The 115,343-nt window shown below is 53.4% G+C and carries 110 protein-coding genes and 1 tRNA gene (2 of these 111 running past the window's edge); 63 read left to right on the forward strand and 48 right to left on the reverse strand.

Annotated elements, in window-relative coordinates; all coding sequences use genetic code 11:
- From ACOCF6_RS19320 to ACOCF6_RS19445, 26 genes are all read left to right on the forward strand, one after another.
- Positions 1-302, forward strand: the end of a protein-coding gene (locus ACOCF6_RS19320) for a pilus assembly protein (RefSeq protein ID WP_482461952.1). The gene continues 4,516 nt to the left of window position 1, outside the view; the window shows 302 of its 4,818 coding nt (coding positions 4,517-4,818); its start codon lies beyond the left edge, outside the window; it ends in the stop codon at positions 300-302.
- Positions 303-325: 23 nt separating this feature from the next.
- Entirely contained in the window at positions 326-847 is a 522-nt protein-coding gene (locus tag ACOCF6_RS19325) for a pilus assembly FimT family protein (protein WP_482461953.1), read from the forward strand.
- Positions 837-1,232 carry a type IV pilus modification PilV family protein gene (locus tag ACOCF6_RS19330; protein ID WP_482461954.1) on the forward strand — a complete coding sequence of 132 codons (396 nt, stop codon included), beginning with the start codon at positions 837-839 and terminating at the stop codon, positions 1,230-1,232. The genes ACOCF6_RS19325 and ACOCF6_RS19330 overlap by 11 nt, the downstream gene beginning before the upstream one ends.
- Before the next feature lie 8 nt (positions 1,233-1,240).
- Positions 1,241-2,563, forward strand: a complete 1,323-nt coding sequence (locus tag ACOCF6_RS19335) for a PulJ/GspJ family protein (protein ID WP_482461955.1) — start codon at positions 1,241-1,243, stop codon at positions 2,561-2,563.
- A 19-nt stretch (positions 2,564-2,582) separates the two neighbouring features.
- Entirely contained in the window at positions 2,583-3,290 is a 708-nt protein-coding gene (locus ACOCF6_RS19340) for a hypothetical protein (protein ID WP_482461956.1), read from the forward strand.
- Between the two features lie 349 nt (positions 3,291-3,639).
- On the forward strand, positions 3,640-3,840 hold the full coding sequence (locus ACOCF6_RS19345) for a helix-turn-helix transcriptional regulator (protein WP_482461957.1): 201 nt from the start codon (positions 3,640-3,642) through the stop codon (positions 3,838-3,840).
- 17 nt (positions 3,841-3,857) lie between these two features.
- Positions 3,858-4,913: a type IV pilus biogenesis protein PilM gene (pilM, locus tag ACOCF6_RS19350; RefSeq protein WP_482461958.1), complete on the forward strand. Its 1,056-nt coding sequence runs from the start codon at positions 3,858-3,860 to the stop codon at positions 4,911-4,913.
- On the forward strand, positions 4,910-5,479 hold the full coding sequence (locus ACOCF6_RS19355; RefSeq protein WP_482461959.1) for a PilN domain-containing protein: 570 nt from the start codon (positions 4,910-4,912) through the stop codon (positions 5,477-5,479). Before pilM ends, ACOCF6_RS19355 begins: the two co-directional genes overlap by 4 nt.
- A gap of 41 nt (positions 5,480-5,520) precedes the next feature.
- The gene (locus tag ACOCF6_RS19360) at positions 5,521-6,129 is read left to right on the forward strand and encodes a type IV pilus inner membrane component PilO (RefSeq protein ID WP_482461960.1); all 609 of its coding nucleotides are present in this window, start codon (positions 5,521-5,523) and stop codon (positions 6,127-6,129) included.
- The gene (locus tag ACOCF6_RS19365; RefSeq protein ID WP_482461961.1) at positions 6,101-6,667 is read left to right on the forward strand and encodes a pilus assembly protein PilP; all 567 of its coding nucleotides are present in this window, start codon (positions 6,101-6,103) and stop codon (positions 6,665-6,667) included. Before ACOCF6_RS19360 ends, ACOCF6_RS19365 begins: the two co-directional genes overlap by 29 nt.
- 10 nt (positions 6,668-6,677) lie before the next feature.
- Complete coding sequence (locus ACOCF6_RS19370) at positions 6,678-9,479, forward strand: type IV pilus secretin PilQ (protein WP_482461962.1); 2,802 nt, start codon at positions 6,678-6,680, stop codon at positions 9,477-9,479.
- A 25-nt stretch (positions 9,480-9,504) separates the two neighbouring features.
- Entirely contained in the window at positions 9,505-10,071 is a 567-nt protein-coding gene (locus ACOCF6_RS19375) for a hypothetical protein (protein ID WP_482461963.1), read from the forward strand.
- A 141-nt stretch (positions 10,072-10,212) separates the two neighbouring features.
- Entirely contained in the window at positions 10,213-12,921 is a 2,709-nt protein-coding gene (locus ACOCF6_RS19380; RefSeq protein ID WP_482461964.1) for a 2-oxoglutarate dehydrogenase E1 component, read from the forward strand.
- 101 nt (positions 12,922-13,022) lie between these two features.
- Entirely contained in the window at positions 13,023-14,600 is a 1,578-nt protein-coding gene (locus ACOCF6_RS19385; protein WP_482461965.1) for a hypothetical protein, read from the forward strand.
- A 64-nt stretch (positions 14,601-14,664) separates the two neighbouring features.
- Positions 14,665-16,215, forward strand: a complete 1,551-nt coding sequence (locus ACOCF6_RS19390) for a LysM peptidoglycan-binding domain-containing protein (RefSeq protein ID WP_482461966.1) — start codon at positions 14,665-14,667, stop codon at positions 16,213-16,215.
- A gap of 168 nt (positions 16,216-16,383) precedes the next feature.
- A complete protein-coding gene (locus tag ACOCF6_RS19395) occupies positions 16,384-18,321 on the forward strand; it encodes a GspE/PulE family protein (protein ID WP_482461967.1) in 1,938 nt (645 codons plus the stop codon).
- 116 nt (positions 18,322-18,437) lie between these two features.
- Positions 18,438-18,923 carry a ribosome maturation factor RimP gene (gene rimP, locus ACOCF6_RS19400; RefSeq protein ID WP_482461968.1) on the forward strand — a complete coding sequence of 162 codons (486 nt, stop codon included), beginning with the start codon at positions 18,438-18,440 and terminating at the stop codon, positions 18,921-18,923.
- A gap of 35 nt (positions 18,924-18,958) precedes the next feature.
- Positions 18,959-20,143: a transcription termination factor NusA gene (nusA, locus tag ACOCF6_RS19405; protein ID WP_482461969.1), complete on the forward strand. Its 1,185-nt coding sequence runs from the start codon at positions 18,959-18,961 to the stop codon at positions 20,141-20,143.
- 9 nt (positions 20,144-20,152) lie between these two features.
- Positions 20,153-20,755, forward strand: a complete 603-nt coding sequence (locus ACOCF6_RS19410; RefSeq protein ID WP_482461970.1) for a DUF448 domain-containing protein — start codon at positions 20,153-20,155, stop codon at positions 20,753-20,755.
- A 5-nt stretch (positions 20,756-20,760) separates the two neighbouring features.
- Positions 20,761-23,436: a translation initiation factor IF-2 gene (infB, locus tag ACOCF6_RS19415; protein WP_482461971.1), complete on the forward strand. Its 2,676-nt coding sequence runs from the start codon at positions 20,761-20,763 to the stop codon at positions 23,434-23,436.
- An 80-nt stretch (positions 23,437-23,516) separates the two neighbouring features.
- Entirely contained in the window at positions 23,517-23,888 is a 372-nt protein-coding gene (locus ACOCF6_RS19420; protein ID WP_482461972.1) for a ribosome-binding factor A, read from the forward strand.
- Positions 23,860-24,819 (forward strand): DHH family phosphoesterase, encoded by a 960-nt coding sequence (locus ACOCF6_RS19425; RefSeq protein WP_482461973.1) that lies wholly within the window; start codon positions 23,860-23,862, stop codon positions 24,817-24,819. The genes ACOCF6_RS19420 and ACOCF6_RS19425 overlap by 29 nt, the downstream gene beginning before the upstream one ends.
- A complete protein-coding gene (gene truB / locus ACOCF6_RS19430; RefSeq protein ID WP_482463407.1) occupies positions 24,819-25,727 on the forward strand; it encodes a tRNA pseudouridine(55) synthase TruB in 909 nt (302 codons plus the stop codon). The genes ACOCF6_RS19425 and truB overlap by 1 nt, the downstream gene beginning before the upstream one ends.
- A gap of 116 nt (positions 25,728-25,843) precedes the next feature.
- Positions 25,844-26,110, forward strand: coding sequence for a 30S ribosomal protein S15 (rpsO, locus tag ACOCF6_RS19435; protein ID WP_482461974.1), 267 nt, complete (start codon positions 25,844-25,846; stop codon positions 26,108-26,110).
- Between the two features lie 179 nt (positions 26,111-26,289).
- A complete protein-coding gene (pnp, locus tag ACOCF6_RS19440; RefSeq protein ID WP_482461975.1) occupies positions 26,290-28,395 on the forward strand; it encodes a polyribonucleotide nucleotidyltransferase in 2,106 nt (701 codons plus the stop codon).
- A 179-nt stretch (positions 28,396-28,574) separates the two neighbouring features.
- Positions 28,575-28,650: transfer RNA gene (locus ACOCF6_RS19445), tRNA-His, on the forward strand.
- 191 nt (positions 28,651-28,841) lie between these two features.
- Here ACOCF6_RS19445 and ACOCF6_RS19450 read toward each other — a convergent pair.
- The 4 genes from ACOCF6_RS19450 to pdhA all read right to left on the reverse strand — a co-directional run bounded on the left by ACOCF6_RS19450 (position 28,842) and on the right by pdhA (position 34,916).
- Positions 28,842-31,637 carry a phosphoenolpyruvate carboxylase gene (locus ACOCF6_RS19450; protein ID WP_482461976.1) on the reverse strand — a complete coding sequence of 932 codons (2,796 nt, stop codon included), beginning with the start codon at positions 31,635-31,637 and terminating at the stop codon, positions 28,842-28,844.
- A 69-nt stretch (positions 31,638-31,706) separates the two neighbouring features.
- Positions 31,707-32,894, reverse strand: a complete 1,188-nt coding sequence (locus tag ACOCF6_RS19455) for a dihydrolipoamide acetyltransferase family protein (RefSeq protein WP_482461977.1) — start codon at positions 32,892-32,894, stop codon at positions 31,707-31,709.
- Between the two features lie 2 nt (positions 32,895-32,896).
- Positions 32,897-33,859: an alpha-ketoacid dehydrogenase subunit beta gene (locus ACOCF6_RS19460; RefSeq protein WP_482461978.1), complete on the reverse strand. Its 963-nt coding sequence runs from the start codon at positions 33,857-33,859 to the stop codon at positions 32,897-32,899.
- 1 nt (position 33,860) lies between these two features.
- Positions 33,861-34,916: a pyruvate dehydrogenase (acetyl-transferring) E1 component subunit alpha gene (gene pdhA / locus ACOCF6_RS19465; RefSeq protein ID WP_482463409.1), complete on the reverse strand. Its 1,056-nt coding sequence runs from the start codon at positions 34,914-34,916 to the stop codon at positions 33,861-33,863.
- Positions 34,917-35,147: 231 nt separating this feature from the next.
- Here pdhA and ACOCF6_RS19470 point away from each other — a divergent pair, with 231 nt between their 5' ends.
- Together ACOCF6_RS19470 and ACOCF6_RS19475 are read left to right on the forward strand one after the other, a co-directional pair.
- Complete coding sequence (locus tag ACOCF6_RS19470) at positions 35,148-35,294, forward strand: hypothetical protein (protein WP_482461979.1); 147 nt, start codon at positions 35,148-35,150, stop codon at positions 35,292-35,294.
- A gap of 55 nt (positions 35,295-35,349) precedes the next feature.
- Positions 35,350-36,696, forward strand: a complete 1,347-nt coding sequence (locus tag ACOCF6_RS19475; protein WP_482461980.1) for a porin — start codon at positions 35,350-35,352, stop codon at positions 36,694-36,696.
- Positions 36,697-36,701: 5 nt separating this feature from the next.
- Here ACOCF6_RS19475 and ACOCF6_RS19480 read toward each other — a convergent pair whose 3' ends face one another.
- The 6 genes from ACOCF6_RS19480 to ACOCF6_RS19505 all read right to left on the reverse strand — a co-directional run bounded on the left by ACOCF6_RS19480 (position 36,702) and on the right by ACOCF6_RS19505 (position 39,215).
- Positions 36,702-37,004 (reverse strand): DUF167 domain-containing protein, encoded by a 303-nt coding sequence (locus ACOCF6_RS19480; RefSeq protein WP_482461981.1) that lies wholly within the window; start codon positions 37,002-37,004, stop codon positions 36,702-36,704.
- Positions 37,001-37,330 carry an RNA recognition motif domain-containing protein gene (locus ACOCF6_RS19485; RefSeq protein WP_482461982.1) on the reverse strand — a complete coding sequence of 110 codons (330 nt, stop codon included), beginning with the start codon at positions 37,328-37,330 and terminating at the stop codon, positions 37,001-37,003. The genes ACOCF6_RS19480 and ACOCF6_RS19485 overlap by 4 nt, the downstream gene beginning before the upstream one ends.
- Before the next feature lie 152 nt (positions 37,331-37,482).
- Entirely contained in the window at positions 37,483-37,887 is a 405-nt protein-coding gene (locus ACOCF6_RS19490) for an acyl-CoA thioesterase (RefSeq protein ID WP_482461983.1), read from the reverse strand.
- 83 nt (positions 37,888-37,970) lie between these two features.
- Positions 37,971-38,297: a c(7)-type cytochrome triheme domain-containing protein gene (locus ACOCF6_RS19495; protein ID WP_482461984.1), complete on the reverse strand. Its 327-nt coding sequence runs from the start codon at positions 38,295-38,297 to the stop codon at positions 37,971-37,973.
- Between the two features lie 95 nt (positions 38,298-38,392).
- Positions 38,393-38,731, reverse strand: coding sequence for a zinc ribbon domain-containing protein YjdM (locus ACOCF6_RS19500; protein WP_482461985.1), 339 nt, complete (start codon positions 38,729-38,731; stop codon positions 38,393-38,395).
- A 148-nt stretch (positions 38,732-38,879) separates the two neighbouring features.
- Positions 38,880-39,215, reverse strand: a complete 336-nt coding sequence (locus ACOCF6_RS19505) for a hypothetical protein (RefSeq protein WP_482461986.1) — start codon at positions 39,213-39,215, stop codon at positions 38,880-38,882.
- A 369-nt stretch (positions 39,216-39,584) separates the two neighbouring features.
- Here ACOCF6_RS19505 and ACOCF6_RS19510 point away from each other — a divergent pair, with 369 nt between their 5' ends.
- On the forward strand, positions 39,585-40,415 hold the full coding sequence (locus ACOCF6_RS19510) for a tail fiber domain-containing protein (protein ID WP_482461987.1): 831 nt from the start codon (positions 39,585-39,587) through the stop codon (positions 40,413-40,415).
- 126 nt (positions 40,416-40,541) lie between these two features.
- Here ACOCF6_RS19510 and ACOCF6_RS19515 read toward each other — a convergent pair whose 3' ends face one another.
- On the reverse strand, positions 40,542-41,162 hold the full coding sequence (locus ACOCF6_RS19515; protein WP_482461988.1) for a 3'-5' exonuclease: 621 nt from the start codon (positions 41,160-41,162) through the stop codon (positions 40,542-40,544).
- Between the two features lie 67 nt (positions 41,163-41,229).
- Positions 41,230-43,533: a PAS domain-containing hybrid sensor histidine kinase/response regulator gene (locus tag ACOCF6_RS19520; protein ID WP_482461989.1), complete on the reverse strand. Its 2,304-nt coding sequence runs from the start codon at positions 43,531-43,533 to the stop codon at positions 41,230-41,232.
- A 328-nt stretch (positions 43,534-43,861) separates the two neighbouring features.
- On the opposite strand from ACOCF6_RS19520, the gene ACOCF6_RS19525 reads away from it, so the two are divergent.
- Positions 43,862-43,990, forward strand: a complete 129-nt coding sequence (locus tag ACOCF6_RS19525; RefSeq protein ID WP_482461990.1) for a hypothetical protein — start codon at positions 43,862-43,864, stop codon at positions 43,988-43,990.
- Between the two features lie 71 nt (positions 43,991-44,061).
- Complete coding sequence (locus tag ACOCF6_RS19530; protein ID WP_482461991.1) at positions 44,062-44,325, forward strand: hypothetical protein; 264 nt, start codon at positions 44,062-44,064, stop codon at positions 44,323-44,325.
- A 65-nt stretch (positions 44,326-44,390) separates the two neighbouring features.
- Here the strand turns inward: ACOCF6_RS19530 and ACOCF6_RS19535 are convergent, their stop codons facing one another.
- The 3 genes from ACOCF6_RS19535 to pcnB all read right to left on the reverse strand — a co-directional run bounded on the left by ACOCF6_RS19535 (position 44,391) and on the right by pcnB (position 48,731).
- Entirely contained in the window at positions 44,391-45,449 is a 1,059-nt protein-coding gene (locus ACOCF6_RS19535; protein ID WP_482461992.1) for a DHH family phosphoesterase, read from the reverse strand.
- 88 nt (positions 45,450-45,537) lie between these two features.
- Positions 45,538-47,343, reverse strand: a complete 1,806-nt coding sequence (locus tag ACOCF6_RS19540) for a sensor domain-containing diguanylate cyclase (protein WP_482461993.1) — start codon at positions 47,341-47,343, stop codon at positions 45,538-45,540.
- 41 nt (positions 47,344-47,384) lie between these two features.
- Entirely contained in the window at positions 47,385-48,731 is a 1,347-nt protein-coding gene (pcnB, locus tag ACOCF6_RS19545) for a polynucleotide adenylyltransferase PcnB (RefSeq protein ID WP_482461994.1), read from the reverse strand.
- Between the two features lie 211 nt (positions 48,732-48,942).
- Here pcnB and ACOCF6_RS19550 point away from each other — a divergent pair, with 211 nt between their 5' ends.
- Entirely contained in the window at positions 48,943-49,776 is an 834-nt protein-coding gene (locus tag ACOCF6_RS19550; protein ID WP_482461995.1) for a hypothetical protein, read from the forward strand.
- 122 nt (positions 49,777-49,898) lie between these two features.
- Here ACOCF6_RS19550 and ACOCF6_RS19555 read toward each other — a convergent pair whose 3' ends face one another.
- The 13 genes from ACOCF6_RS19555 to ACOCF6_RS19615 form a co-directional block, all read right to left on the reverse strand.
- Positions 49,899-50,792 (reverse strand): HAMP domain-containing protein, encoded by an 894-nt coding sequence (locus ACOCF6_RS19555; RefSeq protein WP_482461996.1) that lies wholly within the window; start codon positions 50,790-50,792, stop codon positions 49,899-49,901.
- A 660-nt stretch (positions 50,793-51,452) separates the two neighbouring features.
- Positions 51,453-52,088, reverse strand: a complete 636-nt coding sequence (locus ACOCF6_RS19560) for a class I SAM-dependent DNA methyltransferase (protein WP_482461997.1) — start codon at positions 52,086-52,088, stop codon at positions 51,453-51,455.
- A gap of 7 nt (positions 52,089-52,095) precedes the next feature.
- A complete protein-coding gene (locus tag ACOCF6_RS19565) occupies positions 52,096-52,563 on the reverse strand; it encodes a DsrE family protein (RefSeq protein ID WP_482461998.1) in 468 nt (155 codons plus the stop codon).
- Between the two features lie 107 nt (positions 52,564-52,670).
- Positions 52,671-53,225 (reverse strand): hypothetical protein, encoded by a 555-nt coding sequence (locus ACOCF6_RS19570; protein ID WP_482461999.1) that lies wholly within the window; start codon positions 53,223-53,225, stop codon positions 52,671-52,673.
- A 150-nt stretch (positions 53,226-53,375) separates the two neighbouring features.
- Complete coding sequence (locus tag ACOCF6_RS19575; protein WP_482462000.1) at positions 53,376-54,488, reverse strand: 6-phosphofructokinase; 1,113 nt, start codon at positions 54,486-54,488, stop codon at positions 53,376-53,378.
- A 190-nt stretch (positions 54,489-54,678) separates the two neighbouring features.
- A complete protein-coding gene (locus tag ACOCF6_RS19580) occupies positions 54,679-54,981 on the reverse strand; it encodes a cytochrome c3 family protein (protein ID WP_482462001.1) in 303 nt (100 codons plus the stop codon).
- 233 nt (positions 54,982-55,214) lie between these two features.
- Positions 55,215-55,658 (reverse strand): hypothetical protein, encoded by a 444-nt coding sequence (locus tag ACOCF6_RS19585; RefSeq protein ID WP_482462002.1) that lies wholly within the window; start codon positions 55,656-55,658, stop codon positions 55,215-55,217.
- Positions 55,659-55,735: 77 nt separating this feature from the next.
- Complete coding sequence (locus ACOCF6_RS19590) at positions 55,736-56,029, reverse strand: hypothetical protein (RefSeq protein WP_482462003.1); 294 nt, start codon at positions 56,027-56,029, stop codon at positions 55,736-55,738.
- Positions 56,030-56,413: 384 nt separating this feature from the next.
- Positions 56,414-56,617, reverse strand: coding sequence for a hypothetical protein (locus tag ACOCF6_RS19595; protein ID WP_482462004.1), 204 nt, complete (start codon positions 56,615-56,617; stop codon positions 56,414-56,416).
- Between the two features lie 17 nt (positions 56,618-56,634).
- A complete protein-coding gene (locus ACOCF6_RS19600; protein ID WP_482462005.1) occupies positions 56,635-56,919 on the reverse strand; it encodes a nucleotidyltransferase family protein in 285 nt (94 codons plus the stop codon).
- Positions 56,920-57,160: 241 nt separating this feature from the next.
- The gene (locus ACOCF6_RS19605; protein ID WP_482462006.1) at positions 57,161-57,457 is read right to left on the reverse strand and encodes a hypothetical protein; all 297 of its coding nucleotides are present in this window, start codon (positions 57,455-57,457) and stop codon (positions 57,161-57,163) included.
- A 113-nt stretch (positions 57,458-57,570) separates the two neighbouring features.
- Positions 57,571-58,020 (reverse strand): hypothetical protein, encoded by a 450-nt coding sequence (locus tag ACOCF6_RS19610; protein ID WP_482462007.1) that lies wholly within the window; start codon positions 58,018-58,020, stop codon positions 57,571-57,573.
- A gap of 112 nt (positions 58,021-58,132) precedes the next feature.
- Positions 58,133-60,370 carry a vitamin B12-dependent ribonucleotide reductase gene (locus tag ACOCF6_RS19615; RefSeq protein ID WP_482462008.1) on the reverse strand — a complete coding sequence of 746 codons (2,238 nt, stop codon included), beginning with the start codon at positions 60,368-60,370 and terminating at the stop codon, positions 58,133-58,135.
- Positions 60,371-60,659: 289 nt separating this feature from the next.
- Here ACOCF6_RS19615 and ACOCF6_RS19620 point away from each other — a divergent pair, with 289 nt between their 5' ends.
- The 6 genes from ACOCF6_RS19620 (at position 60,660) to rsmA (ending at position 67,338) form a co-directional block, all read left to right on the forward strand.
- On the forward strand, positions 60,660-61,727 hold the full coding sequence (locus ACOCF6_RS19620) for a GGDEF domain-containing protein (RefSeq protein ID WP_482462009.1): 1,068 nt from the start codon (positions 60,660-60,662) through the stop codon (positions 61,725-61,727).
- Positions 61,724-62,875: a right-handed parallel beta-helix repeat-containing protein gene (locus ACOCF6_RS19625; RefSeq protein ID WP_482462010.1), complete on the forward strand. Its 1,152-nt coding sequence runs from the start codon at positions 61,724-61,726 to the stop codon at positions 62,873-62,875. The genes ACOCF6_RS19620 and ACOCF6_RS19625 overlap by 4 nt, the downstream gene beginning before the upstream one ends.
- Positions 62,876-62,889: 14 nt before the next feature.
- Positions 62,890-64,029 (forward strand): aminotransferase class V-fold PLP-dependent enzyme, encoded by a 1,140-nt coding sequence (locus tag ACOCF6_RS19630; RefSeq protein ID WP_482462011.1) that lies wholly within the window; start codon positions 62,890-62,892, stop codon positions 64,027-64,029.
- 62 nt (positions 64,030-64,091) lie between these two features.
- A complete protein-coding gene (locus tag ACOCF6_RS19635; RefSeq protein ID WP_482462012.1) occupies positions 64,092-65,411 on the forward strand; it encodes a PhoH family protein in 1,320 nt (439 codons plus the stop codon).
- 95 nt (positions 65,412-65,506) lie between these two features.
- Complete coding sequence (gene tsaD / locus ACOCF6_RS19640) at positions 65,507-66,529, forward strand: tRNA (adenosine(37)-N6)-threonylcarbamoyltransferase complex transferase subunit TsaD (RefSeq protein WP_482462013.1); 1,023 nt, start codon at positions 65,507-65,509, stop codon at positions 66,527-66,529.
- Positions 66,526-67,338, forward strand: a complete 813-nt coding sequence (rsmA, locus tag ACOCF6_RS19645) for a 16S rRNA (adenine(1518)-N(6)/adenine(1519)-N(6))-dimethyltransferase RsmA (protein ID WP_482462014.1) — start codon at positions 66,526-66,528, stop codon at positions 67,336-67,338. The genes tsaD and rsmA overlap by 4 nt, the downstream gene beginning before the upstream one ends.
- 33 nt (positions 67,339-67,371) lie before the next feature.
- Here the strand turns inward: rsmA and ACOCF6_RS19650 are convergent, their stop codons facing one another.
- The gene (locus ACOCF6_RS19650; protein ID WP_482462015.1) at positions 67,372-67,959 is read right to left on the reverse strand and encodes a MucR family transcriptional regulator; all 588 of its coding nucleotides are present in this window, start codon (positions 67,957-67,959) and stop codon (positions 67,372-67,374) included.
- 212 nt (positions 67,960-68,171) lie between these two features.
- Between ACOCF6_RS19650 and ACOCF6_RS19655 the strand changes: the two genes are divergently transcribed.
- Genes ACOCF6_RS19655 through ACOCF6_RS19665 form a run of 3 tightly spaced genes read left to right on the forward strand, consistent with a single transcriptional unit; the run spans position 68,172 to position 71,628 of the window.
- On the forward strand, positions 68,172-69,530 hold the full coding sequence (locus ACOCF6_RS19655) for a DNA recombination protein RmuC (RefSeq protein ID WP_482462016.1): 1,359 nt from the start codon (positions 68,172-68,174) through the stop codon (positions 69,528-69,530).
- Entirely contained in the window at positions 69,530-71,104 is a 1,575-nt protein-coding gene (murJ, locus tag ACOCF6_RS19660) for a murein biosynthesis integral membrane protein MurJ (protein WP_482462017.1), read from the forward strand. The genes ACOCF6_RS19655 and murJ overlap by 1 nt, the downstream gene beginning before the upstream one ends.
- Positions 71,104-71,628, forward strand: a complete 525-nt coding sequence (locus ACOCF6_RS19665) for a methylated-DNA--[protein]-cysteine S-methyltransferase (RefSeq protein WP_482462018.1) — start codon at positions 71,104-71,106, stop codon at positions 71,626-71,628. The genes murJ and ACOCF6_RS19665 overlap by 1 nt, the downstream gene beginning before the upstream one ends.
- A 262-nt stretch (positions 71,629-71,890) precedes the next feature.
- Here the strand turns inward: ACOCF6_RS19665 and mazG are convergent, their stop codons facing one another.
- A complete protein-coding gene (gene mazG, locus ACOCF6_RS19670; RefSeq protein ID WP_482462019.1) occupies positions 71,891-72,694 on the reverse strand; it encodes a nucleoside triphosphate pyrophosphohydrolase in 804 nt (267 codons plus the stop codon).
- Positions 72,695-72,802: 108 nt separating this feature from the next.
- On the opposite strand from mazG, the gene ACOCF6_RS19675 reads away from it, so the two are divergent.
- The 3 genes from ACOCF6_RS19675 (at position 72,803) to ACOCF6_RS19685 (ending at position 75,695) form a co-directional block, all read left to right on the forward strand.
- Positions 72,803-73,531 (forward strand): carbonic anhydrase, encoded by a 729-nt coding sequence (locus ACOCF6_RS19675; RefSeq protein ID WP_482462020.1) that lies wholly within the window; start codon positions 72,803-72,805, stop codon positions 73,529-73,531.
- A 306-nt stretch (positions 73,532-73,837) separates the two neighbouring features.
- Positions 73,838-75,157 (forward strand): GGDEF domain-containing protein, encoded by a 1,320-nt coding sequence (locus tag ACOCF6_RS19680; protein WP_482462021.1) that lies wholly within the window; start codon positions 73,838-73,840, stop codon positions 75,155-75,157.
- Positions 75,158-75,173: 16 nt separating this feature from the next.
- Entirely contained in the window at positions 75,174-75,695 is a 522-nt protein-coding gene (locus tag ACOCF6_RS19685; RefSeq protein ID WP_482462022.1) for a tetratricopeptide repeat protein, read from the forward strand.
- Between the two features lie 108 nt (positions 75,696-75,803).
- Here the strand turns inward: ACOCF6_RS19685 and tgt are convergent, their stop codons facing one another.
- A complete protein-coding gene (gene tgt, locus ACOCF6_RS19690; protein ID WP_482462023.1) occupies positions 75,804-76,928 on the reverse strand; it encodes a tRNA guanosine(34) transglycosylase Tgt in 1,125 nt (374 codons plus the stop codon).
- 385 nt (positions 76,929-77,313) lie between these two features.
- On the opposite strand from tgt, the gene ACOCF6_RS19695 reads away from it, so the two are divergent.
- The 5 genes from ACOCF6_RS19695 (at position 77,314) to ACOCF6_RS19715 (ending at position 82,887) form a co-directional block, all read left to right on the forward strand.
- Positions 77,314-77,988: a succinate dehydrogenase cytochrome b subunit gene (locus ACOCF6_RS19695; protein ID WP_482462024.1), complete on the forward strand. Its 675-nt coding sequence runs from the start codon at positions 77,314-77,316 to the stop codon at positions 77,986-77,988.
- A 10-nt stretch (positions 77,989-77,998) separates the two neighbouring features.
- Positions 77,999-79,912 carry a fumarate reductase/succinate dehydrogenase flavoprotein subunit gene (locus ACOCF6_RS19700; protein WP_482462025.1) on the forward strand — a complete coding sequence of 638 codons (1,914 nt, stop codon included), beginning with the start codon at positions 77,999-78,001 and terminating at the stop codon, positions 79,910-79,912.
- Complete coding sequence (locus ACOCF6_RS19705) at positions 79,912-80,670, forward strand: succinate dehydrogenase/fumarate reductase iron-sulfur subunit (RefSeq protein ID WP_482462026.1); 759 nt, start codon at positions 79,912-79,914, stop codon at positions 80,668-80,670. Before ACOCF6_RS19700 ends, ACOCF6_RS19705 begins: the two co-directional genes overlap by 1 nt.
- A gap of 96 nt (positions 80,671-80,766) precedes the next feature.
- On the forward strand, positions 80,767-81,720 hold the full coding sequence (gene cas6, locus ACOCF6_RS19710; protein ID WP_482462027.1) for a CRISPR system precrRNA processing endoribonuclease RAMP protein Cas6: 954 nt from the start codon (positions 80,767-80,769) through the stop codon (positions 81,718-81,720).
- Between the two features lie 201 nt (positions 81,721-81,921).
- A complete protein-coding gene (locus ACOCF6_RS19715; protein ID WP_482462028.1) occupies positions 81,922-82,887 on the forward strand; it encodes a response regulator in 966 nt (321 codons plus the stop codon).
- Between the two features lie 97 nt (positions 82,888-82,984).
- Here ACOCF6_RS19715 and trpB read toward each other — a convergent pair whose 3' ends face one another.
- The 17 genes from trpB to ACOCF6_RS19800 form a co-directional block, all read right to left on the reverse strand.
- Positions 82,985-84,175 carry a tryptophan synthase subunit beta gene (trpB, locus tag ACOCF6_RS19720; protein ID WP_482462029.1) on the reverse strand — a complete coding sequence of 397 codons (1,191 nt, stop codon included), beginning with the start codon at positions 84,173-84,175 and terminating at the stop codon, positions 82,985-82,987.
- 24 nt (positions 84,176-84,199) lie between these two features.
- The gene (locus tag ACOCF6_RS19725; RefSeq protein WP_482462030.1) at positions 84,200-84,817 is read right to left on the reverse strand and encodes a phosphoribosylanthranilate isomerase; all 618 of its coding nucleotides are present in this window, start codon (positions 84,815-84,817) and stop codon (positions 84,200-84,202) included.
- A 75-nt stretch (positions 84,818-84,892) separates the two neighbouring features.
- Complete coding sequence (locus ACOCF6_RS19730; protein WP_482462031.1) at positions 84,893-86,248, reverse strand: TrpB-like pyridoxal phosphate-dependent enzyme; 1,356 nt, start codon at positions 86,246-86,248, stop codon at positions 84,893-84,895.
- A 26-nt stretch (positions 86,249-86,274) separates the two neighbouring features.
- Positions 86,275-87,591, reverse strand: coding sequence for a homoserine dehydrogenase (locus ACOCF6_RS19735; RefSeq protein ID WP_482462032.1), 1,317 nt, complete (start codon positions 87,589-87,591; stop codon positions 86,275-86,277).
- A complete protein-coding gene (gene nusB, locus ACOCF6_RS19740; protein WP_482462033.1) occupies positions 87,588-88,022 on the reverse strand; it encodes a transcription antitermination factor NusB in 435 nt (144 codons plus the stop codon). Before nusB ends, ACOCF6_RS19735 begins: the two co-directional genes overlap by 4 nt.
- Positions 88,022-88,489: a 6,7-dimethyl-8-ribityllumazine synthase gene (gene ribH, locus ACOCF6_RS19745; protein WP_482462034.1), complete on the reverse strand. Its 468-nt coding sequence runs from the start codon at positions 88,487-88,489 to the stop codon at positions 88,022-88,024. Before ribH ends, nusB begins: the two co-directional genes overlap by 1 nt.
- Positions 88,490-88,651: 162 nt before the next feature.
- Complete coding sequence (gene cbiD, locus ACOCF6_RS19750) at positions 88,652-89,878, reverse strand: cobalt-precorrin-5B (C(1))-methyltransferase CbiD (protein WP_482462035.1); 1,227 nt, start codon at positions 89,876-89,878, stop codon at positions 88,652-88,654.
- Positions 89,875-90,498: a precorrin-8X methylmutase gene (locus tag ACOCF6_RS19755; protein WP_482462036.1), complete on the reverse strand. Its 624-nt coding sequence runs from the start codon at positions 90,496-90,498 to the stop codon at positions 89,875-89,877. The genes cbiD and ACOCF6_RS19755 overlap by 4 nt, the downstream gene beginning before the upstream one ends.
- A gap of 14 nt (positions 90,499-90,512) precedes the next feature.
- Complete coding sequence (locus ACOCF6_RS19760; RefSeq protein WP_482462037.1) at positions 90,513-90,896, reverse strand: sirohydrochlorin chelatase; 384 nt, start codon at positions 90,894-90,896, stop codon at positions 90,513-90,515.
- A 94-nt stretch (positions 90,897-90,990) separates the two neighbouring features.
- A complete protein-coding gene (gene nuoG / locus ACOCF6_RS19765) occupies positions 90,991-92,895 on the reverse strand; it encodes an NADH-quinone oxidoreductase subunit NuoG (protein WP_482462038.1) in 1,905 nt (634 codons plus the stop codon).
- Between the two features lie 3 nt (positions 92,896-92,898).
- Positions 92,899-94,167, reverse strand: a complete 1,269-nt coding sequence (gene nuoF, locus ACOCF6_RS19770; protein WP_482462039.1) for an NADH-quinone oxidoreductase subunit NuoF — start codon at positions 94,165-94,167, stop codon at positions 92,899-92,901.
- Positions 94,168-94,214: 47 nt separating this feature from the next.
- Entirely contained in the window at positions 94,215-94,514 is a 300-nt protein-coding gene (locus ACOCF6_RS19775; RefSeq protein ID WP_482462040.1) for a c-type cytochrome, read from the reverse strand.
- A gap of 138 nt (positions 94,515-94,652) precedes the next feature.
- Positions 94,653-96,371 (reverse strand): SulP family inorganic anion transporter, encoded by a 1,719-nt coding sequence (locus ACOCF6_RS19780; protein ID WP_482462041.1) that lies wholly within the window; start codon positions 96,369-96,371, stop codon positions 94,653-94,655.
- 103 nt (positions 96,372-96,474) lie between these two features.
- The gene (gene nuoE / locus ACOCF6_RS19785; RefSeq protein ID WP_482462042.1) at positions 96,475-96,951 is read right to left on the reverse strand and encodes an NADH-quinone oxidoreductase subunit NuoE; all 477 of its coding nucleotides are present in this window, start codon (positions 96,949-96,951) and stop codon (positions 96,475-96,477) included.
- A 166-nt stretch (positions 96,952-97,117) separates the two neighbouring features.
- Positions 97,118-99,718 (reverse strand): ATP-dependent chaperone ClpB, encoded by a 2,601-nt coding sequence (gene clpB, locus ACOCF6_RS19790; protein ID WP_482462043.1) that lies wholly within the window; start codon positions 99,716-99,718, stop codon positions 97,118-97,120.
- A gap of 114 nt (positions 99,719-99,832) precedes the next feature.
- Positions 99,833-100,993: an HD-GYP domain-containing protein gene (locus ACOCF6_RS19795; RefSeq protein WP_482462044.1), complete on the reverse strand. Its 1,161-nt coding sequence runs from the start codon at positions 100,991-100,993 to the stop codon at positions 99,833-99,835.
- Positions 100,983-103,169, reverse strand: coding sequence for a HEAT repeat domain-containing protein (locus ACOCF6_RS19800; protein WP_482462045.1), 2,187 nt, complete (start codon positions 103,167-103,169; stop codon positions 100,983-100,985). Before ACOCF6_RS19800 ends, ACOCF6_RS19795 begins: the two co-directional genes overlap by 11 nt.
- Positions 103,170-103,348: 179 nt before the next feature.
- Here ACOCF6_RS19800 and malQ point away from each other — a divergent pair, with 179 nt between their 5' ends.
- The 14 genes from malQ to ACOCF6_RS19870 form a co-directional block, all read left to right on the forward strand.
- On the forward strand, positions 103,349-104,845 hold the full coding sequence (gene malQ / locus ACOCF6_RS19805; protein WP_482462046.1) for a 4-alpha-glucanotransferase: 1,497 nt from the start codon (positions 103,349-103,351) through the stop codon (positions 104,843-104,845).
- Between the two features lie 84 nt (positions 104,846-104,929).
- On the forward strand, positions 104,930-105,472 hold the full coding sequence (locus ACOCF6_RS19810; protein ID WP_482462047.1) for a YceD family protein: 543 nt from the start codon (positions 104,930-104,932) through the stop codon (positions 105,470-105,472).
- Positions 105,473-105,518: 46 nt separating this feature from the next.
- On the forward strand, positions 105,519-105,704 hold the full coding sequence (gene rpmF / locus ACOCF6_RS19815) for a 50S ribosomal protein L32 (RefSeq protein ID WP_482462048.1): 186 nt from the start codon (positions 105,519-105,521) through the stop codon (positions 105,702-105,704).
- 32 nt (positions 105,705-105,736) lie between these two features.
- The gene (plsX, locus tag ACOCF6_RS19820) at positions 105,737-106,774 is read left to right on the forward strand and encodes a phosphate acyltransferase PlsX (RefSeq protein ID WP_482462049.1); all 1,038 of its coding nucleotides are present in this window, start codon (positions 105,737-105,739) and stop codon (positions 106,772-106,774) included.
- A 10-nt stretch (positions 106,775-106,784) separates the two neighbouring features.
- On the forward strand, positions 106,785-107,768 hold the full coding sequence (locus ACOCF6_RS19825) for a beta-ketoacyl-ACP synthase III (protein WP_482462050.1): 984 nt from the start codon (positions 106,785-106,787) through the stop codon (positions 107,766-107,768).
- Between the two features lie 47 nt (positions 107,769-107,815).
- Positions 107,816-108,742, forward strand: coding sequence for an ACP S-malonyltransferase (gene fabD / locus ACOCF6_RS19830; protein WP_482462051.1), 927 nt, complete (start codon positions 107,816-107,818; stop codon positions 108,740-108,742).
- A 24-nt stretch (positions 108,743-108,766) separates the two neighbouring features.
- Positions 108,767-109,204 (forward strand): 3-hydroxyacyl-ACP dehydratase FabZ, encoded by a 438-nt coding sequence (fabZ, locus tag ACOCF6_RS19835; RefSeq protein WP_482462052.1) that lies wholly within the window; start codon positions 108,767-108,769, stop codon positions 109,202-109,204.
- A gap of 44 nt (positions 109,205-109,248) precedes the next feature.
- Positions 109,249-109,986 (forward strand): 3-oxoacyl-[acyl-carrier-protein] reductase, encoded by a 738-nt coding sequence (fabG, locus tag ACOCF6_RS19840; protein WP_482462053.1) that lies wholly within the window; start codon positions 109,249-109,251, stop codon positions 109,984-109,986.
- A gap of 110 nt (positions 109,987-110,096) precedes the next feature.
- Positions 110,097-110,330, forward strand: coding sequence for an acyl carrier protein (gene acpP / locus ACOCF6_RS19845; RefSeq protein WP_482462054.1), 234 nt, complete (start codon positions 110,097-110,099; stop codon positions 110,328-110,330).
- An 85-nt stretch (positions 110,331-110,415) separates the two neighbouring features.
- Positions 110,416-111,648: a beta-ketoacyl-ACP synthase II gene (gene fabF, locus ACOCF6_RS19850; RefSeq protein WP_482462055.1), complete on the forward strand. Its 1,233-nt coding sequence runs from the start codon at positions 110,416-110,418 to the stop codon at positions 111,646-111,648.
- Position 111,649: 1 nt separating this feature from the next.
- Positions 111,650-112,096 carry a ribose 5-phosphate isomerase B gene (gene rpiB / locus ACOCF6_RS19855; RefSeq protein WP_482462056.1) on the forward strand — a complete coding sequence of 149 codons (447 nt, stop codon included), beginning with the start codon at positions 111,650-111,652 and terminating at the stop codon, positions 112,094-112,096.
- Between the two features lie 92 nt (positions 112,097-112,188).
- Positions 112,189-113,436, forward strand: coding sequence for a serine hydroxymethyltransferase (glyA, locus tag ACOCF6_RS19860; protein ID WP_482462057.1), 1,248 nt, complete (start codon positions 112,189-112,191; stop codon positions 113,434-113,436).
- A gap of 205 nt (positions 113,437-113,641) precedes the next feature.
- Positions 113,642-115,036 (forward strand): tetratricopeptide repeat protein, encoded by a 1,395-nt coding sequence (locus ACOCF6_RS19865; protein ID WP_482462058.1) that lies wholly within the window; start codon positions 113,642-113,644, stop codon positions 115,034-115,036.
- 130 nt (positions 115,037-115,166) lie between these two features.
- A protein-coding gene (locus ACOCF6_RS19870) for a formate/nitrite transporter family protein (RefSeq protein WP_482462059.1) crosses the window boundary here: on the forward strand, positions 115,167-115,343 show its start. The gene runs 639 nt beyond the window's last position; the window shows 177 of its 816 coding nt (coding positions 1-177); the start codon lies at positions 115,167-115,169; the stop codon falls past the right edge of the window.

A 115,343-nucleotide genomic window follows, 5' to 3' on the forward strand; every position in this document is an offset into this window, starting at 1 on the left:
ATACGCCCAGTACGGATGTCTGTGTGCCTGGCGGCACCACGGCATTGTGGGCTGTAAAATACGATACCGGGGGGACCCCACCCGAAGGCAGCCTGTCTGGCAAGGCCCCGGTTCAAACCTCCAGCGGCGGTATTACCATGGTTGACCTGGCGACGCAATTTACAGCCAAGAGCGGCCGAAAAACCAGTGCAAACATCTCGGTTGATGGTGTATCGCTCATGGGGATTGCATCCGGCAAAGGTATACGCCCGCTGTTGATGAATAAAGGATTGAAGAAGATCCTGCACATCCAGGAGCAGTGATGAAGCTACCGTGTGGGGGAAATATGCGCGCAGTAAGCTCAAACGACGGATTTTCTTTAATAGAAACCGTGGTGGTCATCGCAATTATTGGAATTTTATCAACGATAGGCGCTCTACAATTTAATCAGTGGCTGACAAAAAACAAAGTGGAGGCCCAGGTTCGACAGATGGTGACAGATATTGGTCAACTGCGTCTGCGGGCAATAACAATGAAAACGCGGCACAGCATTACACTCAATGCAAACAGCTATGTATTCAAATCTTACAGTAGTGAAACATATACTTCTCCCGCAGATCTTTTGGCGCATGGCACGATACTTCCTGATGGGACGCATAATGTTACGTACCCGTTGACAACAAATGCGGGAGTCAATTTTAGCGGTTCTAGTTATGAGATTGATGCAAGAGGGATGACGGTTTTCACCCCCCCAACGATTTTTCTTGGAGGGGCTGCCAGCTCAACCGGAGGTATAAATTGCCTGACAATCCATACAATACGTGTCAATGCAGGCAGACAGAATGCTGGAGTGTGTGATGATAAATAAGAATAACGGATTTTCATTGATTGAATTCATGGTTGCCATAGTAATTTTAATGATCGGACTACTTGGCATGTTGCAGGGGATCAATATAGCCATGTCGCAAAATTTGGAATCGGTCCTGAGAAATGAGGCAACCACTGTCGCAGACGAGCTGATGATGAAAAAAAAGGGAACTTCCTATGCTTCGCTTCCAACGACATCGCTTAACCCAGCCTGGACTACAAAATCAAGAACTATTCGCGGTATTGTCAAGGATTACTCTGTCCAGGAAATCGTATTTAAGGCGACCACCAGTTCAAAACAGATTGATATAAATGTGTCCTGGAATTATAAAAATAAAACAGGCCGGCATTCCGTTACTTCCTTTGTGTCAACCAGTCCTGATTGAGGTGTCTCGTGCTACGTATTCTTAAAAAAAATAGGCTACTACAGAAGGGCTTCACGCTTGTTGAGCTACTTATCAGCATGTCTCTCTTCATAATTATTATGATCATCGCGAGTGAGGCCTTCAATAAGATAATTACCCAATCGTCCAAGTTTTCCAAAATGGAGGAAAGCAACATCGAAGGGGTGATCGGGCTTGAAGTCATGCGGCATGATCTTGAACAGACCGGTTTCGGTCTTCCGTGGAGCTGGAGCTTTCGCAATAATTCCACTCTGACCAATTGCGGTCTCACGTATGCTGAGGCTACGGATGCTTCGGGTCTGAGACTGAATGATGCGCCAAATGGGGTGCCGCGAGCCTTTGTTGCCTATGCCAAATTAGGAACCTTCAGCTCTGCATATATTGCTATTAAAGGTACAACGGTTGGCCGTGCCAAAGCTTCCCAACTGTGGACCTACATCCCTTATCTGAATTACAGTGCTGTTCCACGTGAGTCGCGTCCCGTCGCATTTGCTTCACGAAATCTTAAGAATGGAAATATGGTTCTTATGGTGAACTCAAATCCCACGAATGAAACCCTTGACCATACTTTGATAGTTGAGCCCGGCAGTTCGGCTACGTCCGCTACAGGTTCAATTTTTTCAGTTGCCTTTAATAACAGCGGGTTTGTTGATGATTATTTGCCTACTGATCAAAACAACACATATATGGTCTATGGACTTTCTGACGATAACACTCCAGACCCGCGCATGCCCTTTAACCGTACGGACTTTTTTATAGGTAGTAATCTTGATGGGAATGTAGTGCCGTCATTTTGTGCACCGAGGACAGGGATCTTATATAAAGCCACGGTAAAACATGGTTCATCAACTGGTGGTGATTATAACTATATCCCTCTGCTTGATTGCGTTGCCGATATGCAGGTCGTGTTGGGGTGGGATCCTGAGGTTCGCCCACCTACGGAACGGAAAAATTCGAGTGTTGATGCGTATTCAACACTTTCAAATGTGTTTGGAGGACCTGTCAGCGCTTCCGTAACCTCAACAAATCCAGCGATCACAGCGTCAGGAACAGTGACAAATATCCAGACGTGGCTGACTGATCCTAAAGGGCTTCGTGAACAACTGAAAGTTGTAAAAGTATATATCCTTGCACAAGAAGGCAAAATTGATCGTAACTACAGGGCGCCATCAGCTAACATTGTAGTTGGTGATGCTGCTGCAGATGGCTTTACCGCAAAGACATACGTATTATCAGCAGAACAGCAGAAATATCGCTGGAAGCTTTATCGGATCATAGTTCGTCCCAAAAATTTGGTCAGCAATTCCTATTAATAGGGTAGAGAGGCCTGCCATGAGATATTTGAAAAATGAAAAAGGTATTGCCTTAGTGACGTCATTGATGTTTACGGTGATGTCGCTTGTAATCACCATGACGCTTCTTTATATGGTTATGGGAGGTATTCGTTCATCTGGTGCGATGAAACGCTATAAAACAACAACTGAAGCTGCGTACGGCGGTGTAGAAATAATGCTTAAGGATGTGCTCAGTAAAAGTTTAAGCGACGGGATGTTGGCTGATGCAACGTTCAAGTCGAACATGGAGAACCATCTGAGGTTACTGAGTTCGGTTGTTGTATCGGATTGTCTGCGTATAAAGACAATGAATCCTAACAGCAAGTGGCCTGCCAATTGTTCTGATAATTCGCTGGATGCATCTAAATCTGCAGATGTACGGTTTGTGCTTAATCCTGTCTCCGGCATGCCGTTTACCGTTTACTCCAAAATTGTAGATACAACGGAATACAAGTTACCAGTTTTTCAGAATAAAAGTACCGCTACCGGTAGGAACACCATGACGTTAGCGTTTACTTCGATTGCTGGGAATTCTGACAGAAGTAATTTAGAACTTGAAGGTGGGGCTGTTGTAGATGCTGGTGGTGCTATGTTTGGGGGAGATACAAATCCACACAGGCCCTATAGGTACCGGATTGAAGTTCAAGCAGAGCGAGCCCAGAATGCTACAGAAAAATCAAAAATATCAGTGGAGTATGTATATTGATCCTTCTTGAATCCGCAAAATCTTTCTTTAATATCTCGGCCCTATAATATAAGTTTATTTTAGGGCCGAGATGTTTTCCACAATTACCAGTCCTATTCGAAATGGATCATCACCGGTTTAGAGTTGATTGACGAAGTGATTTAATTTTTCTTGGATATTTTTGTTTCAAATTTAATCTGGTAAGATTGTTTACACGTTCCAAAACTCGTTCCAAAAAACAGAATATAACCTGCCTGGTTAATGAAGCAAATGTTTAGAATAATATTTATGTAATTACATATAAATTACTTGACAATGATAATATTTGCTTTATATCTAATCCTAGTTTCATTTAAAGTAGGGATAAAATATGAAGCCAAAGAACAAGGTCAAATCAATTCGAGAGTCACGACTCTTAAGTAAGGCTGAATTAGCCCGCAAGGCGGGTGTTTCGTCGCTTACCATAGATAGGGTAGAACGTGGTGAACCATGTCGCTTGGAAACCATGCGAAAGATTATTCTTGCCCTCGGATTTTCACTGGATGAAAAAGAAAAAGTATTTCAGGATTGATGGAAACGGGATGAGATATGTTTCTTTTTAACAAGAAAAAAGAAGTTATCGGCATAGACATCGGATCCAGTTCAGTTAAGCTTGTCCAGCTTAAGGATATGAAGGGCTCTTTTCAGCTACTCAACGTCGGTATTGCCCCACTTCCACCGGAAGCTATTGTTGATAACACACTCATGGATAGCGCAGCAATAGTAGTAGCTATTAAAAACATCGTCGCTAGTCTCGGTATTAAGGTGAAGGATGTAGCCTGCTCCATTTCAGGCAACTCAGTAATTATAAGAAAAATAGTTCTTCCAGCAATGCCTCCTGAAGAATTGGAAGATCAGATTACTTGGGAAGCAGAGCAATATATTCCTTTTGATATAAATGATGTCAATATGGATTTTCAAATTTTGTCCCCCGATAGTATCGACCCTTCCAAGATGAATGTCCTGCTTGTCGCTAGTAAAAAAGATATTATCAATGATTATGTTGGCGTATTCAATGAGTCTGGTTTGCATCTCTCTGTAGTTGATGTTGATTCATTTGCAGTACAAAATGCATTTGAGTTGAATCATGATGTTGGTACGGAGGATGTTATCGCACTGATTAACATTGGTGCAAGCGTAATGAACATAAACGTAGTTAAGGCTGGAGTTACATTATTTACCAGAGATGTACAGATGGGTGGTAATCTCTATACCGAAGAAATACAAAAACAGATGGGATTGAGCAGCTCAGTTGCGGAGTCAATTAAGACTCTGACGCAGGAAACTCAAAATGTCGCTTTACTTGATGTTCTTGGCAAAGTCAATGAGACGATTACTCAGGAAATACGCCGTTCACTTGATTTCTACAATTCAACGGCTAATGACGATCGTATAACCAAAATTTTTGTAAGTGGCGGAGGATCAAAAGGATATAATCTGGTGGAATCAATATCAGACAAAACCGGATTGCCTGTTGAAATGATTAATCCGTTTGCTAAGCTGAAATTTAATGAAAAGGATTTTGACCCTGAATACCTTCAGGAAATCGGCCCGCTTATGGCAGTGACGGTCGGGCTTGCTATCAGGAGGGTAGGGGACAAATGATAAAGATCAATCTTTTACCAGTCAGAGCTGCTAAGAAAAAAGAAACTGCTGTACAGCAGATAACAATTTTTTGTTTTTCTCTTGTTGTTGTTTTTGTAGTAGTGGGGGCTATGTATGCTGTTAAGCTTGGGCAAATATCTTCAACAAAGAACGACATCTCGGCTGCAAATAAAAAAATCACTGAATTGAAAGTTAGAATCGGGAAGTTGGAGGAGCTGAAAACGCTTAAAACGCAAGTTAAGAAAAAACTTGATGTATTAGAGCAGTTGCGAAAAAATAAAAAAGGTCCAGCTCAGCGGCTCGCGACATTGAGCGATATTACACCTGATCAACTCTGGTTAACGACATATGCAGAATCCGGTGAAAGTGTTAAAATTGCTGGAATTGCATTTACGGAAGAATTAATCGCACAGTTTATGCGTAGTATTCAGGCTTCAAATGATTTCACTGGGGTTGAACTTATTGTTTCAGAACAAAAAGATTTTTCTGGAAGCAAAGTAAAAAGTTTTGAATTGGCATGTAAGCTTAAAACTGGTTTAGCAATACAGGCTACGCCTGTAAAATAATCCCCAAAAATAGCTTCATTATTATTCAGGGTGGATTAAATATGAACCCTCAAGTAGAAAAAATACTCAAACTGCCGACGAAACAGAAGATTCTGATACTTGTGCTCGTTGTTATCCTTGAAACAGCGGCTCTGGTATGGTTTCTTTATCTGCCCAAGCATACGGAACTTGCTGGTCTGAAGGCTGAGTTAAGCAAGCTACAGACTGAGATAGATGATAAAACCAGAATTGCGACTAATCTACCCCGCTTGCAAAAAGAATATGACCAACTGAATGTTGAATTGGCGCAGGCTTTGACCGAACTTCCCAATTCAAAAGAGATTCCTTCTTTGCTTACCAGTATAACGGCACTTGGCAAAAATGCCGGACTTGACTTCTTGGTGTTTAGACCGAAGGGTGAAGTTGCTAAAGATTTTTATGCAGAGGTTCCAGTTGATATCGTTGTTTCCGGTTCGTATTTTAGTGTGGCAAACTTTTTTGCTGCTGTTTCCAATCTACCAAGAATTGTTAATATTACCAATGTGGCTTTTTCCGATATCAAAAATGTTAACAATAGGATGATGACGAAGGTTACCTGCCTCGCCACTACATTCCGTTTCCTTGATAAGAAAGAGATTAAGGATGACAAGAAACCAGTTCCACCTAAATAATCAAATGAAAAGGGTCCTTGCTCTTCTTTGTATTGCAGCAATTAATTCAGGCTGCGGTAAAAAAGATCAGTCTCCTTCACCAACTGTTGTTGCAGCTCCTGCTACACAACAATTGGTTAAGCCTGTACAGAAACCGGTAAGTTCAGCTGTGAAGTTGACGGTTCAACCACAGGGTAATCAATTTGATTTCAGTAGTAAGAAAGATCCGTTTAAGCCTCCAATACTTACTAAAGCTGCATCAGCACCTTCGCCTGCAGAACTCAAAAGAGCCCTTCTGAGTGGTCTTCCAATTCATAGTTTTGATGTCAGCCAGTTTAGATTGATTGGGGTTGTTACTGGTGGCAAGGAAAATCAAGCAATGGTTGTAGACCCTAATGGTAAGGGTTACGTACTAAAGGCTGGTATGTCAATTGGAAAAAATGATGGTCGAATAACTTCAATCAATGCCAGCGGAGTTGATGTACTTGAGCAATTTAAGGATGACAACGGTAGGGTGCGTAAGGAAAATATCAGGATCACCCTTCCCAGGAAACAATAAGGAGTTCCGCATGAAGTGGATGACAAAAGCATCTATGATTCTTGCGCTTGCCGTAGTTGTGTTGGCAGGCCTCGTGACAGCAATGCCAGGTACAGCGGAATCTGCGCAAGATGGCATCAAGTCTCCTCCTGGAAAACTTGCTGCAATCAAGTCAATCAATGTATCTGGTGAGGGGGATGCAACTGAACTTATAATTAAATTGTCATCTCCTGCAACTTACACTAGTTATAAAACAACAGCACCTTTGCGTTTGGTAATTGACCTCTCACAGGCAGCTCAAGGTGTAATTAATTCCCCGTTAGTATTTAATAAAGGAAATTTCAAGACTGTTACTGCTACCCGTTTTGATACTGATGCGGGCGTACTCACGCGAGTTGATATTGAACTGAATATGGATGCCGAAGCGGTAATTTCTGCCTCGGCTTTAAAGCCAGGTGAACTGAGAATATCTTTTCCTGCGCTCGCAGCAGTTACCCCGACTCCAGCCAAGCCAGTTGACGTTGATACAAAGCCTGTTGTGCCAATAGAAAAAACGGTTTCTACAAGTTCCGCTCCTTCAGCAATTGTAAATACAACATCGAATGCCAGTTCAATCAGAAAATTAACTTCTGTGGCTGTGGTGAATGGAACTATTGTTTTATCTGTTGACGGCGGAGTTGGCGAGTTTAAGACCTTCCGACTTAGCAAGCCTGAGCGATTCGTGGTCGATTTAATAGATACTCAATTATCTCTATCTTCACGAATTATTCCACTCAATTCTGCAGGTGTAGCCTCTGCCCGAATTGGTCTGTATCCCGACAAAGTTCGAGTTGTTCTTGATTCTGTTAATGGAAGTTTTCCGGAGGCATCAGCTGAAAAATCTTCAACAGGTTTAATTGTTTCCCTTAACATAAAACCAGATGAAAATTCACATTCTAAATTGGTGGTAGCCCAATCAGAAAAAAAAGCTGTGGTAACTGCACCGCTGTCTGCAGTTGTTCCTAAAAATAAAGATGATGTAACTGAAGTTACTAAGCCTGTAAATTCATCTAAGATTAACGGCGCAAAACAAAATCTACCGGTTGAAGTAGTTAAATCAGATGTAACCAAGGCGACGTCGTCTTCAACTACTGCTGGACCAGCAAGTGTAGAGATGATCGATTTTCAGGTAATCGAAGGGATTTCAAGGGTTGCTGTAAAGATTAAGGGTGACGTCAGCGTTGAAAAACCTATCAAAACTCCCGGATTTGTGACGTTGACAATAAAGAATGCCGGATTGTCCAAGCAACTACAGCGGTCGCTTGAAGCGCAGTCATTCGTCTCTCCTGTTTTGCGCATTACCCCTCTTGTAGTTAAGACGAAAAAGGGAGTCGATACAAAAATTCGTATAGCAATGCGAGTTGCTGCCTCCTTTGAATTCCGGCAAGAAGGCGACATGCTTTTTGTAGATTTTAAAAACCCTGAAGGTTTAACAGCTGAAAAAATATCTGCTGCAATCCAGGATGTAAAGGCTCGAGCACCTAAGTCTGATAAAGTTATAAATACTAAGGACTCAGAACTTGCGTCAGAATTATCTCCATCATCGGATTCATCTGTTAGATCACTCGATTCATCCCGTTCTTATAGAGGACGTAAAGTTACTCTTGAATTTGCAGATGCTGAAGTGCGAAAAATATTTCAATTATTGTCGGAAGTAAGCAACAAAAACTTTGTACTGGGTGATGATGTAACAGGAACTATAAGTATCAAACTTGTTAATGTCCCTTGGGACCAAGCTCTGGATATAATTCTTGATACTAAGGGTCTGGATAAACGAGAAGATGGAAACATTATCATTATCAAGGGTAAAGGTAAGTTCAAGTCTCAGGCAGAAGAAGAGCAGGAACTAAAAAAAGCGTTAACAAAAGCTATTGAACTTAAAGCTGAAATGTTCAATATCAACTATTCGGATATTGGAAGTATAGTTACGCAACTCAACAATCTTAAAACAGAGCGTGGCACCATTGCTCAAGATGCCCGTACCAACAAGATAATCGTCAAAGATATTCCTCAAGTTTTGGACGATATGAGGAAGCTTATTGTTCAGCTTGATGTACCTGAAAAGCAGGTTATGATTGAAGCCCGTATCGTCGAGGCAACTTCTACTTTTACTCGTAGCCTTGGTGTTAACTGGGGCCTCCACTATCGAGATGGTTCGGCATCATTTATGGGAATTAATCAGTTGGATACAAGTTTTGGTGGGCTTGCATCAACGCCTGCACCTACTTCTGGTCTAAGTGGAAACTCTGGTGGCGCAATGGGGATTTCATTTGGTACACTTGGCAGTAATATTTCACTAGATCTTCGCTTGAATGCAGCAGCAAGTGCTGGTTTAGTAAAAATTGTTTCAACACCAAAAGTTGCGACACTTAATAACAAAACTGCCAAGATTACACAAGGTCAGCAGGTTCCATATACATCTTCTACATCAGATAAAGTTGAAACCAAGTTTGTTGAGGCAGCACTTTCTCTTGAAGTTACCCCGCATATAAATGCAAATGGCACTATTGGAATGAAAATAGATGCAAAGAACGACTCTGTTGGTCAGGCAACTGGCGGAAGTACAGCCCCTGCGATAAATAAAAAGCAGGCGACTACTGAGATGTTGTTGCGCGATGGTGAGACAACAGTTATAGGCGGAATATACGTAGATAGCGACAATGAATCAGATGATGGTGTGCCTTATTTAATGGATATTCCTTTTCTGGGAAAACTATTTAAATCTAATAATAAAACCAAAGTTAAGACGGAACTGCTTATTTTTATAACGCCCAGAATACTTAACTCAATTTAAATTATAATGTTTTAGGAGTGTTAGTATGACTAAAAGATCATTTCTTCAGATTATAGTTACATCAGCTTTTATACTTAGTCTTTTTGGCTGTGGTGGAGGGGGAAGTGGATCGACTGGCCAGTCTCAAAGCACTACAGTTGCCCTTCAGGCTAAAGTTAAGGATGGTACATCGTTGGCAGTATTTACTTCATACTCAAGTTCAAGCTTAAATTTTGGTCCTACTATGGACTTTTCTTTGAAGTCAGTAATAAACGCAAATGCGGGAGCTATGGCTTCTGATGTGAACATTACTTCACAAGTAATTACATATGAATACGTAGATGCTCTTCCTGTTGGTGCAGGTTCCGCGTTGATGATTCCTCCTATGAATTATACTATTACTCAGCTGATTCCAGCTGGTGGGACTAATGATATACAGAATCTTCCCATTCTATCACCTACACAGAGATTATATTTAAAAAATAATAGACCACTGTCATCTGCATCAGACTACTTAAATTACAGACTTAGAATCACGTTCAACGGATATGAGGTTAAAAATGGTAGCAATGTTTCTGTGTCAGCTATAGGTAATGTGTTTATAACAAAATAAATTCGATATTAATAATATTTACTCAAACCTCTGTGATTCATTATCTCAGAGGTTTTTTTATTACAAGATATTTTGTTTATATTACTATAGTTTAAATTGTAAAATTTTAATTTAAATATAGAGATAATGTGAGAGAAGCTAATGAAACGTTTGTCTGATACTCAATTCCTGCAAAATATATCTGAAGAATGGATTGAATTTCACTATAAAAGTTGGAATGCAGATCCGACTTCTATTACCGAGGATTGGCAACATTTTTTTTCTGGTTTTCGTCTTGGAGTTGATCATCCTAGTAGTGCTGATTTTTTGCATGATTTTTATAGATCTTATTCATTAAATGTGTCTGGAATTCAGTCCCTGATTTATCGTTACCGTTCAATTGGTCATCTCCAAGCGTGTATTGACCCACTTTCCCCCTGTCTGCTGGAACATCCACTATTATCATTGTCCAACTTTGGTCTAGATCAAGACGACCTTGATGTGAACTTCTGTTCTCCTCGCTATATTAAGCCAATTGCCACATTGCGAGAAATAGTTGCTACAATGCAGGAAACTTACTGTCGGGAAATCGGTGTCGAGTTCATGCATATTCAGGACCCTGTTGAACGTCAATGGATGATCAACAGAATGGAACCTTGTCGTAATCGGCCCGAAGTGTTGCTTGAAGAGCGCTTATATCTTCTGGAAAAATTGCATGAAACAGCTTTGTTTGAATCTTTTTTGCAACGCCGTTTTCCCGGCCAGAAACGTTTTTCCCTGGAGGGTTGCGAGATTCTGATTCCAGTGCTTGACGCAATTATCTGCAAATGTCCGTCGGCTGGTATTATCGATATTGTATTCGGCATGGCTCATCGCGGTCGATTGAATGTTCTTGCACATATATTGGGGATGCCATACGAAAATATTTTTGCAGAATTTCGCGATGCAGGTGCGGTTGGATTCGTTGGTGATGGTGATGTCAAGTATCACAAGGGGTATTCCGCAGAAAGAAAGCTTACAGATGGGAACGTTCACTTGACGCTGGCCGCTAACCCGAGTCACCTTGAGGCGGTCAATCCGGTTGTTGAAGGCAAGTGCCGTGCCCGCCAGGATCAGTGTGGCAACGAAAACGCACGAAGGGTGTTGCCACTCTTGATACATGGTGACAGCGCATTCGCAGGTCAAGGCAGCATCATGGAAACTCTTAACATGTCGCAGTTGGAGGGTTATCGTACTGGTGGTACTCTCCATATTGTGATAAATAATCAGATCGGATTTACCACACTTCCCCGTGATGCCCGTTCAACGTTATATGCAACAGACGTAGCCAAGATGCTATCCTGTCCGGTTTTTCATGTTCAAGGCGAATCGCCTGAAGCAGCCTTGCACGCTGTTCGACTTGCTTTGGAATATCGTCAGGAGTTCGCAAGGGATGTTGTGGTAGAACTAATCTGCTATCGCCGCCATGGGCACAATGAGGGTGATGAGCCTGCATTTACACAACCGCTGATGTACCGTCAAATCACTTCACGCCCAGCAGTAAACAGAATCTATTCCGATGTACTCTTGGAAGATGGAATTGAAGCATTCATGCTTGAAAAGATTGAACGTGATGTCGTAAATCGGCTTGAGGAATGCTTTGAAAAGACTCCCCAGAAAAAGAGCGTTGGTTTTCATGATGCGTGGAGTTCTGTTTCTCGCGAGTTTAGCTATGACGTTGTGGATACCAGCATACCGGCAGAAAAACTACTTCTGTTATCGCGGAATCTGGCAAAGTTGCCCCCTGGTTTCAGTCCCCACGCAAAAGTACATGCATTGGTGCAGAAACGATTCGAGTCAGTACTGAAAAATACCGGAGTTGATTGGGGTAATGCCGAGACTATTGCCTATGCCACGCTACTTGATGAGGGTGTTTCTGTGCGTCTCTCAGGTCAGGACACACGGCGTGGTACTTTCAGTCACCGTCACTCAGTTCTGCATGATATGAATGATGGCAGTACCTACACCCCGCTGGCTTCTGTAGCCAGGGATGGCGCTGTTTTTCAGTCCTGGGACAGTTTGCTCTCTGAATTCGGGGTGTTGGGATTTGAGTATGGATATTCTATTGAGACACCGCATGGTTTGACTGTCTGGGAGGCCCAGTTCGGCGATTTTGCAAACGGGGCACAGGTTATTATCGACCAGTTTGTTGCAAGCGGCGAAACCAAGTGGAATCGAGCCAGCGGACTTGTGCTCCTGTTGCCGCACGGTTACGAAGGACAGGGCGCCGAACATTCAAGCGCCCGCATCGAACGTTTCTTGCAATTATGTGCAGGGAACAATATGATTGTTGCCAATCCTACAACGCCTGCCCAGATGTTTCATGTGTTGCGACGTCAGATGATACAATCGTTTCGCAAGCCATTGATACTATTTACCCCCAAAAGTCTGTTGCGGCATCCCCGTTGTGTCTCTTTTTCCGAAGATTTCTGTGATGGTTCGTTTCACGAAGTGATTGCCGATATTGCGGCTCAGTCATCTGTGCGACGTGTGCTGATATGTTCGGGTAAGATTTTTTATGACCTTATCGAAGAACGTGAAAAACGCGGTATTATTGATACTGCAATTATCCGTATAGAACAACTGTATCCGTTACGCTTTGACCTGATCGAAGATGTATTCGCGCGAGTTCCATCTGGAAGCAGCTTTGTCTGGGTTCAGGAGGAACCGGAAAATATGGGTGCTTGGCAGCATATCAGGCAGGGATTGTCCGAACGATGTGGGGCACTCCGTTTTGTTGGTCGTCCTGCCGACTCTTGTCCCGCAGTTGGTTCGCATCACCTGCATGTTGAACAGCAGGCTGCGATAATAAAATCGGCATTCGAAATTTAAATTGTTTTGTGTGGAAAAACGCTTATGTTACTTGAGCAAGACAGTTGACAAAAACATCAGCAGCAGTGTAAATACATGACAAAACGTATAAAAGGGTCTTCATGGTAAATCTGTTATTCATAACTAACAGTACCAAAATCGAAGCGATCAGGACCGCTCTCCAGCCTTTCTTGAAGGTCAAAATTGATATTGTCAGCGATTTTGACTACGGCTTGAAAGATGTATTTGAGAAGCGGCCTGCTACAGTTTTTATTCAGGATCAGATCGCCGGCGTTACTGGTGAGAGTGTTGCCCGACATATCCAGATGCTGCTTGGCGCCAGCGCCCCCTCATTCATCTTTATGCACGAGGGCAGTACAAAGGCCAATCCGATTAAAGGACTGTTTGACTACCTGATTGATTTATCTCAAGCCGATGCAACTATTGTGGCCGATATCCAGGCGACTCTCAAATCCCTACTTGGTGTTCCCCAGTGGGAAAAAATATATATTCCCCCCAAGTTAAATACTGCCGTGCTTGGGGATGCTGTTGTCGTGCCAGATGGTAATCGCGCCTTTGCTGATAAACTCGTAGATGATTTTCTCTCAAATCTGGATAACTCCGGACCGGAAACCGCTGAAATCAAATTCCAGACAGCAGATTTATCTGATCTGTCAAAATCTGCCGATGAGCAGTTCCATGTGGTTTCATCACCCCATGATCAATTGGCGGAAATGGTTTCCGAAACCAGCAAAGTCCTTCGTCCTGTTGAAGCTGCTGCAGCCGTCACAGCATCTGACGTCTCGAAAATGAAACCGTCAATACCTGTGCACATGCCAGAAATTTCCCCACTGAATCAGAAGTCTGTATCCAAGAAGCATAAGGATACTGCTGAATCTGTTGCTCCCTCTGCTGTCGTGCTCCCTGAATCTGCGAAAAAAGGGAGTGCACCTTCTAAATCCACTGAATTGCCATCATTCAATAGCACTGAAGGGATTTCTGCACCTCGGCCAGTGCCGCAAACACCGCCGATTCAACAGGCATCACCTGCGGATTTCTTCATAGGAGGTGAAAGACCCTCGGAAGATGTAGTATCTGACGATTTATTACGTGTCTTTGAGGCAAATTATTATTCTCAATCAGGTGGCTGGAAACGATATGTGCCAATAGCTGCTGTCTTGATAGTGTGTGTCGGAGGCTGTGTATGGTATCTCTTAAATCAGGACTCGCATCTATTGACATTCCAATCTAAACCTGCTCCTCAGTCGGTTGCCACTGCTCCTCTGACACGCCCGGCTGAACCTGCGGCTCTTGTTCAGAGGCCCGTTTCTCCGCCAATTCAGAAGGACGAAACGTCCGCATTACCAACATTCATACCACTCGCAGGTTTGGATAGTTCTTATGCAACATTGAAGCCCGGATGGGAGCGCTATGTTGATACAACTATGGAGTATCGAGTCTTCCGCTCTGCTGGCAAAATTAAGGCACTACAGGTGCTCGCTATAAAAGACCATAGCATCAGTGAACCCAGGCTGAAGTCCATTTTGATTGAGTTGCTGGGGGACAGTGAATACCGCGTGAATTCGCGAGAGAAGAAGCTTGGCTATGACATCTTACGGGCATCAGTAGGTCAGAAAGCAGAGCTGTTGATATATCGCAATAAATCAACTCTGCGGGCATTTGTTGTTTCGCTTGATTGAACGCCGTAGGTCGTTATTTTTTTGAAGTGTAGTGGTGTTGCGATCTTAGAATGAAAGGTTACGAATGTCTTCACGAGCAGAAGCAATGTTGTCTTTACGCTGTTTCAGTCGGACATTGGCGGTTGTATCCGGTTTGTCACTTCTGCTATCGGTACTGCCGGCAAAAGCTGCAATGGATCCGCGTTTTGAGCTTGATCCACAGGCATTGGGCGTGCAACCGGCAAAAACAACTAAAACCAAAACAAAGGTCAGCACGCCTTCCAAGCACATCCGTAAACACAAGAGTCCTGATTCAGCCTCTGCTCATGAGACACTGCATGTTGTCAAGGCTGGAGATAATCTGTTCAAGATTCTCATTCGCGACTTTGGGCTCAGTAATGATGAAGCTGAGATGTTCGTCGAAGAGATTCGTCGCGAAAACAATATCTATGATATCAAACGCCTCAAAATAGGACAGAAAATCATTATCCCTGCAGTGCGGCGCAGAGCTGATGGTTCGCTTAAGGGCATCCCTGTGCCACAGGTTGCCGTAGCAGCAGGAACGGTAGGTTTCAGGCTGGAATCACCCCAAAGCTCACTGTCTGAGCAGGAGTCCTGTGACAAGGTCAGGCAGGTATGGGACAGGATCGTGCCGCCTCTCAAGGGTGAGCAGAAACCGGTTATGCTGGAATCGCCTACATTTTCCCTGACCCTGGACCCCCAAAGATATCCAGTCTTTGCCACCATGGATAACGGCAGAATCTTGGTCGACCAGAGTGCTTCTATTCCGCAATTAGTTAAAACACTGATTACGGAAAAGGATCCATCGGTACGGATCGTATCTGAATCTGCTGTTAACGGTAAGCGCTTTCTTGCTGCTATGCTCGAGTCTGCCGGCTTTTATTCCCTTGAGGAAGACTTCAGGATGGATTTCGGAATTGATCCGAAGCTGACGGTCCGGTCCGATTTCAAGATTGAAAAAACCTCCGAAAGTCTCATGAAACAGGATATTGTCCTGATGAATTCGGGTCGGATGCCGCTTCCTTCAGTGATTGGAAATTTGCTCAAAAAAGAGGGATTCACGGTGTATGAGCCGTTTGCCTCTCTTCAGCCGTTTGTTCCTGCGGCCTCACAAGCGATGTACCATATAACTACAAAGAATCCGATTGATATCATTGATGCGCTGCTAACATCCGTTTCAGTAACTCCCGACAAAGATAAGCGTCTGGACGTTTTTGCTGCGGACAATAACGGTATTTCGCTTTCGGTCAAAGCTGAACGTTCTTTTGAGAGAGGTGGACAGCGATTTGTTGTCACCCGCTTCGATGGAGATCCGGTAACCTACACCCTTTTCCGTATCCTGGAGATGAAGGGTTATCAGGTCACCATTCTTGAAGCGCAGGATGATTTCCGAAAAATTACCGAAAAATTACTGTCTCGTATGCGAATTCAAGGTGCCTACTCGCAGCACACGCTGAGTCACGAACTGGGAGCTAATTTTTCTCTTCAGATGTCGGGATATAAGTTGGCAGGGCCTGGATTTCCCGTCAACGGCATTTTTCTGACCAATCTTGAATTGGATCGTGTAATCCGCGACATTCTCACTGAAAATGGGTACATCATTACTTCCAGGTGAAACGTTAACTTGTTTTACGTCTTCCTAACCCTGATAAACAGGATAAGTGCGTTAACGAAGTTGTTTTCTGCCTGAAAAGCGCAGAATATAACTTCTAACTTACTAAACGCTCGTGAACATTGCGGGCGTTTTTAGGTTCACGTATCAACAAGATGAGGATGCAACGGTATGAGTGTGAAAAAAGTTGGAGAACTGTTAGTTGAGCAGCAGCTGATCTCCCAGGAACAGCTGCTGGAGGCGCTTGAACTTCAAAAGGTTTTTCCCGACCAGCCAATCGGGCAACTCCTCTGTAAGCTTGGATTCGTCAAGGAGAGTGATCTCAGCTTTGTCCTTGATCAGAAAAATAAACGTCGAAAATTGACTGATATTCTTCTGAAAAGTGCCCTGATCGACCAACAGAAACTTTCCCATGCACGAGAAGTCAGTAAACAAAGCAATATCTCGATCGAAAAGTCCCTCCTCAAGCTGCGCTATGTTGATGAAGAGCAGATGGCTCAAGCAGTGGCCAGTCAGTATGATCTGCCCTATGTGCTGATCAACAGTTTTGATCTGGATCTTTCCCTGTCTCGCTATATCAGTGCTGTTTATGCCCAGAAACAGCGCATTGCGCCAATCTCAAAAATCGGCAATACACTTACCCTGGCGATGGCAGAACCCTTGAAGAATCATGACATCAGGGAGCTTGAAGACAGTATCCGTCTCAGAATCATCTCTGCAATTTCTACGGAAACCAGCATTTATAAGGCACTGAAGCATCTCTACAATATCGATGTTGCTGCTGCCACGACATCCGCAAGCGACGAAGTCAATCTGGACATCGTTCCGGACAGTATCGACAAGCTGCTCAGCAGGACGTCTGCCGGTGAAGAGCCTGAAGTTGAAGAAGAAACCAAAAAAGTAACTGAAAAAGATAGTGTCATAGTCAAGCTGGTTAACAAGATCGTTTATGATGCCTACATGAGCAAGGCTTCCGACATCCATATTGAACCATATCAGGGCAAGAAGGACGTTGTCGTTCGTACTCGCATTGATGGTCAATGCTCCATTTACCAGAAGATTCCGTACAAGTACAAGTTTGCTATCCCGTCTCGCATAAAGATCATGGCCGAACTCGACATCGCCGAGCGGCGCAAACCTCAGGACGGAAAGATCGACTTCAAAAAATTCGGACCTCTGGATATCGAATTGCGGGTGGCAACGATGCCGACCGTGGGAGGGCTCGAGGACGTTGTGATTCGCGTGCTTAACAGTGGTGAGCCGATTTCCTTCAATCAGCTGGGGTTGACCGAACGCAACCTGCGTGTTTTTAATGATGCACTTAAGAGCCCGCATGGCCTGGTCCTGGTTGTCGGCCCTACCGGCTCGGGGAAGACGACGACGCTCCATTCCGGTCTGGCACTCATCAATCAGAGCAACCGCAAGATATGGACGGCCGAAGATCCGGTCGAGATTACCCAGCCCGGCTTGCGCCAGGTGCAGATCAATCCCCGCATCGGTTTTACCTTTGCAGCTGCCTTGCGCTCGTTTTTGCGGCTCGACCCGGATATTATCATGGTGGGCGAAATGCGGGATGAAGAAACGGCCAGCACCGCCGTGGAAGCATCCTTAACGGGCCACCTGGTGTTTTCGACCTTGCATACCAATTCAGCACCTGAGACGGTTACCCGTCTTCTGGAGATGGGACTTGATCCATTTAGCTTTTCCGATTCTCTTGTCTGTATCCTGGCACAGCGACTGGCACGGCGTCTGTGTGTAGAATGCAAGCAGAGCATTCAACCGGAGGAGGCCGAGATTGAGGATTTGATCGACGAATATGGCCGTGATGATTTTGCATTTACCGGTATGGATAAGGTCGATATAACCATGTTCAGAGCTGTAGGCTGTGATCGATGTGGACACACCGGTTATCGCGGCAGACTTGGCATTCACGAGGTGCTGGAGTGTACCTCAAAACTCAAAGGCCTCATTAAGCGCCGATCAGATACGGACTCCGTCCGTGAACAGGCAGCACTGGATGGTATGACCACCTTGAAACAGGATGGCATACTCAAGGTTCTTCAAGGATTGACTGATATTCACGAAGTGCGGAGAGTGTGCATCAAGTAGCTCCGTACTTTAAAAAATGCTTGCATTCAACAGTTTGCCGTGGTAAATATCATAAAATTTTTGTTCACGTGAAAGGTGAGCTCCCAAGGCTCACTTTTTTTGTTTTGAGAGACGTTATGGCGAAAAGTAAAGACAATATTTGTGAACTGGTGGGCGGATTTGCCCAGCCGATTCTTGATTCGAAATGCATTGAATTGGTTGATATCGAATTCGTACGAATGGGTAAGGAAGCCGTACTGCGGCTGTTTATCGACAAAGAGGGCGGTATTGCACTGGATGATTGTGCTTATGTAAGCCATGAATTGTCAGCCATCCTTGATGTTGAAGAGATTATTACCGTCAACTATACGCTGGAGGTTTCCTCGCCGGGGCTTGATCGACCGCTGAAAAAACCGGAGGATTATCAGCGTTATGTTGGTCGCTTAATCAAGGTCCGCACATACGATCAGTTTCTCGATGATTCCGGCAACAAGCGTAAAACGTTTTTGGGTACCCTTGACGGTCTTGTGGATGGTTCCATTAGGATGACGCTCAAGGAAGGGCAGACTGCATCCATTCCGTTAGAACGGGTAGCCAAGGCAAATCTGGAATTCGAATTTTGATCTGATTTCATTTACGTTAGCAAGGAGAAGCAACCGTGGAAGCCACTATTAGTATCAAACATGCCATAGAGCAGATTGTGAAAGAAAAGGGTATCGACCGTAATGTAGTCATTGAGGCTATGGAACAGGCGGTATTGACGGCTGCCAACAAAAAATACCGCAATACCCGTGAGCTTGAAGCCCGCTACAATCCTGATTCCGGTGAGGTTGAACTGTTTGAATTTGTGGTTGTTGTGGATGAGGTTCTGGATTCCTATAAAGAAATCGATCTTGAAGAGGCGAAAGAAATCGATCCGGACGTTGAAATCGGCGATTCTCTTGGTGAGAAGCTTGATGCCAGCGGTTTTACCCGGATAGCAGCACAGACAGCCAAACAGGTCATCATTCAGAAGGTGCGCGAGGCCGAGCGTGAGACGATCTTCAATGAATACAGTGACCGTCAGTGGGAAATAATCACCGGTATGGTGCGTCGTTTTGAGAAAGGTGAACTGCTGGTTGATCTGGGAAGAGCCGAAGCGGTCCTGCCATCCAAAGAGCAGATGCCTCGTGAGGTCTATCGTCCGGGGGACAGGATTCGTGCGATTATTACCGAAATCCGTATGACCACCAAGGGTCCTCAGATTATACTCTCCCGCACCCACCCCAGTATGTTGGCCAAGCTGTTCGAGGCTGAAGTTCCCGAGATTGCCGAGGGCATTGTCGAGATCAATGCCGTTGTTCGTGATCCCGGAAGCCGTGCCAAGGTTGCCGTATCTTCAAATGATCGGGATGTTGATCCGGTCGGAGCCTGTGTCGGTATGCGGGGAGCCAGGGTCCAGAATGTAGTTTCCGAACTCCGAGGTGAAAAGATCGACATCATTCCCTGGTCAGAGGATATCGCCCGTTTTGCCTGCAACGCCCTGTCGCCAGCCCAGGTTTCCAAGGTGTTTGTAGATGAGGATAGCCGCGCCCTGGAGATAATCGTTGCCGATGATCAGCTTTCGCTTGCTATCGGCAAGCGTGGCCAGAACGTCAGTCTGGCGGCACGTTTGACCGGCTGCCGTATCGATATCAAAAGCGAATCAAAGGTTGCCGAAGCTGAAGAACAGCAGGATTTTGCCTCCTTTGACGGCACACAGCTTGAAGCTGAAGAGCCGGTGGAAGATACCGGAATTGCTGAGGCAGCATCGGAACCACTTGAGACTGTTGTTGACGCGCCTGCCGAAAAGCAGGCTGAGTAACCTGCGGGCATGCCCCGGCAGAAGCAGCAGGAAAAACCGCAACGCAGTTGTCTGGGGTGCCGTCAGGCCCGCGACAAGGATTCGTTGATCCGTTTTGTACTCTCACCTCAAGGCGAGGTTGTGCCGGATATCGAGTCGAAACTGCCGGGCAGAGGGGCATATACCTGCATCAGCGAGCAATGCGTGCGTGCCGCTCTTAAGCAGCGGCAGTTCAGCCGCGCTTTCAAACACGAAGTTGTAACCGTGCCGCCCGATGAAATGGTTGCACAGGTTGCCGGTATCATGCATGGGCGCATACTTGGATATATCGGGTTAGCCAACAGGGCCGGAAAAATCATCTCTGGTGGTTCCATGGTCACGGACGCTATCAGAGGTGCCCATAAGCCTGGGCTGGTTCTGGTGGCCAAGGATGTATCCGCAAGTATCGGGGATAAGATCATACTGCTTGCCGAAGTGCATGGCATCGCATCTCTACATATTATGACGAAAGATGATTTTGGCGCCATTCTTGGTAAGGCGCCCCGTAGCGCGATTGCCATAAAGGCCGGCGGATTTGTGGCACAGCTGTCGCAAGAAATTGAACGATTCAGAAACTTCCTGGGGGAGGTGTAGAACCTATGAGCAAAATACGTGTGAGTAACCTGGCCGAGAGGTTGGGATTAGAGACCCGGGAAGTGATTTCCCGGCTCAAAGATATCGGTGTCGAGGCAAAAACTGCTACATCACTGGTAGATGAAGATGTAGTCAGCAGGCTGGAAAGCCCTAAGTCGATCGGGAGTGGCGCTGATGAAGTCAGGGTGACGACTACCATAATCCGACGTCGTGCCAAGGTTGTACCGGTTGAGCCTGCTGAAGTCGCAGTTGCTGTGCCGGAAGCTCCGGTGGTTGAAAAACCGGCCATCGTTGAAACTCCTGTTGCCCCGGAAGTTGTCCCTGTCGCGGATACGCCTAAGGTGCCTAAGGTCGAAGTTGTGCCGGAGGCCGTCGTTGTTGAAAAGGTTGCAGCGCCTGTCGAAGCGAAGGCCGGTCCCAATCAGGCCCGTATCCTTGGTCGTATGGAAATCCCCGGTGTGACCAACCGGCCGACACGGGTAGTTTCAAAAGATGCGCCTGCCGCAACAACGCAGAGACCTGCAAGCACTCGTCCAGCACCAAGCCGTCCAGGAGAAACACGTCCTGGAGAGCGTCCATCAACACCGCGGCCCGGTGACACAGCCCAGAGGCGCCCAGCCCCGGCGGGCGGAACATCCGATGCAGATCGTTCGCGTATGAAGCAGGTGCAGGTTGCACCGGCCGCGCCTCCGACCGGCGATACCCGTCGCCCGGGTGTAAAGAAAGATGGGCCTTCATTCGGTCCTGATGCCGGAAAGGGTGGCAAGAAAAACGTTGCTCCTGCCAAAAAGAAGGAGCAACCCAGAAAACAGGAGATTCTCGAAAAACGCGAGCGGGTGTTTGATCCGGTCTACAGAGGTTCCAAAAAACGGGGCAAAGAACGCGTATCAACATCTACACGCAGTACCGAGATCACTGTTCCCAAGGCCATCAAGCGTATCATCAAGATTTCTGAAACCATCAGTGTTGGCGAATTGGCCAAGCGGATGGGAATAAAAGCAAACGACCTGATCAAGTCTCTTATGAAGATGGGCATGATGGTTACGATTAACCATCCGCTTGATTTTGACACCGCAGTGATTCTGGCTGCCGAGTACAGCTACGAAGTGGAAAATGTTGCCGTTGACCTGGACGAAATTCTTGAATCGACTCCGGATGCGCCTGAAACTCTGGAAAAACGTCCTCCTGTGGTTACAATCATGGGTCATGTCGACCATGGTAAAACCTCTCTGCTGGATGCCATCCGCGAGGCAAACGTTATTGCCGGTGAGGCCGGCGGCATCACCCAGCATATCGGCGCCTACGATGTTGAGCTGAATGGTAGAAAGATTACCTTCCTCGATACCCCGGGTCATGAAGCCTTTACCGCCATGCGAGCCCGCGGCGCCAAGGTGACTGATATTGTTATTCTGGTCGTAGCTGCCGATGACGGCGTCATGCCCCAGACGCGTGAGGCCATCAATCACTCCAAGGCGGCCGAAGTACCAATTATCGTGGCAGTCAACAAGATCGATAAGCCGGATGCCCGTCCGGAAAATGTCAAACGTGAACTGATGGAGTTCGGGCTTGTTTCTTCTGAATGGGGCGGAGATGCAACCATGGTGGAGGTATCCGCCAAAAAGCGCACCAACCTTGAGGAATTGCTGGAGATGATTCTGTTGCAGGCCGACGTGATGGAACTGAAGGCGAACCCCAATAAACTGGCCAAGGGAACCGTTGTTGAGGCCAAGCTGGATAAGGGGCGCGGCCCGGTTGCCACGGTTCTGGTTCAGGAAGGTACGCTGAAAAACGGTGACTACTGTGTCGTTGGTGTGCATTCAGGGCGTGTTCGAGCCATGCAGAACGACCGTGGTGAAAAGGTTCACGAGGCTGGACCGTCGATGCCGGTTGAGCTCGTCGGACTCTCCGGAGTGCCGGATGCCGGTGATGTCTTCGTCGCCATGAAAGACGAGAAACAGGCCAAAGAGATCGCAACCTTGCGGCAGATCAAGCATCGCGAGGTCGAACTGGCCAAGCATACCAAGCTGTCGCTTGAGGATCTCTACAAAAAGATTCAGAGCGGTGAGGTCAAGGATCTCAACGTTATCATCAAGGGTGACGTGCACGGTTCGATCGAGGCCGTTGGTGAGTCGCTTCGCAAACTTTCTACCGATGCAGTCAGACTCAATGTGCTGCATAACGCGGTTGGTGCGATCACAGAGACAGATGTTAACCTGGCGGCAGCATCCAATGCCATCATTATCGGCTTCAACGTGCGACCGGAAGTCAAGGCCCAAAGTCTGGCAGAGAAGGAAGGGGTTGATATACGTCTCTACAGCATCATCTACGATGCGGTTGAAGATGTGAAAAAGGCCATGGAAGGGTTGCTGGCACCGACGCTCAAGGAGAAATTCCTGGGCAGGGCCGAAATACGCGAGGTGTTTTCGGTACCCAAAATCGGCAATGTTGCCGGTTCCTATATCCTGGACGGCAAAATGCTGCGTAACGCGCAGATTCGATTGCTGCGCGACAATGTCGTGGTACACGAAGGCAAGCTTTCGTCATTACGCCGTATCAAGGACGATGTGAAAGAAGTAGCCAGCGGCTATGAATGCGGCATCGGCATTGAGAATTACAATGATATCAAAGTGGGCGATATCATCGAAGCGTTTGAGATAGAGAAGATCGCAACAAAACTTTAATACTATCGGCATTGGACAGGTGGCGAGGTTAGAGGGGAAACCCTTTTATCTCGCTATTTGTTCATGACCCTGGAAGATGTATGAAGCATAAACGATGTGATAAAGTAGCCGAAACCATCCATGAAACCATATCTTCCATTCTGTCCAGGGGATTGAATGACCCCAGAATCGGTTTTGTCACGATCATTGCTGTGGATGTGACCGTTGACCTGCGCCTGGCGAAGGTCTTCTTTACGGTGATTGGTGATGACCTTGCCAAGAAGAATAGCGAGGCCGGCCTCAACAGCGCAAAAGGCTACATCCGCCGTGAGCTGGGCAAGGTGCTTTCCCTGCGTCTGCTGCCGGAAATTACCTTTACGTACGATCATTCACAGGAATACGGTAATCATATCGATACTATCCTCAGGGAGATAGACAAAGAGCATGATGGGGACAATACAGAAGATCGCTGAAGAGATACGCACCAATCACTCCTTCCTGCTGACATCCCACGAGGGTCCCGATGGTGATGCCGTCGGTTCTACACTCGCCCTGGCCTCGCTATTACGGAAAATCGGTAAAGATGTGCATGTGCACCTCCAGGATTCCGTTCCTGAGCTGTATAGTTTCCTGCCAGGTGTAAACACTGTTAGCACAACAATTCCCGATCGTGCTTTTGATGTCGCTTTTGTATTGGATATCGGCGAGCTGCGACGCGCTGGAGACCTGTTCTGCTCCTTCAAGCGCAACGGGAAAATCATCAACCTCGATCATCACTTGTCCTGTGATAATTTTGGAATTCACAACCTGATTGATCCATCTGCGGCCGCTACCGGCGTGCTGGTCTATCGCATCGCTACTGCGCTCGGTTACAGCTTTGATGCTGAAACCGCTCTCTGTCTATATGTCTCCATAATCACCGATACAGGCTCATTCCGCTATTCAAATGCCAATCGCGAGGCCTTTACAGTTGCCGGTGAGATGATCGAGGCGGGTGTTAATGCCTGGGACGTTGCCGAACAGCTCTATGAAAATCAGCCCCGCAAGCGACTGGAGTTACTGGCCCGCTGTCTCCCGACCCTGGAAGTGATCAAGGGGGGGCTGGCCGCTTCGGTAACGGTTACGTTGGACATGTATGCCAATACCGGTGCAGATGCCGAATTGACGGATGGTTTCGTAAATTATCCCCGCTCCATCAAAGGGGTGGAGGTGGCAATTTTCTTTCGTCAGATAGAAGAGCGGCTGATCAAGGTCGGCTTCAGATCCAAGGGTAAGGTCAATGTCGCGGTCTTTTCTGTTGCACTGGGCGGCGGCGGTCATCACAACGCTGCCGGCTGTACGGTGGATGGAACTATTGATGAAGTCAAAGCCAGGGTATATGCCCTGATGGACGATGTTCTTTGATCAATGGATTCGTTGTCATCGACAAGCCGGCCGGTATCACCTCGCATGATGTTGTCAGCCGTGTCCGCCGGATACTCGGCACCCGCAAGGTCGGCCATACCGGCACGCTCGATCCTTTTGCCACGGGGGTCCTGCCGATAGCGGTCAATGACGGCACCAAGGCGATACCTTTTCTGGACGAAGGGCTTAAATGCTACGAGGCGGTCATGCAGCTGGGGGTGGCAACCGATACCCTGGATATGACCGGTACGGTTTTACGGGAAGCCGCATGGCAGGAGGTTACCCAGGAGCGTGTTGAGTCCGTACTGAAAAAGTTTAGCGGACAGCTGAGCCAGATACCCCCCATGTATTCAGCGATCAAATGCGATGGTCAGCCGTTGTATAAACTGGCTCGCAAAGGTCAGGTTGTTGAGCGCAAAGCACGCGAGATAACGGTCTATTCCCTTGAATTGATCTCCTTTGTCCTGCCGTTCGTCGGATTCAGGGTCGTCTGCTCACGGGGTACCTATGTACGGACGCTGGCGGATGATATCGGCGCACTGCTTGGATGTGGAGCGGCATTGAAGGAGCTGCGCAGGCTGGCAAGCGGCCCCTTTAACATTTCTGCATCAGCGACACTTGAAAAACTTGAAGAAGCCGCCCGTCTCGGCGAGCTTGATGCCCTGACGGTGAGCCCTTATGCCGCGCTTTCGCATCAGCCGGAACTGGTATTGAGTGACGCCGGTGTAGTACATGTCAGACACGGCAGGTCGCCTGGCTGGGCGGATGTAACGGAAGCATCTCCAACATCACATGATGAAACTGTTATGGTTCGCCTTACCTGGAATGGGGAACTGGTTGCGGTTGCTGAATGCATGTTAGGTGTAGATGCTGTGCCGCGTATTCTCCTGAAGCGTGTTTTCATCTAAGTTAATGCTTTACATGCGGAAGCGTGTATGGTATCAATTTTAGCTTGCGGTTATGTTCTAACAGATTTAATCAACCACTAGAGATGTAGAGTGTACATACAAAGGAGGTGTTAGCAGTGCTGGCAACCGAAAAGAAACAGGAAATCATCAATTCATTCAAAAAACATGAAAGCGACACAGGTTCTCCAGAGGTGCAGATTGCCATTCTCACCGAGCGGATAACCTATCTCACCGAGCACTTCAAGATCCACAAGAAGGACCACCACAGCCGTAGAGGGCTGCTGAAGCTTGTCGGCCAGAGGCGCAGGCTTCTGGATTACCTCAAAGGCAAAGAGGTAGACAGGTATAAAACGGTGATCGAGCGACTCGGCATACGTAGGTAATGGATCGGCACTCTACCGGCTTACAGTCGCTAGGGTGCCTTTTTATTGACAGTATGCCATATGTGAAAAGAGGGCTTTCCGGCCCTTTTTATTTTTGTTGGGGACGTGGGTAGAGTCCCATGCCGTAGTGGTATGGGGTTGTAGCGACGGCCCCAACGCAACAAAGAATGGAGAAGAGTATGGAACACGTTGTAAATGTTGAGTTTGGTGGCAGGACCGTCACCATCTCCACCGGCAAGATGGCCAAACAGGCCAATGGCGCCGTGATGGTGAGAAGCGGGGATACGATGGTGCTGGTAACTGCCGTAGCCCAAAAAGAAGCCAAAGAAGGACAGGATTTTTTCCCCCTGACCGTTAACTATACGGAAAAGGCCTATGCCGGCGGCAAGATTCCGGGCAGTTTCTTCAAGCGCGAGGCGCGTCCTTCCGACCCGGAAACGCTGATCTGTCGCCTGATAGACCGTCCTATTCGTCCGCTGTTCCCGGAAACATTCCTCAATGACACCCAGATCATGGCAACCGTCGTGTCGGCTGACAAGGACAATGATCCCGGGATTCTTTCCATGCTGGGTGCTTCCGCTGCCCTGATGATCTCCGATATCCCTTTTCAGGGTCCTATCGCCGGCGTCAAGGTCGGCCGGGTAGACGGCAAACTGATCTGTAACCCAACAGCTGAAGAACTTCTGGTCAGTGACCTGGAAATAGTAGTTGCAGCAAGCCGCGATGCGGTCATTATGGTCGAAGGAGAGGCGAAATTCGTATCCGAGGCTGACCTGCTCGATGCGGTCTTCTTTGCCAAGGAAGCGATGCTTCCGTTGATCCAGGCCCAGGAAGAGCTGCAGAAAAAGGCCGGCGTCGCCAAGCGCGCCGTTGTACCGGTAACCGTGAATGAGCCGTTATTGGCCAAGGTACGCGCATTGGCCTTTGATCGCATGGCTGCTGCGGTCAAGATCAAGTCCAAACAGGAACGCCACAACCAGATCGACCTGGTCAAGACGGAAACGATCGAGGCTCTCAAGGAAGAATTTGAGGGCAGTGCCAAGCAGATCAAGGGCTTCCTGGGCGATTTTGAATATGAACATGTGCGCGCCGATGTCCTCGATACCGGCATTCGTATCGATGGCCGCGACACAGTCACCATCCGCCCCATCTCCACCGAAGCCGGACTGCTGCCGCGTACCCATGGTTCAGCCCTGTTTACCCGCGGTGAAACCCAGGCCCTGGTTACCGCCACCCTCGGTACCTCCAGCGACGAACAGCGTATGGACTCCCTGTACGGCGAGTATCGCAAGCGCTTCCTGCTGCATTACAACTTTCCTCCGTTTTCCGTTGGCGAAACCAGTTTCCGCCTGGGACCCGGTCGTCGCGAGATCGGTCACGGCATGCTGGCAGAGCGGGCACTTTCAGCTGTTCTCCCCAATCATGATGATTTCCCCTACACCATCCGCATCGTGTCCGAGACCCTGGAGAGCAACGGTTCCTCCTCCATGGCTGCCGTCTGCGGCGGCTGTATGTCGCTGATGGATGCCGGTGTACCTATCTCTGCACCGGTAGCCGGTATCGCCATGGGTCTGATCAAGGAAGGCGACAAGGTTGCCATTCTTTCCGATATCCTGGGTGATGAGGACCATCTGGGCGATATGGACTTCAAGGTGGCTGGAACAGCCGATGGCGTTACCGCCCTGCAGATGGATATCAAGATCGGCGGCGTGACCAGGGATATCATGCAGAAGGCCCTCAGCCAGGCTCGCGACGCTCGTCTGCATATCCTGGGCAAGATGGCAGAAACGCTGGCTGCACCGCGTCCCGAAATGTCGCCCTTTGCACCGCGCATCACCACCATCTGGGTCAAGACCGACAAGATCCGCGACGTCATCGGAACCGGCGGCAAGAACATTCGCAACATCACCGAGACCACCGGCGTCACCGTGGATATCGATGATACCGGTCGCATCAACATCGCCAGTACCAGCAAGGAAGCCTGTGATCTGGCCATTCAGATGATCCGCGGCCTGACAGAAGACGCCGAAGAGGGACGTCTCTACATGGGTACAGTCAAGAAGATCATGGATTTCGGCGCATTCGTGGAGATCATGCCGGGTACCGACGGTCTTGTTCATATCTCCGAGCTTGATACCGCCAGGGTCAAGGTTGTTACCGATGTTCTCAACGAAGGTGACCAGGTTCTGGTCAAGTGCATTGGCGTGGACAAGAACGGCAAGATCAAACTCTCTCGCAAAGAGGCTATGGGTCTGAATCTTGACGGAACAAAAAAGGCGGAGTAACTTCCGGCAGCACAATTGATTTCCCGGATAGGGCGAAGCGTCGAGCTTCGCCCTATCTTTTTGTCTCTGCTTCAGGTCTGTCGTTACTGTTGAAGAAAAAAGTGGCCTATCCGGGTATGCAGAAAAAATCAGCTTGACTTGGATGCTGCTATTGAGCTATTAAGAATGTTCATTTTATGGTGGCTGTGGTGAAGCGGTTAACACGTGCGACTGTGACTCGCATATGCGAGGGTTCGATACCCTCCAGCCACCCCAAAAAAATCTAACCTGCTGATACAGGCAGGTTATTGCAATAAAAAGCTCTCCCGCGAATACTTCGCAGGAGAGCTTTTTCGTATTCGAGCTGGTTTGTCTTGAATTCGGTCTTCAGGTATCAAACCTGGTTGAAAAAACAGTTGTGATGTATCCCGCAGATTTCCCGTACACCCTCTATTACGAAACAACTGTTACCCCGTATTGCGCAAACCGGAGGCAATCCCGTTGATCGTGGCAGCCAGGACAAAGTCCAGTTCCCCACTGCCCTGGCCGGCCCGCCTGCGCCTGAGCAGCTCGATCTGGATCATGCTCAGGGGATCGACATAGGGGTTGCGCAGCCTGATCGAGCGTGCCAGGGAGGGATTGCCCTCCAGCAGTTCTTGCTGTCCGGTGATCGCCAGGATGGTTCGCCGTGTGCGCCCGAACTCCTCCACAACCATGCCGAAGACCCGTTCCCGCAGCTGCACATCCGGGACGAGGTCAGCATACAGTTTGGCCAGGGGCAGATCGACCTTGGTCAGTGCCAGTTCCACGTTGCGGATCAGGTCGTTAAAGAGGGGGAAGCCCGCCATCATGCCCTGCAGAACCGCCATGCCGGATTCCGACTGTTCGGCAAAACGATCCAGGGCGAATCCGACGCCAAACCAGGCTGGAATTACGTGCCGGCTCTGCATCCAGCCGAAGCCCCAGGGGATGGCGCGCAGTTCGCCCAGATCCCGGCTGGCGCTGCGCTTGACCGGGCGCGAGCCGATCTTGGCCAGTTCAAACTCCAGCACCGGCGTGGCCTGTTCGAAATAGGGCATGATATCCGGGTTGTCGGCGATCCGCTCCCGGTAGAAGCTGTAGGCGCTGGCTGACAGCGCCTCCATGGTCTGCTCCCACCCCTCGGGTGTGTCCCGCTCTCCCTGGGGAATCAGGCTCAGGGCATCCAGGCTGGCGGCCACCATCAGCTCAAGATTGCGCTCAGCCAGGATGGCATCGGAGTATTTCCAGTTGATAACCTCACCCTGTTCGGTGATGCGGATCGTACCGTTGAAGGCCCCCGGCGGCTGAGACGTGATTGCCCGGTAGGTGGGACCACCGCCCCGGCCGACTGTGCCGCCCCGGCCGTGGAACAGTCGCAGCTGCACACCGCATTCGGCTGCTACCCGGTGCAGAGCGCGATGCGCCTTGAAGATCTCCCATGTGCTGGTGAGCATGCCGCCGTCCTTGTTGGAGTCTGAATAGCCCAGCATGACCTCCTGTCTGCGCTGCCACGAATTCAGGTAGGGTGCGAAGTCCGGCATGCTCCAGAGGGTGCGGCAGATCTGGGGGGCATTGCGCAGGTCATCGATGGATTCGAAGAGCGGTACCGGCATCAGTCCCGGGTCACGACCGTCGGCAGTGGCAGCTACCTGCACCCCGCACAGCTCCAGCAACCAGACTAGCGAGAGGACATCGGTCACAGATTCGGCGCCGCTGATCACGTAGTTGTGCAGTGCCTCGGGCGGATAGCTGCGCTTCAACTCGGCCAGGGTCCGCAGGGTATCCAGCAGACCGGTTGTTTCTGGCGATGGAGTCGTGGGCGCGTGATCGTGGGGCGGCACAACCGTGCTGCCGGTTGCAAGTTCGGCCACGGCCCGGGCGTGAACGCGGGCATGCTGGCGGATATCGAGGGTATGAAGGTGAAAGCCGAAGGTATCCACCCGGCGCAGTATCGGGTCCACGTAGGTGCGGGCCAGCCGTTCAGCGCCACGGTGGGCCAGGCTGGTGCGGATCAGGGCCAGGTCAGCCGCGAATGAAGCCGAATCCGGATAGGCTTCCGGGTCGCCCGGCTCGTTACGGGTGCAGCGCAGACGGTGCAGGACAAAGGCCAGGAATCTGCGGTACAGCTCGCACTCCGGGTAGGCACTGATTTTGGGAAGCAGGGCGGGAATCGACCCGCAGTAGCGATCAAGTGCTGCGGTCAGCTCCGGAGAATGGCCCGTCCGGTAGCTGGAAGGGGTCAGCAATTCGCGCAACTCGTCGATGTCGCTCAGATAATGGGCCAGAATCGTTTCACGGGCCATCTGCAGGGCGATGCGGGTGGTATCGGTGGTTACGAACGGGTTGCCGTCCCGGTCGCCGCCGGTCCAGGAACCGAATCTGACTACCGTCGGCAGTTCACGGCCGGAGAGCTGCATGCCGTACACGTCCTGGAAGGCTGCGGCCAGGTCCTGATAGAAACGGGGCAGGGGGGTGATCAGCGAGCCGGGATAGTGGTTGACCCCCATGCGGATCTCGTCAACGACCGTCGGCTGCTTGCGGCGGACCTCATCGGTCTGCCAAAGGGCGGTAATCTCCGCAAGAATGGCGTCCTGTCCCTGGCCGGCTGCTGCATCGGTCAGCGGCAGCCGGTCGAGTTTTTCCAGGGCACGGGCGATGCGGCGCCGCTTGAACAGGACCACCCGGCGCGCCACCTCGGTCGGGTGGGCGGTGAAGACCGGCGTTACCTCAACTTGCCCGAGGTATTTCAGGGCATCTGCTCCGCTGATGCCGGCAGCGCGCATGCGGCGCAACGTGCCACGCATGGAGCCGGGCTTGTCCCTGTCCCCGGGTGCGAAGCGCATTGCCCGCAGCCGGCGTTTGCGATGATTCGTTTCCGCCAGGTTGGTCAATTCGAAGTAGGTGCCGAAGGCCTTGACGATCTGATAGGCATCATTCTCGGACATGTCATGGACGATCGAGACCATGCGCTCCTTGAGTTCCCGTTCTTCAGGGGTGTCAAGATCCGCCCCTCCCTGGCCGCTGTTGAGCTGGCGGTGGCGTATCGCCAGGTGGCGCAGGTGTTCCTCGGCTTCATACACCGCCTGGCCGGCCTGTTCACGGATCACTGTGCCGAGCAGCATCCCCAGGGAACGGACATCGCGCCTGAGCGACGTTTCCTTCTCCGCAGGATCACAACTCGTCAATTCGTCCAGGCGTGCGCGCTGGTCATCCGCCATCCAGTAGAGTTCCGGGTCAGTCATGTCTGTTCTCCCTGGTCAGTGAGTGTTGTTTCCGTTCTTGTGACGCCCTGTCTGACCACAACGTATTCTTCAGATACTCTCAATGAACAACAGTGCCGGGTCTTCCAGAAAGCCGACCACCCGGGACAGAAACCGGGCGGCGGTCACACCGTCGGTGATGCGGTGGTCGAAGGTCAGGGAGATGGGCAGTATCGAACGGATGACGATACTGCTGTCATGCACCCAGGGGCGTTCGACGATGCGGCCGAAGCCCATGATGGCGACGTCGGGCCAGTTGATGATCGGGGTGGCGAACAGTCCGCCGAAATGGCCGTAGTTGGTGATGGTGAAGCTGCTCCCCTTCATTTCGTCCAGGGTGATGGTCCGATCGCGTGCCTTTTCTCCCAGCACCTGGATCTCGGCCGCCAGGTCAAGGATGCTTTTGCGGTCCACATTGCGGATCACCGGCACCATCAGGCCGTCGGGTGTTTCGACGGCGATGCCGAAATGGTAATGCTTCTTCAGGATAATCGTCTCACCGGCATCATCGATGGCGGCGTTGAAGGCCGGATAGTCGCGCAGGGCGTGCTGCACCGCCTTGATGAAGAAGGGGAGGAAGGTCAGGTGCGTGCCGTGGGTCCCGGCTGCCGACTGCTCGCGAACCCTCAGCAGGGTCAACTCGCTGACGTCAGCCTCCTCCATGACCGTGACAAAGGCGGTGTGTTGCTGGGCGGCCAGGACGTTGCGGGCCGCAGTGCGACGAACCCCCCTGAGCGGCAGGCGTTCGACCGGCCCGAATGGGTCAGCGACTTCCGGCACGTCTGCTGCGCCCCGCTCAAGGTCTTCGGGTGTGATACTGCCATGGGGGCCGCTGCCGCTGATTGTCTGCAGGTTTATGCCCCGCTCGCGGGCCAGTTGCCGCACCAGCGGAGTCGCTTTGATACCGGCATTGGTTGCCGCAGGCGCGACAACAGGTACGTCCTCTGCCTCGGGCAGCTCGCCGACAATGCCGACTGATCGTGCCCGCACCTGTGGCACTGTTTCATCGTCGATGGCCAGGAGGGTATCGCCGACACGGATGATATCGCCCTCCCGGCCATGCAGCCGGCTGATGGTACCGCCATGTGGCGAGGGCACCTCAACCACGGCCTTGTCGGTCTCCACTTCGGCCACGGTCTGGTGCTGTTCGACCCGCTGGCCTTCCGTCACCAGCCATTTGCGCAGTTCGACCTCGGCAATCCCTTCACCCAGGTCGGGGAGTTTGAATTCATAGTGCATGCTCAGTACCTCATGACGTCGTCGATGGCAGTGCGGATCTGTTCCGTGGTCGGCAGATAATGGTCGATCAATCTGGGGAGCGGCAGCACCACATCCGGCGCCGTCACCCGTAGCACCGGCGCCCGCAGCTGCAGGATCGCCTCTTCGGCCACGGTGGCGGCGATCTCGGCGCCCAGTCCGCCGCTCTTGACCGCTTCATGGACGATCACCAGCCGGCCGGTCTTTCCGACCGAGGCCAGTAGTGTTTCCCAGTCAAAGGGTGTCAGGGTCTGGGGATCGATTACCTCAACCGAGTGAGCCGTCTGTGTCTTGAGCACCCGCTCCAGCATGCTGCCCCAGGCCACCACCGTCACGTCCTGTCCCTGTCGGGCGATCCGGGCCGTCCCGAGCGGAATCGTGTAGTCTGCCTCGGGGACATCCTCGCGGATCATCCGGTACAGGCGGGTCGGCTCCAGGAAGATCACCGGGTCCGGATCGCGGATGGCCGCCAGCAGCAGTCCCTTGGCGCTGTAGGGACCGGAGGGGACGACCACCTTGATCCCCGGCAGATGACAGAGCAGCGCCTCGCTGCTCTCCTCGTGCAGCTCCGGGGCCTTGATGCCGCCGCCATATGGGGTCCGTATCACTAAAGGGCAGGTAAAGCGGCCGTGGGAGCGGGTCCTCAGGCGGGCCGCATGGGTATAGATCTGGTCCAGGGCGGCGTAGATGAAGCCCAGGAACTGGATCTCGGCCACCGGGCGCAGGCCGTAGGCGGCCATGCCGACCGCTGCGCCGACGATGCCCGATTCGGACAGGGGCGTGTCCATGACCCGCTCGGCGCGGAAGCGTTCCTGCAACCCTTCCGTAACGCGGAAGACACCGCCGTCGCGCCCCACATCCTCGCCCAGCAGCACGACCCGGTCATCGCGGGCCATTTCCTGACTCAGCGCCTGGTTGATAGCCTGTACCATAGTAAGCTGGGCCATGTCAGCTCCCTTTCCGCTGACCGGCTAGGCGCTGGCCGGGGATAGACAGGGTGTGTTGGAACATCGCATCCGGGTCGGGTGCTGCCTGAGGCTCCATGACAACGACCGCCCCATCGATGGTATCGGTTGCCCGCTGCCGTGTTTCCCGGGCGTATGCCGCGTTCCAGATGCCGCAGCGATCCATGTAGCGCTCCAGTCTGAGAATAGGGTCAAGGGCGCTCCAGGCAGCCACCTCATCGACCGAGCGGTAGCGCCCGGCATCGTCCGAGGTGGTATGGTCGGCCAAGCGGTAGGTCAGGCACTCGATAAAGGTCGGCCCGCCGCCGCCCCGCGCCTTCTGCAGGGCATCGCGGGTGGCCCGGCAGACGGCGAAGACGTCGTTGCCGTCCACCTGCACCCCTTCAAAGCCGTAGGCCTGGGCCTTCTGAGCCAGGGTAGGGGCGGCTGTCTGATGACTGAGCGGCACGGATATGGCCCACTGGTTGTTCTGGCAGATGAAGACCAGCGGCAGCCGGAAGACCCCTGCCATGTTGAAGCCCTCGTGGAAGTCCCCTTTGGAGGTGGCCCCGTCGCCGAACCAGGCGGCCACGGCGATCGGGTCGTGCCGGTAGCGGGCTGCCATGGCGGCCCCGACCGCATGGGGGATGTGGCTGCCGACCGAGACGCAGACCGGGAAGATGTTCAGCGACGCCGGCGCCTGCTGTCCGCGCTCGTCGCCTGCCCAGTACTGGAAGATCTGATGAATGGGATAGCCGAGGGTCAGTTGGACCCCCAGTTCACGGAAGGAGGGGAAGATCCAGTCACGTGACTGGAGTGCAAAGGCGCTGCCCACCTGGGCTGCCTCCTGTCCCAGGCTGGGAGGGTAGGTGCCGAGCCGTCCTTCGCGCTGCAGGGCTATGGCCCGCTGGTCAAAGGTCCTGGTCAGCAGCATCAGCTCGTACAGGCGCCGGATATCCCCTTCCAGCAAGGGGGGCATGAGCGCTTCATCGACAGTTCCGTCCGGCGCGAGGATGCTCAGGCGGTGAATCTCACATGTGGCACGGATCTCGTCAGGCATGGCGGCTGCTTCCTCCGGGTAGATGGCCTCTGATCTAAACATACACCTTTGCCCCGGCTGATACCACCGCTTTCAAAGGCCATATCAACGACCGTTGAGACCTTCTTGTGTGATGCTGGCAAACTCCCCGGATGCAATAACTACGATTGAATAACGGATTTATCTCAGCATTGGACCATGGTATAATGCACCCGAAGCAGTACGCCGGCATCATGGAAGGAGGACCAGCAGATGAAAAAAATACTCTTGTTCAGACTGGTAATGTTACTTCTGATAACCTCGACGCTCTCGGGCTGTATCTGGTTTGTAGAGGATGACGGATTCGGCCATAGAGGCGGCCGTGGGGGATATCACGGTGAGCATGAAGGTCATCGTTGATGGTGAATTGTTCTGCATGGGCAGGTGCACAAATGGATCTAAGGAGGAGCTGGTGATGGGAGGATGGATAACGGGCAAAAGGTGGATGCTTATCCTGTGCCTGGTGTTGGCCGGTGCGCTACTGTGTCCCGGCTGGACGCAGCAGGGCAGTGCCCGTGCCGACCAAACGGATCAGGCGTCTGCTCCCCGGGAAGAAGGGACAGCTCCCTTTGGCACATCTGCAGAATATCGCACGCCCCTGGCCGGTGAGCCGCTACACACGGTCTTCATGGGCGAAGCGGTGGATGTCCCCGCCAGGGACCGTGGTCAAGAGACCGCCCTGATGCTGGGGGGGGTACTATACACCCCCAAGCAGGGGGATACTTTTGGCACTCCGCTGGGAGCCTTCTATCTGAAGCGGATGTGGCAGGAGTCCCGAACACGCAACGTAGTAAGTATCTTCGTCAATGATCTGGAGTATGACAAAAGCTTCGGAAATGTAGAGCTTGTCACCCGTTTCGATAACAACACGCTCCCGGGCGGTCAGCGGGAAGTGGTCAACAACCGGGAGATCAAGTCCTCGGACGCGATCTGGGGGACGGTAGTCGCTTCACTGGGCCCCGGGCTCCGCTACCCGGTGGCTCCCTTCCAGGTGGATAACGACCTGCGGCTCCAGCTGCTCGGCAAGGTCGGATATTTTTATGCCCGACGGACAAGCGACACGGGACCGGACCTGGTGCTGCCGCCCGACACCATGCTGTACGGCGTGAAGCTGAGGGGGCGATACGACGGCATGCGCCGGAACCTGCTGGAGCTCCCCCATACGGGCATGGCCGCCGGATTTGACCTGGATTACATGTACCGGGACAGATGGTCGGATTTCGGCACGGTTTCCGATGCACACTTCACAAAGGCGAATACCCAGCAGTACCTCCAGTTTAACGGTTATCTCATGGGTGCCGGCCGTATCCCGGGGCTGTCGGAGAGGAACCGGGTGTTCTTCAGTCTGCACGGCGGCGTTACCCCCCGGAAAAGCGCCGACCGCTACAATGCCATCACGATCGGCGGCGGGCCGCTTCCGATCGAATCGGATGACCTCTGCCGTCCCAATTATCCCGGCACCATGTTCAACCAGGTGCTCGTATCCAATTATGCCCTGGCAGCCCTGGAATACCGGCGCGAACTCGCCTTCTTCATCTATCTGCACCTGCGTGAGACACTGATCTGGGCGGACCGGGCAGCTGTCACGGACAGCAACAAGTTTTTGTTCAAAAGCTCAACCGGGGCAGCTACGACAGTCGGCCTGGGAACCGGCTTTTTCTGGAATTCCGAGCTGTATCTCGGGTATTCATGGGATACCGGTTTTGTCCGCAACGGCACCCCGGGCAGCGGCCTGATCCTGGCCTGGTACAAATCGTTCTGACCATGCTAGCCGAATAACTCCTGCTGCCCGATGACAGCCGGCAGGCGCTTGGGCGCCTTGATCCGCAGTCGTTTGTTGACATTCATACGCCCGAACACAACCTGGATGTCGCTGATCGATACACCGAATTCATCCGCCAGAAACCGCAGCATGTGGTCGGTTGCCCGCCCGGCGCGAGGGACGGCCGTGACACTGACACAGAGCTGATGCCCCTTTACCTTGCCGACGGCATCCCTTTTTGAATTGGGCGTGCCGAGTATGTCAAGCACCAGGGTGTCACCATCCCAGGCATAAAACGGCTTCTTCATGATTCCTCTGGCGGTCGCTGGAATTTCCTAGTGGGCTTGCTGTTCCGGCCACCGCCGGTTGGAACGGCCTGTCTGGCGGTCTGTTTCGTCACGTCCTTTACGGTAATCAGGCTGTCGCCGAGCAGGGCGCCATTCAGCAGGCCGATCGCGTCACAGGCTTCATCTTCGGTCGACATCCTGACGTAGCCGCAGCCCCGCAATTCGCCGGTCCCCGAGTTTTTTACCAGGTGCACTGACTGAACCGTACCCGCCACCGAGAACAGCTTCCGCACTTCCTCCTCCGTGACCGTTCCGGAGAGATGTCCGACATAAATCTCTACACCCATGCTATGGTTTCCTTTTCAAGTTATATGTACGTATTGATGCAGTCTAAAACCGGATGATACATGTTGAGACAGTATGGGATGATGCTGCTGGGCGGGCCAGGCTGGTTGGTGTGTAACGTGTGAAATCCCTTGCTATTGTGTAAAGGCTGCCATCAGACTCGGTCCAGGATTGACTTCAACGCCTCCGGCAGTTGCGGACGTCCCTTGGCATTCAAGGCGGTTCCGGTCACCAGGGCCTTGACCACGGCTGTGCGGTCCGGCAGGCGGTAGATGTCCTGACGAAAGCCGATCCGCACCGGGGAGATCCGTTCCAGCCGCACTTCGACCGCGAACCGGTCGCCGCTGACCAGTGAGGTCTTGTAGTCGATCTCGACCCGTGTCACCACCAGGTTGATGCCCTGCAGCGTCAGTGCAGCGAAATCGATGCCGATTGACTTCAGGTACTCATGCCGGGCGTGCTCCAGATAGTTCTGGTACACCGCGTTGTTTACCACCCCCTGCAGGTCGCACTCATAATCGCGCACCGCCAGCTCCAGGGAAAAACATGCCTGTTCCATTTTCAAACCTCACATCGCTTGTTAAGTATGTCAGCCGTTCATCGAAAGGGGGGGGCGAGTCTCCCCGCACCTGCAGGAGCCTTCTAGGCCCCCGGCACGTAGTGACATTTGATACAGTTTCCCTTGATCATGAAGGAACTTTTTCCATCGTGGCATTTTCCGCAGTATTTTCCGGCATTGAGGTCATTCATGGTGATCTTGACCGTTCCCTTTTTCATCTTGGGAAAGAGATCCTTGTTGTGGCAGTCAGGGCAGGTCAGCCCGGCCGCTTTGTGCGTTGCGCCGTCGAAGATAACCGAGCCCTTAGGGCTGTCATTGAAATCCAGAAGTTTATCAGGGCCAACTGCAAGGGCAGAAGTGCTCGCCATTGTTGTCACGATGAAACCCATTGTAGCGATCTGTTTTCTCATGTTCCGGCATTCCCTTTCTTTGATTAATTAGTACAAGGTGCATACCTGTCAAGGCTGAGACAGGCTGTCATTATTGATAAAGCGGGTTTACAGCCTCAGGCCTTCTTGACGAACTCGGACTTCAACTGCATTGCGCCGACACCGTCGATCCTGCAGTCGATATCATGATCGCCATCGACGAGACGGATGATCTTGATCTTGACGCCGACCTTGACGACCGCAGACGAACCCTTGATCTTCAGGTCCTTGATAACGGTAATCGAATCGCCGGCCTTGAGTTCATTGCCGAAGGCGTCACGCACGACGCGTTCTTCAAGAACGCTCTCAACGGCTGTTTGCGGCCACTCATGGGCGCATTCTGGGCAGACGTAGTTCTCGCCGTCTTCGTAGGTGTATTCCGAGCTGCAGGTGGGGCATTTGGGTAAGGTTGTCATCTTGTATCCTTTTTTCTTGTGGTTGGTATTGTGTTCGGGGGCTGTTGCCGGAACGTCAGGTTATGCATCAATGCTTGTATTTCGCGGTCTCATTCCGGTGAGCACTGAGAATGACTGTTGCTGTGCAGATCTATTACGAGCTGAATTTCTACAAACCATTTCGGCCGTTGTCCATATCCTCAGCTGTTGAAACGGGACTGCCGTCATTATTGCTCCTTTGAGTCTCAGTCAGGTTGTTCCTTGTTACATCAGCGTTTTCAACATCATTCTGGCGCTGATTGTCTTCTTCTGTTGCAGATGTTTGTTTCTGTACGGACGTTCCCTGATCCCCAATGCAGACGGCTTCAATCTTGTCCTCATACTCTACTAACATGTATTCATTGCATTCTGCAAAGGCGACTGCTGAAACGCTTAGGCATGCAACGATCAGCAATAATATGGCTGATACAGAATAGCGCCGGTTCGCATTGAAGATGAATGACATGAGTTCCCCATATGTTATCTGTTTTCCTGATTAAGCGTCTGATCCACGAGGAAACGCATAACCTGCTGCCAAGACAAACCTGCCAGCTATTCTAAGGTGTCCGGATCGTTACATCAATACCGTAAATATTAAAAACAGTTATCGTGGATTGACAAATGGCTACTCCTTGATAACAATATCAAAGATGTGAATAAATGTTTCAACAATTTCGTTAACTTACTTATCCTGTTTATCAGGGTTAGGTAGTTAAAGAAGCTGTCGGGTGAATGTCTCCTGTTTTCCAAGGGGGGGACAGTCGCAACGTTCTCGATGTTAGTAACCGCTCGGATGTAGAAAACCACTCTTTGTTGAACACCACAGGAGGACACAATGAAAAGGGTTGCGATGCCAATGGCTGTCATGGTTGTCTGTCTGCTCGGCATGTTTTCCCGTGCCAATGCCAATCCGGTTATTCCCAAAAGCGATACCCCAAAGTTGAGATTAAGTCAGGATAGCAGCGCGGGATACTCTGCGCAAGTCTGGGACATTGCCGGGAATGAAGCCAATTTCTTCATCAGGGATATTAGCGGCGGCAGTAAGCTACCCTTTCGCATTCAGCCGGGAGCACCGACCAGCACCCTTACTCTCAGGTCCGATGGCAATGTGGGCATCGGAACCTGGGCGCCCACATCGGCACTTGCAATCTACCGGACCGGCGCCGATGCCGCCGTCACCCTGCAACGGACCGATGGGGTGGTCGCAACCCTCAATGCCTCTGGCAGCTCGTTTTTCGTGGGGGCGACAAGCAATCATTCCGTCGGTTTTCTGGCCAATAATGTCAATCTGCTGAGCCTAAATCCCGATGGCAGCCTGACGAGTTCGTCCGGGGCATCACTCACTTCCGGAGGGGTCTGGACCAATGCCTCGAGCCGCAGTCTGAAGGAAGACATTAAACCGCTCAGCACAGAGGAAGCGCTGCAAACACTGAACGGTCTGGAGCCGGTGCTTTTCCGCTACAAGGCGGAAAAGAACCGGCAGTATGCAGGTTTTATCGCCGAGGACGTCCCGGAAATGCTGGCAAGTGCCGATCGCCGCGGCTTGAGCCCGATGGATATTGCCGCTGTGCTGGTGACGGTGGTTCAGGAACAGCAGCAGACCATAAATGCGCTCAGAAGCGATTTGGAACAGTTGAAAAAAATGATAAAAGAACAAGCTATCTGATTACTGGCGGAGATGCGGGCGGGGGGCAAACCTGCACATGCTCTTCGACAGGAGTGCTGGTTTGACGGCTGGCTTCCCGAGCTACCAGCTAACTTCTCTGTTTGATTGCATTGGGTTACCTGACCCCTAAACCTGATTGGAGTGTTTCGTAAAAAACTCATGCAGTTTCTTTTTCGGCACTTTTGCCAGCTGCTGCATCAGCTTGAAGGAAACCTCACGGACCCCGAACGTGGATTTGATGTCCTTTATCATTTCCAGCCACAAATGCGCCGTCATCTCGGCATCTGCCAATGCCCTGTGGTGAACTCCATCTGTTGTGAGTTTCTTGTAGGTCACCAGGGTTTCAAGCCGATGATTGGGAGCATCCGGATACAATCGCCTGGATGCCAGCATGGAACAGGCAAACTGGTTTGTTCTCCTGTGATTGATACGTGCCAGTTCTGCATCCAGGAAGCGTGAATCGAAGCCTGCATTGTGGGCAACCAGATGGTGCTGTTCAATGAATGACGTCAGCTGAACCATGACCTCCTTGATGGCGGGAGCCCTGGAGAGCATGGTATTGGTGATCCCCGTGAAGCTCTCAATAAAACCTGAGACCCGCACCTCCGGATTCATCAGACTTTGAAATCTGTCGACGATCCGGTTGCCTGAAATCAGAACCGCACCGACCTCAATGGTTCTGTCCCCATATCCGGGTGAAAGCCCCGTTGTTTCAAAGTCTATGACAACCGCACTGAAATTTCCCACAAGCGTTACCAACCTTGTTATTGAAATGGAATGATTACCGACCCGTTGCGATCCCGCCGGAATATTCTTAACTGCACCGAATCCGGGGGTGCGCCATTAGAACCGCCTTGAGCACGCTCGTGATCCCTTCTTCGTCGTACGGTTTCTGAAGCACTGCGCAGAAGCCGTGCGTGGCATAATCCGCCATGACGGGATCGCTTGAGTAGCCGCTCGATACGATCAGGCGGGCGTTCGGATCAAGCGCCAGGATATGCTGCGCCGCTTCTCTGCCTCCCATCCCGCCGGGAATTGTCAGGTCCATGATTACTGCCGCATAGGGTTTGCCGGCTTCTACTGCGGCGCCATACAAAGCGATCGCCTCATCACCATTGCCGCAGGTCTGGACGTGGTAGCCCGATTCCTGCAACATCAAGCTGGTCAGATCCCTGATGATTTCCTCGTCATCCATTACCAGAACTGATCTGTTCATCTGGATGCCGCTGTCCTCCGGAGATGGTCCATTACCGGCGAGAAGAGTCTTTTCTTCGCAGGCCGGCAGCAGTATTTCGAAGGTTGTTCCATCACCAAACACGGAGCGGACGTCGATATGTCCCCCATGCTTCATGACTATCGAGCGGGTCGTGGCAAGGCCAAGACCAGAGCCGCCGGCTTTTGTCGTAAAATAGGGGTCAAAGATTTTTTGCTGATCCTCCTCGGATATCCCGCAGCCCCTGTCTGTGAACGTGAGCCTGACGTATCTGCCGGGGGCTAAGGACATACTGTTGTCAGCAGCGACAATGCTGTTCTCAGCGCGGATGGTAATCGTACCCCCGCCCGGCATGGCCTGGGTGGCGTTGATAATGATGTTGTGGAGTACCTGGCTGAGCTGTCCCTTGTCGACCTCGATGGGGAGGGTGTCTTCAGGCAGCTCGGAGCGGCATGAAACATTGGAGCCGCTCAGTACGAAGGCAACCGACTCATTCAGCAGCTGCTTCACGGAGACAACCTGTTTGACCGGTTGTCCCCCCTTGGCAAAGGTCAACAGCTGGTTGGAGAGCTCTGAGGCACGGTTTGCCGCATTTTCGGCGTTCTTCAAGATGGCAGCAGCCTTGTGGCCAATGTCGATGAACTTCCTGGCAAAGGAGATGTTACCGATGATGCCGGTGAGGATGTTGTTGAAATCATGGGCGATACCGCCGGCAAGCACCCCCAGGCTCTCCAGCTTCTGCGACTGCTGGAGCTGTTGTTCAAGTGCCAGTTTTTCTTCTTCAGCCTGTTTGCGGGCGGTGATGTCACGGGAAATCCCCACCAGGGCGATGGGGTGCCCGTCGGATCCATGAATCGGAGCCTTCACGGTGTCCAATAGAAGCCTGCCGTCAGTCGGAGAGTTCACCCACTCCTCGTAGTGTACCGATATGCCGCCATCCATTACCAGCTGGTCATGCTGTCGACTTTTCTCGGCTATCTCGCGATCGAGTAGATCGAAGTCGGATTTGCCGATCTGCTCACTCTCTGCAAGGCCGATAAACCGCTCGGAGGCCTTGTTGCAGCCGATATAGATTCCCTGGCTGTCTTTAAAGTAGATCAGGTCACTGGTCGAGTCGACGACAGAGCGCAGCAGGGCCTTCTCATTCCAGAGCATTTCTTCCGCATGTTTCTGGGCGGTGATATCCCGAAACACCCCCTGCATGATGTTCCTGCCGTCAATAGTGGTAACCGAGTGCTTGATATGGACCAGGATCTTTCTGCCACTTTTGGAAACGACGATCGCCTCGGCATTGTCAACCTGATCATGCTCAGTGGAGGTCCTCCGGAACTGCTCTGAAAAATGATCCACCATTTCCGGTGGATGCAGGAAGGTCTGGTGTCTGCCGATGATCTCCGTGCGCGGCAGTTCCATCATCTCTTCGGCCGCCCTGTTACAGTTGATCAGCATGCCGGTGTCGGCGTCAGCCCAGAAGATGGCGTCGGAGGCATCTTCGAAGGTCAACCGGAACTCCTCCTCGCTCTTCTTCAATCGAAGTTCGGCCTGTTTGCGGCTGGAAATATCCCTTGTAAATGCAATAAAAATTCCATCGTCCCGGTTGAAGACAGTACTGACCTCTACATCAAAAACGCTGCCGTTCCTGCGACGGTGCCGGGTTTCGAAACGATCATAGCCGTTTGATATGATCTGGTTCATGTGCAACTGCAAGACGGCCTCATCTTCGTCGACCTCGAAATCCCGCAAATGCATTCCTGTCAGTTCTTCCGGGCTATATCCATACATGCTGCCGATGATCTGATTGGCGAAGATGATCGTCCCGTTCTGGTCGAGAGCCCAGTAGCCATCCATCGAGGCTTGTGCGAGGACTTCCAGTTTGTCGTCCAGTTTCTGATTGATTGTTGGCATATCTGAATCTCACATTTCTGTAGAGTTGTACTCAATAGTAGTGATGATGACGGAAATCTGAAAGCTATTCTTTTTTGTTGGAAGAAAAACTTGGCAACCTGATCTGTTGATACCCGCAACCGGGATTGTTGCAAGAACTATTGGTGAACCATTATGGTGCATCCTGAGTCAACATGATTCAACTTGAGCTGCTTTGATACGCCGCATTTTCGGGCGCTGTGCACGTTATCGGGAGAGTGTCAATTATTTTGTCATCCGCGTATCTGCAGAAGGATTATACTGAATGTAGAGGAACCATCTCTAAAGAGCTGGAAGGGAGGCATGGATTATGGCAACGCTTATTCTGATGCTTTTTATCGGATTGCTCACATTTATCATCACGCCCTGGGTCGGTCATTTGAACCATGGCAGGTTGCGCACAACAGACCTGATGGCTGGGGATGAAGGAGAGGATTAATCTGAGCTGTACCCTTTTGATACTATAAAGGAAGGAAGAATCATAACAGAGGGCTTCGAAGGAGGTGCCCTGTGAAAAAACTTCTGCTTGTATTGATCGGGCTTATGCTGGCAGGGTGTGTGGCCGTTCCGGTCTACGATTACGGCTATTATTATCCGCACTACGGACCGTACCCCTACGCGTATGCGGGACCGGATGTAAATGTCTACTACTCGGGCTACCACGGCGGCCACCTGTTCCGGGGTGGACATGGGTATTATCGTGGCGATTTTGGTTTCCGTGGTGGTGATTTCGGCTTCCGTGGTGGCAGCTTCAGGGGAGGCGGCCGGCGATAGTGTGCCGGCCTTTGTTCCGGGATCGAGCAGCCGACACCAGAGCGTCTCCTGACGGCTATAGGCAGCTAGCGCGGCTCGATCAGCCGGCCCGGCAGCACATCCCTGATCGAGAGTTCGATCAACAATCTTTTTGTCAGGAACGCTTCGATCTCTTTCAGAACAACGAGGTCGCTCGGCACATTGTACAGTATGCCGCCCGCCATCATACCGTGACCTCCACCCGCTCCCTTGTCCGCCACCAGCCTTTTGATGATCTCTCCCGCATTGAGCAGGTGACTGGTGGTGCGCATGGAGAGTATCACTTCATCGTTGTAATGCCCCATGCCCAGCACGGTCTCAATATCCTCCAGCCTGATCAGGTAGTCGGCAATTTCCGACACCACTTCGGGAAAGCAGATCGCCTGCAGATTTACAATCAGCAGTTTTCCGTAGATCTTCGCATTTTCAACACCGCTGTGGATTGTCCGGAAGTGTTCCACCGGCAATTTGGGATGGGTTATTTTATACAGCAGCTGCTTGTTCGCTAGCGGGAAGAGGCGCAGATAGGCGTCCCGGTCAGGCTGGTTCGCCTCCCGGCCCAGATCCTGGGTTTCGGATTTGATGGCGTAGAACAGGGCGGTGGCCAGTTTTGTGCCGATATGGATATTTTGAGCCAGCAGGTATTCGTACAGAATCGTGGCGGTAACGCCATACTCCTCGCGAATATCCAGCCAGCGGCACGTTTTACTGGCTTCGCGCAGGGGGTGGTGATCGATGACAATATCCACCCGGCAATCGGGCGGCAGGGAGTTGTTGCCCGTACCTGGCTGGGTATCCAGCATGCAGACCGCGCTGAACTCATCCAGGTTGACCATTTCGAGGGGAATGAGCGTAATCTCCAGCTCCTTTGCCATGGCGATGTTTTCACTGCGCCCGATCATGCCGGAAAAGGCGATGACCGCATCCCGGCTCAGTTTCATGGCAAGCAGGTGGCGCAGCGCCATGGCCGATGCCAGGCAATCGGGGTCCGGATTGTCATGGATGATGATGATGGTCTTGCCTGTGCCCCGCAACCATTCCAGCATCTCATCGGAATGTTCTTGTGAGTGGCGGGGTATTTCCGGGACGCGGCTGTCAGTCGTCATATCGATTCCCATTTAAACGTAGAGTCACAGAATTTAAGCGGCAGTATCGTTCTGAAAAGGGGATGTTCCCTGCATCAGCACGTCCCCTTTACTCCCCCGGGGTGTTCTGCTTTCGACGGATTTTATAGTAGTACATGCGCGAATCTGCCAATTTGAAAGCACTGGAGAGCTGCTCACTGTTTTCGGCTGTAGCGGAACCCAATGAAATGCTCAAGGCAGCGTCGCTTCTATCCTGGTTAATGATGGCCTGAAATGCCCGGACCCGCTTGATCGACTCCTTGACAGTGGCCTCATCAGCCTTTTGAAGAATAACCGCAAATTCATCCCCCCCGATCCGGGCCACAACGTCTTCTCCGCGGAAAGACTGCAGGAGCGCCAGGGCGGCCTGCTGAATGAGCTGGTCCCCCTCGGCATGGCCGCAATTGTCATTGACGCTTTTGAGCCCGTCAATATCGGCAATCACGATGCTGAGCGGGTAATGGCGACTGCTGCCCATTCGCACCATTTCTGCATCAAAATAGGCGCGGTTAAAGAGTCCGGTCAATGTATCGTGCGTGCTCAGATAGTTCAGTTCTGCCTCCTGCCGCTTTTTATCCGTAATGTTGCTGGCAACGCCCGACACCCGCAGCGGCATGCCGTTTTCGTCACGGGAAACCACCTTTCCCCGAAAGTGGAACCAATGATACTCGCTGGAATTCGAAAGCATGCGGAGTTCGGTATCAAAGGCTGAGGTTGTCCGGCAGAGCTGATCATAGACGACACTGCGCATTCGCGGCTTGTCATCGGGATGGATCAGATCCATGAATTTCGAAATAGTGGTGGTTGTTTCGCCCGCTGCGAAATCGATCATCTCGGCAAAACGGGGGCTGAGATTGACAGCGCCTGTTTCAACATCCCAATCCCAATAGCCGTCATTGCTTCCTTCCAGCACCAGCTTCAGGCGCTCTTCACTCTCCTGCAAGGCCATTTCAGCCTGTCTGCGCTTCTCTTCGCGCGAAAAGTTCTTGATGGCAAAGCTGACGTTATCAACCATCTCCTGGAACAGATCGACAATCTCCTGGTCGAAGTATCCCTTTTGATCGGCATAGACCTTGAGAACGCCGACGCTCTCTCCCTGGAACAAAATGGGAAACGTCGCTGATGAGTTGATGCCGTATTCCAGGGCAGCGGCCCGCCACAGCCCGGTTGTCGGGTCTCCATGGAAATCGTTGCAGATATACGGCACACCCTTGCGAATGGCTATCCCGGTGGGGCCGCGCCCTTCTTCGCGATCGATTCTGGAGGAAATGGTCAGCGAGTCAAGATACTGCGCAGCCTTGCCGCAATGGGCAACAGGGGTGACACTGCCGGTTTCAGGATCGATCGTCCCGATCACGGCCAGGGTCAATTTGCCGTACTCCACTGCGATCTGGCAGATTTCCCGAAACAGGAGATCCCTGTGCTTACTGTGCAGAATCGCCTTGTTTGTGCGGCTTAAGGCATCGTAGAGGTTTTTCAGCTTGGTTATTTTCTCTTCTGCTTCCTTGCGTTCGGTCGCGTTACGAACCACCTCGACGGCGGCCACGATCTTGCCGTCTTTATCGCGGATTGGCGAAGCGCAGGTTTCAAAAACATAGGTCCTGTCAGCGATGTTCACAATCCGCTCCACGGTGTGAACTTCACCAGAGGAAAAGCACGTTGCAACCGGACACTCGGGGCAAACATCAGGTGACTGGTTATAGGCCTCATAGCAGATCCGCCCGATGCAGTCTCCGAAGATGTCCTTCATCACCCGGTTCTGGTAAATAATCCGGAAATCCTTGTCGTGAACCGTGATGCCATCGCCGACCGCGGCAATGATTTCATCACCTTTTGAAGCGGCCGGGGAGGTGGGGGGCAGATACTCATGTGGCATGGATGTTCCTTTGCAGATTGATTGTGGGCCAATAAGGCCCGTTACGATTTACGTCGCCGGCGGCGTTTCTTCGCCTTTTGTTGCGGCGCCCCGGTTTCTTCTGCGAGCCCGGACAACAGCGGTGCCGGCGCCTGCTGCTGTGCCTGAGCCGTCCACCAGTCAAGCTGTTTGGCGACGTCTTTTTTGTCGCCGCGGGTGATCCGGCAGTATGCGATGATGTCATTGAAATCCGGGCGGGTGGTGAAGGCTTCCGGCCGGCGGCCGGGAATCTTTTTCAGGCGCGACTGCTGGCTTATGATGTTGCGGAGCGCGATACCGACGCGGTTCATGATCATGACAATCGGGCAGGTTTCGCCCATGAACTCGGCAACCGCGGCGTCAACGCTCTGCTGCCAGGGTGTACCCTGGCGGCGCAAGCGCTCCGTCTTTTCATCGATGTACTCGCCGAAAAGCAGCGCCAGGAGGAGCGGCGGGGAGACCTTGTCCCCCTGCTGGATGCGGTCATCGACGTAGTCGAGCATCTGTCCGAAGCGGGTGTGGGGAAAGCCTTCACGTTCGGCGCCCAGCCAGCTGGAGAAGGCCGGGAACAGCGCTGCAAAGAGCCCGGTTCGTTGCAGCAGATCATAGCAGCGCGCCCCTTCGCCCGAGAGGAGCAGTTTGAGCATCTCTTCGTAAAGCCGCGGCGGCGCCGACCTGACGATGGTATCGGCGGCGCCGACCAGCGCCGTGCGGGTATGTTCCTCGATGGTGAAGCCGAGTTGGGCGGCAAATCGCACCGCCCGCAGCATCCGTACCGGGTCTTCCTGGAAGCGGACAGCGGGATCGCCGATGGTGCGGATGATGCCGGCTCCCAGGTCGGCCAGGCCGCCGGTGTAGTCAATGATCGAGAAATCGGCGATGTTGTAGGAAAGCGCGTTGACGGTGAAGTCGCGGCGCTGGGCATCTTCTGCGGGGGTGCCGTAGACATTGTCCCGCAGGATCATGCCGTCGTCGTCCTTGACCATCCGCGGGTGCCGCTGGTGGTGCTCCGCCTGGTTTGCCTCGTGCGGTTCGGGCTCCGCTTCGTCCGCAGCCAGGGAGCGAAAGGTTGCCACTTCGATGATCTCATCCTGGTAGTGCAGGTGCGCCAGACGAAAGCGCCGCCCGATCAGGCGACAGTTGCGGAACATCCGCTTGATCTCGTTTGGTGTGGCGTTGGTTACTACGTCGAAATCCTTCGGTTCCCGTCCGAGCAGGAGGTCGCGCACGCAACCTCCGACGAGATAGCCGACAAAGCCGTTGTCTCTCAGGCGGTAGAGTATGCGCAGGGCGTTCGGGTTCATCAGCTTGCGGGAGAGCCCGTGTTCCTGCCGGGCGACGATCACAAAGCTGTTTGTTTCCTTTTTCATTATGTTATTGCCACCATGGATGTTTATGTTGTTACGTCTTCAATTGTAAGTGAGCCTGTGCAACAAGCACGAAGCCACTAATTGGGCATCGATCGGATCACAGCCGCCGGGCTTGATATTAACGGGTTGTGCACATAACAGTAGTTGTATACCATGGGCGCGCATTCCATGGCAAATTTCACAAGCGTTGCCACATACAAGGAGGGAATTCATGAACAGTTATCGTCAGTCTATTATTACACTTGCCCTGGTAATGCTGGCCAGCCCAGCGGCGGCCGCCGAGTATGGCGGCATCCGTGAACTGTTCATCGGGCCGTCCATCGCCTATTTCCATTGGCAGGAATCGGTCGCCGGGCAGAACGTCCTGACCGAACAGGGCCCCATATACGGGGTTGACGGCACCATTGTCCTTGACCTGCTCAAGACTGAACGGGCCGGTACCCTGACCTTCAAGGGAAAAGTAGGGCTTTTTGGCGGCGTGGTCGATTACGACGGCCATACCCAGGCGCCCAGTAACCTGCCGGTCAAAACAGACGTCAGCTACGTGGGGGGGAAAGAAGAGATTGCGCTCGGCTGGGCTCTGCCGCTCGGCGACGTCCGCCTGGAACCGTTTGCCGGTCTCGGCTATCGTCTGTGGGTCAGGGACCTGCAGGATTCTACCGCCAAGGATGGTGCCTCAACCGTGCGGGTCAGCGGCAGCACCGAGGTCTGGGAAAGCGCCTACACCAAGGTCGGAGCTGCCCTGTCCATCCCGCTCACCAGCAATTGGCGCATCTTTGTGGAGGGGGGCGGCAAATATCCCTTCTACAACAGCAACTCCAGCGACATTGCCGGCGTTGGGAACAATTCCGTTTACCCCGAGCCGCGCTGGTCGGCCTTTGCCGAACTCGGCGCCCGATCCGGAACGCTGCGGCCGGCACTGTTTTATGAAGGATACCGGACCGGACCGTCCCCTGTGGTCAGGATCAGTTCCACCACCGGTGTTTACCAGCCAAAATCTGATGAGGATGTTGTCGGAGTGAGTTTTTCCTACTGTTTCCGTTAGGGGGCACACCAACCGGAGTTTGTGCGGGCAAAAAAACAGGCTGCTTTTTCAGAAAGATTTTGAAAAAGCAGCCTGTTTCCTATTTCACTTCCGGCAGGTGTGTTTCAGTGCTGCCAGCGGTTTTATTTCATCCTCGTCAATTGCTCCATTGCCGTCTTCATGCTGATGCGCATCTTCTCAAGCACCTGAGCCAGTTCTCCGATTTCATCCTTCGTGTGGGCCAGGATGGGGGCGGTAACCTCCCCATCCGCCATGCGGGAGGCCTTTTCAGTAAGATGAGTCAGCGGCTGCAGCGAGCTGTGAATGGTGAAGTGGATCAAAAGGGAAGTAACAATGATGATGACCGCCATGCTTATGAGCAGATGGAGCAGGACGGTGTTCTTTGCCTGGTTCAAGGCCTCGATGGAAAGTCCGATCCGGAAATTGCCCCACTGTTTACCCTTGACCATGATGGGAGAGGAAACGTCCCACATGGTTTCGCCGGTATCCCGCTTATAAACCTGGACAAAACCGGGCTGAGTGTTTTGGGCAGCTGCCAGGCCGGTCTCATCGTTGAATATCCTCTTTGTCCGGTTGCCGACCTTGTCTTTAGCCTTATCACCGGTAATTGGCTGTTGATATTTCGAGTTGTGGGTCGGGAGATAGCCCTTGGTATCCACGGTAACAGCGTACACGACGCTGGGATTCTTGAGCATCTCGTCCTGCAGCCCCAAAAGCGCCTTATCTGCGTAGCTATCATATTTGGTGTGATATTTGGCGGGATCGAACGAACCGTATGGCTGGTAATTCATATCAAAGGCATCCGCAGCAGTAAGGGCGCGATTGTCAATAGCCTCTTCAAGCAGCTTGCCGACAGCCTTGGCAGCCACGATGCTTTCGAACTTTGCCTGCGACTTGTACTGCGCATCCAGGCGCAGGAACTGCTCCTTGGCCAACATGACCGTTCCGAATCCCACGATGACCAGGAGTACCAGGTTCACCTTTAATGCGACTTTGATGCTGATCTTTCTGAACATTCTCCCCATCCTCCTTTATTCAGTTGTACCTGCTTACAGATATGTCGACACAGCGGGCAATGTATACCAGATATTCAAAATAAACAAACGATTTTTGTTAAATGAAGTATAAGCAACTGACTTGTTTTATTGATGTTTTAGGCTGCTAATAAATAAATTTTTATGAATACTGAGGTTGGAATACAAAATAATAAAACGACTTTAAATATGTTTTTCACGTGCCGGAATAATCGCTGAGGGTCAGATCTGCGCATGCGACAATTTCCGGTTTGTTTTTCAATTACGGAGGTCTGACTGATCATGTATTTTTTTGAGCTGGTTGCTGGAGGTCCACTATTACACGGGACATGCCAAGATGGATTGTCACCCGCAGTTTTACTGTAACATGCTGACTTTGCTGATGATTGTATTTCGAAGTGTGTGTTGGATTCCGGGAGCTGTGCTGCCGAGGGGGATTATGCGGATAATGTTGTTGTAAAGCTTCATTACACAACAGTGAATTCGGGAAATTTAGCACATAATTACAGCAAGATATGAAAGCGTAAAGATTTTTTGCAGATTTGAAGAAACGGCAGATATGGCTTGTGATTCCGGTATGTTAGGGGAATGTAAAGTTTCTTTGCATACCCGTGTATAATGCTGAATCAGCAGTGATGCAACCTAATCGGGTTTTCGAGCGGTCAGAAGAAAGACGGTGAACTCTCGTGATCCTTTGCCTGCAGTCGGTTTGGATATGCTGGTGGCTGTTATGCAGTTCACATCATCGAAACCTGCCTCCCTGACTATCTGATGAAGGCATGTTCTGTCGAACCCGTTATGGAAAACACCGCTGCTGTCTTCGTGAAACTGGCCGTCGTCGAGGTCGAGGTCTGCTATGGCTAAGTACCCGGAAGGAAGAATACAATTATAAAAATTATGCAGGAGCGGTTCAATGTTCCTGATGTGATGGAGTGTCATGCAACTGGTGATGAGGTGAAAGCTGCCTTCCAGAACATCTCCTTTGTCCATATCCTTGTAAACTGCAGCCACATTTGAGACCCCAAGATGTTCAGTCTTTTCCCTGAGTTTTTCGAGCATGCCCTGTGAACTGTCAACGCCGGTTATCGAGCGGACCTGCGGCTGCAAATTCAAGGTCAACAAACCGGTGCCACAGCCGAAATCAAGGACATCCATGCTGGACGTCAGGTGGATATTCTTGGCGATAGAATCCGCAACATCGCCCGCCAGTTTCAGCCGTCTCGGTTCTTCATCCCATGTTGCGGCAACCTTGTTAAAATCCCGCGTTACGATTTCCATGTTTTCCTCAATTGATAGTTATTATTGCAAAGCCCTTATTCTGATATCCGATAAATGAATTTAACACATTGGCAACCAACTTGACTTCCGGGATAAGTCCTGACGGGTCTGCTTTAAATACACGCATTGCCACGGCACACGCTTCAAAGCGCACTCCCTTCTTTTTTAAAGTTTGGAACAGAGCTATTGCCTCATCATCAAGTGCGGTGGCCGTCAGAAGCTTCACTCCGGGACCGCGAAAAGCAACAATCATGTTCGGTTTGACCCCCTGCGCGACCATCCCATCCAACGTTTCATCAAAGAGGCTCAGATTGAAGACCAGTTTCTCAAGATCTGCAACGCGCACATCAAAAATAACCTTGGCTGTCTTGAGTCCAGAAAACGCCTCGCGGTCATCCGGTTTCTGTGCAGCATGTATCACGGGGGAACATGTCATCATGAGCAATAGTACAATTAAAAATGGTTGAATACGCATATTGTCGCTTCCTCTCGTTTTGAATATTTTGAATTGCGTAAGACAAGCAATAAGGGAACAGGTGCGAATTTCTCTATACTGGTAGACTCTTTCAATCAGGTGTCCCCTTATTGCTTCTGTGGCGTTTGATTTTTCATTTCTGACTGCCAAAGGGGGGGTAGCTGATCCAGCATTGCGTGTTTGGTTATGTTTCCATTAAAGGCATCGAGGCAGACGATCCTGTTTCTGTCGTCAATCAGATACGCTGCGCTATGTTTTTCAACTGGAAATGGTGCCTCCCCTGACAGGGTGCAGGTGATAACAGGGATAGAAACCCTGTTATTCATTCCTCCATGACCGCTTCGTACCTCATAACACATATCAGAGACAATATTCCAAGGTAGAAAAACACCTTCTTTGGGAATAACTCCACGTGATGAATCACAAAATATCATTACTCCACGTCTGTCTGCCCTAAGCATAAGCAGCGGTTTTAATAGCCGCCTCACATAGGCAACAAAACCCCAGATCATCAGAGGTACCATTATCCAAAGCATGGACCGTACAAGCACAGGCGTCTCATCATTTATGCGATTAAGTCCCAGGATGCACATGAAAAACACACCAGCACAAGCAGCTGTTGCAAATACCGCCAGTTTTCGTGAAAAGTAAATCTGGAGCACGGGCGTAACCTTCCTCTCCTGAATTGCCACTTTGTTGGATGGGGGCAGAGCATTTCTACATTTTAATATCAAAAGGGCATGGTTTTGACCTGCCAGTTTTATAGGGCAGTTCGCAAGCCTCTACTCTCTCTTTGTTGTTCGCTTCTGCCGTCAATCTCCAAAGCAGGTATGTACGCTGCGGGCACTCTCAATCCAGTCATGATCCAACGGCACTGTCTTACGTTTGCCGACGACATCCTTGAGCGCTACCTGCTCGACGCCATCACCCCGTGCAGCTACCATAACGCCGAATTCGCCTTTATTGATCAGGTCGGCACAGGCCGTTCCCAGTCGCGTGGCCAACAGGCGATCTCCCGCCGAAGGTGTCCCCCCGCGCTGCAGGTATCCAAGAATGGTGAGGCGTGATTCCAGACCGGTGAGCCCTTCCAGCTGTTGGGCCAGATGCAGGCTATTGCCCGGTTTGCTCTCCGCCACCCTTTCCTGGGCCTGCAGTTTCGGCGCTTTCTTCTTTTTGTCCAGCTTGTCCTTGCCCTCTTCAGCCAGCTTGGCGGCGACCTGTCGGGAAATGGCCCCCTCAGCCATGGCAACGATACTGAAACCCTGTCCGTTGTGGCTGCGACGCATGATAGCCGCGGCCACTTTCTCCACATCGTAGGGTATTTCCGGAATCAGAATGACATCGGCGCCGCCGGCAATGCCGGAACCCAGAGCCAGCCAGCCGGCCTTGTTCCCCATCAGTTCCAGAACAAGAATGCGATGATGGCTATGGGCCGTACTGTGCAGCCGATCAATCGCCTCTGTGGCAATGCCGAGAGCGGTATCAAAGCCAAAGGAGACATCGGTCAAGGGCACATCATTGTCGATGGTCTTGGGGAGTGTGATCACGTTCAGTCCCTGTTTCATCAGGTGATAGGCGTTCTTTTGTGTCCCGCCACCCCCCAGGCAGACCAGTGCATCCAGATGGTGCTTGCGGTAATTGTCCACGATGACATCGGTCATATCCCGCAACTTACCGGCAACAGGCATGGCATAGGGTTTGTCGCGACTCGTGCCGAGAATAGTTCCTCCCAGGGTGAGAATGCCTGAGAGTGCCGCTGAATCAAGCCGTTGGGTCCGGTTTTCCATCATGCCGCGAAAACCGTCGCGGAACCCGATCACCTTCATGCCATATCGTCCCAGAAGTGCCTTACCTACACCCCGGATAGCCGCATTAAGTCCCGGGCTGTCACCACCGGATGTCAGGATGCCGATCATTTTGCTCATGGCTGGAAGTCCTTTCCGTTATGAATTCCTTAAACTTTATTCTGGGAGGGCAGGGTGAAACCGGAAGAGCAGGTAGTGTCAGGACTACATTTATGACAATGTAAAATGTGTAGACCTGACACTGCTGTCACGAGCCAGTTCGGCTCCATATGCTAGGGCAGCGCGAATGTCGTCATGTTTGTCCAAGAGGTCAGGATTGTTTTTTGAGTGAGGGATCAATCCTCTTGTGACAGTCTCTGCATGCTTGCGGGCCTTTCTTCATCTCATTATGGCACTCTCGGCAGTTTTTATGCGCCCACTCTTTACCGAGGTCAGCAACCTTGCCCCCCTTTGGCGAGTCATGACATGTGGTGCAATCTTCCAACTTCAACTGGTGTCTTTTGTGCGGGAAGGTCACACTGTTCTTAGTTGTGGGCAATTCCATGATATCAGCCGAAAGGGCAATTCCGCTAAAAGCAACAACGGCAAAAACTGTGAATAGAATTGTCTTCATCTTAGTGTCTCCTTGTTGTTTGAGATATGAAACGAATCGGCAATTTTATCCGTTGACCAAGAAAAAAGGGGACAGGCTGGTTTTTAATGTTATCCGTCAATAAAGCATCCTGTCCCCATTTTAATCCTGGATAAAAAATATTTTTTATCTTGTTTCTTGGCTAACGATGTGGGCGCTGACCTGTCGGGCGGTTTTATTGCCCGGTCACGGTCCGGCGCCCTGATTAGGCATACCTATTCGCCTTCTCTATGAAATGGTGCCCCTTTGGGGGTGTAACATTGGAAAAGTTCTTTCGGGGCAGATGGGACTTTATTTATGAAATATGCACGGATGGCTTTTTCAGGTTCCTTTTCCACGTATCCTCCGAATTCAGCAGCAACCCGAAAACCCTTCTTTGTTCGATTGAGCACGAATATCCCCGGCTCAAGGTTAGAAAAATCAACTTCTACAACAATCCACTTTCCTGTTTTCTCAATCGTTCTGAATTCAAGTTTTCCTTTTTCTTTTTGGTACTTGTTTATGATGTCTTCAAGATATCTCTGAATTTCTTTTGCTTCCGATGAATTGCTTTCAACATGAACAACCTTGGAACAGTCATATTCTGTGGCCAAAGATACTTTATGAACCAATAACATCGCCATCAAAACCGTCAATGCTTGAACCAACAGTCTGTTCATATATTGCCTCATATTTTTTTCGCCTAACGGTGTGGGCGCTGACCTGACAGGTTTCCGGTCAAGTCTAAGCGGCTATGTTATGCGTTCTCAATTATTTTAGGACCGGTTTCAAATCCTTTTTCCCAACTTGCTCCGACTGAAGATATTTTTAGAATTGGTGTTCTTGATAGTTCACGCCAAGGCTCAATTGAAGAGTCATATTCAACGATTGAATACTCACGCTCACAGGTCTTCCAACTGGTGCATGGGCATTTGTTGGGTTCCTGGTTCCATGCAATTTTACTTCTTTCCTGGAGTTCGGTTAGCGCCTCGGAAAAACCAGCAAATCTACCACACCATTCTGCATGTATTTCATCCTCAATTATGAACAATATATTTCCTTTAGGCTTGATCGCTTAACTCATATTTGACCGGATCTGGCCATCCTCCCTTTTTGGAATGATGGGCGCAATAGCATGTGTAATAGGCTGATAAATATAAATTGTTTTCGAGCAATTTACGGGTGTGTGAATTGCTCATCCACCCACATGGAAAAATTTCTACTTCATCGAATCTGGTCTTCAAACACAAACCGGCGCCCGGAATATTCCGCGGCGCCGGTTGTGCTTCAGCGTTCAACTATGGAGAGAATCTCTCGTTATGCACATTCCGAATATCCGCACACATGGCAGACCGAACAACCACCCTCGTGCTCGACGATGCCGCCGAACTCGGGACAGGTGCCGCGCTCCTGAGAGTGCTAAGGCCATTATTTATTAGACCCCAAGTTCCTTCGCAAGATCCATTTCCTTACGCAGAACCGTATTGATGAGGGTACCCATGTCAATCTTGCGCTTTCTGGCCCGTTCCGAATAGAAAGACTCCAATACGCTGTCGAGGTAGACCGGTATTTTCATGTTCTCTGGCTTGCAATAAAACTTGCCTTGCTCGGCCTTTGAAAAATCATATTCTTTTTTCATTTTATCGTCCCGAACCATTATGAAATCACTTTGAGTTCCTGCCTGATTCGGTCAATCAGATAGGGACTGACCGCCTGTTCGGTCAGCAAATCGATCTTGACCCCAAGCAGTTCAGACAGTTCGCGTTCGATGCGAATCATACCAAGCAGGCTCTTCTGCTCTTTGAACCAGACCATGAGATCCAGATTACTGTCTGCTCGCGCCTCGTTACGGGCGTACGAGCCGAATACACCGATTTTCTCAGCACCATGTTGTCGCATGAAGCTGATTATTTGATCGTCAAACCGGGTTATTTGCGCCATTGGGAACCCTTCTCAGAGATGCTTGCAAGTTGTCGGTATTCTACCCGAACAGCTTAAAGTTGCAAGAGCGATTAAGCGTAGAATGAAATGAGAAACCGGAGCCCGGATAATTCCGCGCCGCCGGTTTTGTTTTCAGCAAATCTCCCTCAATCCCCCTTTCTCAAAGGGGGGGGTGACTATGCACATTCCGAAAACCGGGCAGTGTCCCTAGTTTTTCCTAGTTTTTCCCAGCCATGACCCCTTATTCGCATGTGTTGAGAACGATGAGATTTTCCGAGGAGAGGTCTACCCCAACGGTGTCCATTGGCTTGAAATTGCTCTGGAACCAATCGCGAAGTGGCACACCACCCAGAATGCGTGCAGTGCCATTGTTGTTTGCGCGGCGATTTAGCTTCGCCTCAATCTCGGCGCCGTCGCGTCCCAAACGCAGGCGCACCGGACCCTCAGTCTTTCGAATGTAGCGGTCATAGTCGACTATTACATTAAAGAAGCCCTGATTGAAATAGGTCTGCTGTAGCTTCAAATTAAAGACAGGCATCTTCTCCTCCCTAAGGGGTATCAACAGGGGGCAAATCTCCAAATCTCAAATTTGAATTTTGGAGACTTGACCCCTCTGCTTTTTCTGCCCCCCTGTTTTTTCTCAAAAACTGATTATACGATTGCTATTCCGCCGCTACAATTTGAGAATACGTTACCGCTCATTTTAATACCTGGAAGATTTGTTTCTGTTGGTGTCGCGTCGAATAAAAAGCCGTCAGGAGTGTAAAGTTTGACCGATATTTCCATTTCTGCTTGGGTTGCTTGTGACCTCTTTTTAATGTCGCAAATTATTGTCCCGGTTTTATTTTCAGTTAAGGTGTAGCGATCCATTCCGGTTGTTATGGTGTATTCAGATTGGTTGCCTTGCACGATTACACCTTTTCTGACCGTAGCGACTCTTGCACCTTGCTTGTTGAAAATGTCAAAATCAATGCCAAGCAAGCCATCGTCGCTTCTCCTGATGGTGAACAACGAAACACCTTTGTAATCTATGATGTTTGGAGTGTTGATATAAGTGTTTCCGCCAATTATTACTTTAAATTCATTCTCAACTTGCCACATAAGATTCTCCTTTATTGGGTTAATTTCTCGGTTCTTCAAAACATGACCGGCGCCCGGAATATTCCGCGGCGCCGGTCATGTTTCAGCGTTCAACTATGGAGAGAAGCTCTCGTTATGCACATTCCGAATACCCGCACACATGGCAGACCGAACAGCCACCCTCGTGCTCGACGATGCCGCCGCACTCGGGGCAGGCGCCGCGCTCCTGGACGGCCTTCTCAGTGTTGATGTCGTAGCCGTTGTTGATCATGTGATCCTGAATGGCCTTGGCAACCGCATCGGCACAGGAGGTCACGCGGTTGTCGCCGAAACCGGACGGGCAGTGGCAGGAGATACCCAGCAACTGCTTGACGACCTGGCGGGCCTGTACGCCGGAGCGCCAGGCTAACGATACCATGCGGCCGATGGCCTCGGACTGGGAAGCGGCGCAGCCGCCGGCCTTGCCCATGGTGGTGAACAGCTCGAACAGGCCGTTGTCATCCTCGTTGATCGTGATGTAGAGCGGACCGCAGCCGGTCTGCATCTGGTGGGTCTGACCCTTGAGCGCCTTGGGACGCTCGCGCTTGACGGCCTTCTTGTCATCCTCCACCGGAGTGGCGGCTACGGCGGCATGCTCTTCCTTCTTGGAGGTGGAGAGCACCTGCTCGTCGCGGGAACCGTCGCGGTAGATGGTGACACCCTTGCAGCCGGTTTCGTAGGCCATCATGTAAACCTTCTCCACATCGTCGATGGTGGCGGAGCTGGGGAAGTTGACGGTCTTGCTGACGGCGTTGTCCGTGTGCTGCTGGAAGGCGGCCTGCATCTGGATGTGGTCATGGGGTGTGATGTCGTGGGCCGTGACAAAGGCATGGCGCACATCGGCCGGCACCTCGGGGATGTCGGCACAGGTGCCGTGCTCGGCAATCTTCTTCATCAGCTCTTCCGAGTAGAAGCCGCGCTCTTTGGCAATCTGCTCGAACATCGGGTTGACCTCTATCATGACGTTCTTGTCCATGACGGTGCGGATGTAGGAGATGGCGAAAAGCGGCTCCACGCCCGAGGAGGCATTGGCGATGATCGAGATCGTACCGGTGGGTGCGATGGTGGTGACGGTGGCGTTGCGCATGGGGGGCGCGCCCTTCTTGTCGAAGATCGAACCCTTGTAGTTGGGGAAGGAGCCGCGCTTCTTGGCCAGTTCCTGTGAGGCCAGGTGTCCTTCGTCGTTGATGAACTTCATGACCTTCTTGCCCAGCTTGACGGCCTCTTCGGAACTGTAGGGCACGCCCAGCATGATCAGCATGTCGGCCCAGCCCATCAGTCCCAGGCCGATCTTGCGGTTGGCGTGGGTCATGTCGTGAATCTGCTCCAGGGGATAATTGTTGGCCTCGATGACGTTATCCAGGAAGTGGACCGAGTTGACGATGACCTCTTTCAGCTTCTTCCAGTCGATGGCGCCGTCGGTGACGAATTTGCCCATGTTGATCGAACCCAGGTTGCAGGATTCATAGGGGAGCAGCGGCTGCTCGCCGCAGGGGTTGGTGGATTCGATCTCGCCGACCAGCGGGGTAGGGTTGTCGCGGTTGAGGCGGTCGAGGAAGATGATGCCCGGCTCGCCGTTTTCCCAGGCCTGCTTGACGATCAGCTGGAAGACCTTGCGGGCGTTCTTGGTGCCGACCACCTTCTTGTCGCGCGGGTTGATCAGGTCGAATTCCTCGTCACGCTCCACGGCCTTCATGAAGTTTTCGGTCAGGCCGACGGAGATGTTGAAGTTGTTGAGCTGCTTCTGATCGGCCTTGCACATGATGAAATCCACGATGTTGGGGTGATCGACCCGCAGGATGGCCATGTTGGCGCCGCGGCGTGTGCCCCCCTGCTTGATGGTTTCGGTGGCGATGTCGAAGACCCGCATGAAGGAGAGCGGACCGCTGGAGATGCCGGTGGTGGAGCTGACCACGTCGTTGGCCGGACGCAGGCGCGAAAAGGAGAAGCCGGTGCCGCCGCCGGATTTGTGGATCAGGGCCGTGAACTTGACGGCGTCGAAGATCTCTTCCATGGAGTCGCCCACCGGCAGGACGAAACAGGCCGAGAGCTGGCCCAGCGGACGGCCGGCGTTCATCAGGGTCGGCGAGTTGGGCAGGAATTCGAAGCGGGTCATCATGTTGTAGAAGGTATCGGACAGCCCCTTGAGGTCAGCCTTCTTGTCGAATTTCTTGTCCGGTGCAGCAATGGTATCCGCGACCCGCCGGAACATGTCGGCCGGCGTCTCCAGAACTTTGCCCTCGACATCACGGCGCAGGTAGCGTTTTTCCAGAACAGTGATGGCGTTTTTGGAAAGTGCGGGAATGCTGTTTTTCGCGGATTCTTTTTTCATGTGGTTGTGTCTCCCTGGTGTTGAAATAAATGTTGAGTGAAATCGCTGGATTTGGCGAGTGTGGTCTGGAATGCGTGAAACACTAGATTTAGTGTCGCGGCAAGAAATAAACCACAACATATATGGAGAGTCAACACAATATTTATTAAAAACATAACTTGTTGAAAGCACTTGAAAACAGCCTTTATGCGTACTGCCGGACAGATTTGTTAACAAAATCAACAATGAATTTACAGTACCTGCAAATTGTGCTAGAAAATGTAGCGATTATACTCAGGAAACAGGTTCTATGCCAATTGTCTCAGGTTGTGATATATGCAGTGCCGACGAGTTGCAGGAGCAGGTCAGGGCCCTTAACGACCTGATCGATGTTGCCCGGGCTTCGGTCTCTACCATCGAGCTTGACGCTCTGTTGAAGGCGATTCTGGACAGCGCCATGCGCTTTACCGGCATCCCCGCCGGCAGTGTGGCCCTGTACGACAACCGCACCGGAGACCTGACGCTGCGCGCCCATAGCGGCTTGAGCCCGGAGTTCGTGGCACGCAGCTCCTGGGCGGTGACGCCGGGCGGGCTGACCGACCAGCTGCTGCAGCATGACGAAATCCTGTTTGTCGAAGATACGGAACAGGTGGATTTCTTCAATAACCCGCTGGCGGTCAAGGAAGGCATCCGTTCACTGATCTGCATCCCGCTGGTCACCAAGGGGAGCATCCACGGTGTACTGTATCTGGATGATTTTGTGCCGCGCTCGTTCGACAAAGACCGCATGAAACTGATTTCCGTTCTGGCCTCGTTCGCGGCCATGGCTATTGAAAACGCCAAACTTCATCACGAAACCTTCCAGATGGCTATTACGGATGCCCTGACCGGTCTGTATAATCGCCGCTATTTCGATCAGGAACTGCCCCAGGAACTGGAGCGCGCCTCCCGCTATAACCAGTCATTCGGACTGCTGATGATTGATGTGGATAATTTCAAAAGTTTCAATGATACCTACGGACATCCCATGGGAGACCGCATCCTGGCGACCATTGCCGCATCCGTTGAAAAGGCCCTGCGCAGTGTTGATTTTGCGTTCCGCTACGGCGGCGAGGAGCTGACCATCATCCTGCCGGAGACCTCCCGCAAGAGCGCCTGCAAGGTGGCCGAGCGCATCAGGCAGCGGATTGTCGCTGATACCAGAAAGTTGATGCGCAGCATTTCCAAGGAGCCGATTACGGTCAGTGTGGGGGTGGCCTGCTATCCTGCTGACGGGGAGAATGCTGACGTGCTGGTTGCCCGGGCCGACGATCTGATGTACCAGGCCAAGTCTGCCGGCAAGAACTGTGTGCGCTGCTGTGCGGATGTCACGCAATGAGGCGGAAAACGGCGATCGCCCTCCGCTCCCTGCTCCCCGGTCTGTGCTGTGCGGTGTGGCTGATTGTTCTGTGTGTGGTGTTGCCGGCGTCTGCTGCGAGCGTGCCGCAGAGCCGGAAAGCGGCCAGTGAGCAGGCTACTGCAACGTATGTCAATGCAACGCTGACCGAAGATACCGCCTGGCGCGGGGTCATTGTCGTCAAGGGCTATCTGGTTGTCGCACCGCAGGCTACGCTGCGAATTGAACCGGGAACAGTCATACGCTTCCTGCCGGTCAAAGGTGTCCGTCCGTTGCCCCGTCTGGTTGTCATGGGCCGGATTCAGAGCGTCGGTACGCTTGATCGCCCGGTCCTGTTTGCACCGCAGTATGCAATTTCAAACAGGGGTGATTGGGGCGGTGTGCTGCTGCTGTCCAGTGAAAAACGCAATCAATTTGAACACTGCCGCATTGAAGGTGCTGAAACAGGTCTGGAAGGACGTTTTTCAACCGTCAGCGCCAAAGCGCTTTCGATCACCGGCTGCACGACCGGCTGTAGTTTGCGAGACAGTACCGCCACACTGACAGCAGCGAACATCAGCACCTGCGAAACCGGCGTTATGGTGCATGACAGTGAAGTCGAGCTGCGGGATGCTGCGCTGGCCGGCAATAAACGCGGCATGCTTCTGTACCGTTCTTCGGTGGTGATGTCGGCGGTGATGGTAACCGGCAGCAGCCAGCAGGCCATCCTGTCCGAGGAGTGCCGCCTCAAGTTCAGCTCCTGCGAAATTTCCGACAACGCGCTTGGTGCCCGGATCAGCGGGGGGGAAGGACAGGTATTCCTGTCCCGTTTTATACGGAATCGGGATGTTGCACTGCATCTTGCCGCTGCCCGCCTGAAGATCAGCCGCTGCCAGATATCACACAATATGCTTGACGGGCTGAAGCTGGAAGATGATCGTGCCACGCTCTGGGGTAATGCCATCACCAGCAATGGCGGCAACAACCTCGTGTACAGCGGGTCGGACACGGTGAATGTCATGCAGAACTGGTGGGGCAGCAGCGATGAAGCTTCCATCGTGGCCAAGCTCTCAGCTGCTGCCGCTGCCCTGCGCAGCGCTGCAGTGAATGTATATCCCTGGTTGTCCGAGAAGCCGGCAATATTTCCCTGATTCACCCCGAGACCATGTCAATCTACCTCGATAATGCAGCTACCTCATATCCCAAGCCGGAATCCGTCTATCAGGCGGTTATGCATGCCATGCGCGAGGTCGGCGCATCTCCCGGCAGAGGCGGCCATCGCCGCTCGCTGGAGGCCGGACGCATCATGTTCCAGGCCCGCGAGGCCGCCGCAGCCCTCTTTGGCGTTCCCGATTCCTCCCGGATCATCTTCACCCACAGCGCCACCGAGGCCCTCAACATGGCTTTGCGGGGCACACTGGTGCCGGGTGATCACGTCATAACCAGTTCCATGGAGCACAACTCCCTGGTCCGTCCCCTCCATCTGCTGCAGCAGCAGGGGGTAGTGCTGACGATCGTTAAGGCGGGTGCCGACGGATGTATCGATCCTGCGGACATTGCCCGGGCATTGACACCTCAGACCCGCATGGTTGCGGTTGGACATGTTTCCAATGTTTCCGGGACCATCCAGCCGATTGCCGCTATCGCAGCCGTTGCGCGGGAAGCCGGGGCCCTGTTTCTGCTGGATGCGGCCCAGTCGGCCGGCTGTCTGCCGATTGATGTGGTCTCCGGCAACATTGACCTGCTGGCCGTCCCCGGACACAAGGGGTTGTACGGCCCTCAGGGTACCGGCCTGCTGTATGCAGCGGCCCATGTGCCCTTGAAGCCGCTCCTGAGCGGCGGCACCGGCACCAATTCCACCTCGGAAGATCAGCCGGGGGCCCTGCCGGAAGGTTTTGAAGCCGGTACCCACAATCTGCCGGGGATCGCGGGGCTCAAGGCCGGTATCGAATTTGTTCTGGAGCAGGGTGTGGCAGTGATTGGCGACCATGAACGGAGCCTGGTGACCCATGCCATGGAGAGACTGCAGAAGGTGCCGGGCATTACGCTGTACGGTCCGGCGGATGCCGCACTGCGGGGGGCGGTCCTCTCCTTCACGATCGTTGGTCATGATGCTTCCGATCTCGCATTCCAGCTGGATCAGCGCTTTGATATTGCCGTGCGGGCCGGTCTGCACTGTGCTCCGCGCGCCCACTGCACGCTGGGCACCTTCCCCGGCGGCACCGTGCGGGTGAGTCCCGGCTGGTTTACTACTCGCGAAGACATTGCTATTTTTACTGATGCCGTTGTAACATGCATATCATAAGATACGGCGCAGTGAGCCTGTCTTCTGTTCTTTACATCCCCACTCAGACCTGAAAGGACATCATGAAAAACTTTATCCTTGATACCAATGTACTGCTCCATGATCCCCAAGCCCTGTTCAAGTTCGAAGACAACAATATTGTTATACCGATCACGGTAATCGAGGAAATCGATCGATTCAAGAAGGACATGAATGAAACCGGGCGCAATGCCCGCCAGATCTCACGCATTCTGGATACCATGCGTGAAAAAGGGTCGCTGGCGACCGGGATTTCCATGCCGGGCGGCGGCACCCTGCGGGTGGTGCTGTTCACGGAGAAAAACCTCAAACACCTGCCGGTCGATCTGCGGGAGGATAGCGGCGACAACCGCATCCTGTCCGTTGCCATGGACATACGCGACCAGTTTCCGGACATCCAGCTGATCTTTGTCACCAAGGACAGCAACCTGCGGATCAAGTCGGATGCCATCGGCCTGGTCGCCGAGGATTACGAGTCCGACAAGGTCGATATCCAGGAGCTGTATTCCGGCACCCGCACCATCGAAGTCCCGGCTGAGGCGGTTGACCGGTTTTATGGTCAGGGATGGCTGGAAACGCCGGGAGAACTTCTGCCGAACGAGTTCATTACCATCGTGGACAGTACCAATCCTGCTCACAGCGCCATCTGCCGTAATTCACCGGAGAACGGCCGTATCGTGCCGGTGCGCAAGGTACCCAAAGAGGGTATCTGGAGCCTGTTTCCCCGCAACCGTGAACAGTCGTTTGCCCTGGATGTACTTATGGATGACAGCATCAAGCTGGTGACACTGGTCGGCAAGGCCGGTACCGGCAAGACCCTGCTGGCAATCGCTGCCGGTTTGCACAAGACCGCTGAAGAAAACGTTTATAACCGTTTGCTGGTCTCCCGCCCGGTCTTTCCCATGGGCAAGGATCTGGGCTTTCTGCCCGGCGATATCGAGGAGAAACTGACGCCCTGGATGCAGCCGATCTTCGACAATGTGGAGTTGCTGCTCTCCGGTCATGAAACCGATAAACGTCACAGCAATAAAGGTTACAAGGAGCTGATGGCTATGGGGCTGCTGGATATCGAACCGCTGACCTATATCCGCGGCCGCTCGATTCCCAATCAGTACCTGATCGTGGACGAAGCCCAGAACCTGACGCCGCACGAGATAAAAACCATTGTAACCAGGGTGGGGGAGGGGACCAAGATCATCCTGACCGGCGACCCCTACCAGATCGACAACCCTTATGTAGATTCATCCAGTAACGGTCTGACCTTCCTGGTCGAGAAGTTCAAGGGTCAGCGCATCGCCGCCCATGTTACCCTCACGAAAGGTGAGCGTTCGGAACTGGCTGAGCTGGCCGCGAATCTATTATAATCAGAAATCCACCATGGAGGCACGGAGACACGGAGGTACCTTTACTCTGATGATCTCCGTGCCTCCGTGTCTCCGTGGTAAGGGTTTGAGAATACATGCTAGTTCTAGCAATTGAAACATCCTGTGATGAAACCGCCGCCGCTGTGGTGCGCGATGGCCGCGAAATCCTTTCGTCGGTAGTCTCCTCACAGATTGCCATACATGCCGATTACGGCGGCGTCGTGCCGGAGATCGCCTCCCGCAAACATCTGGAGATGATCTCCCCGGTGATCAGCCAGGCCCTGCAGGATGCCGGTGTCGGGTTGACCGACATAGAGGGCATCGCGGTGACTCGCGGTCCGGGGCTGTCTGGCGCGCTCCTGGTGGGACTGTCCACGGCCAAGGCGATTGCGTTTGCGTGCGGGATACCGTTTGTGGGCGTGCATCATATCGAAGGACATCTCTTCGCAGGTTTCCTTGAACAACCGGTCCCCTTTCCCTTTCTGGCCCTGGTCGTTTCAGGGGGGCACACCCACCTGTATCATGTTGAGGGTTTCGGCCGCTATACCACACTGGGCAGGACCGTTGATGACGCCGCCGGAGAGGCCTTTGACAAGTCGGCAAAAATCATGGGGCTGGAGTATCCCGGAGGCGCCAAGATCGATCTGATGTCCCGGGATGGTGACAGCACGGCCGTGCGTCTGCCCCGGCCGCTGATGCATGACGGTAGCCTCAATTTCAGTTTCAGCGGGCTCAAAACCGCCATGCTGCACCATATCACACAGCACCCGGTAACCATTCCGGGCCAGGCCGCCAACGACCTGTGTGCATCCTTCCAGCAGGCGGTCTGCGATGTACTGGTGGCCAAAACCGGATCAGCCATAGAAAAAACCGCTGCGCAGCGGCTGGTTGTGGCCGGCGGCGTCGCCTGCAACAGTGGACTGCGCTCGGCAATGGCGGCCCTGGCCAAAGAGCGGCGCGTGGAGCTGCATATTCCGCAGCCGGCCCTGTGCGGAGACAACGCCGCCATGCTGGCGGTGCCGGGCAATTTTTATCTGAGTGAAGGGCTTGTGTCCCCCTCCTCGCTGGATGTTACTGCAACCTGGGAAATGGATCGAATCAAGGAGATATTTCTGTGAGCTCTGGCCGCCGCCCTCTCAAGGCATTGGGACAAAACTTTCTCGTCGATGGGAACATCATCGAGAAGATCATCCGTAGCGCTGACATTCACCCGGAGGACAGTGTCCTGGAGATCGGACCCGGTCGGGGAGCATTGACCGAAATCCTGGCTGACCGGGCCGGTCGCCTGGTCCTGATAGAATTCGACCACGCCCTGGCTGCGGGCTTGAAAAGACGCTTTGCGCATGATCCGCGTGTGACGGTTATTGATGGTGATGTGCTGGCCGTTGACCTGGCGGAAATACTGTCTGCGGCTGATAGCTGGAAGGTGGTCGCAAATCTGCCCTACAATATCTCTACGGCGGTTCTGTTCCGTCTGCTGGAAGTGCGGGGCAAGCTGTCCAGGATGGTCCTGATGCTGCAAAAAGAGGTCGGTGATCGACTGGTGGCACTGCCGGACTGCAAGGATTATGGCGTAACGACGGTCCTGCTGGGGCTCTGGTTTGACATGCGCCGCGAATTTCTGGTGCACCCGGGCTGTTTTCACCCCAGTCCCAAGGTTGATTCTGCGGTGCTAAGTTTTGTGCCGTTGGCGGCGCCGCGCGTGGCAGTGGGGGATGAGGTCGTGTTCAAGCGGGTAGTGAAGGGGGCTTTTGCCATGCGCCGCAAAACATTGATCAACTGCCTGAAAGCCGCCGAACTGGTGCCGCTCGATGAGCTGCCCGGGATTCTGGCCGAATGCAGGATTGATGGCAAGCGGCGTGGGGAGACGCTTGCCCTGGATGAGTTTGCACACCTGTCGCGACGTTTTTCCGAAGTGACTGTATAAAAAAAACCGCCGTAACGGCGGTTTTTTTGTAGATCAGGGCTTTGCTTTAACCGCTTTGGTCTTGACCGGCTTTGTTTTGGCAGGCTTTAAGGGTTTTGCTGCAGCTGCCGGTTTCAGCGGAGCTGTTTTTACCGTTTTTTCGGCTTTTGCAACAACTGCCGTTGGCTTGGTCTTTGGAGCCGCAGCCTTGTTTTTGGCCGCCCGAACTGCGCGTGCCTTTTCCAGGTTGGCTGCCAGATTGTTCTCATTGGCTGACTTGCGGCGGGCTTCGGAGTAGTTTTTTGCTGTCAGGGACTGGCTGGAAGGGATGCTGAACTGCCTGCGGTACTGCCCCGGTTTCAGGTCGTGGGCCTGTTTCAGGTGCCGAGTCAGGGTTTTGAATCCGGTCTTGCCGCACACCAGGCAACCGACCTGGTCATTCTGGAATGCTTTTTTCAGTGTCATGGCGGGCGCGGCGGCCGTGTCGGCAGCAGGTTCTGCGACGCTACCATCTGTATCAAGCTTTTTGAGGGTTGCAAAAACCCTGTTTATCTCCTGAATCAATTCATCACTCGACATTTCTGTGCCGACTGCATGTGAAGAAACAATGCTGGCGGTAAGTTCAACAAGCGAAGATGTCATACGTAACCTCCTTTAGTTAGTTAAAATTTTCTGGATTAAACATGAAGTGTTGTCATAAATCAAGACTATTTATATACAAGTAGCTGTATACACTGTTTCAATAGCCAGGTTGTCAGTACCTGATTCATCAGCAACATTGAAAAGGCTTCAAAAAACAGGTTGCCTGATTCAGCAATGATGTGTAATGAAATGTCACGGGGTGTACAAAATACATGAATACTGGGAACCTTATGCCCGAACTGATGTTATATGCGATTCCGCTGTTGGCCGTTATATCCATTGTGCTGCTTGTGCTGGTGCTGGTGCGCATGTCACGGATCGGTGCCCCTGATGGTCTCGAACCCCGCTTGGATTCCCTGGAGCGCCAACTGGAACGACAGGAGCGCATGCTGCGGGAAGAGCTTGCCCGTCATCGCGAAGAGGCACTCCAGTCAGCCCGGCAGGGACGTGAAGAAAATGCAGTTGTCGTTTCCTCGCTCGGTGATTCCCTGCTGAAGCGGATGAGCGAGATAGCCGGTCTGCAGAAGGACCAGCTGGAGATCTTTGCCGGGCAATTGAAAAACCTGACCGCCAGCAATGAAGGTCGCATGGACAAGTTGCGTGAAAGCGTGGAGGAGCGCCTGCGGCTGATTCAGGAGGATAATGCCCGCAAGCTAGAACAGATGCGGCTCACGGTAGACGAGAAACTGCACGATACCCTTGAAAAACGGCTGGGAGAATCCTTCAAGCTGGTCAGCGAGCGTCTGGAGCTGGTCCAGCGCGGCCTGGGGGAGATGCAGACCCTGGCCAGCGGGGTCGGCGATCTGAAGAAGGTACTGACCAATGTCAAGACCCGCGGTACCTTTGGCGAGGTCCAGCTGGCCAGTCTGCTGGAGCAGGTGCTTGCCCCCGGCCAGTACGACGCCAATGTGGAAACCAGGGCTGGCAGCGGTCAGCGGGTCGAATTCGCCCTCAAACTGCCCGGCAGGGACGGTACCTCTGACGGCCGGGTCTGGCTGCCGCTGGACGCCAAATTTCCCCAGGAGGACTACCTGAGACTGGTAGAGGCCCAGGAGCTGGGGGATGTTCTATTGGCCGGCGAAGCGGGCAAGCAGCTTGACAAGGCGGTGCGGCTGATGGCTGCCGACATTCGCGACAAATACCTGGATCCGCCGCATACAACTGATTTCGGTGTCATGTTCCTGCCGACTGAAGGGCTCTATGCCGAGGTCCTGCGGCGGCCGGGGCTGTTTGAAGTACTGCAGCGTGATTTCAAGGTGATGATTGCCGGTCCGACGACCCTGGCGGCCCTGTTGAACAGCCTGCAGATGGGCTTTCGCACCCTGGCCATCGAGAAGCGCTCGGCCGAGGTATGGAACCTGCTGGGAGCGGTCCGTACGGAGTTTTCAAAATTCGGTCTGGTGCTGGAAAAGACCAGCAAGAAGCTGCAGGAGGCCGGCAACCATATCGACGCAGCGGCAGTCCGCTCACGTTCCATAGAGAAGAAACTCAAAGGGGTGCAGGAGATGCCGGGGGCCGAGGCAGCTACGCTGCTTGAATCGGAACCCTGGGATGACGGGGACGTGGCCTGATGTCTGAAAAGCGCAATATCGCCCGGGCAGCCGGGATTTTGGGCAGTGCCACCATGCTGTCGCGTGTCATGGGCATGCTGCGGGACATGGTCGTGGCGCGCCTGTTCGGAGCCGGATTTGCCAGCGACGCCTTTGTTGCCGCCTTTCAGATCCCCAACATGCTGCGGCGCTTCTTTGCCGAGGGCGCCCTGACCTCGGCCTTCGTACCGACCTTTTCCGCCACCTTCAATCAGCGGGGCGAAGAAGAGGCCCGAGAGCTGGCCAATACCTGTTTCACCCTGCTGACCATCATCATGGCCGCGGTCACCCTGGTCGGCATCCTGTTCTCGCCCTGGATCGTCGGACTGATGTTTCCCGGGTTTCGTGCCGTACCGGGCAAGTTTGAGCTGACGGTGCTGCTCAACCGCATCATGTTCCCCTACATCTTTTTTATCAGCCTGGTGGCGCTCTGCATGGGGATCCTCAATACCCTGCGGCACTTCTTTACTCCGGCCATCTCCACCGTATTCCTGAATATTTCCATGATCCTGTCAGCGCTCCTGCTGCGCGGTTTTTTCCAGGTTCCGATCACCGCGCTGGCGGTCGGGGTGCTGCTGGGAGGTTGTGCCCAATTGCTGCTGCAGCTGCCGGTGTTGTGGAAAAAGGGATTTCCCTTTCGCCTGCGCTTTGATTTCGGCAATCCGGAAGTCCGGCGCATTGCCCTGCTGATGCTGCCCGCCACCTTCGGCGTCGGCGTGTACTACCTGAATATCACCGTCAGCGCCATCCTGGCCTCGCTGCTGCCGCAGGGGAGCGTATCCTACCTGTACTATGCCCAGCGCCTGTTCGAGTTTCCCCAGGGCATATTTGTCGTATCCATAGCTCAGGCCGTGCTCCCCTCCATGAGCAAGCAGGCTGCCGAGGGTAATCTGGCCGGCATGAAAGAGTCGCTTTCTTTCGGGCTGCGCTTGACCCTGTTCATTACCGTACCTGCCATGGCCGGACTGATGATCTGCTCGACCCCCATCTTCAGCCTGATCTTCATGGGGGGGGAGTTCGATTACGCCAAGACGGCCAATGCTGCCCAGGCCCTGTTTTATTATTCTCTCGGGCTCTCCTTTGTGGCATTTACGCGTGTGCTTGCTCCGGCCTTCTATGCCTTGAAGGACACCAAAACCCCGGTCTGGACCGCTTTTACCGCTTTTTTGCTCAATGTTTTGTTCAGCCTGCTTCTCATGAAACCACTGCTGCATGGCGGCCTGGCCCTGGCAACCACGCTGTCGGCACTGTTCAATATGCTGTTGCTGCTTTGGTATTTGCGCCGCAAGATCGGTCCGTTCGGCGGTCGGGAAATTGTTGCATCCGGGGCCAAAGCCCTGGTCGCGTCGTTGCCGATGGGATGTGTGGTATACTATATATGTTCCCTGATTGATTGGTCGTTGAACGGGCAAAAGCTGATAAAATTATGTGTGCTGGGTGGTGCGATAGCAATCGGGTTGCTGATATATGCCGTTGCAGCCAGGTTGCTGCGTTCTGATGAAGCGGTCGCGCTGTCTGACATTATCAGGAAAAAAATCGGAAGGAGAGTTGCGTGATGGAATATGTCTCGTTATTTGAAACCGAGCTTGGCGTGGGTGCCGTTGTGGCGAGCGGACAGGGAATCCGGAGGGTGTACCTCCCGCAGGAAAACGCCCCAGGGGTTTTTATCTATGCCGGCCAGGACAAGATGACGTCATCGGCACTTACCGAGCGGGTATCCGGTATGTTGATAAACTATTTCAAGGGTGAGCAACAGGTATTCGATGAGCTTCCTGTTGATATGACCCTGACTGGCACATTCAGACGCCAGGTCCTCGAATTGATTCGCAGTATACCGTTCGGTGAGGTCAGGAGCTACGGTGAGGTTGCACAATTAGCCGGATCACCCGGGGCAGCCAGGGCTGTTGGCGGGGCCATGGCGTCAAATCCCGTCCCGATAATCATCCCCTGTCACCGGGTCATTGCAGCGAGCGGTCGACTCACCGGTTATAGCGCTCCCGGTGGTTTGAAATTAAAAAAAATTCTTTTGCAGATGGAAGGTGTTGAATTTAAAGGGGAGCTTATCTGTCAAGAAAAATGATGGTTATTAACAGGTAAACTTTGGCACGAAAACATATTTGATCGGGTTACATTCACATTAATGCCCTAAGTACCCAAAAATGCAGGTGCAATACCTAAGTAGCTGTAATTAAAAGGATTGCGTGGTGTATAAAAAAGCGGCAATGTGCAAAAATCTCTTGTAAAAATATCACTTTTGAATTCCATCAACACTGTTGTCCACAGGTTATCCACAATTTTTGTGGATAAGCCGTAGCGTAACTGTAAAACATGTAACATTCCTGTCACTTGTCTCCTTGATGGCGCTGTTCACGCTTTTTCGCCTCTTCCCACAGCAGGTCCATTTCATTCAGCGGAGTATCGTTCATGTGTCTGCCCTGGGCATGCAGGCTGTCTTCGACAAATTGAAAACGCTGTTGAAAGCGGGTTATTGTTTTGCGAAGTGCTTCTTCCGGATTGATTGACAGGAAGCGCCCCAGATTGACTATGGCAAACAGCAGGTCACCCAGCTCCGCTTCCATATGCTCGTTGTCCCGGGCGAGCATGGCTTCTTCAAACTCATGCAGTTCTTCCATGACCTTGGCCATCACCTGGTCGATATGTTCCCAGTCGAACCCGACCCGGGCAGCTTTTTCGGTGATCTTTTGTGCCTTGAGCAGAGCCGGCAGCTGCGGAGGTACGCCGGACAGGGCAGAGACGCGTTCAACACCTTTTTCCAGCTTTTTGATCTGTTCCCAGTTTTCTATCTGGGCCGCGCTGTCGGCGATCTGCATATCGCCGAAGACATGAGGGTGGCGGCGAATCAGCTTGTCGCTCAAGGTCCTGATGACATCCTGCATGGTGAAGGCGCCGGATTCTTCGGCAATTGCGGCATGAAAGACCGGCTGCAGCAGCAGGTCCCCCAATTCTTCCTTCAGATGTTCCGGCGACTTTGCGTCGATGGCCTCAATGACCTCGTAGGTCTCCTCCAGCAGGTAACGGGTCAGGCTTTCATGGGTCTGTTCAGCATCCCATGGGCAGCCCCCGGGACCGCGCAGGCGTTTCATTAATGTGAGCAGCGCTTCAAAACCGGTGTGGTCAGTTGCCATTGGTGATCCTTTTCTGAGTTAGGTTGAATGTAATATTTGTATACAGAAAACTGTTGACATAATTATCAGGATAACTACATTAGCACAAAACTATTTTAGGGGGTTCAAATGTTTAACAAGCATGCAATTGGAAGGTTTACAGCAATCCTGGCTCTTGTGGCCTCTGCTGCCGGTCTGGCTTTTGCTACAGCCAGCAGTGGTCCGGAAGTGTCGCCGGATGAGGCACTGCAAAAATTGATGGACGGCAATAAACGCTATGTAGAAAACCAGATGACCGGTTCAAAGCTGTGTGACCTGTCTACCCGTTCCAGTCTGGCAAAATCGCAGAAACCGTATGCCATCGTGCTGACCTGCTCCGATTCGCGTGTTCCGCCTGAAATCCTTTTTGACAAAGGGCTGGGCGAAATCTTCGTGATTCGCGTTGCCGGTAACATTCCCGATCCGGTTGTCCTGGGCAGTATTGAGTATGCCGCCGAACACCTGGGCAGTCCCCTGATCATGGTGCTGGGACATGAACGCTGTGGTGCCGTCAAGGCAACGGTAGATGCCAAGGGCAAGAGCAGCGGCAGCAAGAATATCGATGCGATCATCAAGGCTGTGGCATCCTCGGTCAAGACTGCAGCCAAGGATTGTCAGGCCTGCAAGGATGACAAGAAATGTGCCGAGACCAAGAAGGAAGAGTTTGTTGAGTGCGTCGTCGATGCCAACGCCAAAAATGTTGCAGCCGGCCTGACAAAGAATTCCAAGATCATCAGTCACCTGCTCCATGCCAACAAGATCAAGATCGTTGCCGCCAAATATGACCTTGATGACGGCATTGTAAGCTTGTTCAAGTAACCCCGAGACTGTTTCAGCAGTCAGTTCATCGAAGACCGCCGGCGTATGACGCTGGCGGTCTTCTTTTTTACCCGGATCCTTTCTGGGCATTCTTGTTTGCCTTGATCCGGTATTCGTCCGTCCCGCGTACAAGCGCTGAGGTGAGCGTCAGCGCCGGAGTAGCTGTAATGCAAAGCATTTCTGCTGTTCATAACGATGACTATCAGCCAATACATTGCATTTAATGCTTCTCTGTACTACGATGTCACTGAAAAAAATGCCGTGCCGAATGAGAAACTTAATATCAATCCCGCAGGTACTGTTCACATGTTGCGTTCCCGAATATTTCGACTCTCCCTCGTCCAGAAACTGATTGTCAGCTTTGCTCTCATAGGAGTATGCCTGATCACGGCCGTTGTTTATGCAATCATGGGGCTGGGCACTATGCACCGCATGGTTGGTGATATAGCCCGCAACGATCTTCCTGCAGCTACTGCAGCCCTGACATTGCGCGATGCCATGCAGGCCCAGCAGCGCGCCGCAGGCAGGTTTCAAATATTGAAGCAGCCTGAATTCAAGGAACTGTATAATCGTCAGTCAGAAGCCTTCCGTCAGACCCTGACCATCCTTCAGCGACAATCGGGTGGTGGCGACCTTGGTTCGCTTACGAAGGACTTTGAAGTCTATGCCATGCTTGTCGAACAGATGTTCAGCGGTGCCGAGATAAAAGACGTTGCCCTAAAACGTGCCGCCGAGCGGGTGGAAACCGCTATAGAGGTAATGCGCAGCGAGCAGCAGAAACGACTTGAGAACAAGCTCATCGCTGCCCGTGAACGTGAAGAACGCACTGCTTCGTGGGCCCTTGGGCTGGCATTGAGCGGTGTGACCCTGGCGGTTCTCGTGGCGGCCCTTCTGGTGTATTCCTTTTCGTCCTCGATCGGCAAGCTGCAAAAGGCAACCCACCGTATTGCGGCAGGTGATTTTGACCATGATCCGCATATTCCCGAAGGGGACGAGGTCGGGGCGTTGTCCCAGGATTTCATGCGGATGGCGGTCCGGCTCAAGGAGCTCGAACAGCTCAGTCTGGATGCCAGCCCCTTGACGCGACTCCCGGGTAATATCGCCATCGAGCGTTCCATCAATCGACGCCTGCGTGAGAAGATGTCCTTTGCCATGTGTTATCTGGATCTGGACAATTTCAAGTCATATAATGACCGCTACGGGTATATCAAGGCCAGTGAAATCCTGAAGAAGACCGGGGAGGTTATTCATGAGGTCGTTAAGCGCCTGAATGATCCTGACGCCTTTGTCGGGCATATCGGTGGTGATGATTTTGTCGTTATCATCGATGCCAAGCTCGCAAAAGCCGCCTGTCAGGACATCATCGCTGCTTTTGACGCAATGATCCCGTCGTATTATTCGGAGGAGGACCGGGCAATCGGAGCCATAAAGGGGGTTGACCGCTATGGAGTCCCACGGGTTTTTCCGATGCTGTCAATTTCAATTGCCGCCCTGACCTGTCAACCGGGCCATTATTCCTCTGCATCGGAGATTGCCACCGTGGCGGCATCGGTTAAAGATCGTGTTAAGGAATCATCCGGCAGTAACTACATAATTGTGAGAGAGGCGGGAGTCAGTGACATATAAACGGATAATTTCCCTGATGGTACTGGTGCTTTTGCCATTGCTGAGCGGTTGTAGCCAGTTGGGCTGGAAAATTTCTGTCGTTTCAGTGGCTGCAGAGGATTCGGATCCTTCCGCAAAAACTACCCAGGAGAATCGCTTTAAAGAGGCGCTGGAATTTTTACGGGCAGGTAATGAACAGGCAGCTCGTGATCTGCTCGAACAGGTTGTTGAAGAGCCGTCCCGCGCCGGAGTGACCGATGAGGCCCTTTTTCGTCTGTCGGTACTGTTTCTTCGGGAGGAGGTCAGTAAGGGACCTGGGCGATCACTGGAGCTGATTGAACGCCTGAAAAACGATTTTCCTCAGAGTCTCTGGACCCAGCAGGCGGTACCGCTGGGTGCATACTTGTCAGGCGTCAAGGCGCTTCGTGAGCGGCAGCGAGAGCTCAGGACACTGAAAGAACTCAATCTTTCGCTCAGCCGGGATAACCGTGAAATGCGCCAGAGTATAGAACGCTTGAAAAGTCTCGATCTTGAGCTGGAGAAGAAGATTAAACGCTGAATTCGGGCTGTAGCCTGAAAGCATTTGCACGTCCCTGAACAGCACAAGGCGCATCAATTGATGCGCCTTGTGCTGTTCAGGGTGGGGATGTGGATTGAGCATATACATTCAGCTGCGTTTGTTGTGTTTGTCCCCCGGCAGGTACTCCCCAAGAAAAGCCCCTTTGTACTCCATAAAACGATTATTGGCGATAGCCTCCCGTATCTCCGACATCATCTTCAGATAGAAATGGACGTTGTGGATGGCCGAAAGGACCGCCGAGATCACCTCGTTGGCGGCAAACAGATGATGCAGGTAAGCACGGGTGAAATTCTGACAGGTGTAACAGCTACAGCTCGGATCGATCGGGAAAAAATCCCTCTTGTAGTTCTTGTTGGTCAGGCGGATCTTGCCGCGGCGTGTGAAGAGGGTGGCACTGCGGGCATAGCGAGTCGGTATGACGCAGTCGAACATGTCGATGCCGCGCTCGACGCTTTCCAGTATATCCTCAGGCAGGCCGACCCCCATCAGATAACGGGGCTTGTCCTCCGGCAGGTGTGGCGCAGTCCAGCTGACGACCTGCTTGAGCAGTTCCAGCCCTTCACCCACGCTGACACCGCCGATGGCATAGCCCGGCAGATCGAGTTTGCGCATCTCCCGGGCACACATGGCCCGCAGGTCCTCAAAAACGCTCCCCTGGACAATGCCGAACAATGCCTGATCGTTGCTGGTCATGGCATTTTGGCACTGCTTCAACCAGCGAATGGTTTTTTTTGTGGATTGTTCTGCATAGCTCCGTTCGCAGGGATACGGGATGCACTCATCGAAGGCCATGATGATGTCGGCGCCCAGATCCTGCTGGATGCGGGTCGCAGCAGCCGGGTCAAGATAGATTTCATCGCCGGTAATCTCGTGTTTGAAAAAAACGCCGTCTTCAGTTATGCGTTTGTTAGGGAGCGAAAATACCTGAAAACCTCCGGAGTCCGTCAGGATCGGGCCGTTCCAGGCCATAAACTTGTGCAGTCCGCCGGCCTTTTTGATCAATCCCTCGCCTGGCTGCAGATGCAGGTGATAGGTATTACTGAGGATGATCTGGGCGCCGGTATCGATGATCTGGGCCGGTGTGAGCGGTTTCATGGCGCCGTGGGTAGCCACCGGCATGAATATCGGTGTCTGGATCTCGCCATGGGCGGTGCTGACGATGCCGAGGCGGGCAGCAGAGCGGGGGTCAGTTTTGAGCAGGGTGAATTTCATGAATGGGTAACTCCTGGCCCTGAAAGATGCGTACTGATTGAATGGATCCTGCAACAAAATGTGCGTGCTACGGTTTCTAACAGAATGTTCCCGTAATTGCAATTGCGCTGCAGCTGGATCTGCGCACCCTATTAAATTGTATCCTGTATACATAAAAGGGTTGCAATTTTTTATAACGATGTTTAGTATGCACGGCTGAAATTAACAGAGAAATTGCCATCGTTGCAGATCAGGCAGAAACATCAAATACACTCTCAAAGGAGGTTGAAATGGTGCTTGACTCCAGATTGCTCTGGCGCGGTCCCCCACGGCACTTTTAGTCTCCCCTGCAAACAAAATCTGCATAAAATCCAGCAGTATCACATCTTAAAAAGGAAGGAATGCTATGCAACTGCTCACGTCTTCAATCGGCAGAAAAATTTTGATGGCAATCACAGGCCAGGCAATGGTTCTTTTTGCTGTCATCCATCTGCTTGGTAACAGCTCCATCTTCGGATGGCTCCCGGGTGGCATCAATGCCTATGCCCATCACCTCCACAGCTTGCCCGCACCTGTCATCATCGGATTCCGGCTCGGCCTGCTGGTCTTTGCCGCTGTTCACATCTGGTTCGGCATCACGCTGACCATTGAGAACCGGGGCGGCCGTCCCAAACAGTATGCCGTCAAGTCTACCCAGAAGGCATCCTTTGCCAGCGAGAACATGATCTGGACCGGCGTGCTGATGCTGGCCTTCATCCTGTATCATCTGGCTCACTTCACGTTCCAGGTCATCAGTCCCGAAACAGCAGCCCTCAAAAATCAGATCAATGGCATCCCGAATGTAATGGGGATGGTTGTTGCCGCGTTCCAGAACTTCTTCGTTTCATTTATCTATGCCGGAGCGATGGTGATTCTCTTTCTGCATCTGTCCCACGGTATCCAGAGCTTCTTCCAGACAATGGGCTGGAGCAATGACCGGGTACAGCCGTTCATTACAAAGGCCGGTACCCTTGCCGCACTGGCCATGTTTGCGGGCTATGCCATCATTCCGATTTTCATTCTCGTACGAATTCTGAATTAAGGGGGTTATTGTGATACTTGACGGAAAATGTCCTACCGGACCGATAGAACAAACCTGGGATAAGCACCGCTTTGACCTGAAGCTGGTCAATCCCGCCAACAAGCGTAAATACAATGTCATCGTGGTCGGAACCGGCCTGGCCGGTGGTGCCGCCGCCGCTTCGCTGGGTGAACTGGGTTACAACGTGCAGGCTTTCTGCTACCAGGATTCGCCCCGCCGTGCCCACTCCATCGCTGCTCAGGGCGGCATCAACGCTGCCAAGAACTACCCCAATGACGGCGACTCCATCTACCGTCTATTCTATGACACGATCAAGGGTGGCGACTTCCGCGCCCGTGAGGCGGACGTCTGGCGTCTGGCTCAGGTCTCCAATAACATCATCGATCAGTGTGTGGCCCAGGGCGTACCCTTTGCCCGTGACTATGCCGGTTATCTGGACAACCGCTCTTTCGGCGGCGCCCAGGTATCCCGTACCTTTTTCGCTCGTGGTCAAACCGGTCAGCAGCTCCTGCTGGGTGCCTACTCGGCCCTGTCACGCCAGATCAAGGCCGGCACGGTCAAGATGTATGACCGTCGCGAGATGCTCGATCTGGTAGTGGTCGACGGCGTGGCCCGCGGCATCACCGTGCGCAATCTGGTTTCCGGTCAGCTTGAGAGTTACGCTGCTGACGCGGTCTGCCTCTGCACCGGCGGCTATGTCAACGTATTCTACCTCTCTACCAATGCCATGGGTTGTTCGGTTACGGCAAACTGGAAGGCTCACAAAAAGGGTGCCTACTTCGCTAACCCCTGTTACACACAGATCCATCCGACCTGTATCCCTCAGGCCGGCGACTACCAGTCCAAGCTGACCCTGATGTCCGAGTCACTGCGCAATGATGGTCGCGTCTGGGTTCCCAAGAAGAAGGAAGACTGCGGCAAGCATCCCAACGAGATCCCTGAAGATGCCCGCGATTACTACTTGGAGCGTAAGTACCCCTCCTACGGCAACCTGGCACCACGTGACATCGCCTCCCGCGCCGCCAAGGAGCAGTGCGACGACGGTCGCGGCGTTGGTCCCGGCGGCCGCGGCGTATACCTCGACTTTGGCGACTCAATCAAGCGCCTGGGTGAGGACACCATCCGTGAACGCTACGGCAACCTGTTCGAGATGTACGAAAAGATCACCGATGAGAACGGCTACAAGCGCCCGATGCGCATGTACCCTGCACCGCACTACTCCATGGGCGGGCTGTGGGTCGATTACAACCTGATGAGCAACATCCCCGGCCTGTTCGTACTGGGCGAGGCCAACTTCTCCGTCCACGGCGCCAACCGCCTGGGTGCTTCAGCCCTCATGCAGGGTCTGGCCGACGGTTACTTCGTTATCCCCTACACCATCGGCGGGTATCTGGCAACAGTCAAGCCGGGCCAGGTCAAGGCTGACCATGCTGAATTCAAAAAGTCTACGGAAGATGTCCAGGCGGAGCAGAACAAGTATCTCTCCATCAACGGCAAAAAGACTGTCTTTGAGTTCATGCGCGAAGTCGGCGGATTGATGTGGGAAAACTGCGGCATGGCCCGTACCAAGGAATCACTGGAAATTAACCTCAAGAAGATTCCTGCCCTGCGCGAAGAGTTCTGGAAGAATGTCAAGGTCACCGGCAGTGGCGCTGAACTGAATCAGCAGTTGGAAAACGCCGGCCGTACCGCCGACTTCCTGGAGTTCAGTGAACTGCTTTGTCGTGATGCCCTTCACCGCAACGAATCCTGCGGCGGTCACTTCCGCGTTGAGTATCAGGATGCCGGCGAGGCACAGCGCGACGACGTTAATTATTGTTACGTTGGCGCCTGGGAATACAAAGGTGACAATAAAACGCCTGAACTGCACAAAGAGCCGCTGAAGTTCGACAACGTACATCTCGCCGTAAGGAGCTACAAATAATGAGCGATCACAAGACCATGACTCTGACACTGATCGTGTGGCGCCAGAAAAATGCCAACGATCCCGGTAAATTTGAGACCTATACAGCAAAGAACATTACCGATCACCACTCTTTCCTGGAGATGCTTGACTGCGTAAACGAAGACCTGATCCATAGCGGCAAGGATCCGATCGTGTTTGACCACGATTGCCGCGAGGGTATCTGCGGTATGTGTTCACAGGTTATTAACGGTGCACCCCATGGCGGACAGGATCGTACCACCGTGTGCCAACTCCATATGCGCAAGTTCAAGGATGGAGACACCATCTACATCGAGCCGTGGAGAGCCCGCGCTTTCCCGATCATTCGCGACCTGATCGTAGATCGTTCCGCCCTGGACAAGATCATCCAGGCCGGTGGTTACACCTCCTGCCATACCGGTGGTGTCGCCGATGGCAACGCCATCCTGATTCCCAAGCCCGTGGCCGATGAAGCCATGGACGCCGCCGAGTGCGTCGGTTGCGGTGCCTGCGTGGCAGGTTGCCCCAACGGTGCTGCCATGTTGTTCACCGGTGCCAAGATTTCCCAGTTGGCGCTGCTGCCCCAGGGTAAAGCCGAGGCCGCTGCACGTGTGAAGAACATGTCGGAAGCCATGACTGAATGCGGTTTCGGTAACTGCACCAATCACTACGAGTGCCAGGCTGCCTGTCCCAAGGGGATCAACGTCAAGTTCATCGCCCGCATGAACCGGGAGTTCCTCAAGGCCCAGTTCGCATAATTCTGATTTCTTTGATGATATGAAGTACACATTAGGGCGGCTTACGAGCCGCCTTATTTTTTTTCGACGCAGGCAGCTTAAAAGGATTTGTAAGCTATGGGATTTAACCTTGTAGATCTGGCCATCACGGTACGAGCGAATGACGCTGATCGACTCAGAAAAAGCCTGCCGTTGATGGGGAGCAGATTTGCTGAAGTATGTCGGAGTGTATCGTGCCACTGGCCGGATAGAGCGTGTGAAACCTGCTCCACACAAGATTCATGCAGCTGGTTGCTTGTATTTGGACAAAAACTGACCTTGGATCCGGCCGCGCTAAAACGTCATCAAAAGCCGCCACTGCCGTTTGTTTTCTCATTTCCTGTCTCTGATGCGCTTTCCGAAGCTTGTGATGAATTTGTTGTTGGTCTGGTTGTGATTGGCCAGGCGATCCAGCAACTCGGAATGCTTCTGAACGGTTTTTCAGAACTGCTATCTTCCGGTTTATCTCCGGTAGCGGCAGAAATCACCCGGATTGCCTGCCGAGATTATCAAGGTTCTGTTCAAGCGATATCCAATGATACCGGCGGTATCCGATCCGGAACCCTGATTCCTGAGAACCTGGTAATTGCATCTACGGAAGGATTGCTGGAGAGCCGAACCTGGACAAGTTCAAACCTGAAAATCAATCTGCTGTCTCCGCTTCGATTATTCGAGGACAACAGCCCTGTTGTCAGTTTTGAGTTTTGCCGGTTTGCCCGCACGGTAATGCGTCGGGTCTCTGCGCTGGCCTATTATTATGGTGAGTGTGAGTTTGATTGTGACTATAAAGAGTTGTCACGTCAGATTGACGAAGTGATCTGTACGGATGATCATTTTAATTATATGAATGACAAGATCAGGAGAATATCGGGGATAACCGGCCACGGAAGTTTTCAGGGGGATTTCAGTCGTCTTGAGCCGTTTCTGGTCATCGGTACGTATGTACACGCCGGTAAAGGTTCTTCGTTTGGAATGGGTGAGTATAACGTCGTTCCTGCCAGTGACAACGCAGCATCGTTGCCTGCTCGTTAGGGCGTGTTTCTCTGGGATACCGGCAGCAATGATCATTGTTGCCAGCCGTTTTTGCATATCTGCTTAAAGCCGGATGCAATCTGTTACCGGGTGACTTGAACTGTGTGAGGACTGTGGCATATAGATTTTTTGCAGTTGTTTTTTAGTTGTTCATACATTACTATGATTGCCCCTAATACATAAACGGTTTGGAGTTCATTCATGGCCCGTCCCGCACATATTCTAATCGTTGATGATTCGCCCACCAGCAGCAATAAACTTACTGAAATTCTCGAAGCACAAGGTTATCTGGTGGCGGTTGCTGCTTCAGCTGAAGAGGCCATCCCGATCTTCAATCTACAGGAATTTGATCTGGTCATCACTGAACTCGAGCTTCCCGGGATGAGCGGCTTGAACATGATGAAAATTATGAAGGAGCGCCGACCGGAGAGCGATATCGTGATTGTCAGTTCGAATGCCTCCAGCTTTAATACCCTCAAGTCGCTACGCCAGGGCGCCTACGATTTTATAGTAAAGCCGATTGACGATGAAGCGGTTCTGTACAATGTGATTGAACGGGCATTGGATAAACAGGAACATGGCCGTAAAAAGCAGCTGCTGGTCACAGAGTTGACCGAGAAAAACAAGGGGCTCAATGAGTCCCTGGCAATGATGAAAGTTGTCAACCAGATTTGCGTGCTGCTTACATCGACTTTTGATATTGCGAGTATCCTGCAGAAATTGACTGAGACCGCCACGGAGCATCTGCAGGCCACCAGGGGCTATCTGCTGTTGCTCGATAAAAGCGGCTCCAATCTGAATATCAAGGTTTGTACCGGCATAGACCTTCTCAGTACGGCCAAATTCAAGCTGGCGCCAGGGAAGGGAATTTCGGGGCAGGTCGTATCCAGTGGCAAGCCGATACTTGTCGTTGATACATCTGATGAAAACTTTCTGGTGAGCCTTTTGGAAGAGGACCCGGAGGGCGTTATGCTTGCAACCCCCAGTATCCTTTCAGTTCCTCTCCAGGTACAGGGTCGCATTGCCGGAGCCCTCACCATTTCCGGCGGTTGCAACGGCAAGCCTTTCAATGATGACCACCTGGAATTTCTTACAATGCTTTCCCGCTATGCGTCGATTGCCATTGAAAACGCCGGTGTTGTGTACAACCTGAAAAAACAGCGCTGATCCAGGCTGTTGATGGAAATTAGAAAACCCGTCTTCTGCATAATGGATATGCAAAAGACGGGTTTCTGCGTTTATGGTTTCTTGTGTCCCTGTGATATTAAAACGTAACCCCCATAGCTTCGGCTACGGTATGGATGTCCTTGTCGCCCCGGCCGGAAAGGCAGACAACGATACTCTTGTCCTTCGACAGGGTGGGGGCCAGTTTGATGAGGTGGGCAATGGCGTGGGCAGACTCCAGAGCCGGCATGATACCTTCCTCCTGGGTCAGCATCCTGAACCCTTCCAGAGCCTCTGTGTCCGTGATCGAAACATATTCCGCCCGCCCGGAATCTTTCATCCAGGAATGCTCGGGACCGACACCGGGATAGTCCAGACCGGCCGAGATTGAATGGGCGTGGGTAATCTGCCCGTGCTGGTCCTGCAGCAGGTAGGTCAGGTTGCCGTGCAGTATGCCGGGAGATCCGGCACAAAGCGGTGCAGCGTGCCTGCCGCTATCAATGCCGTGTCCGGCCGCTTCGACGCCGATCATGCGCACCTGCTTATCCTTCATGAAGGGATAGAACAGGCCAAGGGCATTGCTACCGCCTCCCACACACGCCACGAGATAATCCGGCAAGCGTCCTTCCAGCTTTTTATGCTGTTTTTTTACCTCGTTGCCGATAACAGTCTGAAAATCCCGAACCATCATGGGATAGGGGTGCGGTCCGGCCACAGTTCCGATGACATAAAATGTGTCCGCAATCGTAGTGACCCAGTTGCGCATGGCCTCGTTCATAGCGTCCTTGAGGGTGGCGGTGCCGGCAGTGACCGGTGTGACGGTAGCACCCAGCAGGCGCATGCGGAAGACATTCAATGCCTGACGACGGGTATCCTCCTCGCCCATGAATACTTCACACGACATGCCAAAAAGGGCGGCAATCGTAGCTGTTGCCACACCGTGCTGGCCAGCCCCGGTTTCAGCAATGACCCTTTTCTTGCCCATGCGTTTTGCCAGTAACCCCTGTCCGATGGTGTTATTGATCTTATGGGCACCGGTATGGTTGAGGTCTTCACGCTTAAGATAAATTCGGGCCCCACCAAGTTTATTGGTCAATTTCTCGGCAAAATACAATGGGTTGGGGCGGCCAACGTACTGGCGCAGATAATATTCGAATTCCTGGCGGAATTCCCGGTCATGGCGATAATGTTCATAGGCCTTTTCCAGTTCAAGCAGGGCCGGCATGAGTGTTTCAGGTACATATCGTCCACCAAATTGACCGAAATGGCCTTTCTTGTCGGGCTGTTTCATGGTTGTTCCTAATTAAATATTGAGTTAATAGACAGCTTGTTTGGCTTGATAGATTAACCTTCTGACCTTGTCAGCATCCTTGTGTCCGGGAGAGCTTTCGACCCCGCTTGAAACATCCACTGCGTAGGGTCGCACACGTATGACGGCATCGGCAACATTATCGGGTGTCAGTCCTCCGGCCAGGATGATCGTCCTCTGTGCGGCAGTTGCAGAGGCGATATCCCAATTGAATGTCTGCCCGGTTCCGCCATGGGAAGTTGGTGACCAGGCGTCGAGCAGACATGCAGCAACCTGGTAGTCGTTGATTGCATCAAGGCTGAAGGAATTCTTGACCCTGAAGGCCTTGATGACCCTGCGATTGATGCGACTGCAGTAGTCGGGAGTCTCGTCACCGTGCAGTTGAACAACATCAAGGCCACAACGATCGGCAGTGGAGTTGACGGTCGCCAGCCCCTCGTCGACAAACAGGCCGACAGTCTGCACGAAAGGTGGCAGGTTGCGAATGATCTCAGATGCCTGTTCAGGGAAAATATTACGGGGTGACGCGGAATAAAAGACAAACCCTAGGGCGTCGGCACCGGCTTCAACAGCAGTCAGTGCGTCTTCAAGGCTGGTTATTCCGCAGATTTTAACTTTAACCATAGGAGTCAGAAGTCATCGGCAGAGCCAGGAGTCAGAAAAGGTCAACACGTTTTCTGACTCCTGGCATCTGTTCTGTTAAAGGTTGATTTTCGGAAGTCGCTCCAGCGCCTGCTTCACCATTTCACTCGGGTACTCATAATCCTCCAGGTTTCCTGAAAGATAGGAATCATACGCGCCCATGTCGAGCTGACCATGTCCGGAGAGACCGAAAAGTATGGTCCGTTCCTTGCCCTCCTCTTTGGCCAGAACAGCTTCATCAATGGCCGCCCGGACCGCATGCGAGGATTCCGGAGCCGGGATGATGCCTTCACTGCGGGCAAAGAGCAGCGCGCCCTCAAAACAGGAATTCTGCTTGTAGGATTTGGCTTCAATCTGGCCGGCATGGTACAGCTGGGAAACCAGCGGCGATTCTCCGTGATAGCGCAATCCACCGGCGTGAATGCCGGGCGGCATGAAATCATGTCCCAGTGTGTACATCATGGCAATCGGCGCAACCTTGGCTGTATCCCCGTAATCAAATGCGTAAATCCCCTTGGTCAGGGTCGGACAGGAGGCCGGTTCAACAGCCAGACAACGGACATTCTTTCCGGCAGCCCGGTCAGCAATAAAGGGGAATGCCAGTCCGGCAAAGTTGGAGCCGCCGCCGCAGCAGGCGATGACCACATCCGGGTAATCTCCGGCAATCTTCATTTGCGCCTGTGCCTCCTGACCGATGATGGTCTGGTGCAGGCAGACATGGTTGAGAACGCTCCCCAGGGCATAGTTGGTGTCGGCATGGGTGGCGGCATCTTCGACCGCTTCTGAAATAGCGATACCCAGACTGCCGTTGCTGTCAGGATCATGGGCCAGGATCGAGCGTCCCGAGTTGGTGAACTCGGACGGCGAAGGAATCACGGTGGCTCCCCACAACTGCATCATGCTCTTGCGATACGGTTTCTGGGTACAGGAGATCTTGACCATATAGATCGTACATTCCAGGCCGAACATCGAACAGGCCAGAGCCAGGGAACTGCCCCATTGTCCGGCACCGGTTTCGGTTGCCAGACGGCGGATGCCGGCCTGTTTATTGTAGTAGGCCTGGGGGATGGCCGAGTTGGGCTTATGGGATCCGGCCGGAGAAACCCCCTCATACTTGTAATAGATCTTGGCCGGGGTACCGAGGGCCTGTTCAAGACGCCGGGCGCGATACAGGGGAGAAGGGCGCCATAGTTTGTAAATCTCTCGGACTTCATCCGGAATATCAATCCAGCGGTTGGGAGACATCTCCTGTTCGATCAGCGACATGGGGAAGATTGCCAGCATCTCCTCCGGAGTAACCGGTTTAAGGGTTTGCGGACTGATGACCGGGGCCAGCGGACCGGGCATGTCGGGAATGATGTTGTACCACTGACGGGGAATCTGGTCTTCGCTGAGGAGAATTTTCGTGTTCATGGGACGCTCCAGAAAGGAAAAGTAAGTTACTCCAGGTTATCCTCAATCCTGATGAAAACGGTTTTTTCACAGATGATGTCAAGCCGGTCGATCTCATCCAGAGCTGCCTGTACGGCTCCTTCGCGTGCCTCATGGGTCTTGATGACGATCGGGACAGGTGTCGAGTCGACGTCCTGGTGGGCGCTCTGGAACATGGATTCAATGCTGATGCCGTGGGTTCCGAGGGAGCCGGCGATAGACGCCAGAACACCCGGCTTGTCCAGGGCGCTGAAGCGCAGCATGTATTTACTGGCAATATCGGCCATCGGCTTGAGCGGGATCGTTTTGATCTCTCCATCCAGGAAGCCGAGCGGTGCCATTCTGCGACCTGCTCCGGCCTGCATGGTGCGGGCCAGGCCGATCAAATCGCCCACAATGGCGCTGGCGGTCGGATTCTGGCCGGCGCCGCGTCCGTAGAACATGACCGGTCCGACAAAGTCGCCGGTCAGGCGGATGGCATTGAAGACACCGTTCACCTCTGACAACGGGTTGTGCAGTGGGATCATGGTGGGGTGAACGCGGGCCTCGACCTGCCCGTCAGACAGTTTACCGATGGCCAGCAATTTGATGCGGTAACCGAAATCATTGGCAAACTTGACATCCAGCCCGCAGATGCGTGAGATCCCCTCGGTGTAGATGCTGTTAAAGTCGATCTTTGTTCCGAAGCAGAGTGAAATCAGAATAGCCAGTTTGTGGGCGGTATCGACCCCCTCGATATCAAAGGTCGGATCAGGCTCGGCATAGCCCAGTTCCTGAGCGGCCTTGAGCACATCCGTAAAATCGGCACCCTCCTGGGTCATTCGGGTCAGGATATAGTTGCAGGTGCCGTTCATGATGCCGATCACGCTGCCGAAATTGTTGGCAGCCATATTGCCCTTGATGGCCGTCAGAACAGGTATGCCGCCGCCAACAGCCGCCTCGAACTGCACCTCGACCCCTTTGCGGGCTGCCGCTGCATAGATTTCCGCGCCATGCAGGGCCAGGAGCGCCTTGTTGGCGGTGACGATATGCTTGCCTTTTTCGATGGCCTTCAGCACGAAGGTTTTGGCCGGCTCATAGCCGCCGATCAGTTCGATGACGACCGAGATTTCCGGATCATCAAAGATGTCATTCACATCGCTGGTGAGAACGCCGGGGGGGACCGTTACACCACGGTCACTGGTGATGTCCAGATCGGCTATCCTGCTCAGAACGATACCGGTACCGACTTTTCCGCGGATAACAGCGGCATTTTCCTGTAGCAGTCTGACCACACCTGCACCGATGTTGCCGAATCCTATGAGACCAACCTTGATATCGCTCATTGCTCCTCGCTTGCATCTTCAGTTTTTGGGCACGCTACTATTTCATCCAGGATGCCGTTGACAAACGCGGGTGACTCCTTGTCACCGAATTTGCGGGCAATCTCGATAGCCTCATTGATACTGACCTTCTTGGGTATGTCGCTGCGAAACATCAGCTCAAAGGTCGCTACGCGCATGACATTCAGATCCACCAGCGGCATCCTGGCCAGAGCCCAGTTTTTGGAGCGGGCCTTTATGGCCGCATCGATGATGTCACGTTTTTCCTGGACACCCTGGACCAGCAGCTCGGCAAATTCCCTTACGCGGTTCAGCGTTTCCGTCTGCTCTTCGCGAAAGGTCTGCAGGGTTTCCCGCAGCCCGACGGACGGATTTGCATCCAGGGCATACAGCATTTGCAGTGCCAGTTCACGGGATTCTCTACGCAGCCCCATTATTTCATGGCCTTCAGCAGATTGGCGGTTTCGATGGCAGTTACGGCAGCCTCAAAACCTTTGTTGCCGGCCTTGGTCCCGGCCCTTTCCACAGCCTGCTCGATGGTGTCAGTGGTAAGCACGCCAAAGGCGATCGGGACACCGCTCTCCAGGGATACGGACGCCACTCCCTTGGAAACCTCGGAAGCGACAAAATCAAAATGCGGTGTCGAACCTCGAATAACGGCACCCAGGCAGATGATGGCGTGATATTTCCCGCTTTCCACCATCTTCTTGGCAGCCAGCGGAATCTCGAAGGCGCCCGGCACGCGGGCTACATGAATGTTTTTGTCATCACCACCATGGCGGACCAGGGCATCAACAGCGCCTTCCAGCAGGCGCTCACAGATGAAGCTGTTGAATCGGCTGACGACGATGCCGAATGTAAGACCCTTGGCATCCAGTTTTCCTTCGAAAAAATGTGGCATGACGAACCTCCTGAAATATGTCCTGACCCGGAAAACGGGGTACGTGTTTCAAAAAAATAGTTCTACAGGTGCGCCTGAATTCATTTTTTAACGCACTAAAAGAAATCGGAATAGTAGCATAATTTTTGGCGATGGGGAGAAAAAAGTGTATCCAGGACCTGTCTAACGGCTATCGAAGATGCAGTTTCCGCTGTAGTCCGCCAGGAGAAAGTCCGGATCCAAATCAGGGGCATGAAGACCCGCAGCATGACGGGCGTGTTCCAGTACAAGTTCGAACAGCTGCGGATCAAAACTGCTGGCGATGGCAATTTCCCGAGCAGTGTTGGCAGCGGAGATAGCGGCAAGTATGGGCTCGGAAAGCCCCCCTTTTTGTCCCCATTCCAGAAGATGATGCAGGTCCAGATCCGAAGCGGCCGCATGGGTGTTTTCGTGCCCGCAGGCAATCTTGAGCAGTTTGGCAAACTGGCAGGCAATGATCGGATGATGGTAGCCCCGCTTTTGGCAGGCCCGCAGTGCATACGCGATGTGGTCGCCCATCATGATGTAGGCCTCTTCTGGTAAAGACACGTGACAAGGGTCGAGGGGCACGGGTGTAGGGTCAAGTGGCAAAATTGGATCAATGCAGTTTTTCTTGCCCCCTGACCCCTGACCCTTGACCCTTAAAAAATTCTGAGCCGCCATCTCGCTGGTCCTGCCGGTTGAAAGCACGACCGTCTCGCAACCGCAGGCTTTGGCAACGTCCAGTGCCGCGTCAAGAGTGTCAGTCCAGGCCTTGGCAGAAATCGGGCGGACAATACCGGTTGTTCCGAGGATGGAGAGGCCGCCGATGATGCCGAGGCGGGCATTGAGGGTTTTCTTGGCCCGTTCTTCTCCGTCCGGGATGGAAATGACAATGCTGAAGTGTGAATTTTGAATGTTGACCGTTGACAGAACACTGCCGACCGACTGTTCGATCATCCGGCGCGGAACAGGGTTGATGGCCCATTCGCCGGGTGCTGCCGCCAGACCCGGTTTGGTGACGCGGCCGATCCCCTTGCCGCCGGAGATGACGATGTGGCGGATGGGACGGGCTTCGACTCCGCTCAGCCTGCAGGCTGTTCCCTGCGCGGAGTCGAAGGGGAGAAAAGAAACCTGTGCATGTACTTCGGCCCCATTGGTCACGTCCGGGTCGTCTCCGGCATCCTTGATCACAAAACAGGAGGCCGATTCCGCTGAAAGTATCTGCCCGGACAATGAAAATGTGGCGGAACTCCCTCCGGGGAGTTCAATGGTCACTTCATTGACGGTTATCTGGTGCACCAGCATCAGCGTAGCACCTTTGGCTGCGGCCGCTGCGCAGGCACCGGTGGTAAAGCCGGTCCTCAAGGGAGTTGCAGGATGTCGTGTCATTTTTGTGCGGCGGCCAGTATGGCCAGTGCATTTACAACTGCTGCAGCCACGTTGGAGCCTCCTTTGCGACCGATGTTGGTGATGAAGGGAATCCCATGATTCGCCTGTGCCAATGCATTCTTGCTTTCTTCGGCGCCGACAAAGCCGACCGGCAGGCCGATGATCAGTGCTGGGTGTGCCGTGCCTTCAGCTGTCAGTCGCAATAACTCGAACAGTGCTGTCGGGGCATTGCCGATAACAAAGATACGATTGTCAGGGTTGCCGGCAGCCTTGCGCATCGCAGCAACAGAGCGGGTAATCCCTTCCCGCACAGCCAATTCGGCCACATCAGCATCGGCCACATGGCAGGTGACCACACTACCAAATGGTGACAGGCGGGCCTTGCTGATGCCGGACAGTGCCATGGTGGTATCGGTGACGATGCCGGTTCCGCTTCTCAAGGCTTCAATCGCCTGAATGATGGCCCCATCGGACATGACCATTGATTGAACATATTCGAAATCGGCGCTGGTGTGGACGGCGCGGCGTACGATCTGCCATTCAGCAGCCGGCCAGTCGTGGTCGCCCGCTTCCAGGTCAATGATCCGAAACGATTCGGCCTCGATCTCTTCAGGTTTCATGATCAACGACTCCATCAGCGCCACCCCAGTTTGTCGAGAGCCTCTCCGATCCGTTCGGCTTCAATCTCGGCCAGTTTGCGGTGAGCCCCCAGGTGTCCGCCCATCTCCATGATCAGATCGGGGTGCCGCTTTTTGGCCTCTTCGATCTCCTCGGGCAGGTCATGCTGTACATGGGCCCCCATGAAGAGGAAATAGGGCATCAGCAGGATGCGCTCGGCACCCTTTGCCACGCAGGCGTCGATGCCGCTCTGGATGTTGGGGTTGTGCAGCTCGCGAAATGAGACCTCGACGATATCGAAACCGGTCATTTCCTGTACCATTGCTGCCACTTCACGGGCGGCATCATTGGCCTCGGCAATGCGGCTGCCGTGGGCCATCATCAGAATTGCAGTTTTCATGGATCCTCACAAATTGAAATATAGACAACACATTGATAATCAGTTTTTAAACAGACAGATGAGTTCATTCTTTGTTCGCTTACTGCGGCAAACATTATTCCGGTCGATTCAGCAGCGTGCCAGGTCCCTCCGCATCAAGAGTCATCACTTGCTCCCATTGCCCTGAAAGAGGGTTCTCGACCGAAACATCGCCCAGTCGCTCCAGCAGACCTGCTATGATTTGCCAGGCGGGCAGCACGTCTCCGCCCGGCGTATCATGACGATGTGCCCGGGGGGGATGCCCGGCCGGATCGAGTCCCCGGATCGGCAGACCCGGCTGCATGATTTGCTTGAAACGTTGGGCGCGCCCTTCGTTGTTGATGAAGGTGCCCTCCTGTTCCACCCAGGCGCAACTCGGCAGGGCCACCGCGGCGCGGGCCAGCAGTCCGGTCGGTAGCCAGTCCGCGGCTCCGATAACGGTAATGTCATCCGGCAGGTTGTCGGGCAGGTCGGCTTCAAAGACCAGAATCCCCTTGACCCGTTTGTCGGCGATGGCTTGGCCAAGCGGCACGGCAGCGTGCTCAGCGGCCAGCAGGGCGCAGCCAAAGGTGTTGGGACCATCCAGGATGAAGGCAAGTTTTGTGGAACTGGTCGCTGCCGCTTGCATCACACCTGACGATATGCAACGGGTGCCGCAGATGGTCACCGGACTTTTGGCTCCCGCCAGCGGCACGTCTGACAGAGACGCGGCTGAAACAGATTCGAACAGACCCTGCTGTGCAGCATCATTTGCGAAATGACTTCCGACCAGAAACACCCGTGCCCCGTTGCGCCAGGCCTGACGGACGGCCAGTGCCATCATGGGGGCTTCCTCCAGCAGGTCGCATGCCATGATTACGACCAGATCGGCGTGGCGCACATCCTCCTGGGAGGCGCTGTTTACTGCAGAACGTAGTGCAAGCGCTGCCCCTGCCGCTCCTGCCTGACCCGGGGTGTTGAAATAACTGAGCGTTCCCGCGCCAAGTCGCTCTTTCAGACGGGCGGCCATAATGTTGCCTTCCAGGGACATGCGCGGCGAGCCGACAATTGCCAGGGCATCGGGGCCATGCAGTTCCAGAAACCCGCTGATCCGTTCCGTCAGCGCATCCAGAGCGATATCCATTGCTACAGATTCACCGTCCACCAGCGCCTGTCGCGGCCGGTCCGGGGCATTGACAACGGCATTGGAAAACCTGCCCCGATCGCAGATGAACCAGCCGTTGACCCGGTCGTTCCTACGGGCGGTGACCTTGAGCAGTTCCCGGTAGCGGGCCATGGGGACGGTGTTGCACCCCAGGGAACAGCCGGGGCAGACCGAGGGGGCCATGTCGTAATCCCAGTAGCGGGCGCGAAAACGGGCGGTCTTGTCGGTGAAGACGCCGGTCGGGCAGATATCGACCAGATTGCCGGAAAAGGGGGATTCCAGCTGTCCGTCCTGCTGGCGTCCGAAGTAGACGTTGGCCGCCCGGCCGGTGACGCCGAAATCCGTGCCTCCGGCATACTCCTGATAAAAGCGAACACAGCGGTAGCACTGGATGCAGCGGTTCATCTCATGCTCGATCTGATTTCCCAGGTACTGGTTGACATGGGTCCGCTTTTTGCCGTCGTAACGGCGGATGCCGTGTCCGCCTGCGATTGTGAAATCCTGCAGCTGGCACTCGCCCCCCTCGTCGCAGACCGGGCAGTCGTGGGGGTGATTGATCATCAGCCATTCGATCACGCTTTTGCGCAAAGCCAGTGCTTCCCCGTCAGTAGTCGAGACCACCATGCCGTCCTGGGCCGGCAGCATGCAGGACATCTGGAGCCCCTTGACCGGGCCGTCCAGCAGCTTTACGGCGCAGACCCGGCAGGCTCCGGCCTTGCCCAGGGCCGGGTGCCAGCAGAAGTGCGGGATGGTGATGCCGATACTGCGGGCCGCCTCCAATACATTGGTTCCGTCGGGCACCTCTACCGCTATGTTGTCGATGATCAGTTTCGGCATGGATCACATCTTCCTAAACGGGCATGCTTGGCTGGAAATATGTTCCTGAAGTTCATCCCCAAAATGCCGCAGCAGACCGTCGACCGGTCCCATGGCGCCGGGGGCCAGGGCGCAGAAGGCGAAATTCAGGTGATTGACGTGCTCGTGCAGGATGCCGATGTCTTCGGGCTTGCCCTGTCCGGCCTCGATCCGTTTCAGGATGTGCTGTACAAAGGGCAGACCCTCGCGGCAGGGGGTACACCAGCCGCAGGATTCCCGGGCATAGAAGCGGATCAGGTTAAGGGTGGCCGCCACCATGCAGGTGTTTTGGTCGAAAACGATAATACCGCCTGTGCCCAGACGTGAGCCGGCCTTGGCCACCGGATCGAAATCCATGGGGACCTGCCAGTGTTCCTTCGTAAAATAGGGGGTCGAGGCACCGCCGGGGATACAGGCCTTGAAGCTGCTGCCGTCCCGCATGCCGCCGCAGGAACCGTCGATGATCTCGCCCAGCGGCATACCCAGCGGCAATTCGAAACAGTCTGGGACCCGCACATGGCCGCTGATGCAGAACAGTTTGGTGCCGGCCGCTTCGGGTGTGGCAGCCTGTGCCCGCCACCAGGCCGGGCCATTGGCTATGATGGCCGGGATATTGGCCAGGGTCTCCACATTGTTGACCACGGTCGGCTGGCCCCACAACCCTTTGACGGCAGGGAAGGGGGGCTTGGCACGGGGATTGGCCCGTCTTCCCTCCAATGCATTCATCAGGGCGGTTTCTTCGCCGCAGATGTAACGTCCGGCCGACTGGTGCAGTTCAAGTTTGAGGCTGAAGCCGGAGTTGAGTATGGCGTCGCCCAACAGCCCGGCCTGGCGCGCCTGGGCAATGCCTCGTTGCAGATTTTCGGCAGCCTGTTCGTAGCCGCGACGGATAAAGATGAAGGCATGCTCGACACCCAGCGCATAACTGGCCAGAGCCATGCCCTCGATCAGCAGGAAGGGGTTTTTTTCCAGCAGCACACGGTCCTTATAGGTGCCAGGCTCCATTTCATCACTGTTGCAGATCAGATAACGCGGGCCGGGCAGATCGCGGGGCACGAACGACCATTTCCTTCCGGTAGGGAAGCCGGCTCCGCCGCGACCGCGCAGTCCGGAATCGATGGTCGCCTGCTGCACCTCAGCGGGCGACATGTCCGCCAGAGCCGTGCGCAGGGCAGAAAATCCGCCTTCGCGGCAGTATTCGTCAAAGGTCACCGTCCGGTCGGGCCGGTTATGCTTGAACAGGATTTGTTCCATGAAATGAACGTATCGGGGGGCAGATCGCATGCCCCCCGACGAGGGGGTTACTTCTTGAAGGTTTTGATGATGTAGTCGGCCAGCTGCTTTGCATCGGCGTCTGAAATGGCCTTGGCGTCAAATGTCGGCATGCCGCCGCCCCCCTTGCGGATCTTGCTGACGATCTTTTTGGAATCCTTCATGCCCTTGAGGGTCTCGCTGGGTTTGATGATATTGCCGCCGTCCGGGTGGCAGGAAGCGCATTTAGCCTTGAATATCGCCTCTCCGCCTGCAGATGCAGCAGCTGCGGCCGAAACAAGCATAGCCGTGGAAAGCACCAACGTTGCCAGAATTATTCCTTTGTTCATAGCATGTCTCCTCATTGTGTGTAGTTACCTTCCATTGGAAGGTTTGTCAGGTAATTCAGCATACTGTTTACATCATAACGTTTCAGGCGGAGCATAACATTACACGTGCTGTAAAACAAGCATCTGCCCGGGAGCATGTCAGATCGCTGCAGTGGCCAAACCTGCGGCAGCTTCTTCTCCGATTCCGCCGAAGCTGTCATGTATAACCGCTGAACGGTGCAGGGCCGAACGAATATTGGGCAGGATGTTCCGGGCACCAATGATGCGCGGCAGTTTGGAGGTAATGATGAAGCGCTTGGGTTGTCCGCGCGTGCCGCACAGCAGCAGCGTCCGGCCGGATTCATGCAGCTTTTCATGAAACTGTTCAATGGCATACAGGCCGGTGGCATCGATGGCGGTCATGTAGCGCATGCGCAGGATTACGATCGGCTGCAGATCATCGATCTGATATGACAGTTGGCTCAATTTTTCAGCTGCACCGAACAGCAACGGTCCCTGGATGTGGAAGATGCTGATATATGCAGGAATATTGAGGTCCTGGACGATATGGTCCTTGGCGCTTTCGATGGCCTCGCTGGTCAGGGGGGCAACCACGGTGGTTCGCGAAACCTGATAGATGTACAGCAGGGCCGCCAGCATCATGCCGACCTCGACGGCGATGGTCAGGTCGGCCACCACTGTCAGTACAAAGGTGATCAGCCAGACGGAGATCTCTTTGCGGTTAAGCCGCAGGATCATGGGGATCTCGCGCCATTCTCCCATGTTGTAGGCCACTACGAACAGCACCGCCGCCAGAGTGGCCAGCGGGATAAAGCGTGCCAAGGGGGCGGCGAACAGGATGATGGCAAGCAGCGTCAGGGCGTGGATCATGCCCGAGAAGGGTGAACGGGCCCCGGAGCGGATATTGGTGGCTGTGCGGGCGATGGCGCCGGTGACCGGGATGCCGCCGAACAGCGGCACGGTCAGGTTGGCAATCCCCTGGGCCACCAGCTCCACGTTGGAGTTGTGACGGTCGTTGCTCATGGAGTCGGCCACCACGGCCGACAGCAGGCTCTCGATGGCCGCCAGCAGGGCTACGGTCAGTGCTGATGGCAGCAGCGGCATGATCAGGTCCATGCGGAAGGCGGGCATCTGGAAATCGGGCAGCCCGGTGGGGATGCCGCCGAATTTGCTGCCGATGGTTTCCACCGGAATGCCCAGCAGGCCAACGCAGGCGGTTGCCCCCAGCAGGGCGATGATCGAGCCGGGAATCCGCTTGGTGATCCGTGGCACCAGCAGGATCACTGCCAGTGATGCCAGAGCGATGGCGAAGGCCAGATAATCTGCACTGTTCAGGTTTTCTGCGATGAAGCGCATGCGTTCAATGAACTCGCTGGGAACCTTGCCGGCCACCCGCAAGCCCAGGAAATCCTTGATCTGGGTCGAGGCGATCAGGACGGCGATGCCGTTGGTAAACCCGATGATGACCGGACGCGGGATGAATTTGACCGCGTTGCCCAGTCCGGTCAGACCGAGAAAGACCAGGATGGCGCCGGCCATCATGGTGACCATCAGCAGGCCGGACAGACCATGTTTGGCGACAATGGCGGCGATCACCACCACGAAGGCCCCGGTTGGGCCGCCGATCTGGGTCTTCGAGCCGCCCAGGGCCGAGATCAGGAAGCCGGCGATAATGGCGGTATAGATACCGGCCTGGGGCGTGACCCCGGACGAGATACCGAAGGCCATGGCCAGCGGCAGGGCCACCAGGCCGACGGTGATGCCGCTGGTCATGTCGGCGGCCAGGTCGGCGCGGCGGTAGTTTTTGAGGCATTCAATCGACTTCGGCAGCCATTGGGATAAAAGTGATGGTTTCAAGCTGGTTCTCTTTTCAGGAAAAATTGAATGTATCTGAGGATCAATTCTGCTTACCATAGCACTACGGACGCGGACAGGCAAGTAGCCGCTGCAAGGAAATAACTTAAGAGGGAGTGTTGCGCAATTCTGTCAACAGGGCTGCGGCCCCTTCGAGGGAGAGCGGGCCGAACTGGCGTTCGCCGACCATCACGGCCGGTGCCTTGCCGCAGTTGCCCAGGCAGCAGCAGGGGAGCAGGGTAAAGCTGCCGTCGGTGGTGGTGCTGCCGACCTCGATCCCCAGCAACTCCTTGAATCGCTCAATCAGGGTTTCACCCCCCATGGACCAGCAGGAGATGGAATCACAGACGTGGATGATATGCCGCCCCACCGGGCGGCGGTAGATCATCTCGTAGAAGGTGGCCAGCTCTTCCACCTGGAGTGGTGAAAGGCCTAGAATATCGGCCGCTTCCTGCACGGCCTCGTCGGTCAGCCAGCCGTAGTGGCGCTGCAGTTCCTTCATCACGTCAACCGCTGCTTCACGATTGGTGACGGCACCTGCTACGCGTTGATTCAGTTCATTTCGGAGGGTGTCGGGGATCATGGGGGCATTATAGTTGCTTTACATGGGGTGGCAAGTGAATTTCTGGTGTCAGTAAGGCTGGAAACAACATTAGCCACAGAGGGCACAGAGTTCTCAGAGAAAAACAAACCGACTTTCTGAATTTTATTCTCTGTGTTCTCTGTGGCTAATTGTTTTTAGATGTTCTTTATTTTACGACCAGTTTCCCCTCCGCCAGATCAACTCGTAAGGTTCCACCCTCCTTGACATTGCCGCCGATGATCGCCCGTGCCACGCGGGTCTCCAGCTCCCGCTGCAGGAAACGCTTGAGCGGACGGGCGCCGTAGAGCGGGTCGTAACCGGATCGGGCGATGAAACGCATGGCTTCGCTGGAAATTTCCAGTGTTATGCGCTGGTCTTTCAGGCGCTGCTTGAGCTGTTCCGCCAGCAGGTCGGCAATCCGGATGACCTCGTCCAGGTGCAGCGGCTTGAACAGCACAATGTCGTCCACCCGGTTGAGAAATTCGGGGCGGAAGCTCCCCTTCAGTTCGCTCATCACGGCAATGCGGGCACTTTCGCGGATGTCACCGTCCGGGGTGATCCCCTCCAGCAGGTGCGGGGCGCCGATGTTGGAGGTCATGATGATGACCGTGTTCTTGAAGTTGACCGTGCGGCCATGGCTGTCGGTCACGCGGCCGTCGTCCAGGATCTGCAGCAGGATGTTGAAGACATCCGGGTGGGCCTTCTCGATCTCGTCGAACAGCAGCACACAATACGGTTTGCGCCGGACCGCCTCGGTCAGCTGCCCCCCTTCCTCGTAACCCACGTAGCCGGGGGGCGCCCCGATCAGGCGCGACACGGCAAACTTTTCCATATACTCGGACATGTCGATGCGGATTATATTTTCTTCCGAGTCGAACAGCGCCTCGGCTAGGGTCCGGGCCAGCTCGGTCTTGCCGACGCCGGTCGGACCCAGGAAGATAAAGGAGCCGATCGGGCGTTTGGGGTCCTTGATGCCGGAGCGGGCCCGCAGCACGGCGTCTGAAACCAGCTGCACGGCCTCGTCCTGCCCGACCACCCGCTGGTGCAGGATGTCCTCCAGCCGCAGCAGTTTCTCCCGTTCTCCCTCCACCAGTCGTGTAACCGGGATGCCGGTCCAGTGGGCGACGATCTCGGCGATCTCGTCCTCGGTCACCTCCTCGCGCAGCAGTTTCTGGCCCCCCTGTTTTTCACCCAGACTGGCCTCCTCGTGTTTGAGGGCGGTCTCCAGGCCGGGCAGTTCGGAATATTTCAGTTTGGAGGCCTGCTCCAGGTTGCTGGCGCGCTCGGCCTGTTCGATATCCCGGCGGGTCTTTTCGATCTGTTCACGCAGTCCCTGCACCCGCTGGATGGCGCATTTCTCTGAATCGTACTGGGCCCGCATGGCATTGGCCTTTTCCCGGTCATCGGCCAGATCACGGCGCAACGCCTCCAGGCGTTCGCGGCTTCCCGGGTCTTTTTCCTTCTTGAGGGCCACCTCCTCGATCTCCAGCTGCATCACCCGCCGGCTGATGGTGTCCAGCTCGGACGGCAGGGAGTCGATCTCGGTGCGCAGCATGGCGCAGGCCTCGTCCACCAGGTCAATGGCCTTGTCCGGCAGGAAACGCTCGGTGATATAACGGTTGGAGAGGGTGGCGGCCGCCACCAGGGCGGCATCCTGGATCTTGATGCCGTGGTGCACCTCGAAGCGCTCGCGCAGGCCGCGCAGAATCGAGACCGTGTCCTCCACAGTGGGCTGCTCCACCAGTACCGGCTGGAAACGTCGCTCCAGTGCCGGGTCTTTCTCGATGTGCTGGCGGTACTCATCCAGGGTTGTGGCGCCGATGCAGTGCAGTTCGCCCCGGGCCAGCATCGGTTTGAGCATGTTGCCCGCATCCATGGAGCCCTCGGCCTTGCCGGCGCCGACGATGGTGTGCAGTTCGTCGATAAAGAGGATGATGCGCCCCTCGGCCTCCTTGATCTCGTTCAGGACCGCCTTGAGGCGCTCCTCGAACTCGCCGCGATACTTGGCCCCGGCCACCAGTGCGCCCATGTCCAGGGCAAAGACGGTCTTGTCCTTGAGCCCTTCCGGTACGTCGCCGCGCACGATGCGCTGGGCCAGCCCTTCCACGATGGCAGTCTTGCCGACCCCCGGCTCGCCGATCAGCACCGGGTTGTTCTTGGTTTTGCGTGACAGGACGCGAATCACCCGGCGTACCTCCTCGTCACGGCCGATGACCGGATCCAGCTTGCCGCTTTGCGCCATTTTAACCAGATCCCGACCATATTTTTCCAGGGCCTCGTAGCTGGCTTCCGGATTGCTGGAGGTGACCCGCTGATTGCCGCGCACATCGGTCAGGGTCTTGAGGAATTTTTCCTTGTCGATGCCGGCCTGTTTGAGCAGCTTGCCGGAAGGGGTCTTGTCCCCTTCGCCCAGCATGGCCATAAAGAGGTGTTCGACCGAGACGTATTCGTCTTTGAGGCGCTTGGCTTCCTGCTCGGCCGCCACCAGGATGCGGTTGAGGCGCTGGGAAACGTAGATTTTGCCCGGTTCGGCGCCCGGACCGGATACGTGCGGCCGCCGGTTCAGTTCCTCTTCAACAGCTTGCTTGAGTGCTTCCGGGCGCAGGTCCATGCGCTGCAGCAGGCGCGGCACAAGCCCATCGACCTGATCGAGCAGCGCCCACATCAGGTGTTCGCCGTCCACCTCCACGTGCCCCTGGGTGACGGCCTTGTTCTGTGCCTCGGCAAAGGCTTCCTGCGATTTCTGGGTCAGTTTGTTGAAGTCCATGGTGTTCTTCTTCCCTTACACGTAATCACATATACCGGCTATAGAAGAGTTAATCATGGAAGGGGGCAAAGTCAAGATGCGGGTGCCGTGGCAGCAATTGGGAAGGGGATGATGTTAGTGATCTGTCAGGTCTGTGTCATGCATGCGGGAGATAATCTGCAGGAAATTTCGTGTCAGGACCGGGTGCAGTTCGGTACCCATCATATTCCACATCATGCGTGCAATCTGGCGAAGCTCCATCGGCTCGCGGTATGAGCGGCGGGTGCGCAGGGCATCGAAAAAATCGGAGATCATGGTCATCTGACTGCACAGGTCGGGTCGCCAGCCGGCCTGCACCGTGGGGTAGCCGGAAAGGTTGTATTTGAGATGATGCTCATAGGCGGTTGTTATCGCCAGCCGCGGTACTCCCGGGGTGTCCAGCAGGTGTTTGGCACCCAGGGTCGGGTGCTGCTTCATGATATTGAACTCTGCTGGCGTCAGTTTGTCCGTCTTGGTGAGGATCTCTTCGGGGATAAACAGTTTGCCGATGTCATGCAGCATGGCTGCAATCCCGATGTCGTGCAGGAGTTGACCCTCGATACCCAGGGCCATGGCCTGGGCGATGTTGAGGATGCAGACATTGGTGGAGTGGGTGAAGGTATACTCGTCCCTGCCGCGCAGGGATGCCACGGCCAGCATCGAATCGCCCTCCTGACGGAAGGCATTGATGAATCCGGAAACAATGTTGAACATTCCTGATATTTTAAGCTTCTTATGCTGTTTTGCTGTTTCGTAGATTTCCGAAAAGCGCGCCAGTTCCTCCTGCGGTATGTCGTGAATGGAGAGCGCTGCCTGACCGGTTTCGGAGACGGTGTCAGTTCCGGTAGCGGAGCCTGTCCCCAGATGGACGGCAACCTGTCCCAGCGTCATATGCGCGCTGGATGAAACATCCGCGGCATCCCCGGAGTGCGCAAGCCCGCATATCAGACTTCCGATTTCATCACGGGAAAGACCGGATCCGATCTGCAAATGGCTGATGCCGCGCGTTTTCATGATCTCGGCAAAGCGGTTCAAAAAGAGGCTGAACTCCTGCGGTTGTCCGTTTATAACCAGTTCACCTTCGATTACAACGATCGTGATCTCGGGTATATCTGTCAGCACCTGGGTGATGCTGGAGAATGCGGCATCGGTCAGTCGGGTAACCTGAGGATGGCTGGGGGTATAGAGAGAGGCGTTGGCCGTGGCCGAGAGCAGATGGCGGATGAATTCCTGTACCGTGCGAAGATCAGCGCTCATGGACCTTGCCCTTTATATTTTTGAGAGATTCCTGCGCCTGTCGGGCGATCTCGTCTTTTCCGGAGCAGAGCCGCTCAATGAGCGGTGATACGATCTGCAACGGAAAATATTCCAGTGCCCGGATGATGTCAAGTTTCAGTCGGGACAGGGTCTTGTTGTTAAACAGGCTGGAGGAACCGAGGATCTTTGCAAACTCAGGAAGTGCCTCTGTACGGCGCAGTTCTCCGAGAGCCTTTACCACGACGCTTTTGAGCTCATATTCCAGCGGAGTCAATCCGCCTTTGGCCAGTATGGCCAGCAGTTTTTTGTGTATATCGGGCAAAAGGCTCTTCTCTGACAGGCTGACGGCTGCAAACAGGGTCTCCCGGTCCTCGCTGTCAAGGTCTCGCAGGACCTGCTTTTCAGCAGTGGTATCATGGAGCATTACCAGGGTGCTGAGAGCTTCATGCCGCACCCGGCTGTTGCTGTGCTTGGTTAATGGGCGGATCAGGCGGATGATTGATTTGTCGGGGTGCGCCCTGAGGATGATGATCAGGTTTCGCAGCACGAACCAGCGTTTGTCGTCAAGCCGGAGAGAAATAGGTACCCGTGTCATGGGCCCCATCTCTATCAGGCGGTCCATCATGAAGCGCCGCAGCGACATGTTGTCTTCGGCTGCCAGATGATCGAGCAGGGCTTCGATGAATGGACTGCGGATTTTGGTGATCAGGAGGTTGATGTCGCTGTAGCGTGCTTTGCCCCAGATTGTCAGGCCGTTGAGGATTTCATCGAGAAACTCGCGGCGGGCGTAGTTCTCCCGCAGGTGGTACTGGAGATCTATCGGGAAGTTTTCGTCATTGGTGCGATCGATCATTTTAACCAGTTGTCCGTAATCACCGGTCTGCAGGAAATATCCGAACATGTCGCTCAGGTTCTGGAGAAAGAACTCGCGTTCTTCAAGCGTTTCACCACCTTCGGTAACAATATTCATGATGATGTCGCTGATCCTGTTTTCCACCATGTTGCCTTCCACGGTGGCCAGGAGCTCGCTGACATCGCCCGGGCCTATCCGGGGAATCTGGCTTTCTGAAATGAGCGTGTTGAGCTTTTGCTGGTAGTCATCGGGAATGAATTCCTCTGAGGCATGTTCCTTGAAAACAGTACGCATCCGTTCATGGATGTCTTCCTCGGCCATATGGTCCATGCGGGTGCTGGAAGGATGATTGGCGGCATGCAGGGACAGTTTCTGCAGCAGTCTCATAATCACAGGAGGCACATCGGCCTGATGCTGATTGAGATCTTCCAGGGTTTCAAGCACCGCATCGGCAGACATGCCACTGATAATATCAGCTGCTACCGGGGTTCCATCGGGTTTTTTTATATCAAAGGTGCTGTTGAGAAACTGACGGCGTAGATGCGGATTGAGTTTGCTCACAAAAACGGCCAGTTTGCTGTAGGGCATGGCAGCGGCATCCCGGGTTGATGGTTTCAAGCTTACTTGGCGTATGAAGTCGGAGATTGTCTGAATACAGTCGGATTCCTGTCGGGTTTCCATGGCCCGTTCATATGTGCTGTTAAGCATAACAGCCAGAACTTCCGGATCGATATCCTTTTCGGTCTGACCGTTTTTTTGATCGATATTTCCAGCCATCAATTCCCGTGTGAAACGCTCCCAGATCCCTTCGGCAGAGCTCAGGGAAGGGTCTTCATCCGTTTCGCCCCCGGATGCTCTGAAAAGATCATACCTGATGGCCGTGATTGCCAGGGAGGTGATGTTTCCTTTTTCCCAGAGTGTCGTTATGCCGCCGTAACGGTTGATTTCATCACGTTTCAAGCCAAGTATCAGGTTGAAATTTTCCAGTTCATTAATTGTCAGCCCGCGTCGCAGGGTCAGTACGCCGATACCGTGTTCAAAAAGGACCCGGGCAAAATCGCGGTAGACCAGATTGGATTTTTCCAGAACGGATGTTCCAAACATCAGGGCATCTTTGGCGACACCGATGCTGATCTCGTCCTGCACATCGAGCAGCTTGTTATAGAGCGCAATGACCTTCTGAAAGGCCCCTTCCACGACCGGGTGACCCTTGGGATAGGATTTGAAATTGCGGCGCGAGATATTGAGTTCGATGATCAGGCTGGCCAGCACTCTGATGTCGATGCCGCTGTTTTGTATGTCGCTGTGCCGGTTGGAGTCCATAGTCCTGGGGAATGAAAAGAGGCGGTGGTTTGAATATTGGTACGCTGCAGGATGATATCTGAATTTTGATGATTTTAAAATATATTTTAATGCGTTACAGCGTGTTGAAATTAATTTGCAAAGCAGGGACGATTATGCTTAATTCAGCACTTTGATCGGATCCGTACGGGAGGTACAACATGCAGAAAGGTCGCAGATGTGGTGTTCTGCTGCACCCCACGTCGCTCCCCGGCGCCGGTGGAATCGGCACGCTGGGTGATGATGCCCGTCATTTTATCGATCTTCTGGCCGGTATGGGGATGTCCTGGTGGCAGGTTCTGCCGCTCAATCCCACCGCAAGTGGCAATTCACCGTATTCAGCGTTTTCTGCTTTTGCCGGGAACCCGCTGCTGATCGATCTGGATACCCTTGCCCGTGAGGGCGACGTGCCGCTTCCCGTATATAAGGACAGTATTGCTCGGGATCGGGTTGATTTCGGTACCCTCCTGCCGGCCAGGATGGAGGCGCTGCATGGTGCTGCCGCCGCCTTTTTCGCGTCCGGCCGGACAGCGCGCATGGAAGAATTCTGGCATTTCTGTAATACGACACCCTGGCTGCATGACTATGCCCTGTTCATGGCGCTGAAACACCGCCACAAGGGGAAACCGTGGTACCAATGGCCGGCTTCCGCCGCCCTGCTGGATGCGGAAGCCTTTGAAAAGGCCTCTGTTGAGCTGGGCCCCGAAATCGGCGTCCAGAAATATATGCAGTGGCAGTTTTTTCGGCAATGGTACCACATCCGGGCATACGCCGCCGCACAGGGCATCGGGATCATCGGTGATATTCCGATTTTTGTTGCCTATGATTCGGCCGATGTGTGGAGAAACCGGGAACTGTTTCTGCTGGATGAGCGCGGTAAGTCGACGGTCGTGGCTGGCGTGCCGCCGGATTATTTCAGCAGCACCGGGCAGTTGTGGGGCAATCCGCTCTATAACTGGAATGCGCTGGAAAAACGGGGCTATGACTGGTGGATACAGCGCTTCAGATTCATGTTCTCCCAGTTTGACTGCATTCGCGTTGATCACTTCCGTGGATTCGAGGCCGCCTGGCACGTGCCGGCCGGCCATAAAACGGCAGTCAAGGGCGCCTGGGTGGCCGGTCCCGGCCGGCAGCTGTTCGATGCACTCTGTTCCGCCCTGGGGCCGTTGCCCATTATTGCCGAAGATCTGGGTGTAATTACCCCCCAAGTCGAGGCTCTTCGCGACCAGTATGGCTTTCCCGGCATGAAAATTCTCCAGTTTGCCTTCGGTTCCGGTCCGGCCAACGCGTATCTGCCGCACAATCATGTCAGGAATTGCGTGGTGTATACCGGTACCCACGATAACGATACCAGTGCGGGATGGTATGGCGGCCTGAGTGAAAGGGAGCAGTTGGAGGTGCGGGAGTATCTGGGAAACGCCGGCGGAGACCTGGTTGGTGATCTTGTCCGGGCCGCGCTGGTGTCCGTTGCCGATACGGTCATTGTCCCTTTGCAGGATCTTCTTGGGTTGCCGACTGAAGCGCGCATGAATGTACCAGGTACGCCGGATGGGAATTGGGAATGGCGCTTTAGCTGGGATATGGTTGATAAGGGTCTGGCGGCCCGAATACGGCACCAGCTGGAACTATATGGCAGGTGCGGGCATCAATCCGTTTAAATTTCTTGACAAAAAGGCAACATTGAATATACTTGCTTGCTTTGTATTTTGGCTTTATTTTGCCTGACCTACTGGACTGACTACGTGAAGATACGCATTGATCACATCAAGCACACCCCCTATGAACTGCATGTCGAGAAGCCGTTTGATTTCTTTCCGGTGCTTGCCCGGATGCAGGCCGACGGTGAGTGTGTCTTTACCGGGCCGGTAACGGCCGACGTGACGGTAGAGCGTGAGTTTGGCCACCTGAAGGCCATGGGCCGGGTACAGGTTCCCCTGGCCCTTACCTGCGGCCGCTGTTTGGTGACCTATGCTTCGGCCATCGATTCTTCCTTCAGAATTATCTTTCGCAAGGAAACAGCACGGCAGGCCGAGGTTGAAGATGAAACCGAACTATGCGATGATGACCTGATCGCATCCACCTACAGCGGTGATGAAATCGACCTGGCCCATGAAATTGAAGAGCAGGTGGCAATGGACATACCTTTGAAGCCCCTGTGTGATGAAGATTGTAAAGGGCTTTGCCCCGCCTGCGGGGCCGATTTGAATACCGCTTCATGTACCTGTTCGCGAGAACCGGTCAATCTTAAATTCAGCGCTCTGAAGGATTTCAAAGCATCCAGATAAACAACAGTGGCGGTTGTACCGGTCCACAGCACAAAGGAGAAACGACATGGCAGTACCTAAGAAAAAGACTTCCAAATCCCGTAAGAATATGAGGCGTGCCCACGACTTTCTGGTTCCTCAGCAGGTATCCGTCTGTCCGCAGTGCAAAGCCCCCAAGCTCCCCCACCGCGCCTGTCCGAGCTGCGGCACGTATAAGGGTAAAGAGGTCATCGACCTTTCCAAAGCTCAGTAGTCCATCCCGCTTTCGTGACAATGCCGGGAACAATGAGAGTTGCGGTCGACGCAATGGGTGGCGATAACGCGCCTGCAATCGAGGTAGAGGGTGCCGTTATGGCCTGCCGTGAATTCGGTATTCCGGTTACTCTGGTCGGCGACCAGGCGTGTCTGGCTGCCGAACTTGCCAAACATGCTACCTCGGGACTCGATATCGAGATCTTCCATGCCAGCGAAGTGGTGGGCATGCACGATTCCGCCTCCGATGCTGTGCGTAAAAAGCGCAACTCATCGGTGCGGCTGGCCTTCGACCTTGTAAAGGACAACAAGGCCTGTGCTGCGGTAAGCGCCGGAAATTCCGGGGCCACCATGGCTGCCGGCATGTTCGTTCTCAAGCGCATCAGCGGCATTGAACGACCTGCCATCGCCCAGATATTTCCCACCCTCAAAGGTAAAACCCTCGTGCTCGATGTGGGGGGTAACGTTGATTGCAAGCCGATTCATCTGGCCCAGTTTGCCATTATGGGAGAAGTGTATGCCCGCTATGCCATGGGAATCCCCAACCCTTCGGTTGGCTTGCTCTCCAATGGCGAAGAGGACTCCAAGGGCAACGAGCTTACCCGCGAGACCAATGCACTGCTGCGGGCTACTTCGCTGAATTATTCCGGATATGTCGAAGGGCGTGACATCTTTAAAGGTACCGTCGATGTGGTCGTGTGTGACGGTTTTGTGGGTAACGTGGTACTCAAGCTGTCAGAGGGATTGGCTGATGCCGCCGGCAAGATGCTGAAAAACGAGATCATGAAAAGCTGGGTTTCTAAGCTTGGCGGTCTTTTTGTGCGTGGCGCATTTAACCGCTTCAAGAAGATTGTAGATTATGCCGAATACGGCGGGGCTCCCTTGTTGGGCATCAACGGCGTAGGGATGATCTGTCACGGTGGTTCCAATATCAAGGCGATCAAAAATGCCATCCGCTTTGCCCATGAGTATGCCAGAAGCGGAGTTACCGAACATGTTGCGGAAAAGCTGTCTGAAAATGCTGTTGTTAACAGTCAAAAAGAGAACCAGAAAGCACAGGCAATAGCGTAATGGAGACAGTGTGCTGAGGGCCAGAATAACAGGAACCGGTTCTGCTCTGCCGGAGAAGATCCTCACCAATCTTGACCTGGAACGGATGGTCGAAACCAGCGATGAGTGGATTACCTCCCGAACCGGCATCAAGCAGCGACGCATTGCTTCTGAAGGCGAGTTCACCTCCACCTTTGCCGTCGCGGCCGCCCGGCGGGCGCTGCTCATGGCCGGGATCGATGCTAAAGAGCTGGATATGATCGTTCTTGGAACGGTCACTCCCGATTTCCCCTTTCCGGCTACATCCTGTATCGTCCAGCATGAAATCGGTGCTGTTAATGCTGCTGTGTTCGATATTTCAGCGGCCTGCTCCGGTTTTGTCTACGGTCTTTCCCTGGCCGACAAATATATCCGCACCGGTGCTGCAAAAAAGGTGCTCGTGATCGGGGCCGAAGTCCTGTCCCGCATCGTTGACTGGACCGACCGCAATACCTGCATCCTGTTCGGCGACGGTTCCGGGGCAGCGGTGTTGGAGGCCGTCGAAGGTGACGCGGGACTCCTGTCCACCCACATTTTCAGCAACGGCTCCTATTGGAATACGCTCTACCAGCCCGGATGCGGCAACCGTAACCCGGCCACCAATCAGCAAACGATGGATGAACGTCTCTTTTTTATCAGAATGGAAGGGAATGACGTGTTCAAGCACGCTGTCCGGGGCATGGAGGAAGCGGCCTGCACCGCCCTGACCGCCAACGGCATGACCCCCGCAGATATATCCCTGTTCATTCCCCATCAGGCAAATCGCCGCATAATTGATGCAACTGCAAAACGCCTCGGTCTTGCCGATGAGAAGGTGTTTATCAATCTGCATAACTACGGTAATACCTCGTCCGCTTCCATCCCGATCTCACTTGACGAGGCTAACCGGGCCGGTGTTTTGAAGCCGGGAGACATAGTGATGCTGGACGCCTTTGGCGGTGGCTTCACTTATGGTTCAGTCTTGATGCGCTGGTAGGGATGGGTGTTGTCTCTGGCATTTAATTTTGTGATGGAAGGTCTATTATGAGCAAAATTGGATTTATCTTCCCCGGACAGGGGTCGCAATACCCTGGCATGGGTAAGGAACTGGCCGATGCCTTTCCGGTTGCGCGACAGGTTTTTGAAGAGGCTGACGAGGCCCTCGGCTTCAAGCTTTCGGACCTCTGCTTTTCGGGAAGCGAAGAGCAGTTGCGGTTGACGGCGAACACGCAGCCGGCTATTCTGACCACCAGTATTGCCGTGCTGAGGGTTCTCCAGCAGGAAACTGCCCTGAAGGCCGATTACCTGGCCGGGCACTCACTGGGTGAGTATTCTGCCCTGGTCTGTTCCGGTGCCCTGGCATTCTCCGATGCGGTCAGGACCGTTCGTGCCCGCGGAACCTTCATGCAGGAAGCGGTTCCGGTCGGAACAGGCACCATGGCCGCCATGCTCAGCATCGAAAAAGATGAGCTGGAGGATATCTGTCGGGAAGCTGCCCAGGGTGAGGTCGTCTCTCCGGCGAACTTCAATTCCCCCGGCCAGATTGTTATTGCCGGAAGTACGGCTGCAATCAACCGAGCCATTGAGATCGCCAAAGGAAGAGGATTCCGCAAGGCCATGCTGCTGCCGGTCAGTGCTCCCTTTCACTGTGCCTTGATGAAACCTGCTGCAGACAGACTGTCAAGCGTACTTGACGCCATCACGGTGTCTGATATGTCCCTGCCGGTTGTCGCCAATGCCACAGCCCTGCCGAATGCTGCCAAGGAGCAGGTCAGGCCACTGCTGGTGACGCAGGTCTGTGCACCGGTATTGTGGGAGCAGTCTATCATCGCTATGGTCGGGCAGGGTGTGACGCGTTTTATCGAGATCGGTCCCGGCAAGGTGCTGTGCGGGCTGGTCAAACGTATATCAAAAGAGCCAGAGCTTGCAAATATTGAGGACAGTGCCGGCCTGAAAGCCATCCTGAATTGATTTCCTGTTTGAAAGGAGCCAGAAATGCTTGATGTCAATGAGATCATGAAGATTCTTCCCCATCGTCCCCCTTTTCTGCTGGTGGATCGTATCACGGAGATGGAACCTGGCAAGCGCATCGTCGGATTGAAAAACGTTACCATCAATGAGCCGTTTTTTACCGGCCATTTTCCGGGTCATCCCGTTATGCCCGGGGTCCTGATTATCGAAGCAATGGCGCAGGTGGCCTGTGTATTGGCTATTCTGTCGTCTGACGAGAGTGTGCGATCGAAGGTTACCTATTTCGCCGGTATTGACAACGCAAAATTCCGCAAGCCGGTATTTCCTGGAGACCAGCTCCGCCTTGAGCTGGAAGCGGTAACGTGCAAGCGCGGCATCTGGTATTTCAACGGCAAGGCGTATGTAGATGACAAGCTGGTAACCGAAGCAGAATTAAAGGCGGCCTTTGCCGATAAAGCGTAGAATACTATTGCGAGATTCTTACACAAAAAATATAGGGGGTTGTTATGCCTAAGGATAGGATTGCTGTCGTAACAGGGGCTTCCCGCGGGATAGGACGGAGCATCTCTTTGGCATTGGCTGCCAAAGGGGCAACGATCGTTGCCGTAGATATGGACCAGGCGGCGACTGACGCAGTTGTGGCCGAGTTGCAGGCCGCAGGCCACAAGGCGCTGGCCGTTGTCGGCAACGTAACTGCGCCGGCCGATGTCGAACGCATGATCGATGCAGCTACGGAGGCCTTCGGCCGCGTCGATATCCTGGTCAATAATGCCGGGATCACCCGTGACGGTCTGCTGATGCGTATGAAGGACGAGGATTGGGATGCGGTGCTGAATGTCAACCTGAAAGGTGCCTTCCTCTGCACCCGGGCAGCCTTCAAGGTCATGAGCAAACAGCGCTACGGCCGCATCATCAACATCGCATCGGTTGTCGGACAGATGGGAAATGCCGGCCAGGCCAACTACTGTGCCAGCAAGGCCGGTCTGATCGGACTTACCAAGTCCAACGCCCGTGAGCTTGCCAAGCGCAGTATCACCGTCAATGCAGTTGCTCCCGGATTCATTGCCACGGCCATGACCGATGCCCTGTCCGAGAAGGTGCGTGACGAACTGACCGCCCAGATTCCGCTGGAGCGGCTGGGGAGTGCCGATGACATCGCCAATGCGGTGGTGTTCCTGGCCAGTGAGGCGTCCGCTTATATCACCGGTCATGTTCTTTCCGTCAATGGTGGCATGTACATGTAAGTTGGATTGCAGCAAAATAAAAATTGACATTTGATGGTTTCATGCTTAATTAACAATCCTGGCTTAGACGAAGAAACCTGAATAGGGTTTACATCACACGGAGGTGAAATATGTCTGACATCGCAAAAAGGGTAAAAGAAATCGTTGCTGAACAGTTGGGTGTGGAAGAAGCGTTGGTGTTGCCTGAGTCTTCCTTTATGGATGACCTGGGTGCCGACTCTCTCGATACGGTTGAGTTGGTTATGGCCCTGGAAGAAGAGTTCGACATCGAAATTCCTGATGAGGACGCCGAGAAGATCCAGTCGGTCAACGATGCCATCGAGTACATCACCGAACACAGCTAGAAACACAATGGAGGAGGGGAGATGCTCCCCTCTTTTCTTTTCTGACGTCGTTTTTTATACATGTTAGCCCAGGGAGTCTAATACCATGAGAAGAGTTGTTATTACAGGAGTCGGCGCGGTTTCACCACTTGGTACCGGTAACGCCGCCAACTGGGATGCACTTGTCAAAGGGCAGTCGGGCATCGGCCTGATTACCCGTTTTGACGCTTCCGATCTGCCGGTCAAGATAGCTGGTGAAGTCAGTGGTTTTAATGCCGAGGATTTCATCGAAAAAAAAGAAATCAAGAAGATGGACCTCTTCATCCAGTACGCCATGGCTGCCGCCCATTTTGCCATGGCGGATTCAGGTTTGGTCATAAACGAAGAGAACGCTGAGCGGGTCGGAGTTCTGGTCGGTTCCGGTCTGGGTGGTCTCCCCACCATCGAAAAATACCACCTGGCTCTGCAGGAGGGCGGCTACAAAAAGATTTCTCCCTTCTTCATCCCCATGCTGATCATTAACCTGGCTCCGGGCCATATTTCCATCAAATACGGGGCCAAGGGCCCGAATATTTCTTCCGTTTCGGCCTGTGCAACCAGTACACACTCGATTGGCGATGCCTACCACATTATCAAGCGTGGCGATGCGGATGCCATGATTGCCGGCGGAACAGAGTCAGTTATCACCCCACTCGGTATTGGCGGCTTTGCTGCCATGAAGGCGCTTTCCGACAGGAATGACGACCCGACAGCAGCCTCCCGTCCATTTGATAAAAATCGCGATGGTTTTGTTATGGGTGAAGGTGCAGGGATTGTTATTCTGGAAGAGTACGAGGCGGCAAAAGCTCGTGGAGCCAAGATTTACGCTGAGGTTGTGGGCTACGGTATGACCGGCGATGCCTATCACCTGACGTCGCCTGCTCCGGATGGCGAAGGAGGTGCCCGTTGCATGCGGATGGCCCTCAAAAATGCCGGCGTTGCTCCTGAACAGGTCTCCTACATAAATGCACACGGTACTTCGACGCCGATTGGCGATTTGTATGAAACGATGGGGATCAAGAGCGTCTTCGGCGACCATGCCAAGAGACTAATGGTTTCATCAACCAAATCAATGACCGGCCACCTTCTTGGAGCTGCTGGCGGAATTGAAGCGGTGTACACCCTGATGGCAATGGATAAGGGCGTTGTCCCGCCGACCATCAATTACACCGATTCTGACCCGGAATGCGATCTTGATTATGTTCCCAATACTGCCCGGGAAGCGAAGCTTGAGTACGCCTTGAGCAACAATTTCGGATTCGGCGGCACCAACGCGACCCTGCTGTTCAAGAAGGTGTGATATGAAGATAGCTCTCGGCAGCGATCACGGCGGCTATAATCTCAAACAGGCACTGATTCCTTTTCTGCAGGAACGGGATATTCAGGTTGCCGATGCCGGCACTACCAACTCTGACGATTCGGTTGACTACCCTGATTTTGCCGAGCGTGTGGCGTTGCTTGTGTCTCACAATGAGGCCGATGCCGGCATTCTGATCTGCGGTACCGGTATCGGGATATCGATTGCCGCCAACAAGTTTCCCGGTATCCGGGCGGCACTGGTGACTGATGACTTCATGGCCCGTATGGCCAAGGAGCATAACAACGCCAATATCCTGGTGCTGGGCGGGCGGGTGCTTGACGAGCAGAAGGCCTGTGACCTGGTCAGCGCCTGGCTGGATGCGACCTTTGAAGGCGGTCGCCATCAGGGGCGGCTGGACAAGATTACCGAAATAGAAAAAAAATACTGATGATTCAGACGGATTGTTGAAACGCACTGGAGCGGGACTATAACTGGTCCCGTTTCTGCTTTTGCAGACCCCCATTATCGAAGGAGCAGCACATGTCAATTCTATCGCAGTTTGACCCCGCAGTTGCCGAAGCCATTTGCCATGAGACCGAGCGCCAGGAATACAACCTGGAACTGATCGCCTCCGAGAACTTTGTTTCCGAAGCAGTACTGGAAGCCCAGGGCTCGATCATGACCAACAAGTATGCCGAGGGTTATCCCGGCAAGCGCTATTATGGCGGCTGCGAGCACGTCGATGTGGTCGAGCAGCTGGCTATCGACCGTGCCAAGGAGCTGTTCGGCGCCGAGCATGCCAATGTCCAGCCCCACTCCGGGTCCCAGGCCAACATGGCGGTCTACTTTGCGGCATGCAAGCCGGGTGATACCATCCTGGGGATGAACCTGTCCCATGGCGGACATCTGACCCACGGCAGCCCGGTCAATTTTTCCGGCAAACTCTTCAATATCGTACCGTACGGTGTTTCTCCCGAGACCCAGACCATCGATTACGCCGAGGTCGAACGACTGGCTGTGGAACATAAACCGCGCATGATCGTGGTTGGTGCCAGCGCCTATCCCCGCATCATCGATTTCCCGGCCTTCCGCGCCATTGCCGATAAGGTTGGTGCGGTTGTCATGGTTGATATGGCCCATTTTGCCGGCCTGGTGGCCGCCGGTGTCCATCCCAGCCCGATCCCCTATGCCGAGTTCGTCACGACCACCACCCACAAGACCCTGCGTGGCCCGCGCGGCGGCATGATCCTCTGTCGCGAGGAATTTGCCAAGACGGTTAATTCGCAGATCTTCCCCGGCATCCAGGGCGGCCCGCTGATGCATGTCATCGCTGCCAAGGCGGTGGCCTTCAAGGAGGCGTTGCAGCCGGAGTTCAAGATTTATCAGCAGCAGATTGCCAAGAACGCCAAGGTATTGGCTGCTTCCCTGATGCAGCGCGGCTTCAAACTGACCAGCGGCGGCACCGACAACCACCTGATGCTGATCGATTTCTCCGGCACGGAGATCACCGGCAAGGCGGCCGAGGCGGCCCTGGACAAGGCCGGTATCACTGTCAACAAGAATACCGTGCCGTTTGAGACCCGTTCGCCGTTTGTCACCTCCGGTATCCGCGTCGGGACGCCGGCCTGCACATCCCATGGCCTCAAGGAGACCGAGATGGACCAGGTGGCCGGTTTCATCGCCGATGTCGTTGCCAACATCGACAATGATGAAAGGCTTGCGGCCATCAAGGTGCAGGTCAATCAGATGATGAAGAGGTTTCCGCTGTACGCCAGCCGTTTGAAGTAATTTTCCTCCCCCCGCTGCATGCCACTTTGAAAAAGGTGTGCTGCACGGGGGGATTTACTTTCTCCTGTAGCCCAAATCTCCTTTCACTTCCAGGAAGTTGTTTTTCCGACTTCTCTCTCCGTGGCAATTGCTTTGACGATCTCATATTTCCGATGTTATACACATCAAGTCCCATCGTAATTATCCTTAAAGGGAGTACTGCGTAATGCAACCTGTCTCAACATTCAGGGGAACCAGTGGCGAGGTCGTCAGTATCTATGTTTCGCCCAAGACGTATGTGTCTGCATTGCCGGTTGCAGTGGGAATCCTGCTGCTCAACTGGCTGTGCAGTCACGTTGGAATCTACCGTGTCTACATCTGGCTGCCGCTCCTGATCGCTTTTGTAACTATGACAGCCATGCGTTTTGCAATTCCAGCCAGCCGTGTTGACATGGATCCGACCAACGATCCTGGAGAGATCCTGGCGTACACCGGACGCTTTCTATTGCTGAACCTTGTCTGGTTTATTCCCTTGCTGGTTATCTGGAAGCTGGTGACAAAAAATCCCCTGCTTGGAGCTTTGACTCTGCTGGAAAATCCGATGCTGTTTTTTCAGTCTCCGGGACTGCAGCTGTTGCGGCTCATGCTGATCATCATTGCAGTTGTGCTGCCAACTCTCTGCCTGCTTATTTCCCTTTTCAGCAGTACGACGAAAGGGCTTTTCAGCCGTTACAGCTGGCGTTGGCTGGTGAAACAGCGCAGGGCCGATCTAGCGCCCTTCTGGAGCAATCTGATAGGGGGCAGCCTGGTAATGATCCTCTATGCGCTCCTGCCTGCCCTGATTATCGTGTATATCGGGTTCAAGGATTCTTCCAGAACCGCATCATTTCTCGCTAATCTGCTCTGCGTCTGGATATTGTCTACGATTGCGCTGTTGGTCGGCCGGCTGGCCGGTGTTTTTGTTGCCCATGATTTCGTTCAACTGGATTTCATAGCGGATGAGCCGCTGATTGCCAGTGAGGTCAATGAGGTTGTGTCCGAGCCGGTTGTTCCTGCGCGTTCCAATGAAGCCAAACCTGATTGTGATGATATTGAACAACGGATGTTGGAAATCGATGATGACCATGTGCAGGCAGCTCTAGCTGCTGCCAGGGAGCTTGAAGCGTCCATGACCGCTCCGATTCGGGGGCAGATTGAACAGATGATCCTGCTCCTGCGCAGCGGAAACAGGGAAATGGCACGTACCGTAGCTGCCACTGCCATAGATGCCTCTGCCCAGCGTGGTTTTGCCGATATCAGTATGAAGCTGTTTGACAAGATGGGGGGCGATCGCCGCAAACTGAAGCTTTCGGCCTACTCCTTGGAAATACTGGGAAATATGTATCAGAAAAAGAAACAACTCCTGGATGCTGCCTGGTGCCTGCACTCCGCTGCAATTGCAGCCGGTGATGCCATAAAAGCCCAGAAACGTCTTTTCCAGATCGCTGAACTTGCCGAAAAATCCGGCAGCCATAAAGATGCCCTTACCCTGTACGAGATTCTGATCAGGCAATATCCGGATTCGAATCTTCTGGAATTTGCACAGCAGGGGGCGGCCCGCTCAAAGAGTCAAATCGTGTAAGCAGGGTCTGATGAACAAAGTCAGGGATTGAGAATGCAACGTTGCAACGGCATCCGGCTTTACTTCTTGCTGTATTCAACCGCTCGTCACTGTATCGAAGAATCTGTTTTTGCTCAAAGGAGGGCTAGAGGTGGAGACAAAGCGTTTTCTGACACCGTCCGAAACTGTTCAGGCCATAATCGCCGCTGGGCGCCGTGTCCTGCACCAGACCTTTGGCCGCACCTTTGTACTCAGCCTGCTGGCCGGGTTTTATATCGCCTTTGGAGCTCAGCTCTCCACGGTCGTCAGCCAGGATGCGGCCAGCTTT

The sequence above is a fragment of the Geobacter psychrophilus genome (genome assembly GCF_056821595.1).

Excerpts from the sequence above, each read along its gene's own strand:
- ACOCF6_RS19505 (WP_482461986.1), bottom strand. The coding sequence starts at position 39,215 with ATGTCATTCATCTTCAATGCGAACCGGCGCTATTCTGTATCAGCCATA.
- ACOCF6_RS19455 (WP_482461977.1), bottom strand. The coding sequence starts at position 32,894 with ATGCACTATGAATTCAAACTCCCCGACCTGGGTGAAGGGATTGCCGAG.
- ACOCF6_RS19385 (WP_482461965.1), top strand. The coding sequence starts at position 13,023 with ATGGTAAATCTGTTATTCATAACTAACAGTACCAAAATCGAAGCGATC.
- ACOCF6_RS19425 (WP_482461973.1), top strand. The coding sequence starts at position 23,860 with ATGATGGGGACAATACAGAAGATCGCTGAAGAGATACGCACCAATCAC.
- pilM (WP_482461958.1), top strand. The coding sequence starts at position 3,858 with ATGTTTCTTTTTAACAAGAAAAAAGAAGTTATCGGCATAGACATCGGA.
- ACOCF6_RS19535 (WP_482461992.1), bottom strand. The coding sequence starts at position 45,449 with ATGACGACTGACAGCCGCGTCCCGGAAATACCCCGCCACTCACAAGAA.
- ACOCF6_RS19685 (WP_482462022.1), top strand. The coding sequence starts at position 75,174 with ATGGTACTGGTGCTTTTGCCATTGCTGAGCGGTTGTAGCCAGTTGGGC.
- ACOCF6_RS19470 (WP_482461979.1), top strand. The coding sequence starts at position 35,148 with ATGAAAAAAATACTCTTGTTCAGACTGGTAATGTTACTTCTGATAACC.
- ACOCF6_RS19370 (WP_482461962.1), top strand. The coding sequence starts at position 6,678 with ATGAAGTGGATGACAAAAGCATCTATGATTCTTGCGCTTGCCGTAGTT.
- ACOCF6_RS19715 (WP_482462028.1), top strand. The coding sequence starts at position 81,922 with ATGGCCCGTCCCGCACATATTCTAATCGTTGATGATTCGCCCACCAGC.
- ACOCF6_RS19650 (WP_482462015.1), bottom strand. The coding sequence starts at position 67,959 with ATGACATCTTCGCTTGTTGAACTTACCGCCAGCATTGTTTCTTCACAT.
- ACOCF6_RS19380 (WP_482461964.1), top strand. The coding sequence starts at position 10,213 with ATGAAACGTTTGTCTGATACTCAATTCCTGCAAAATATATCTGAAGAA.
- cas6 (WP_482462027.1), top strand. The coding sequence starts at position 80,767 with ATGGGATTTAACCTTGTAGATCTGGCCATCACGGTACGAGCGAATGAC.
- ACOCF6_RS19610 (WP_482462007.1), bottom strand. The coding sequence starts at position 58,020 with ATGTGGCAAGTTGAGAATGAATTTAAAGTAATAATTGGCGGAAACACT.
- nuoF (WP_482462039.1), bottom strand. The coding sequence starts at position 94,167 with ATGGAACAAATCCTGTTCAAGCATAACCGGCCCGACCGGACGGTGACC.
- ACOCF6_RS19760 (WP_482462037.1), bottom strand. The coding sequence starts at position 90,896 with ATGAAAACTGCAATTCTGATGATGGCCCACGGCAGCCGCATTGCCGAG.
- ACOCF6_RS19345 (WP_482461957.1), top strand. The coding sequence starts at position 3,640 with ATGAAGCCAAAGAACAAGGTCAAATCAATTCGAGAGTCACGACTCTTA.
- ACOCF6_RS19625 (WP_482462010.1), top strand. The coding sequence starts at position 61,724 with ATGAGGCGGAAAACGGCGATCGCCCTCCGCTCCCTGCTCCCCGGTCTG.
- ACOCF6_RS19550 (WP_482461995.1), top strand. The coding sequence starts at position 48,943 with ATGAACAGTTATCGTCAGTCTATTATTACACTTGCCCTGGTAATGCTG.
- ACOCF6_RS19500 (WP_482461985.1), bottom strand. The coding sequence starts at position 38,731 with ATGACAACCTTACCCAAATGCCCCACCTGCAGCTCGGAATACACCTAC.
- tsaD (WP_482462013.1), top strand. The coding sequence starts at position 65,507 with ATGCTAGTTCTAGCAATTGAAACATCCTGTGATGAAACCGCCGCCGCT.
- ACOCF6_RS19555 (WP_482461996.1), bottom strand. The coding sequence starts at position 50,792 with ATGTTCAGAAAGATCAGCATCAAAGTCGCATTAAAGGTGAACCTGGTA.
- ACOCF6_RS19475 (WP_482461980.1), top strand. The coding sequence starts at position 35,350 with ATGGGAGGATGGATAACGGGCAAAAGGTGGATGCTTATCCTGTGCCTG.
- ACOCF6_RS19605 (WP_482462006.1), bottom strand. The coding sequence starts at position 57,457 with ATGCCTGTCTTTAATTTGAAGCTACAGCAGACCTATTTCAATCAGGGC.
- ACOCF6_RS19735 (WP_482462032.1), bottom strand. The coding sequence starts at position 87,591 with ATGAGCGATATCAAGGTTGGTCTCATAGGATTCGGCAACATCGGTGCA.
- ACOCF6_RS19725 (WP_482462030.1), bottom strand. The coding sequence starts at position 84,817 with ATGGTTAAAGTTAAAATCTGCGGAATAACCAGCCTTGAAGACGCACTG.
- pdhA (WP_482463409.1), bottom strand. The coding sequence starts at position 34,916 with ATGCCTGACGAGATCCGTGCCACATGTGAGATTCACCGCCTGAGCATC.
- ACOCF6_RS19365 (WP_482461961.1), top strand. The coding sequence starts at position 6,101 with ATGACAAGAAACCAGTTCCACCTAAATAATCAAATGAAAAGGGTCCTT.
- fabF (WP_482462055.1), top strand. The coding sequence starts at position 110,416 with ATGAGAAGAGTTGTTATTACAGGAGTCGGCGCGGTTTCACCACTTGGT.
- ACOCF6_RS19340 (WP_482461956.1), top strand. The coding sequence starts at position 2,583 with ATGAGATATTTGAAAAATGAAAAAGGTATTGCCTTAGTGACGTCATTG.
- glyA (WP_482462057.1), top strand. The coding sequence starts at position 112,189 with ATGTCAATTCTATCGCAGTTTGACCCCGCAGTTGCCGAAGCCATTTGC.
- ACOCF6_RS19730 (WP_482462031.1), bottom strand. The coding sequence starts at position 86,248 with ATGAACACGAAAATTCTCCTCAGCGAAGACCAGATTCCCCGTCAGTGG.
- ACOCF6_RS19460 (WP_482461978.1), bottom strand. The coding sequence starts at position 33,859 with ATGGCCCAGCTTACTATGGTACAGGCTATCAACCAGGCGCTGAGTCAG.
- malQ (WP_482462046.1), top strand. The coding sequence starts at position 103,349 with ATGCAGAAAGGTCGCAGATGTGGTGTTCTGCTGCACCCCACGTCGCTC.
- ACOCF6_RS19800 (WP_482462045.1), bottom strand. The coding sequence starts at position 103,169 with ATGGACTCCAACCGGCACAGCGACATACAAAACAGCGGCATCGACATC.
- ACOCF6_RS19600 (WP_482462005.1), bottom strand. The coding sequence starts at position 56,919 with ATGGCGCAAATAACCCGGTTTGACGATCAAATAATCAGCTTCATGCGA.
- rpmF (WP_482462048.1), top strand. The coding sequence starts at position 105,519 with ATGGCAGTACCTAAGAAAAAGACTTCCAAATCCCGTAAGAATATGAGG.
- mazG (WP_482462019.1), bottom strand. The coding sequence starts at position 72,694 with ATGGCAACTGACCACACCGGTTTTGAAGCGCTGCTCACATTAATGAAA.
- fabD (WP_482462051.1), top strand. The coding sequence starts at position 107,816 with ATGAGCAAAATTGGATTTATCTTCCCCGGACAGGGGTCGCAATACCCT.
- ACOCF6_RS19395 (WP_482461967.1), top strand. The coding sequence starts at position 16,384 with ATGAGTGTGAAAAAAGTTGGAGAACTGTTAGTTGAGCAGCAGCTGATC.
- ACOCF6_RS19635 (WP_482462012.1), top strand. The coding sequence starts at position 64,092 with ATGAAAAACTTTATCCTTGATACCAATGTACTGCTCCATGATCCCCAA.
- ACOCF6_RS19630 (WP_482462011.1), top strand. The coding sequence starts at position 62,890 with ATGTCAATCTACCTCGATAATGCAGCTACCTCATATCCCAAGCCGGAA.
- fabG (WP_482462053.1), top strand. The coding sequence starts at position 109,249 with ATGCCTAAGGATAGGATTGCTGTCGTAACAGGGGCTTCCCGCGGGATA.
- ACOCF6_RS19615 (WP_482462008.1), bottom strand. The coding sequence starts at position 60,370 with ATGAAAAAAGAATCCGCGAAAAACAGCATTCCCGCACTTTCCAAAAAC.
- ACOCF6_RS19485 (WP_482461982.1), bottom strand. The coding sequence starts at position 37,330 with ATGGGTGTAGAGATTTATGTCGGACATCTCTCCGGAACGGTCACGGAG.
- ACOCF6_RS19560 (WP_482461997.1), bottom strand. The coding sequence starts at position 52,088 with ATGGAAATCGTAACGCGGGATTTTAACAAGGTTGCCGCAACATGGGAT.
- ACOCF6_RS19495 (WP_482461984.1), bottom strand. The coding sequence starts at position 38,297 with ATGAGAAAACAGATCGCTACAATGGGTTTCATCGTGACAACAATGGCG.
- pcnB (WP_482461994.1), bottom strand. The coding sequence starts at position 48,731 with ATGAAAAAGGAAACAAACAGCTTTGTGATCGTCGCCCGGCAGGAACAC.
- acpP (WP_482462054.1), top strand. The coding sequence starts at position 110,097 with ATGTCTGACATCGCAAAAAGGGTAAAAGAAATCGTTGCTGAACAGTTG.
- ACOCF6_RS19575 (WP_482462000.1), bottom strand. The coding sequence starts at position 54,488 with ATGAGCAAAATGATCGGCATCCTGACATCCGGTGGTGACAGCCCGGGA.
- ACOCF6_RS19755 (WP_482462036.1), bottom strand. The coding sequence starts at position 90,498 with ATGAAACCTGAAGAGATCGAGGCCGAATCGTTTCGGATCATTGACCTG.
- ACOCF6_RS19360 (WP_482461960.1), top strand. The coding sequence starts at position 5,521 with ATGAACCCTCAAGTAGAAAAAATACTCAAACTGCCGACGAAACAGAAG.
- nusB (WP_482462033.1), bottom strand. The coding sequence starts at position 88,022 with ATGGGGCTGCGTAGAGAATCCCGTGAACTGGCACTGCAAATGCTGTAT.
- nuoE (WP_482462042.1), bottom strand. The coding sequence starts at position 96,951 with ATGATCCCCGACACCCTCCGAAATGAACTGAATCAACGCGTAGCAGGT.
- ACOCF6_RS19595 (WP_482462004.1), bottom strand. The coding sequence starts at position 56,617 with ATGAAAAAAGAATATGATTTTTCAAAGGCCGAGCAAGGCAAGTTTTAT.
- ACOCF6_RS19355 (WP_482461959.1), top strand. The coding sequence starts at position 4,910 with ATGATAAAGATCAATCTTTTACCAGTCAGAGCTGCTAAGAAAAAAGAA.
- ribH (WP_482462034.1), bottom strand. The coding sequence starts at position 88,489 with ATGCCACATTTTTTCGAAGGAAAACTGGATGCCAAGGGTCTTACATTC.
- ACOCF6_RS19865 (WP_482462058.1), top strand. The coding sequence starts at position 113,642 with ATGCAACCTGTCTCAACATTCAGGGGAACCAGTGGCGAGGTCGTCAGT.
- murJ (WP_482462017.1), top strand. The coding sequence starts at position 69,530 with ATGTCTGAAAAGCGCAATATCGCCCGGGCAGCCGGGATTTTGGGCAGT.
- tgt (WP_482462023.1), bottom strand. The coding sequence starts at position 76,928 with ATGAAATTCACCCTGCTCAAAACTGACCCCCGCTCTGCTGCCCGCCTC.
- pnp (WP_482461975.1), top strand. The coding sequence starts at position 26,290 with ATGGAACACGTTGTAAATGTTGAGTTTGGTGGCAGGACCGTCACCATC.
- ACOCF6_RS19510 (WP_482461987.1), top strand. The coding sequence starts at position 39,585 with ATGAAAAGGGTTGCGATGCCAATGGCTGTCATGGTTGTCTGTCTGCTC.
- ACOCF6_RS19565 (WP_482461998.1), bottom strand. The coding sequence starts at position 52,563 with ATGCGTATTCAACCATTTTTAATTGTACTATTGCTCATGATGACATGT.
- ACOCF6_RS19325 (WP_482461953.1), top strand. The coding sequence starts at position 326 with ATGCGCGCAGTAAGCTCAAACGACGGATTTTCTTTAATAGAAACCGTG.
- infB (WP_482461971.1), top strand. The coding sequence starts at position 20,761 with ATGAGCAAAATACGTGTGAGTAACCTGGCCGAGAGGTTGGGATTAGAG.
- cbiD (WP_482462035.1), bottom strand. The coding sequence starts at position 89,878 with ATGACACGACATCCTGCAACTCCCTTGAGGACCGGCTTTACCACCGGT.
- ACOCF6_RS19655 (WP_482462016.1), top strand. The coding sequence starts at position 68,172 with ATGAATACTGGGAACCTTATGCCCGAACTGATGTTATATGCGATTCCG.
- ACOCF6_RS19795 (WP_482462044.1), bottom strand. The coding sequence starts at position 100,993 with ATGAGCGCTGATCTTCGCACGGTACAGGAATTCATCCGCCATCTGCTC.
- ACOCF6_RS19680 (WP_482462021.1), top strand. The coding sequence starts at position 73,838 with ATGTTGCGTTCCCGAATATTTCGACTCTCCCTCGTCCAGAAACTGATT.
- ACOCF6_RS19540 (WP_482461993.1), bottom strand. The coding sequence starts at position 47,343 with ATGCCACATGAGTATCTGCCCCCCACCTCCCCGGCCGCTTCAAAAGGT.
- ACOCF6_RS19620 (WP_482462009.1), top strand. The coding sequence starts at position 60,660 with ATGCCAATTGTCTCAGGTTGTGATATATGCAGTGCCGACGAGTTGCAG.
- rpiB (WP_482462056.1), top strand. The coding sequence starts at position 111,650 with ATGAAGATAGCTCTCGGCAGCGATCACGGCGGCTATAATCTCAAACAG.
- ACOCF6_RS19705 (WP_482462026.1), top strand. The coding sequence starts at position 79,912 with ATGAGCGATCACAAGACCATGACTCTGACACTGATCGTGTGGCGCCAG.
- ACOCF6_RS19450 (WP_482461976.1), bottom strand. The coding sequence starts at position 31,637 with ATGACTGACCCGGAACTCTACTGGATGGCGGATGACCAGCGCGCACGC.
- ACOCF6_RS19520 (WP_482461989.1), bottom strand. The coding sequence starts at position 43,533 with ATGCCAACAATCAATCAGAAACTGGACGACAAACTGGAAGTCCTCGCA.
- ACOCF6_RS19580 (WP_482462001.1), bottom strand. The coding sequence starts at position 54,981 with ATGAAGACAATTCTATTCACAGTTTTTGCCGTTGTTGCTTTTAGCGGA.
- rimP (WP_482461968.1), top strand. The coding sequence starts at position 18,438 with ATGGCGAAAAGTAAAGACAATATTTGTGAACTGGTGGGCGGATTTGCC.
- clpB (WP_482462043.1), bottom strand. The coding sequence starts at position 99,718 with ATGGACTTCAACAAACTGACCCAGAAATCGCAGGAAGCCTTTGCCGAG.
- ACOCF6_RS19420 (WP_482461972.1), top strand. The coding sequence starts at position 23,517 with ATGAAGCATAAACGATGTGATAAAGTAGCCGAAACCATCCATGAAACC.
- ACOCF6_RS19490 (WP_482461983.1), bottom strand. The coding sequence starts at position 37,887 with ATGGAACAGGCATGTTTTTCCCTGGAGCTGGCGGTGCGCGATTATGAG.
- ACOCF6_RS19525 (WP_482461990.1), top strand. The coding sequence starts at position 43,862 with ATGGCAACGCTTATTCTGATGCTTTTTATCGGATTGCTCACATTTATC.
- plsX (WP_482462049.1), top strand. The coding sequence starts at position 105,737 with ATGAGAGTTGCGGTCGACGCAATGGGTGGCGATAACGCGCCTGCAATC.
- fabZ (WP_482462052.1), top strand. The coding sequence starts at position 108,767 with ATGCTTGATGTCAATGAGATCATGAAGATTCTTCCCCATCGTCCCCCT.
- ACOCF6_RS19585 (WP_482462002.1), bottom strand. The coding sequence starts at position 55,658 with ATGAACAGACTGTTGGTTCAAGCATTGACGGTTTTGATGGCGATGTTA.
- ACOCF6_RS19390 (WP_482461966.1), top strand. The coding sequence starts at position 14,665 with ATGTCTTCACGAGCAGAAGCAATGTTGTCTTTACGCTGTTTCAGTCGG.
- trpB (WP_482462029.1), bottom strand. The coding sequence starts at position 84,175 with ATGAAACAGCCCGACAAGAAAGGCCATTTCGGTCAATTTGGTGGACGA.
- ACOCF6_RS19480 (WP_482461981.1), bottom strand. The coding sequence starts at position 37,004 with ATGAAGAAGCCGTTTTATGCCTGGGATGGTGACACCCTGGTGCTTGAC.
- nuoG (WP_482462038.1), bottom strand. The coding sequence starts at position 92,895 with ATGCCGAAACTGATCATCGACAACATAGCGGTAGAGGTGCCCGACGGA.
- ACOCF6_RS19665 (WP_482462018.1), top strand. The coding sequence starts at position 71,104 with ATGGAATATGTCTCGTTATTTGAAACCGAGCTTGGCGTGGGTGCCGTT.
- ACOCF6_RS19675 (WP_482462020.1), top strand. The coding sequence starts at position 72,803 with ATGTTTAACAAGCATGCAATTGGAAGGTTTACAGCAATCCTGGCTCTT.
- ACOCF6_RS19330 (WP_482461954.1), top strand. The coding sequence starts at position 837 with ATGATAAATAAGAATAACGGATTTTCATTGATTGAATTCATGGTTGCC.
- ACOCF6_RS19695 (WP_482462024.1), top strand. The coding sequence starts at position 77,314 with ATGCAACTGCTCACGTCTTCAATCGGCAGAAAAATTTTGATGGCAATC.
- ACOCF6_RS19410 (WP_482461970.1), top strand. The coding sequence starts at position 20,153 with ATGCCCCGGCAGAAGCAGCAGGAAAAACCGCAACGCAGTTGTCTGGGG.
- ACOCF6_RS19375 (WP_482461963.1), top strand. The coding sequence starts at position 9,505 with ATGACTAAAAGATCATTTCTTCAGATTATAGTTACATCAGCTTTTATA.
- ACOCF6_RS19775 (WP_482462040.1), bottom strand. The coding sequence starts at position 94,514 with ATGAACAAAGGAATAATTCTGGCAACGTTGGTGCTTTCCACGGCTATG.